Below are 112,824 nucleotides of genomic sequence, written 5' to 3' on the forward strand. Positions count from 1 at the left end.
TCGCTTCGTGAACGCCGGCGGCGCCCAGGGAGTGACCTGACAGGCTCTTGGTGGAGCTGATGGCCGGAGCCTTGTCGCCGAACACTTCACGCACACCTTTCATTTCCATGACGTCGCCGACCGGAGTCGAGGTGCCGTGGGTGTTCAGGTAGTCGATCGGAGCGTCAACGGTGGACATGGCCATCTGCATGCAGCGGATGGCGCCTTCGCCGCTTGGGGCGACCATGTCGTAGCCGTCGGAGGTCGCGCCGTAGCCAACGATTTCCGCGTAGATCTTCGCGCCGCGGGCCAGAGCGTGTTCCAGCTCTTCGACCACGACCATGCCGCCACCGCCGGCGATGACGAAACCGTCACGCTTGGCGTCGTAGGCACGGGAAGCTTTTTCCGGGGTCTCGTTGTACTGGCTGGACAGTGCGCCCATGGCGTCGAACAGGAACGATTGGCTCCAGTGTTCTTCTTCACCACCGCCGGCGAACACGATGTCCTGCTTGCCCATCTGGATCTGTTCCATGGCGGTACCGATGCAGTGAGCACTGGTGGCACAGGCAGAAGCGATGGAGTAGTTCAGGCCCTTGATCTTGAACGGCGTGGCCAGGCAAGCGGAAACGGTGCTGCTCATGGTCCGCGTTACACGGTATGGGCCAACGCGCTTCACGCCTTTCTCGCGCAGGATGTCCAGCGCTTCCATCTGGTTCAGCGTGGAGGCGCCACCGGAACCGGCGATCAGGCCGGTACGCGGGTTCGAGACTTGCTCATCGGTCAGACCGGAGTCGGCGATGGCGTCTTTCATGGCCAGGTAGGCGTAAGCCGCCGCGTGGCCGACGAAGCGAAAGATCTTGCGATCGATCAGCTCTTCGAGGGGAAGGTCAATGGAGCCGGAAACCTGGCTACGCAGACCCATTTCGGCATATTCCGGGTTGAACCGGATGCCAGGGCGGCTTGCACGCAGGTTAGCGGAGACGGTCTCTTTGTCATTGCCCAGGCACGAAACGATGCCCAGACCAGTGATAACGACGCGGCGCATGCGGATAACCCTTAGAAGTTGTCAGTGGAGGTGAAAACGCCGACCCGAAGGCCTTCGGCGGTGTAGATCTCGCGGCCGTCGACGCTGACCGAACCATCGGCGATGGCCATGTTCAGCTTGCCCTTCAGTACGCGCTTGATCTGAATGTTATAGGTCACTTTCTTGGCGGTCGGCAGAACCTGACCGAAGAATTTCACTTCGCCCGAACCCAGGGCGCGACCGCGGCCCGGCAGACCTTGCCAGCCAAGGAAGAAGCCGACCAGTTGCCACATGGCGTCGAGGCCCAGGCAGCCTGGCATCACCGGATCACCTTCGAAGTGGCAGGCGAAGAACCACAGGTCCGGAGTGATATCCAGCTCGGCGACCAATTCACCCTTGCCGTACTTGCCACCCTCGGCGCTGATATGGGTGATGCGATCCACCATCAACATGTTCGGGGCGGGCAGTTGTGCGTTACCTGGGCCGAACAGCTCACCGCGACTGCAGCGCAGCAGGTCTTCCCGAGTAAAGGCGTTTTGTTGGGTCATGCGAGCTCCTCAATAATCCCATGCGGCAGGTGGGGCAAATCTTCCCGGCCGATCGAAGCGTTCATGCCTCGAGTCAGCAGCCTACTCATAGACTATTGCGTTGTGGTGAAAGTCACAGCACCAAGGACATGAATGTACACTTGTGCACTGAAATTATTATTCAAGCCCCTTTTCGGGCCTGTTCGGGTGCCTAAGACTGCCGCACTTTCGCCTTCCGCGCCAGTCGCAGATAGCCGAAAGGCCTGCACTACTGCACCCAGCGCTGCAGAATTTGCTGCAAATCTGTGCGTTTGAAGGGCTTGGCCAGGTAATCGTTCATTCCCGCCGATAAACAGGCTTCGCGGTCACCCTGCAAGGCGTTGGCGGTCAGCGCGATGATCGGCAAGTCTGTGCAACCGGGTAATTGGCGAATCTGTCGGGTAGCCTCGTAGCCGTCGATGATCGGTAGCCGGCAGTCCATCAGAATGGCTTCGAAAATTAGACTCTCCGCACTGCGCACTGCCTGCGCGCCATCGGTGACGACGCTTACAGTAAAGCCCAGACTGCGCAACATTGCTTCGATGACCGTCTGATTGACCGGATTGTCTTCCACCAGCAGCACGTTGCGCCCTTCGCCATCACCGTTGCCGGTCGGTGTGCGTGGCGCCAGTACGGGCAACGTCTGTTTATAGAGTGCCAGCGGGATTTCCAGGGTGAACACCGAGCCGCGACCTTCCTCGCTCTGGGCACGCAACGTGCCGCCCATGCGTTCAGCCAGCGTGCGAGCAATCGGCAGGCCCAGCCCGGTGCCACCGTATCGCCTCGAAATAGAACTGTCGGCCTGCTGGAAGGCGTTGAACATCATTTCCAGGCTTTCAGCCGAAATACCAATCCCGCTGTCGCGCACGGTGCAGGTGAACCACAGCAGTTCGTGATCCAGCGACTGCCATTGCGGTTCGATGCTGACGCGGCCCTGTTCGGTGAATTTCAGCGCATTGCCGATCAGGTTGACCAGGATCTGCCGGATCCGCGTCGGGTCGCCCTGCACCTGCAACGCGCGCATGTCGGCCGGAATCGACAGCGCCAGGTCGAGCCCGCGCTGCACGGCGCTGTGCGAGAACGACTGGGCGCAACTGCCGATCAGGTCCGCGAGATTGAACGGAATGTGCTCCAGCTCCAGTTCCGAACGCTCGATGCGCGAGAAATCGAGAATGTCGTTGATGACTTTTAGCAGGTGTTCGGTGGACTCCGAGGCGAGCGCCGCGTATTCGACCTGCTCCTCGGTCATCTCGGTGGTTTCCAGCAGTTGCAGCATGCCCAGCACGCCATTCATCGGCGTGCGCAGTTCGTGGCTCATCATCGCGAGGAAATCGGATTTGGCGTTGTTGGCCTTTTCCGCTTCCTCGCGAGTCTGAATCAACTGCGCCATCGCTTGATGCTGTTCGCGACTGGCTTGTTCGAGTCCGTTGGCGAGGTTGTTGATGTGTTGCGACAGTGCTCCCAGCTCAGTGTCGTCTACGATCGGCAGCGGCGTTTTGTAGTCGCCGTCCTGAATCGCCTTGACCGCGGTGCCGATGTCGCGGATCGGTTGCGACAGGCTGCCGGCCAGTCGCCGGGCGACCAGAAAAGTAAACAGCAAGGCGAACAGCGCCAGGATCCCGGCCTTGAGCAGGATTTCCTGCTGACGCTGGCTGAAGGCGTCATTGGACAGGCCGACGATCACCCGACCCAGATAATCCTCGGTGGGCGCTGTGTTGGCGACGCGGCTGCCTTGCAGGAAATCATTGTGCAGCTGGATTCGTTGCAGCCGCACCGGGGCCTGGAACACTTCGACCTGGTGCGAGCGGTTGTGGGTTTCCGACGGTTGCTCGACGTACACCAGAATCCGGTTGGCGCTGTCCTGGACTTCCAGAAAGCGCACATTGGGCGTGGCGAGGGTGGCCTTGAGCAAACTGTCGAGCACCTCGTTGTTGCCCGAGATCACCCCGTATTCGGTGGCCGGCGCCAGTTGGTTGGCGATCAGTTGCCCAGTGTGATTGAGCTCCTGACGCAGGTCCTGGATTCGCACGAAGGTGAAGAAGCTGATCAACAGCAACGTCAGCAACAGGGCAGGGCCGAGGCTGATGATTTGCGTGCGGGTGTTGATGTCCCAACGGCGACGGAAGGTCATGGGCGATTTTCTCCTTCGGCCAACTGTGTTGCGACAGACGCTTCGTTCATCTGTTCAATCCCTAATGAACGAGCCACTTGCGGGTTGCTTAAGACTTTGAAGCGTTGCGGGTAGTGCGTGCGTGGCCACGTGGCCGGTGGCTGGTCGAGCAGTTCGTCGAGCATCGCCAGCCAATCGCTCTGATCGCTGTAGGTGCTGGCCAGGCTCCCGGCCCTGACGAACCCGGCGTTAGGGCCGATCAGCGCCAATTGCCGTGCATAGCTGCTGAGCAACAGGTTCTTCGCGGTTTTCGGGTTGTACAGATCGGGGTCGTCGAGGCCCAGCAACACGTCGCTGTTCTTCAACAAGGTCTGCAGCGGCCGGCTGTCGTTGGTGTTATCCCAGCGCTCGGTGACTACTTCAAGGCCCAGGGAGTGGGCGGCCTGATGCAGTTCTTTCAAGAGGAATTCGCTGTGGCTGTCGAAGAGCACGCCGACCCGTTTGGCCTGCGGCAGCAGCAGTCGGGTCAGGCGCAATTGTCGGTCCAGGGGCGGGTCGCTCCAGAGCAGGCTGAGGCGCGGGGGCAGGGTGGCCCCCAGATGCTGACGGGCTTGCAGGCGGCTGATGCGCAGCACCAGCGTCGCCGGGCCCCGGGCGTCTTGCAGGCGCCAGTCGAGGCTCGGCAGGTCGAGCAGAATCAAGCGGGTGTCGGCGGGCAGTTTGCCTGGCGCCGGCAGACTGGCCAGTGGCTGGAAGTGCACGTTATCGGCAGGCCGCAAGGCGCTCAGGGCCTGGGTGAAGGATTGCATGCCCGGGCTGTCCTCGGCGCCGGTCAGCAAAATGTCCGCGGCGCTGGCCGCCAGGCTGCTCAGCAGCCCGGCAAACACCAGGCACAACCCGGCCAGCAGGCGGCCAAGGATTGGCGTCTTGCGTGACGGGCTAAATAGCATCTTAGAACGCCAGCTCCGCGCTGAAGTAAAGCACCCGGCGCTCGTCGTAGTTGTTGTCGACGAAGGTTGTGGGCTGGCTGTCGAGGCGTTGCTGCAGCACGCCGGCCAGTTCCAGGCTGGCTTTGCCCAGGCCGATGCGTTTGGCGATGCGCGTGTCGACCCGTTCGAAGCGGTAGCCGTTCAGGGCATCGTCACCATAGTAGAAGAGCGCGCTGTTCCAGCCATGGCCCCAGTTGCGCAGCCAACCGGCGGAGCCGCTGTTTCGGGCAGTCTGTTGCGCATCCAGCGGGTTGCTCGCATCGGCATCGACGTAGGCATAGGTCAGGCGCAGGCGATCGGCGCTGCTGATTCTCCAGTCGAGCTGGGTTTCTGCCCCGGAGAAGCGCGCGCTGTTTGAGTTGCTGGCGATGTACTGATTGTTGCGCAGCGGTTCGCTGATCATCCCGGTGATTTCGTCGTAGAACAGCTTCACATCGACCGCCAGCCCCACTTCGGCAAAGTAGCCGTTGTAGCCCAGTTCCCGGGAGCGCATGTGTTCCTGTTCGAGGTTACCGGGGCCACGGGTCTTGACGAAATAACGGGCACTGGACTGGCCATAGGCGCTGGGCCGCAGGTTCTTTACCTGATAGCTCCAGTTGACGTTGTTCTCGAACATGTCCGGTGAGCGGATAGCTTCCGAGTACACCGCCCGCAGGCCATGGCGCGGGTTGATCAGGTAGTTGACCGCCACCCGCGGGGTGAGCGAACTGCCGATCAATTGCGTGTCTTCGAACATCGCACCGCCCTGCAGCAACCAATGCTCGGTGGCGCGCCACTCGAGTTGGCCGAACGCCCGCCAGGTGGTGTCGTCGAGGGTGCCATTGAAGTAGGTCTCGGAATCTGCCCGGTCGTAACGATAATTCATGCCGCTGACCAGCCGCAGACTATCGGACAGGCTGAGGGTGTCCTGCAATTCAAGGTCGTAGCGCGATTCCCGGGTGCTCTGGTCGATATCGCCACAGAGGGTTTGCCGGGCGCCGTTTCGCCATTGGTCGAGCACTTGATTGGCCAATGCGCGCTGGGCCGGGTCACCTGCGGGCGCGCCGGGGCCGGTGTAGCGCTCCATGTTGCGCGCCAGGCGCTCGGTGTAATTCGGGTTGAGCTGCCAGAGTTCGGTCAACTGCGGGCTGAACGAAACCTCGGCATCGCAGGCACGCCAGGTCTGCTGACGATCCCAGTGTTGCGCCGAGCCCTGGATGTAAAGGCTGTGATCGGGATTGATGTCGAGGTTCCAGCGCAGCGAGCCGGCGTAATCCTTGGCGATGACGTCGGAATTGTTCCCCGCAGCGGTAATCCCCGAGAAGACCGGGCGGTAGGTATAAGGACGCTGGTTGCTCCCGTCCTTGGCATTCAATTGCCAGTCGATGCTCTGGTTTTCAGTGAGCGTCTGGCTGACCGCGAGGTTGAAACGATTCAAGCGGCGGCTGTCGCGGTAATCGGCGCCGTTACGGTCCGAGTCGAAGCCGTCGTCTTGCTGACCGGACAGTGACAGGCGCAGGTCGCCGCCGTCCCAGCCCACGCCCTGGCTGGCGTAAAAGTCGTCGATGCCGCGCTGCCCACGGGTGACTTTCATCCGTGTGCCGTGGCTGTCGGCCGGGTTGCGCGTGATGATGTTGACCACCGCCATCAGCGCATTGGCGCCATAGCTGACGGTGTTCGGGCCGCGAAAAACTTCGATGCGCTCGATGTCCTCCATGGCCACCGGAATATCACTCCAGTCCACCGTGGCCAGGCCTGCGCGGTACACCGAACGGCCGTCGATCAACACTTGCAGGCGTCGCGCTTCGGTCGCATTGGTGCCGTGATAGTTCACCGCCGCCTGGTTGCCGTTGATGTTGCCGACCATCATTCCCGGCACCAGTCGCAGCAACTCGCTGATGTCCCGGGCGCCACTGGCGTTGATCAGTTCGCTGTCGATCACCGTCATGCTCCCCGGTACCGCGGCCGGCGACTGCTTGAGTCGCGTCGCGGTCAATACTTGCGGCAGCGCCTCGCTGTCGAGGAACAAATCGTCGGCAAGCAATGGCGAGCTGAACATCAGCGCCAGAACCAGCGGCGAGCGAGGTGAAGGGGAGCCAAACGACACAACACATCCTTGATAGCGAACAATTGGCGCGCATGTTAACCGAGCGCAATGACTTTTCCAGTCACGTTGTGGGCATTTTCCTCGGTTTTCTTGGTCTTCTTTCTACAAGTGTCGGTAATTGATGCGGGGGCTGGCCGCCACTGGGCCGCTCCGTATAATGCCGACATCGCCACTGGTATGGATTAACGGATTGCATATGACTGAACAGCGCCCAATTGCGGTCCTGGGAGGCGGAAGTTTTGGTACCGCCGTGGCTAATCTGCTGGCCGAGAACGGGCATCAGGTCCGGCTGTGGATGCGTGACCCCGAGCAGGCCGAGGCCATTCGGGTCAATCGCGAGAACCCGCGTTACCTCAAAGGCATCAAGATTCTGCCGGCCGTGGAAGCGGTCACCGACCTGCTGGCCACTCTGCAAGCCTGCGACTTGTGCTTCGTCGCACTGCCGTCCAGCGCGCTGCGCTCGGTATTGATGCCGCACGCCGAACGTTTGACCGGCAAATTGTTGGTGAGCCTGACCAAAGGCATCGAAGCCCACACCTTCAAACTGATGAGCGAAATCCTTGAAGAGATCGCGCCGCAAGCGCGCATCGGCGTGCTGTCCGGGCCGAACCTGGCCCGTGAAATCGCCGAACACGCGCTGACCGCCACGGTGGTCGCCAGCGAAGACGAAGAACTCTGCCAGCGGGTCCAGGAGGCGTTGCACGGCCGGACCTTTCGCGTGTACGCCAGCGCCGACCGCTTCGGTGTGGAGTTGGGCGGGGCGCTGAAAAACGTCTACGCAATCATCGCCGGTATGGCGGTGGCGCTGGGCATGGGCGAAAACACCAAGAGCATGCTGATCACCCGGGCGCTGGCGGAAATGACTCGCTTTGCGGTGAATCAGGGCGCCAATCCGATGACCTTCCTCGGTTTGGCGGGCGTCGGCGATTTGATCGTCACTTGCTCGTCGCCGAAAAGCCGTAACTACCAGGTCGGGTTCGCCCTCGGCCAGGGCTTGAGCCTGGAAGATGCCGTGACGCGCCTGGGCGAAGTCGCCGAAGGGGTGAACACCCTCAAGGTGCTCAAGACCAAGGCCCAGGAGGTGGGCGTGTACATGCCGCTGGTCGCCGGGCTGCATGCCATTCTGTTCGAAGGGCGCACGCTGGAGCAGGTAATCGGTCTATTGATGCGTGCCGAGCCGAAAACCGACGTCGACTTTATTTCCACCAGCGGTTTCAACTGAGCACTCAATTGACAGGGGCAGGGAGCGAGACATGAACGATCCGAAAACAGAAGCCAAGTACGAATCCATCCTGCTGCGCGTGTTGTGGATGGTCGTCTACGTGCTGGTCTGGCAAGTGGCGCAATTCATCCTTGGTGCCGTGGTTCTGGTGCAACTGATCTATCGTTTGATATATGGCGCCCCGAGCGCCAGCCTGATGAACTTCGGCGACAGCCTGAGCCAGTTCCTGGCGCAGATCGGTCGTTTCGGCAGCTTCCACAGCGACCAGAAACCGTGGCCGTTCGCCGACTGGCCGACGCCACGTACACCGGAAGGTGAAGCGCCGCATGCTGTGGCGCCGGCCCCGCATCCGGCACGAGATGAGGAACCGAAACTATGAAACTCTGGGTATTGCGTCATGGTGAAGCCGAGCCACACGGTACTCGCCCGGACTCCGAGCGGACCCTGACCGTCAAGGGTCGCGAAGAGGTGTTGCGCACCGCGGCGGAGTTGATCGGTAAGCCGCTCACTGCAATTTATGCCAGTCCTTACTTGCGAGCGCAGGAGACCGCAGAAATTGTGCGTGCAGCGCTGAATTTCGCGCCGGAGATTCGCACTGTCGAATGGCTGACACCCGACAACCGCCCGCAAGCGGTGGCGGAGCAGTTGGTGTCTGTGGATAACGCGTTGCTGGTCAGTCACAACCCGCTGGTGGGCAACCTGCTGGGTTACCTTCAGCATGGACATGTGCAGGACCCGGAAGCGGTCCGCACCGCTGGCCTTGCTGAGCTTGAAGGCGACTTGCCGCTGGCCGGCGCGATGAAGCTCAAAGGCATCAAGCACCCCTAAAAGCAAAAGATCGCAGCCTTCGGCAGCTCCTACATGGATTGTGTACACCTGTAGGAGCTGCCGAAGGCTGCGATCTTTTGATCTTGTTTTTGCCGACAAATAATTAACCAAGCAGTTGCTTGGTTGACTACGCTTGCTCCAGACCAAAAATAAAAGGAGCGAGTCGCATGCCTGCTGCTTTTCGTTTGCCGCTGGACGTTTTCTACGAGCGTGAAGCGCGCCATCCCCGCCAGCGCTTTTTGGTTCAGCCCACGGGCGGCGGCCAGGTCGAAACGCTGACCTGGGAAGACGTCGGGCATCAGGCTCGCTGCGCCGCGCATTGGTTGCGCGCGCGCGAATTGCCCCAAGGCAGCCACATCGCCCTGATCTCGAAAAACTGCGCGCACTGGATCATCGCCGACCTGGCGATCTGGATGGCCGGCCATGTGTCGGTGCCGCTCTACCCGAACCTCACCGCCGAAACCGTGGCCCAGGTCCTTGAACATTCCGAAGCGGCACTGGCGTTCATCGGCAAACTCGATGACTGGCCTGGAATGTCTCGAGGGGTCAGCGCTGATCTGACGACAATCAGCCTGCCGTTGCATCCGCCCGGCACTTTCGATTTCAGCTGGGCCGACCTGCAAAAGAGCTCACCGATCCAGGACGATCCCAAGCCGTCCGCCGACCAGTTGGCGACCATCATTTACACCTCCGGCACCACGGGCATGCCCAAAGGCGTGATGCACAGTTTCGCCAATCTGGGGTTTGCCACCACGCGCGGCACGCAGTTGTTTGGCTTGAATGAGTCGGATCGGCTGCTGTCCTACCTGCCGCTGTGCCATGTCGCCGAGCGGATGTTCGTTGAGCTGGCGTCGATCTATACCGGGCAAACGGTGTTTTTTGCCGAGAGCCTCGACACTTTCCTGGCCGATTTGCGCCGTGCACGTCCGACCGCGCTGTTCGGTGTGCCGAGGATCTGGACCAAATTCCAGATGGGCGTGTACAGCAAGATCCCGGCAAAGCGCCTCGACTTCCTGCTCGGTCTTCCGATCATCGGCAAGCGGGTCGGCCACAAAGTGCTTGTCGGGCTCGGGCTGGATGCCTTGCGCATCGCCTTGTCCGGTGCCGCGCCAGTGCCGCAGACCTTGCTGCTGTGGTACCGCAAACTGGGGCTGGATGTGTTGGAGGTCTACGGCATGACCGAAAGCTGCGGCTATTCGCACGTTTGCCGGCCGGGCCAGAACAAACCTGGCTGGATCGGCAAGCCCTGCCCGGAGGTTGAGGTGCGGATCGCCGAGTCGGGCGAGGTCATGGTGCGCAGCGGCGCGACCATGCTCGGGTATTTCAAGGAACCTGAGAAAACCGCCGAAACCATCACCGAGGACGGCTTCCTGCGCACCGGCGACAAGGGCGAGCAAGATGCCGAAGGCAATCTGCGCCTGACCGGGCGACTGAAGGAAATATTCAAGACCAGCAAAGGCAAATACGTCGCCCCGGCGCCGATCGAGAATCGTCTGGCGGAGCATTCGCGCATCGAGCAAGTCTGCGTCGTCGGCGATGGTCTGATTGCGCCATTGGGGTTGTGCGTGCTCTCGGCGGTCGGTCAGCAGGACGCCAGCGGAACGGCGCGGGCGGGCCTGCATTCAAGCCTGGAAAAACTCCTGGAGGAGGTCAACGGCGTCCTCGACAAACATGAGCGCTTGCGTCGATTGGTGGTGGTCAAGGACAGTTGGGCGGTGGAAAACGGCTTCCTGACGCCGACCCTGAAGATCAAGCGCAACGTGATCGAAGCCGCCTACGGTGCCCGTTTCGAAGAATGGAGCGAGCGCAGTGAAGCGGTGCTGTGGCAGGATTGAGTCACGAATAAAACCAACAAAGGATGTCAGCAATGAGCTTGTGGCGTACCAATCCCAACATTGAACAGTTGAACGCAATCCAGAAAAACACCATCGGCGACGTGCTGGATATTCGCTTCGAAGCCTTCGACGACGAGTCCCTGACCGCGAGCATGGTCATCGACCATCGCACTCACCAGCCTTACGGTTTGTTGCATGGCGGCGCCTCGGTGGTGCTGGCCGAAACGGTCGGCTCGATGGCCAGTTACCTGTGCATCGACGCCAGCAAGTTTTACTGCGTGGGCCTGGAAATCAACGCCAACCATTTGCGCGGCTTGCGCAGCGGGCGGGTCACGGCGGTGGCCAAGCCGATTCACATTGGCCGCACGACGCATGTTTGGGATATTCGGTTGACCAGCGATGAGGGGAAGGCGAGTTGTGTGTCGCGGTTGACCATGGCGGTGGTGCCGTTGGGTGAGAATCCACCCGCCCGCTGAAACGCGATCCCCTGTAGCAGCTGGCGAAGCCTGCGTCCGGCTGCGCAGCAGTCGTAAATCCTGCAACCGTAGTCTTTCTGAACCACCGCGGTGATGGCTTTACGACTGCTTCGCAGCCGGACGCAGCCTTCGGCAGCTGCTACATAGAACTTCATCAGATTTAAGTTTTGCGGCATGCCCCTGACCGGACTGTCATCATTACTGGCACTTACGGTCATTGCTGTAGGACGTCGTCTTACGGACAATCAACCCTTGTTTTCGTTGATGGATCGACCGGTATGTCGCAACAGATATTTTTCGCCCACGCCAACGGGTTCCCCTCGGGCACCTACGGCAAGTTGTTCGCGGCGCTGGCGCCCGAGTATCAGGTGACGCATCTGCAGCAGCACGCCCATGACCCGCGTTTTCCGGCGGACGACAACTGGTACAACCTGGTCGACGAGCTGATTCATCACCTCAGGCAGCAACCGGAACCGGTGTGGGGTGTCGGCCATTCCTTCGGCGGCGTGCTGCACCTGCACGCGGCGTTGCGGTGTCCCGAGCTCTATCGCGGGGTGGTGATGCTTGATTCGCCGGTGCTGACCCGCGCTGATCAATGGGTGATCCGCGCCGCCAAACGCTTCGGTTTCATCGATCGTCTGACCCCGGCCGGCCGTACGTTGGGACGTCGGGAAGAGTTCGCCGATCTGGAAGCGGCCCGACTCTATTTCGCTGGCAAAACCCTGTTTCGCAGTTTCGACCCGGAATGCTTCGACGCTTACCTGCAACACGGCTTGCACAAGGTGGGCGACAAGCTGCGCCTGCGCTTCGACCCGGCCACGGAAATAAGTATCTACCGCGGCGTGCCGCACACCAGTCCCGGCCGCACACGGCAACTGAAAGTGCCGCTGGCGGTGGTTCGCGGGCACAAGAGCCGGGTGGTGATGCGTCATCACGCAAGCCTCGTGGGGCGCTTGCCGCTGGGCGAGTCCCTGACCATGCCTGGCGGCCACATGTTTCCCCTCGAACGTCCCCAGGACACGGCCACGCTGCTGAAGAACCTGTTCAGCCGTTGGGAAGGTCGCCGCCAACAGGATTGCGCATGAGCAACGTCGTTGAAGAAGTTCGCCTGAGCCTGCCGCATATCGAGTTGGCAGCGCACTTGTTCGGCCCCGAAGACGGCATGCCGGTGATCGCCTTGCATGGCTGGCTGGACAACGCCAACAGCTTCGCCCGGCTGGCGCCGAAGCTCAAAGGCTTGCGCATCATCGCGCTGGACATGGCCGGTCACGGTCATTCCGGGCATCGGCCACCCGGTGCCGGTTACGCGCTGTGGGACTACGCCCATGACGTGCTGCAAGTGGCCGAGCAATTGGGCTGGAAGCGCTTTGGCCTGCTGGGGCATTCCATGGGCGCGATCGTTTCGCTGGTGCTGGCCGGTTCGTTGCCGGAACGCGTGACCCACCTGGCGTTGATCGACGGCATCATTCCTCCTACAGATAAAGGCGAAAACGCTGCCGAACGGATGGGCATGGCCCTGCAAGCGCAGCTGGATTTGCGGGAAAAACGCAAACCGGTCTACAACACGCTCGACCGGGCCATTGAGGCGCGTATGAAAGGCTTGGTCGCTGTCAGTCGCGAAGCCGCAGAACTGCTGGCCCAACGTGGATTGATGCCGGTGCCGGGCGGTTATACCTGGCGCACCGATAACCGCCTGACCTTACCGTCGCCGCTGCGTCTGACCACCGAACAGGCGATGGCCTTCGTCCAGAGAGTCAGTTGTCCTGCAAAACTGGTGGTGGCTGCCGACGGCATGCTCGCCAAACATCCCGAGTTGCTGGAGCGTCTACCCTTTAGCCGTGAACAGCTGCCTGGCGGCCATCATTTACACCTGAATGACGAACCCGGCGCCGACCTTGTCGCAGACTGTTTCAATCGGTTCTTCGCCGTTCCTTGACTTGCGCCGGGCAACTGTCGAGGCTGGGCGGGTTGAAATGGGAGACAACCATGATAGATCTCTACACCGCTGCGACCCCGAATGGCCACAAGGTCTCTATCGTGCTCGAGGAACTCGGCCTGCCCTACACGGTGCACGCCTTGAGTTTCGACAAAAAGGAACAGAAGTCCGAGGACTTCCTCAAGATCAATCCCAATGGCCGGATTCCGGCGATTGTCGACCGCGCCAACGGCGATTTCGCCGTGTTTGAATCCGGCGCGATCCTGATTTACCTGGCTGAACTGAGCCACAAACTGCTGCCAAAAGACCCCAAGGGGCGTTCAGTGGTCCTGCAATGGCTGATGTTCCAGATGGGTGGAATAGGCCCGATGCAGGGTCAGGCCAACGTGTTTTTCCGTTACTTCCCGGAGAAGCTCCAGGGCGCCATCGACCGCTATCAACATGAAACCCGCCGCCTCTATGAAGTGCTCGACACGCGCCTGCAAGCCGTGGAGTTTCTGGCCGGTGAGTACAGCATTGCCGACATCGCCACTTTTCCGTGGGTCCGTGGCCACGAGTGGTCCGGTGTCGCGGTGGACGGCTTGCCAGGCTTGCAGCGCTGGATGGCGACCATGGAGGAGCGCCCGGCGGTGCAGCGTGGTTTGCTGGTGCCGGAGTACATCGATGACGCCAGTGTCATAAAGGGCGCCCAGGCCATGCTGATCCGATGAGTCTATCCATGCGTTCACTCAGTCTGCTGGCGCTGTGTTGTTTCAGTCCCCCGTTGTTTGCCGCCGATGTCCCGGGCAGTCAGGACTTGCCGATCGTGCCGCGTATGGCCGATGCGCAGATCGTTGACTATCGTCCGGTCGCCGAACTTGAGCGGATCTATCCACTGGGCTCTATCCGCAAAATCAGCGGCCAGTTGCGTTTTGACGGCCAGGTCGCTGCCCGAGGGCAAACCACTTCGGTCACCTACGAGTTGCCACCGGAGCATTCCTCCACCGAGGCCTTCACCGCCGCTCGTGAAGCCTTGCAGAAGCAGGACGCCCAGTTGCTGTTCTGGTGCCAGGCCCGTGATTGCGGCGAAAGCAGCCTGTGGGCCAATGATGTCTTCGGCAATGCCAAGCTTTATGGCGCTGATGATCAGCAAGCGTACTTGCTGTTGCGCCTCGCGGCCCCGCAGGACAACACTCTGGTGGCGCTTTACAGCATCACGCGCGGCAATCGCAAAGCGTATCTGCACGTCGAACAGTTTGACGCCGCCGCGCCGCTGGGTGATTTGCTGCCGACTTCTGCAACCTTGCTTCGAGAACTCAAAAGCACCGGTGAACTCGATTTCCCCAAATTGACCGGCGATCCTGACGATGCCTGGCTACGCCTGATTTCTCGTGGGCTGAATCTGGACACCACGTTGCGGGTCAGTGTTTCGGGGCCGAAGGCCGAAGCCTGGCGTCAGGCACTGATCGGGCAGGGTGTGCGTACCGCCAGGATGGAAGCCGGTAGCCTCGACGGCGCTGGCTTGCACATCGAACTGTTGCGATAAGCTGTACCAGGCGAACGCACACGCTGCGTTCGCCTACTCCTTTGCGAACTGACTTTTTTCGAGATTTAGATGATCAATAACGATCGGCTGTTGGTGCAGATCCTGCTCCTGGTGCTGTTTGGCGCGAGCTTCTGGGTGATGGCGCCGTTCTGGTCGGCGCTGTTCTGGGGCGCGGTGCTGGCGTTTGCCAGTTGGCCGCTGATGCGTCTGCTGACGCGTTTGCTCAATGGTCGCGAATCTCTGGCGGCCGCAGTGCTGACGCTGGGCTGGATGTTGCTGGTGGCGTTGCCGTTGGTCTGGCTGGGGTTCAACCTCGCGGACCATGTGCGCGATGCCACGGCGTTCATCAAGGATGTGCAGGTCGACGGGCTGCCGGAAGCGCCGACCTGGCTGGGCAGCATTCCCTTGGTGGGCGAGCGGCTAGTGGGGGTCTGGAACAGCATCGATCAGCAGGGCGCAGCGATGATGCTGGCGGTCAAACCTTATCTGGGACAGGTCGGCAACTGGTTGCTGGCGCGCAGTGCGCAGATTGGCGGCGGGATTCTTGAGCTGACGTTGAGTATCGTCTTCGTGTTCTTTTTCTACCGTGACGGGCCGCGTCTGGCAGCGTTTGTTCACGGGTTGCTGGAACGTCTGATTGGTGACCGTGCCGGGTATTACATTGAATTGGTGGCGGGCACGGTGCAGCGGGTGGTGAACGGCGTGATCGGGACGGCGGCGGCCCAGGCGGTTCTGGCGTTGATCGGGTTTTTGATTGCCGGGGTGCCCGGGGCGCTGGTGCTGGGGATCGTCACGTTTTTGCTGAGCCTGATTCCGATGGGGCCGCCGCTGGTGTGGATTCCGGCCACGGCCTGGCTAGCCTGGAAGGGCGAGTACGGGATGGCGGTGTTTCTCGGAATTTGGGGGATGTTCATTATCAGTGGCGTCGACAACGTGCTCAAACCGTACCTGATCAGCCGGGGCGGGAATTTGCCGTTGGTGATCGTGCTGCTCGGGGTGTTTGGCGGGTTGATTGCCTTTGGGTTTATTGGCTTGTTTATCGGCCCGACGCTGTTGGCGGTGGCCTACAGCCTGCTGAACGACTGGAGCAAGAGTCAGGCTCGGGTTGAGGATCGCCGGCCCTGAGATTTTTGGTTGAAGCTTAGGGCCCCTTCGCGAGCAAGCTCGCTCCCACATTGATTTTGTATCGATAACAAATTATGTGATCAATGCAGATCAACTGTGGGAGCGAGCTTGCTCGCGATGCTTTTGACTCAGGTCGCGACGTTCAGGTATTTGCCCACGGTCGCCACGTTGTCGAGCGAGTATTGCTTGCTCAGGTTGGCGATCATTTTGTTCAGGGCTTCGGTCACGTTCGACTGATCGGTGGCGCTGTCGGTGTTTCGCTCGCGGCCGGCTTGCAACGCCGCGTTCAACTCGTCGCTGCTGCCGGCGCTGGCCAGGCCGTTGCTCAGTTCGTCGCTGCTGATGGCGCCGTCACCGTCGGCGTCCAGGGCGCTGATCAGCGCGTCAGCCAGTTCGGTGTTCGGTGCCTGGTCCCGTGGCGGTGGCGGCGGAGGGGCCATCGCGGCCATTTCTTCACTGCTCAGGCTGCCGCTTTCGTCGCTGTCCAGGTCGGCGAAATTCTTGCTCAGGCTGACCAGCAGACCGTCGTCGGTTTTCTGCGACAGGGCGCTCTTGAGTTCATCCTGATCGACTGCGCCGTCACTGTTGCTGTCGAGTTTGGCGAGCAGCTCTTTCTGAAACTGCTGACTGCGGGCGGTGCTGGTTGTGGTGCTGCTGGTGCTGGTATAGCTCGTGTAACTGCTGACGCTACCAATCATTGCGCTCACTCCTTGGAATGGATAGCCGGTGGGTGCACAGGCTTATGCAGCCTCAAGGGGCAAGTTGTCGTGGGTATGTGAGGTTTGTACCGAGCGGTACACAGAGCACGACAGGCTCGTGTAGCAGCTGGCGAAGCCTGCGTTCGGCTGCGCAGCAGTCGCTAGACGATCCATCGCGGTGTTTCAGGACGATTGATGTGCCAGGATTTACGACTGCTTCGCAGCCGAACGCAGGCTTCGCCAGCTGCTACAAGGATCGAGGTAACCGGATAACGGCTGTCAGGCCACCACCGTGGGTTTCTTCCAGGCTCAACTGCCCACCCAGGCGTTCGGCCGCCTCGCGGGCGATGGTCATGCCCAGCCCGACGCCACCGGAGTTGCGGTTGCGCGAGCCTTCCAGGCGATAGAACGGCTCGAACACGGCTTCACGTTTATCCGCCGCAATACCCGGCCCATGGTCGATGACCCGGATCACCAGGGTTTCGCGCGTGTCTTCAAGCGTAATCATGGCCTGCCCGGCATAACGCAGGGCATTGTCCAGCAGGTTGTTGATGCACGAGCGCAAGGCCATCGGCTGCACTTGCAGCGGCGCGCAGTGGCCGCTGGTGAGCACATCGGCGCCCTGGTCCTGGGCGTTTTCACTGAGGGATTCGACCAGCGCCTGCACGTCCATCCACTGCAGGACCTCACTGGTGCGCTGCTCGTGCAGGTAGGTGAGCGTGGCGTCGAGCATGCCGATCATGTCGTCCAGATCCTGACGCATCTGGCCTTGCAGTTTGTTGTCGTCGATCTGCTCCAGCCGCAGCTTGAGTCGCGATAGCGGCGTGCGCAGGTCGTGGGAGACGGCGCCAAGCATCCGCGAGCGTTGCTGCACTTGTTCACGAATGCGTTGCTGCATCTTGTTGAAGGTGTGTGCCGCTTGCCGTGCTTCCCGTGGGCCGGACTCATCCAGAGGCGGGCTGTCGAGGTTTTCGCTCAGTCGCTCGGCGGCATCGCTCAAGCGCTGGATCGGCCGGCTCAGCAGTTTGGCGCCGTACCAGGCGGCGATGATCAGCGAGACCAGTTGAAAGGTCAGCGGCACCAAGGGGCCGCCGAACCACGGCCGCGGTGGCCGATTTCCGAAGCGCGGGTCCATCGGCGGGCGCTGTCCGTCGAAGTTTTCGGAAAACCCCAGCGGCGGAGGGGGCGGCGGAGGGCCGTAATAGTGAAACCAGAAAAACGCCAACAAGTGCGCCAGGATGATCGCCACCAGCAGCATGCCAAACAGGCGGCCGAAGAGCGTATCGAAGCGCGCACGCATCAGCCGATGTCTCTGGCGTCGAACAAATAACCCTCACCGCGAACGGTCTTGATCAGCTGCGGGGCTTTCGGGTCATCACCCAGTTTCTGGCGCAAGCGCGAGACCAGCAAGTCGATGCTGCGATCAAAGGCTTCGATCGAGCGACCGCGAGCGGCATCCAGCAGTTGTTCGCGGCTGAGTACCCGGCGCGGACGTTCGATGAACACCCAGAGCAAACGGAACTCGGCGTTGGACAGCGGCACCACCAGACCATCAGCGGCGATCAATTGGCGCAGCACGCTGTTCAGGCGCCAGTTGTCGAAACGGATGTTCGCCCGTTGTTCAGTACGATCGTCGCGTACCCGGCGCAGGATCGTCTGGATGCGTGCTACCAACTCACGCGGTTCGAACGGCTTGGCCATGTAGTCGTCGGCGCCCAGTTCCAGGCCGATGATCCGGTCGGTGGGTTCGCAGCGGGCGGTGAGCATCAGAATCGGGATGTCCGATTCGGCGCGTAGCCAGCGGCACAGTGACAAGCCGTCTTCGCCGGGAAGCATCAGGTCGAGCACCACCACGTCGAAATGCTCCGCTTGCAGCGCCAGGCGCATTGCGGCGCCATCGGTGACGCCGCTGGCGTGAATGTTGAACCGGGCCAGATAGTCGATCATCAGTTCGCGGATCGGGACGTCATCGTCGACGATCAGGGCGCGAATGCTCCAGCGTTTGTCGTCGCCAGGCGCTTTTTGATCGTCGTTCACAGGTGCGTGGAGGTTGTGCATGCGTGCGTTCATCTGCCAGGTAGGCTGCCAACCACAAAGATGGGCTGCGAGGTTGTGGTTTCAGCATAGGCGTCCGGCCCGGAGGCGGGAAGTGCTGTAAGGACGTGTTGCGGCTGCCGAAGGTAACGTTGAAGGGTGTTGCAGGCGTGTCATGTGTGTATCTGACTCGACACAATGGGGGCAAGGGCTAGTCTTGCTTGAGCCGTCTCGACGAATTACCGATCATCGGGTCCCGCAGAGGCGCTGGTTCCGCTACAATGCGCGCCGATTTCGACCTGCCTGAGAGCCCACTCATGTCCGCCTGCCAGACTCCTATCATCGTCGCCCTGGATTTCCCCACCCGTGACGCCGCACTGAAGCTGGCCGATCAGTTGGACCCGAAGCTGTGCCGGGTCAAAGTCGGTAAAGAATTGTTCACCAGCTGCGCTTCGGAAATCGTTGGCACCCTGCGTGACAAGGGTTTCGAAGTGTTCCTGGACCTCAAATTCCATGACATTCCGAACACCACCGCCATGGCCGTCAAGGCGGCTGCTGAGATGGGCGTGTGGATGGTCAATGTGCACTGCTCCGGTGGTTTGCGCATGATGGCCGCGTGCCGCGAAGTGCTCGACCAGCGCACCGGTCCGAAACCACTGCTAATCGGCGTGACCGTGTTGACCAGCATGGAGCGTGAGGATCTGGCGGGTATCGGTCTGGATATCGAGCCGCAGGAGCAAGTGTTGCGCCTGGCCGCGTTGGCGGAAAAAGCCGGGATGGACGGTCTGGTTTGTTCAGCTATGGAAGCCCAGGCCCTGAAATCGGCGCACCCATCGCTGCAACTGGTGACCCCGGGGATTCGTCCGGCGGGCAGCGCCCAGGACGATCAGCGCCGCATTCTGACCCCGCGTCAGGCGCTGGATGCCGGTTCCGATTATCTGGTGATCGGCCGTCCGATCAGCCAGGCCGCGGATCCGGCCAAGGCGCTGGCAGCTGTAGTCGCCGAACTCGCTTAACCCAACGCTGAAAATCAAAATGTGGGAGCGAGCTTGCTCGCGATAGCGGTGTATCAGTCAACATTGATGTTTACTGACACTCCCTCATCGCGAGCAAGCTCGCTCCCACATTGATTTGTGGTGCATTGAAATATCGGGTTAAACCTTCAGCACCAACTTCCCGAAATTCTCGCCGCTGAACAACTTCATCAGCGTCTCCGGGAACGTCTCCAGTCCTTCAACAATATCTTCCTTGCTCTTGAGCTGCCCCTTGGCCATCCAGCCGGCCATTTCCTGCCCGGCGGCGGCGAACTGCGCGGCATAGTCCATCACCACAAAACCTTCCATCCGCGCGCGGTTGACCAGCAGCGACAGGTAGTTGGCCGGGCCTTTGACCGCTTCCTTGTTGTTGTACTGGCTGATGGCGCCACAGATCACCACCCGCGCCTTCATGGCCAGGCGGCCCAGCACCGCGTCGAGAATATCGCCGCCGACGTTATCGAAATACACATCGACACCTTTCGGACATTCGCGCTTGAGGCCGGCGTGGACGTCTTCGTTTTTGTAATCGATGGCACCGTCAAAACCCAGTTCGTCGATCAGGAACTGGCACTTGTCTGCGCCCCCGGCAATGCCGATTACCCGGCAACCTTTGATCTTGGCGATCTGCCCGGCAATGCTGCCCACCGCACCGGCCGCGCCCGACAGCACCACGGTGTCACCCGCCTTTGGCGCGCCGACATCGAGCAGGGCGAAATAGGCGGTCATCCCGGTCATGCCCAGCGCCGACAGATAGCGCGGCAGAGGCGCCAGTTTCGGATCGACCTTGTAGAAACCTCGTGGCTCGCCGAGGAAGTAATCCTGCACACCCAAGGCACCGTTGACGTAGTCCCCGACCGCGAAGCCCGGATTATTCGAGGCAACGACTTTGCCTACGCCCAATGCGCGCATCACTTCGCCGATACCGACCGGCGGGATGTAGGACTTGCCCTCGTTCATCCAGCCACGCATGGCAGGGTCCAGGGACAGGTATTCGTTTTTGACCAGGATCTGACCCGCAGCCGGTTCGCCGACCGGTACTTCTTGATAGGTGAAGGTCTCGCGGGTCGCCGCGCCCACCGGACGTTTGGCGAGCAGGAACTGGCGATTGGTCTGGGTAGTCATGACAGGCACTCAAGATGAATGAAGACTTGTTGATAGACCTTCATGATCGATGCCGCAAGTTTGGCTGATGCGGCGAATGCATATCGATCCAGTGCAGTGATAGTCGAACCGGCGGTTTTATCACTGTCACTCATGGGCACCCAACCGGCCTTCTGATAGTGCTGCCGCGCCGCAGGCCCTTGTGGCTAGATTGCGAACACGCGATCCCCCGCATCTTCTCTTCGAGGACATAACAATGAGCATGACGTTTTCTGGCCAGGTAGCCGTTGTGACGGGCGCCGCCAATGGCATTGGCCGCGCGACCGCCCAGGCATTCGCTGCTGAAGGCTTGAAAGTGGTAGTGGCCGACCTGGACGTGGCGGGTGGTGAGGGCACGGTGGCGCTGATTCGTACCGCTGGCGGTGAAGCCACCTTCGTGCGCTGCAACGTCACGCTGGAAAGCGATGTAAAAAATCTGATGGACGAAGTGGTCAATACCTACGGCCGTCTCGACTATGCCTTCAACAACGCTGGCATCGAAATCGAGAAAGGCAAGTTAGCCGAAGGCACGGTCGATGAGTTCGACGCGATCATGGGCGTCAACGTCAAAGGCGTCTGGTTATGCATGAAATACCAGTTGCCATTACTGCTGGCCCAGGGCGGCGGTGCAATCGTCAACACCGCATCGGTAGCCGGCCTCGGGGCTGCGCCGAAGATGAGTATTTACGCGGCGTCGAAACATGCGGTGATCGGCCTGACCAAATCGGCGGCCATCGAATATGCCAAGAAAAAGATTCGCGTCAACGCGGTGTGTCCGGCAGTGATCGACACCGACATGTTCCGCCGTGCCTATGAAGCCGACCCGAAGAAAGGCGAGTTCGCCAATGCCATGCACCCGGTCGGGCGCATCGGCAAGGTCGAGGAAATCGCCAGTGCGGTGCTGTACCTGTGCAGCGACGGCGCAGCGTTCACCACGGGGCATTCACTGGCGGTGGACGGTGGCGTCACGGCGTTCTGAAACCAGGCACTGCAACGTAGGAAAAAACCCGCATTTTTGCGGGTTTTTTTTCGGTTCCTTAAAGGTGCCGGACAATGTGTTTCAAATGGTTAGAACCGACGGTTTTAGCGGCGTTGTCGCACAGCTGATTGACCGCTCCTGTGATTAACTGTTTCCCGCAAAACGGACAGGAGTTTGCTTGCTCATGGAGTTGAGAATCGATCGACAGGCATTGGTGCCGGTCGTACAGCAAATCGTCGACGCGCTAGCCTGCTGGCTTTGCCGTGGCGAGGTACCGCCGGGGACGCGTTTGCCTTCCGTGCGGCAAATCGCCCGGATCAATTTGCTCAGTCAGTCCAGCGTCGTTGAGGCCTGTGAGCGTCTGGTGGCTCAAGGGGTGCTGGCGTCGCGTCATGGCGCCGGTTTCATTGTCGCCATGCCAGCGCTGGCCGCTCAGGGGCAACAGGATTGCCCCTGGTTCGAGGGGGCAGAAATAAAGCAGGGCGCCACCTCGGGCGAACTCAAACTGGGGTGTGGCGGACTGCCCGAGAGCTGGCGCGAAACCGACGACCTGAGCTACGCGATCCGCCAGGTCAGCCGCACCGACATGGCCGGCCTGTTCAACTACAGCACGCCGCTGGGCCTGCCAGCCTTGCGCCAGCAGATCAACAAACGGCTGAAACAGCTCGATATCCTGGTGGCGGAAAGCCGGATCCTGACAACGGCGGGGGCCAGTCAGGGGCTGGACCTGATCGTGCGGACCTTGTTCAAGCCGGGTGATTGCGTGGTGGTGGAGAATCCCGGTTATTCCTTGCTGTTCGATTTGCTCAGGCTGCACGGTGTCAGCATGATCGAGGTGCCGCGAACCCCACACGGACCGGACATTGAAGCGCTTGAGGCATTGCTGGTTAAGTACAGGCCCTGCGGGATCTTCATCAATAGCTTCTATCACAATCCTACTGGCAGCAGCCTGGCGCCGGCGGTGGCGCAGCGGGTTCTGCAATTGGCCAAAACCTACGGCCTTTTGGTAATCGAGGATGACGTCTATGCGGATTTTCACAGCGGCCCCGGTACGCGCCTCGCTGCGTTGGGTATCGATGACAACGTCATCTACGTCGGCAGCTACTCCAAGACCCTCAGCAGTTCGATGCGGGTCGGTTTTGTAGTGGCCGGCACTGCAGTTATTTCGCGGCTGGCCGAAGTCAAGATGATCAGCAGCATGGGCGCTTCACGGTTTTGCGAGTCGGTGCTGGCAAGCCTTTTAGCCAGCGGTGCCTACCGCAAACTGGTACAGCGCCAGCGCCAGCGTTTGAGCAATGACAGGGAGGCTGCATTGCAAGTGCTTGAAGACGCCGAGTGGGAGGTTTTCGGCAAGCCGGTTGGAGGCCTGTTCATCTGGGCGCGATCGCGGATGTCCGACTACGCTCAGGTGCGCAAACAAGCCCAGCGCTTCGGTGTCCTGTTGTCTTCTGCGACGGCATTCAGTCCCACCGCAGAGGCCAGTGACTGGCAGCGTATCAATGTGGCCTATGCCTGTGATCCGCGAGCCCGGGCGTTTTTTCAGGCCACCGCTCTGGATCGACTTCAAGCGTTCTGAAAACGACGTGAGCGTAGCTTTTTGCCATTATTCCGACGCCAGAGACTTGTGTTGATACAGGCCCGTTGCGAATCTGCGTCAACAGACTATGTCAGGGGACTAAGTGCAATGATTTCGGCCGTGCAAGGACGTTTTGCCAACCTCGGTATGGCGAAAAAACTGGGTGTCGGGTTTGTACTGGTGCTGCTGTTGACCGCCTTGGTGGCGGCCATCGGCGTATGGTCCCTGCAAACCATCAGCCAGCGCTTCGACGGGCTCAAGCAGATGTCGTCGCTCAATAGCGGTTTGCTCAGGGTGAGACTGCTCGAGCAGGAATACGCCTTGCACGGCAACCCGAAAACCGCTGATGCGCTGCGCGAGGGCGTTGACGGCCTGATCGCCCTGGCAACCCAACTGAAAGCGGCGTCTGCGACCAACGTGCCGGTGATGAATGACGTCGAGCAGTCCTTGGGGGCTTACCGCAAGGCCTTTGACGAGTTCGTCTCGCTCAGCCAGGCCAAGGACCTGTCGCTGGAGATGGCCAGTTGGTCGGTGTCCAGCGTGGCCAATAACCTCGACGTGCTGCAGGCCGGGCTGGCCGATGACGGCGCTTATACCTTGAAGGAATCCGAAGGCAAGGACGGTGGGCAGTTCATCGAACAGGCCAATCAGGTCAGCCAGGTGTCGCGGTTGATGTTGCAAGCCATGAACGAAGCGCGTGTGCGCCTGGACCTGAGCCGCAAGGGCGACGACAGCGCAGGGCAGGGCAAGATCGAGCAGGCCGACCAGGCACTGACCCAGGCCGAGCAGCTGAAAACCACGGTCAAGGATGAGGGTTACCAGACGGTCCTCAATGAAGTGGTCGGACACATCGGCGGATTCAGCGAAAAACTCGCTGAGTACACCGGCCTGCTGGCGCAGGAAAAAACCGTTTATCAACAGCTGCATCAGCGCGCCGCTCAGGTGGTGGAGCGGGTGGATCAGGCCTATGTCGCCGAAGACCAGTCGATGCAGGCAGAGCTGAAAAAGAACTCGCTGCTGATCATCGGTTCTTCGGCGCTGGCGCTGCTGGTCGGGCTGATTGCGGCCTGGGTGATTACCCGGTTGATCGTGGCACCGCTGCGCAGTGTGATCCGTGTTGCTCAACAGATTGCTTCTGGCGATTTGAGTGCGACGGTTGAAGTGACCCGTCGTGATGAGATCGGGCAGCTGATGCAGGCCATGCAGCAGATGGGCGCGGGGCTTAGCAGCATTGTCAGTGGTTTGCAGGCGGGTATCGAACAGTTGGCCAGTTCAGCGCAGTCACTGTCGGCGGTGACCGAGCAGACCAATCTTGAAGTCAGCAGCCAGAAGGAAGAAACCGAACAGGTTGCTACCGCGATGAATCAGATGACCGCCACCGTGCACGACGTTGCGCGCAACGCGGAGGAGGCCGCTCAGGCGGCGCAGACGGCGGACGGGAAGGTTGAAAGTGGTCAGCAGGTGGTGCGACAGAGCATGGCGCGGATCGAGCAGTTGGCGGATTCAGCCACCTCGGCCAGTTCGAGCATCGAAAGTTTGAGTGCGGAAATCCAGAACATCGGCACAGTGCTGAGCGTCATCAAGAGTGTGGCCGAGCAGACCAATCTGTTGGCCCTCAACGCCGCGATTGAGGCGGCTCGAGCCGGCGAGCAGGGCAGGGGCTTTGCGGTGGTGGCCGATGAAGTGCGGGCCCTGGCCAAGCGTACCCAGCAATCGACCGAGGAGATTGAACGACTGGTGAGTGCCTTGCGCTCGGCGGCTCAGTCTTCTGTTCAGCAGATTCAGAACAGTGGCGAGCTGGTGAAGCTGGCGGTGAGTGATGCGTTGCAGACTGAGAGTGCGCTGGGGAGTATTGCAGCGGCAGTGTCTTTGATTCAGCAGATGAACCAGCAGATTGCAGCGGCTGCCGAGGAGCAGAGTTCAGTGGCTGAGGAGATTAACCGCAGTGTCACGAGTATTCGGGCCAGTGCGGATCAATCTTCGTTGGCGATGCAGGGGAATGCGGCTTCCAGTATTGAGTTGGCGCAGTTGGGGGTTGAGTTGAAGGGGATGGTCGGGCACTTTCGGCTTTGATTCTTTTCTGTGTACATATCCGTTGCTGCGGTAACGGCGGCTTAGGGTTTCGCCCTTACGGCGACTCACTTTTTTTTCAAACGCCAAAAATAAGTAAGCAAAAAAAGGCTCGCCCCGAGCGTCCGGCCCCTCGCTTAGGCTCGGCGTTCCTTCGTTCCGGTATCCATCCGGGGACACTGCCCTCCGGTCTGCTTCGCGACGACCTACATGCAGCGTGTTCGACTGCGTCGAACGGCGCTGCGCGCCACTCCCCGGATGCACACCTCCACTCAGCCTCCCGAAGGGGCGGGTGGATCAAGATCACAAGCTGCAGGCGAGCTAACGCTCGGCCTGTTGAGTGGTGAGAAGCCTCGGGTGTACACCGTCCCACTGTGGGAGCGAGCTTGCTCGCGATGGCGGACTGACAGCCGACCAATCCCTTGCGGATGTACATCGTCCAACTGTGGGAGCCGAGCTTGCTCGCGATGGCGGACTGACAGCCGACCAATCCCTTGCGGATGCACCTCGTCCACCTGTGGGAGCCGAGCTTGCTCGCGATGGCGGCCTGATAGCCGACCAATCCCTTGCGGATGTACATCGTCCAACTGTGGGAGCCGAGCTTGCTCGCGATGGCGGACTGACAGCCGACCAATCCCTTGCGGATGCACCTCGTCCACCTGTGGGAGCCGAGCTTGCTCGCGATGACGGCCTGACAGCCGACCAATCCCTTGCGGATGCACCTCGTCCACCTGTGGGAGCCGAGCTTGCTCGCGATGGCGGACTGACAGCCGACCAATCCCTTGCGGATGTACATCGTCCAACTGTGGGAGCCGAGCTTGCTCGCGATGGCGGACTGACAGCCGACCAATCCCTTGCGGATGCACATCGTCCAACTGTGGGAGCGAGCTTGCTCGCGATGGCGGCCTTCCGGCCGACCTATCTTTTCTGGGGGTAAACCCCTATCAAATTCAACACAAAAAAAAGCCACCTGTTTCGGTGGCTTTTCTGCTTTCTCTGATCAGTCGTAGATCACTTTTTTCTTCCAGTCCGCATCGGCCTCGACGTCTTTTAGGCCTTCGGTCAGTTGGTTCACTTCGCCTTCTACCGGGGCGATGTTGTCCATGACTTGTGCGTTGGCGCGAGCCAGGAGTTTTTCCAGGTATTCCAGTTGTTCGGCGTAGACCTGGGGTTCCTGTTGTTTGCGCAGGTATTGCACGCCGCGTTCGAATGCCAGGCGGGCCTGGCCGGGTTGGTTCTGTTGCAGGGCGTGCTGGCCGAGGTTGTTGAAGAATTCGATGTGCAGCAGGACCAGGATGTGGCGAACTTCGCGGATCCAGCGTTTAGCTTCGTTGGTCGGCAGGAAGCCGTCCTGTGCGGCACGGGTGATTTGGCCGTGCAGGGCTTCGAGGAGGAAGCGTACGTCCTTGGCTTTGGCTTCGGTCTGGATCGGTGCCGGCGGGTTGTTGACCGGGATCGATTCGCCCTGGCCGACCAATGCGTTCAGTTCGCCAATTCGTGCCTTGAGGTTGGAGCTGGTTTTTTCCAGATGGAGCAGGCGTTGGCAGACGTTCAGTTCCAGACGGGTCAACAGCAGCTTGAGCGCCGGTGTCATCAACTGGCCGGGGAAGGTCTCGGTGATTTCACCGCAACGACGCAGACGATCGTTGAGCTCAACTTTGGCGCGGGCCTTTTCCAGCTTATTGTTTTCCACCACATGGTTCATGTAGCCAATGGCGATCAATAGTGCGATCCCGGCTACGACTAGCAGGGTGATCATGAGTGGTGTCACCGGTAAGACCTCTTTATGGGGTTCGCGTGCGAGTGTAGTGGCTTGGCATTGGGACGCATAGCGCCGCTCGGCGAGATGAATCGGCTACTGCACTGCCTGTATCGGCCGCGTTCCTGCTTATATAAGTAATAGCGTGCGAGGTGCACATTGCCATCATCTTTGGCGTGGGTGGACTATAACGTCTTGGCGGGTGTCAGAATATAGGCGTCAAACGCCGGACGACGGAAAGGCTGGATTAGTGTCTCAAAGCGGGGCGAAGTCATTGATTTAAATAAATTTATATCTGGGGGTTGACGACCCCTCAATCCATCCATAGAATGCGCGCCACTTACAGCGTAAAGCACACAGCGAAACGCGGTAGGGAGTGAATGTTGTACGTGTGTCCCCTTCGTCTAGTGGCCTAGGACACCGCCCTTTCACGGCGGTAACAGGGGTTCGAGTCCCCTAGGGGACGCCATATGCGGGAATAGCTCAGTTGGTAGAGCACGACCTTGCCAAGGTCGGGGTCGCGAGTTCGAGTCTCGTTTCCCGCTCCAATTTTAAACAGCGTTGCTTTCGGGCAGGGCTGAGTGAAACCAGAACCGGTATCTTCGGATGCGGATTTGGGCACTGAAATACACACCATGTGTTTCAGTTAGCGTGTCCCCTTCGTCTAGTGGCCTAGGACACCGCCCTTTCACGGCGGTAACAGGGGTTCGAGTCCCCTAGGGGACGCCATTTGCGGGAATAGCTCAGTTGGTAGAGCACGACCTTGCCAAGGTCGGGGTCGCGAGTTCGAGTCTCGTTTCCCGCTCCATATTTAACGAAAACGCCGCTCAGCAATGAGCGGCGTTTTTGTTTGTGCGTTATTCATGAAAAAGGACCTTAAGGTCCTTTTTTTGTTTGCGTCGGACCCGCCATAACAGCGGGTCCGAAAGAACATCAGAGCTTCGGCAACTGCCCGATACGACCCATCATCTCGGTCACGATCTGCAGGTCCAGCAGGAACTGGTCGACAGTCTTGAACTCGTTGTCGGTATGACCGGTGTACTTGACCTCTGGCCTGGCCAAGCCGAACTGCACGCCATTGGGCAACTCATGCACCGAGGTGGCGCCGGCGGAAGAGCCGAACTTATGCTCCATGGCCAGGTTTTCAGTGGACACAGCCAGCAACGCCTTGACCCATTCACCCTCAGGATTGCGGTACATCGGCTCGGCGATTGAGTAGTCGATGGCTACCGCGACGTGGGTCTTCTTGCTCCAGGCATCAAGCTTGTCGGCGATTTCGGTCTTGAGCGTTTCCGGCGACTTACCCTTTGGTACGCGCAGGTTTACCGCGAGCTTGAATACTTTTTCATCCATGGCGACATAGGTCAGGGAAGCGGTCAGCGGCCCCATGAAGGCATCGGAAAAGCCGACTCCCAATTTGCCACCCAGGTAATCCAGCCCCCAGTTGTCGGCGGCGTAACGGGCCGCGTCGGTAATGTGGTTGTGCTTGAACGCGACTTTTCCGTCGAGGCTGTTGATGAAGTCCAGCATCCTGGCCACCGGGTTGACGCCTGACTCGGGCTCGGAGGAGTGGGCGGAAACCCCGGTAACCGTCAGCGTGACGTCTTTACCGTCAACCTTGGCGGTTACCTCGAAGTTGCCACCATTGCGCTTGGCATAATCAGCGCCGGCCTTTTGCAGGCTGGCGGCCAACTCGGCGGGCTTGTCGCTCACCAGGACGGCGACCGAAGTCGACGGGATCTGGTTGGTGGCCATGCCGCCGGTCATCGAGATGATTTCAGCGCCCTTGCCCTCTGCCTTGCGCTTGGCAAAGTTCGCCATAACGGTGCCATAGCCTTTCTCGGCAATCACCACCGGATAGCCGCCATCCAGCGCCAGGTTGTAGTTGGGTGTCGGGTTGTGTTCGAAGTAATAGGGGATGGCGTCGCCGGTGGTTTCCTCGGTGGTGTCGACCAGCAGCTTGAAATTCCTCGCCAGCGGCAGTTTTTCTTCCTTGATGACCTTCATGGCATAGAGCGCCACGACGATGCCGTTCTTGTCATCCTCGGTGCCGCGGCCATACATGCGGTCGCCGATCAGGGTGACCTTGAACGGATCGAGTTTGGTGCCGTCTTTCAGGACCCAGTTTTCTGGTGTCACGGGTACCACGTCGGCATGGGCGTGAATGCCCACGACTTCATCGCCACTGCCTTCGAGGGATATTTCATAGACACGATTGTCGATGTTGCGGAAGTTCAGGTTGAAGGCTTGGGCAAGGCTCTTGATCTTGTCGGCGATCTTGATGAATTCGGGATTGTTGTGTTGGTCAACGCCGTCGACGCGGAAGGTCGGGATGGCTACCAACTCGCGCAGGGTCTCGGTGGCGGCGCTGCCGTACTTAACGCGTGTATAGAGGCCGAGCAGGCGATGGATCTCGTTCTGCTGTTCTGAAGAAAGGGTCTTGTTGTCGAGAAAGGCACTGATGGCCGGGCCGAGGTCGTCGGTTTTGCCGAGGTCGCTTTTGGCCAGGCCTCCCAGGAACTGCCTGAAATCCGTTACGGATGTGTCGCTGAAGGTCTTGAGGATGGCCGCGCTCTGTTGCGGGGTGATGTTGGCGTGCGCGGTCAGAGTGAACGACGAAAGGCTGGCCAGTATCAGGGTCGACGCGGCCAGGTGCTTGAGTGAGAAATTCATTATTGAAGGCATTCCTTTGCAGGCAGTTTGTGAGAAGTTTCTGATTGATGAGACAGAAACGTTACCAAGCTAACACCACGAGAGAGCGATAGGGGAGTCCCCGAAGTGGGATCTGTCGCACAGAAATGCAAAAGCGGCGCACAAACGAAAAAGGCCTGCCAGTCTGACTGAGCGGGCCTTTTGCATGGGCGCAGGTTTTACATCGACAGAATCAGGCGCCCGGCGAACAGGATCAGAATCACCCCCATGGTGCGTTCGAACCAGTGCCCCATGCGCATAAACAGCAGTCGCACCCGGGCACTGGAAAAGAACAGCGCGACGATCACAAACCACAGCGCATTCACAAAACACATCCAGATTCCGTAAAGCGCCTGGATCTTCAGTGGCGTTGTGGCGCTGATGATGGTGGTGAAGATCGCCAGGAAAAACAGTGTGGCTTTCGGGTTGGTCGCGTTGGTCAGGAATCCGGTGGTAAATGCCTTCAGCAGTGTTTGTTCTACGACCGGTTCGTCAGGCTTGTCGCCTTCCAGTACGGTCTTGGGCTTGCTGCGCAGCAGGCTGACACCGAGGTACAAAATGTAAGCGCCACCCACAACCTTGGCCACCGTCAGCAGCCAAGGCGTCGTGTGCATCAGCGCGCCGACTCCGAGCAAGGTGTAAAGCACATGCACGGAAATGCCCGCACCGATGCCCAGCGCCGTGCAAATCCCGACCAGTCGACCGAAGCGCACGCTCTGACGGATGGTCACTGCGAAGTCCGGTCCGGGTGCAACCACGGCCAGAAAGTGGATAGTTGCCAGCGCCAGAAACTCGCCCAGGTAATTCGAAAGCATTTCAACTCCAGAAAGTAAGGGGTGAAGCATTGCCGCGATAGCCGACAAAGAACGAAAGGCTCAAGCGCGGATCAGCCACACCCGGTGTCACCGAGTGCATGCAGCGCGAATTGAACATGATGAAATCACCTGGCTCGGGAAGAATCTCCAGGGTCGGAGTCCCGAGCAGAGCCGGATCGATGCCGTAACTGTCGCCACGCATTTCGTCGAACTGGTCCGGGGAGATGTCGTGGTCCCACATCTGCAGTGCACCGCCCTCGGCGGGCATGTTCAGGTAAACATTGCAGGCGAACTGCGCTTCCAGGCTTCTGGCCTGGTAACTGTCCGGGGCGTCCTTGGCGAAAATGTCGTGGTGGGCCAGAAAACAGATCCCGGGTTTCACCACCCGGGACAGCCCGACATACATCTTGCGACCGTAGAGATTTTCCAGGTGCGCACCCGCCGGCCAGGACTCGTCGAGCATGCAGCGCAGGGTGTCGACGGGGGACGAATAGGGCGCACACCGGTTGCGCAATTCCGCAATGTTGCGGGTGGCGCGTTCGAAATAATCTTCGATCAGCAGCGGCTGGTTTTCCGCTTCATAAAACGCCATGCCGATGCGACCGATGCTCGGCGCATTGATATAGCCTTCGAAGCCAGGGGAGAGGATCTTGTCGCCAATCTGAATCGCCAGCGGCTTGGGCAACAAGCCTTTGACGCGGATGGCGAGGACTTCTTCATTGGCCAGTTTTTTTATGCACGTCTCATCGAGACGCTCGACGTCAAGCATCATGTCTTAGGTCCATCTATCAGATAGTCAACAGAACCCGCGACCGCAGGTTCCCCCGGCGTCAGGCGATGACAGGAACGGCATCGCCCAAATGCTCAATCCACGCTGTAGTGGACTGACAGCGTTCCCTTCTTCAGTGAAAGGGAAGCGATCGTGACCGTGCCCAAATCCTTCAGGCTACGTACATGGGTGCCGCCGCAGCCGTAGGCGGGCAGTTCACCGAAACCGATTTCCCGGGCGCCTTCACGCATCGACGTCAGGCGCGGCAGATCATTGGCGATCCACTGCTCGATGCCGTGCTGAATCATCTCGGCATCAACCTCTTTTGCCGACTCTGCCGGTTTGAATTGCACGCGTCCTTCGCCCGGCCAGTGATGAGCCTTGATCGGCATCCAGCCCATGGCCTGGACGAAGTGGCCGATCAGGTGGCCGGCGGAATGCATGCGTGAATTGAACTGGCGGCGTTGTTCGTCGACCCGAATCTGAGTCATGCCCGGTTTTACCGGATGGTCGACGAAATGAATGATCCGGTCCGGATCCTGAGCCACGCGCAGCACCCGGCTTTCGCCGATCCAGCCGGTGTCAAAGGGCTGGCCACCGCCTTGGGGATGAAACAACGTGGCGCGCAGCACCACGGCAAATTCGTTCTCGTGGGGCGTGCAATCCAGGACTTCCACATTGGCCTTGAGGTCATCACTATGGAAAAAGAGGCGAAGCGTCATATTCCATGCCCTTATTAACAATTCTATTTTTTATTATATGGAGCGTGGAATTGCGTGATAATCCGTTCAAACATCAAAGGACTGTTGCGCTGTGAGCATAAATCTTCCACTACCGCTGCTCGGTGAAATGGCGATTTTCGTCAAGGTTGTCGAGACTGGCAGCTTCTCTGAGGCCGCACGCCAGTTGGGTTCTTCACCCTCGGCGGTCAGTCGCAGTATTTCGCGTCTGGAGAAGGCACTCGCCACCCGTTTGCTGCAACGAACCACGCGCAAGTTGCGCTTGAGCGACGGTGGCGAGGAGGTGTTCAAGCGTTGCCAGGAGATGGTCAGCGCAGCCAAGTCGGTGATGGAGATCAGCGGCCAGTTCACCCATGAAGCGGAAGGACTGGTGCGCGTCAGTGTGCCGAAGGCGGTGGGGCGTTTCGTGATTCATCCGCATATGCCGGAATTTTTGCGTCGCTATCCCAAAGTGGATGTGGAGCTGTTGCTTGAGGACCGCCAGGTGGATTTGATCGACGACAACGTTGATCTGGCAATTCGAATTACAGATCGTCCACCTGCCGGACTGGTCGGGCGGCAATTGCTCACCATCGATCATATGCTCTGTGCAACGCCGCAATACCTGGCCGAACACGGCACACCGACCCATCCCCACGACTTGCTCAACCACAGCTGCATCTATCTGGGCGAAACGCCGAGCGATGCACGCTGGAAATTCAAGAAAGGCACCCAGGCTGTCACCGTTGGCGTGCGCGGACGTTATGCGGCCAATCACACCGGCGTGCGCTTGGGCGCAGTGTTGCAGCACATCGGGATTGGCAGCCTGCCGTACTTCACCGCACGTTATGCGCTGGAGCAGGGGCTGATCGTGCAGGTGTTGCCGGACTGGACCTTTCTGGCGTCATACCACGGCGGTGCCTGGTTGCTGCATTCACCAACCCGTTATCTGCCACCGAAGTTACGGGTGCTGATCGACTATCTGGTGGAGTGTCTGGAGAAGGAACCAACTCTGAGCAAACCGGGCAAGTTGAGTGGCTCGGTTAGGGGCGCGGCGGAGTATGAGTTGCCGGAGAGTGATGGGTTGCTATAAAAAACAAGATCAAAAGATCGCAGCCTTCGGCAGCTCCTACATTGGAATTGCACTCGCCCTGTAGGAGCTGCCGAAGGCTGCGATCTTTTGATCTTTGTTGCCAACAAAAAAGGCCCGCATGTTCAACCATGCGGGCCTTTTGCGTTTCTGACCGAGGGTCAGTGCTTGCTGTCGTCTTTCGACATCGCCAGCAGCTGTTTTTCCTGGTTCCAGTCGAACGGTTCGTCGTTTTGTTCAGCTTCGAAACGACGTTCTTCCAGCGCCTGGTACAAGTCGATTTCATCGTCGGGCATGTAATGCAGACAGTCACCGGCGAAGTACCACAGCAGGTCGCGCGGGACCAGGTGGGCGATTTGCGGGTAGCGGGTGATCACCTGGCACAGAATGTCCTGGCCCAGGTATTGGCTTTCGATCGGGTCGACCGGCAGCAACGCACGCAGTTCGTCGAAGCGCTCCAGGAACAAGGCATGGCTTTCTTCGGGAACCTGTTCGGCCTCACCTACGGCGACCAGGATGCTGCGCAGGTGGTCGAGCAAGACAAGATGATCGGCAACGACATTGGACACGAGATAAGTCCTCAAGAGCAAAACGGGCGCGGGAGTATAAAGCCCCCGCGCCCTTTTTTACATGTGTAGCGGACGCTGGTTGGATCAGCGGACCTTTCCTTTGCCCAGCGCCAGTTCCTTTTTGTCGAAATCATCGACATCAATCACCTTGCGCCGCGCCGCTTCGGCGTCACGCAGGGTCTGCGCCTCCACGGGCTGCAACACGCCAGCCTCAAGCGCTGCATCGATGACGTTTTCGCCGGCGACCGGTTTGACCTGGCCGCTTTTGAGCGCGACATGAAGCTTTTTGCGCAGCGGTTGCGCGGCACTCAGCAGGTTACACGCATGTTGCAGCGCGCCAACCGGGTCATCAGTGGATTGCGGCCGGTAGCAACCGCCGAGCAACTCTTCCAGGGTCGGATCGCCTTTGGCGCGGCCGATCACCGCCGCCACTTCGGCGCCGAGTTTGTCCGATGGCCCTTTGTGACGACGACCGAACGGGAACACGATCACCCGCAACAGGCAACCCAACACCTTGTTCGGGAAGTTGGTCAGCAGTTCATCCAGCGCTCGTTCCGACTGCCCCAGGCTTTCTTCCATGGCCCAGGTAAACAGCGGTGCCATGTGCTCCGGTGAATCGAGGTCGTGGTAACGCTTGAGTGCGGCGGAGGCGAGGTACATGTTGCTGAGCACGTCCCCAAGACGCGCCGACAGACGTTCGCGTCGTTTCAATTCGCCGCCCAGCAGCATCATGCTCAGGTCGGCGAGCATGGCGAACGCAGCAGCCTGGCGATTGAGGGCGCGGAAGTAACCCTGGCTGAGCTTGTCGCCTGGCGCGTGTTCGAAGTGACCGAAACCAAGGTTCAGCACCAGCGTGCTGGCGGCGTTACTCACGGCGAAACCGATGTGCTTGAGCAGCAGGCCATCAAACTCTGTGAGTGCCTGGTCCTTGTCTTCACGACCGGCGAGGGCCATTTCCTTAAGCACGAATGGATGGCAGCGAATCGCACCCTGACCGAAGATCATCAGGTTGCGCGAGAGAATGTTCGCGCCTTCCACGGTGATGAAAATCGGCGCGCCATTCCAGCTGCGACCAAGGTAGTTGTTCGGCCCCATGATGATTGCCTTGCCGCCATGAACATCCATGGCGTGGCTGATGCACTCGCGGCCGCGTTCGGTGAGGTGGTACTTGAGAATCGCCGACAGCACCGATGGCTTCTCGCCCAAATCCACCGCATTGGCCGTGAGCATCCGCGCGGCGTCCATCATCCAGGCGTTGCCGCCGATACGGGCCATCGCTTCCTGAATACCTTCGAAGGCCGACAGTGGAACATTGAACTGTTCACGGACCTGAGCGTACTGGCCGGTCACCAGACTGGTGAACTTGGCGGCACCGGTGCCGACCGCTGGCAACGAAATCGAACGCCCGACCGACAGGCAGTTCATCAGCATCATCCAGCCTTTGCCGATCATTTCCTGGCCGCCGATGAGGAACTCCAACGGTACGAAGACATCTTTGCCGGAGTTCGGGCCGTTCATGAATGAAGCGCCCAACGGCAAGTGGCGACGGCCGATTTCAACACCGGCGGTATCGGTCGGGATCAACGCCAGGCTGATCCCCAGGTCTTCCTCCTCACCCAGCAGGTGATCCGGGTCGTAGGCCTTGAATGCCAGGCCGAGCAGGGTGGCAACGGGACCCAGCGTGATGTAACGCTTCTCCCAGTTCAGACGCAGGCCCAAGGTTTCCTTGCCTTCCCATTCACCTTTGCAGATCACCCCGGTATCGGGCATGGCTCCGGCATCAGAGCCGGCCAGTGGACCGGTCAGTGCGAAGCACGGGATGTCATCGCCGCGCGCCAGTCTTGGCAGGTAGTGGTTGCGTTGCTCGTCGGTGCCGTAATGCAGCAGCAGTTCGGCCGGGCCGAGGGAGTTGGGGACCATCACGGTGGAGGCAAGGTCGCCGCTGCGGGTCGCCAGTTTCATCGCCACCTGGGAGTGGGCATAGGCGGAGAAACCTTTGCCGCCAAACTCCTTGGGAATGATCAGGGCGAAGAAGCCGTTGTCCTTGATGTAGGCCCAGGCTTCGGGAGGCAGGTCCATGGTTTGACCGATCTGCCAGTCGCTGACCATGGCGCAGAGTTCTTCGGTCGGGCCGTCAATGAAGGCCTGTTCCTCTTCGCTCAGTTGCGCTTTTGGATAGGACAGCAGTTTTTTCCAGTCCGGGCGACCGCTGAACAGTTCACCGTCCCACCACACCGTGCCGGCATCGATTGCATCGCGTTCGGTTTGCGACATCGGCGGCAGGGTTTTCTGGAACCAGCTGAACAGCGGCGCACTGAAATATTTACGGCGCAGGTCTGGCAGTAACAAGGGCGCTGCAACAGCCGCGATCAACACCCAGAAAACCAGCAGCAACCAGCCTGGCGCGCGGCTGAACGCGCCCATCGCCACCACGTAAACGGCAACGACGCACAGGGCGGGCAGCGGGGCGACACGACGGTGGGCTAAAAAAGCAATCCCGACAACCAGAACCAGTATCCACAACAGCAGCATATTTAATCCTCCGTGAAACCAGGGCAAAACCAACTTTCAGAGCTTAGACGGCATCCGCAAAACAGGTGGTCAGAGCGATGTGATTGAATTCGTGGGAAACCATGGATGAGTTTTGTAGGCCCGGTGGGCAACCGGCCTCGGAAATCGTTCGTTGGGCGGGCGGCAAAGCGTCCATGTTTGGCCGAAACGTCGTTATCTCTGTGCTGAACGTGTCGCTAGACTCGTGGCTTCCCCAGGAGATTGTTCTCATGCACGAGTATCTGAGTCCCGGCCGCTTCATCGATAGTGACCACCCCTCGGTGGTGGAGTTCGCCGAAAAACATCGCGGCAGCCGTCGCGATCCTCTAGAGCAGGCGATCAATCTCTATTACGCCGTGCGCGAAGCCGTGCGTTACAACCCTTACACCTTCAGTCGCGACCCGGACACCTTGCGCGGCAGTTATGCGTTGGCGGCGGGGGAGAGTTATTGCGTACCCAAAGCCACGCTGCTGGCAGGTGCAGCCCGGCATTGCGGGATTCCCGCGCGGATCGGTCTGGCGGACGTGCGCAATCATTTGTCGACGCCGCGGTTGCTCGAGTTGCTCAAGAGCGATGTGTTCGCCATGCACGGCTATACGGAGCTGTATCTGAACGACCGCTGGGTCAAAGCCACGCCAGCGTTCAACCAAGGCTTGTGCGAATTGTTCAATGTCGCACCACTGGAATTCGACGGAATCAACGACAGCGTTTTCCATCCGTTCAATCGCGACGGCGAGCAATTGATGGAATACCTGATCGACCACGGCCAGTTCACCGACGTGCCTGAAGCGTTTTTTTTCGAGCACCTTGAGAAGTGCTATCCGCATCTGTTCAGCGACACGCTGCCCGTGCAGCTGGGTGACATGCAGAGCGATTTGAGTCGCGCCTGATCCGGCGTATGCTGCCTGCGCATTCATCCATAAAGAGGCGGTCATGCTGAAGATCTGGGGTCGGAAAAACTCGTCGAATGTCAGAAAACCTTTGTGGGCCGCCGAGGAGCTGGGCCTGGCTTATGAAGCCATCGATGCGGGCGGCGCCTTTGGTGTAGTCGATACGCCGGAGTACCGCGCGATGAACCCCAATGGTCGCGTGCCGGTAATTGAAGACGAGGGTTTCGTGCTGTGGGAATCCAACGCCATCGTGCGTTACCTGATGGCTCGCCACGCCAACGGCACCGCCTGGTATCCAGAAGATCTGCAGGCCCGGGCTTCTGCCGACAAGTGGATGGACTGGACCACTTCAAGTTTTGCCGGGCCGTTCCGCACGGTGTTCTGGGGCGTATTGCGCACCCCGAAAGACAAGCAGGACTGGCCGGCCATCAACGCTGCGATCAAGGAGTGCGATGGCCTGCTGTCAATGGCTGATCAGACGCTGGCGACCCAACCGTACCTGTCCGGCAATGAGATCGGCATGGGCGACATTCCTCTGGGCAGCTTCATTTATGCCTGGTTCGAGATGCCAATCGAGCGCGCACCGCAGCCTCATCTGCAAGCCTGGTATGCACGTCTGAAACAGCGTCCGGCGTATCAGAAAGCGGTTATGACCGCGTTGACTTAATACTCACTATCGACACACTTGACTGTACTTGTGTGGCGGCGACAAGCACCATTGCGCTCATGCGCCGCGGTTGTATTAGTCGCCGCCCGCCCTTATTTGTCCCTTTCTTCCCTTCTTGGTGCGTAAATCCGATATGAGTTCCGCTCTGTCCATCCGGCAGCTAACCAAAACCTACGGCAACGGTTTCCAGGCCCTGAGTGGTATCGATCTGGACGTCGCCGAAGGTGACTTTTTCGCCTTGCTCGGCCCTAACGGCGCCGGCAAATCCACGACCATCGGCATTCTCTCGACCCTGGTGAACAAGACCAGCGGGACGGTGAATATCTTCGGTCACGACCTGGACAAGAATCCTGCGCAGCTCAAGCGCTCCATCGGCGTGGTGCCTCAGGAATTCAACTTCAACCAGTTCGAGAAAACCTTCGACATCGTCGTGACCCAGGCCGGTTATTACGGCATCCCGCCGAAAATAGCCAAGGAACGCGCCGAGCAGTACCTGACCCAACTGGGCCTGTGGGACAAGCGCGATACGCCATCGCGTTCACTGTCCGGCGGCATGAAGCGTCGACTGATGATCGCCCGTGCGCTGGTTCACGAACCGCGCCTGCTGATCCTCGACGAACCGACGGCGGGTGTGGACATCGAACTGCGTCGCTCGATGTGGACGTTCCTCACCGAGCTGAACAAGAAAGGCATCACCATCATCCTCACCACCCACTACCTGGAAGAGGCTGAGCAGCTGTGCCGCAACATCGGCATCATCGACCACGGCACCATTGTCGAGAACACCAGCATGAAACAGTTGCTCGGCCAACTGCATGTGGAAACGTTCCTGCTCGACCTCAAAAACACTGTGCAAACCGCGCCGCAGTTGCTCGGTTACCCGACCAAGTTGCTCGACAGCCACACCATCGAAGTTCAGGTCGACAAGGCCATGGGCATCACCGCGCTGTTCACCCAATTGGCGCAGCAGAACATCGAAGTGTTGAGCCTGCGTAACAAAACCAATCGCCTCGAGGAGTTGTTCGTGTCCCTGGTGGAGAAAAATCTGTCGAAGGTGGCGGTATGAGTTCCGAGCTGCAACCCAACCTCGTTGCCCTCAACACCATCGTTTACCGAGAGGTCAAACGCTTTACCCGGATCTGGCCGCAGACGCTGCTGCCGCCGGCCATCACCATGGTTCTGTACTTCGTGATCTTCGGCAATCTGATCGGCCGGCAGATCGGCGACATGGGTGGCTTCACCTACATGGAGTACATCGTGCCGGGGCTGATCATGATGTCGGTGATCACCAACTCCTACGGCAACGTGGTCTCGAGTTTCTTCGGCAGCAAGTTCCAGCGTTCCATCGAAGAATTGATGGTGTCGCCCGTGTCGCCGCATACGATTCTGATCGGCTACACCCTGGGCGGCGTGCTGCGCGGCTTGATGGTCGGGTTTATCGTGACCCTGCTGTCGCTGTTCTTCACCGAGTTGCAGGTGCATCACCTGGGCGTGACCATTCTGGTGGTGGTACTGACGGCGACGATCTTCTCGCTGCTGGGCTTCATCAACGCCGTGTTTGCGCGCAACTTCGATGACATCTCGATCATCCCGACGTTTGTGCTGACACCGCTGACCTACCTGGGCGGGGTGTTCTACTCGATCTCCTTGCTGCCACCGTTCTGGCAGACCGTGTCCCTGGCCAACCCGGTGCTGCACATGGTCAACGCGTTCCGTTACGGCATTCTTGGCGTTTCGGACATCAGGATCAGCGTGGCGATCACCTTCATGCTGGTGGCGACGGTGGTGTTGTACATCGGTTGCGCACGGCTGCTGGTCAGCGGTCGCGGGATGCGTACTTAAGTAAGACCGAGTCGCCTGCATCGCGAGCAAGCTCGCTCCCACAGGGGATCTTCGTTACGGCATAGATCCAGTGTGGGAGCGAGCTTGCTCGCGATGGCGTCAGCCCAGACACCGCAAAAAGAACGGCCTCCCACTGTGGAGGCCGTTTTGCGTTTACTGCATCCGTCTTTTCTTGCGCCGCTTCCACTGCCGCCCCACCCACCAACGCCAGTACATCATGGTCAGGCAATAGGCGAGCGCGCCCAGTACCAGCCCCATCACTACTGAGCCGAGCAAAAACGGCTGCCAAAGAGTCGAGAGTTCGCCGCTGATCCATTCCCAGGTCAATTCGTCCGGCAGATGGCGTGCAGGGACGTCCATCAACCAGGCCCCGGTCTGGTAAGTGCAGAAGAACACTGCCGGCATGGTGATCGGGTTGGTCAGCCAGACCAGGCTGACCGCAATCGGCATGTTGCCGCGCACCATGATGGCGAGAATGGCGGCGAGCAGCATCTGCAACGGAATCGGCAGGAACGCCGCGAACAGACCAACCGCCATGGCCCGTGCGACGGAATGGCGGTTGAGGTGCCAGAGGTTCGGGTCATGCAGCAGGGTGCCGAGAAAGCGTAAGGACTTGTGTTCCCTGATGCTGGTCGGGTCTGGCATGTAACGTTTGAATAAGCGCCGGGGCATAAGGCTTCTCGGTCGGTTAAGGCGGCAAGTATGTCTGGATTCTATGAACCGCCCATTCAGACTTTGTGACAATTAATAACGATGCTTGTGCGATTAGCCGGCTATGCCTAGGAGGGGACTCTCAAGGACGGGCGTATGCGCACAGGGATGATGGCGCTGGCGTTGGGTCTGTTGATCCTGCGTTTTTTACCGGTATTACCGCCGGTCTGGTTATGGATGTTGCTGCCGGTAATCGGTTTGATGTTGCTGCCGTTTCGCAGCTATCCACTGGCATTTTTCCTGTTCGGCTTCAGTTGGGCAGGCGCGAATGCACAGTGGGTGCTGGATGATCGGCTGCCGGTGAGCCTCGATGGCGAAACCCGTTGGGTCGAAGGTCGGGTGACGGGATTGCCCCAGAACAATGAGGCCGTCGTGCGTTTCGAGTTGGCGGACGCCCGGTCGCGACATGGCAAGGTGCCGAAACTGCTGCGCCTGGCCTGGTATGACGGGCCGCCGGTCAACAGCGGCGAACATTGGCGACTGGCGGTCAAGTTGAAGCGTCCTTCGGGGCTGCTCAATCCCCATGCCTTCGATTACGACGCCTGGCTGCTGGCGCAACGCATCGGCGCTACCGGGACGGTCAAGGATGGCCAGCGACTCAAGGAAGCCCAATGGGCCTGGCGCGACGGTATCCGCCAGCGTTTGCAGGCCGTGGATGCCCAGGGGCGAACGGGCGCGCTGACGGCATTGGTGCTGGGGGACGGCGCCGGACTGAGTCGCGAAGACTGGCAGGTGCTGCAAGACACCGGCACCGTCCATCTGTTGGTGATTTCCGGACAACACATCGGGTTGTTGGCGGGGCTGGTGTATCTGTTGATCGCCGGGCTGGCCCGATATGGCCAGTGGCCGAAACGCTTGCCTTGGCTGCCGTGGGCCTGTGGACTCGCGTTCGCGGCCGCTCTCGGTTATGGGCTGCTGGCCGGTTTCGAGGTGCCGGTGCGGCGGGCCTGCGTGATGATCGGCCTGGTGCTGTTGTGGCGCCTGCGATTTCGTCACCTAGGCGCCTGGTGGCCGCTGTTGCTGGCGCTCGACGGCGTTTTGCTGCTGGATCCGCTGGCGAGTCTGCAACCGGGTTTCTGGCTGTCGTTCGCGGCGGTGGCGGTGTTGATCTTCACCTTCGGTGGTCGGCTGGGCCCATGGCGTTGGTGGCAAACGTGGACCCGCGCCCAATGGCTGATCGCGATCGGTCTGTGCCCGTTGCTGCTGGTGCTCGGGTTGCCGATCAGTCTCAGCGGGCCGGTGGCCAATTTGCTGGCGGTGCCGTGGATCAGTCTGGTGGTGCTGCCTCCGGCATTGCTGGGTACGTTGCTTTTACCCGTTCCTTACGTGGGCGAAGGGTTGCTGTGGTTGGCAGGAGGTTTGATCGACCTTTTGTTCAAGGGCCTGGCCCTGATGGCCGGGTACTTGCCCGCGTGGGTGCCGGTGGCCATCCCGTTGTGGATATGGGCACTCGGCACACTCGGTGCCTTTCTACTATTAATGCCTCGGGGTGTGCCGTTTCGCTCGTTGGGTTGGCCAATGCTGCTGTTGCTGGTTTTTCCACCCCGGCAAGTCTTGTCTGAAGGCATCGCCGAAATCTGGCAGCTGGATGTCGGCCAGGGTTTGGCAATCCTGGTGCGCACCCGCCATCACACACTGTTGTATGACACCGGGCCACGTTTCGGCGATTTCGACCTGGGCGAGCGGGTGGTGCTGCCGACATTACGCAAACTGGGCGTGAATGGACTCGATTTGATGCTGATCAGCCATGCCGACGCCGATCATGCGGGCGGCGCCCGGGCCGTTGCCAATGGCCTGCCGGTGAAACGGGTGGTCAGCGGCGATCACCTGGCGCTGCCGGCCGAGTTGCAGGCAGAAGGCTGCGAGAGCGGCAAGCAATGGGTCTGGGATGATGTGAGATTCCAGCTCTGGCAGTGGTCTTCGGCCAGCGACAGCAATCAAAAATCCTGCGTCCTGCAGATAGAAGCCAACGGTGAGCGTCTGTTATTGACTGGTGATATAGATGCCGCAGCCGAGCGGGCGCTGCTCGACAGTCCACTGGCCGTCACCACCGATTGGTTGCAGGCGCCGCACCACGGCAGTCGCAGTTCATCTTCCATGGCGCTGCTTTCCGGGTTGCAGCCCAAAGCGGTGTTGATCTCCCGCGGTCAGGGAAATTCATTCGGTCATCCCCATCCCACGATCATGGCGCGCTATCGAAAGCGCGGCATATCGATCCATGACAGCGCCGAGCAGGGTGCCATCCGTCTGCAACTGGGACGCTTCAAGCCGCCATGGACGATGCGTCAAGAACGGCGTTTCTGGCGCTCTGCGCAATGACTCCGAGTGATTAACGCTCGACCGGATGCGACATCGCGGTTTTCGGTGCGCCGACCCCCTATGTTAGAGTGGCGCACTTTTTCGAGGGGACTGTCACTGTGTGGGAATTGGTCAAATCCGGCGGATGGATGATGATACCGATCATTCTGAGTTCCATCGCAGCCATGGCGATCGTCGCCGAACGTCTCTGGACCCTGCGAGCCAGCCGTGTGACCCCGGAGCATTTGCTCGGGCAGGTCTGGGTCTGGATCAAGGACAAACAACTCAATAAAGACAAACTCAAGGAACTGCGCGCCAACTCGCCGTTGGGCGAGATCCTGGCTGCCGGCCTGGCCAACTCCAGGCATGGTCGCGAGATCATGAAAGAGTGCATAGAAGAAGCCGCCGCGCGAGTGGTTCACGAGCTCGAACGCTACATCAATGCGCTGGGCACCATCGCCGCCATGGCCCCGTTGCTGGGTCTGTTGGGGACGGTGTTGGGCATGATCGATATCTTCAGCGCATTCATGGGTTCGGGCATGACCACCAACGCTGCCGTGTTGGCCGGTGGTATCTCCAAGGCGCTGATAACCACAGCCGCAGGCCTGATGGTCGGTATCCCGGCGGTATTCTTCCACCGGTTCCTGCAACGCCGGATCGATGAACTGGTGGTAGGAATGGAGCAGGAAGCGATCAAGCTCGTCGAGGTGGTGCAGGGCGACCGTGATGTTGACCTGAATGGGAGCAAAGCGTGAAATTCCGCCGCAAGCAACGGGAGAATGTGGACATCAACCTCGCGTCGCTGATCGACGTGGTGTTTATCCTGCTGCTGTTTTTCGTTGTCACGACCACGTTTACCCGTGAAACCCAGTTGCGCGTCGATCTGCCGGAAGCGGTCAGCGGTTCGCCTGCCGAAGACCAGCAGGTCAAGCATCTGGACGTTGCAATCAGTGCCGAGGGCGTATTCTCGGTGAACAACCAATTGTTGCCGAAAAACGATCTGGCCACGTTGATGGACGCGCTGCAGAAAGAATCCAGTGGCGACACCAACCTGCCGCTGTCCATCAGTGCCGACGGCAAGACTCAGCATCAGTCGGTCATTACCGCCATGGACGCCGCCGGCAAACTCGGTTTTAGCCACTTGCGCATGACCACTGTCGAGGCGGCGCCGCCCGCGCCCTGATGGCCATGTCCGACCGCTTGCTCGCCGCGTGGTATCAAGGTCATCCGGCCCTGAAGCTGTTGCAGCCGCTGGAGTGGCTGTATCGGCGCGTGGTCAATAACAAGCGCAAGCGTTTTCTGGCGGGTGAGGGCGAGATCTATCAACCGCCGGTGCCGCTGATCGTGGTCGGCAACATCACCGTCGGCGGCACCGGCAAGACGCCGCTGATTCTGTGGATGATCCAGCATTGCCAGCGCAGTGGCCTGCGGGTCGGCGTGGTCAGTCGGGGTTACGGTGCCAAGCCGCCGCAACTGCCGTGGCGAGTCGAGGCGGATCAAAGCGCTGATATCGCAGGCGACGAACCGCTATTGATCGTCCAGCGCACCGGCGTCCCGTTGATGATCGACCCGGACCGCAGCAGCGCCGTCAAAGCCCTGCTGGCGAGTGAGCCACTGGACCTGATCCTGTCCGACGACGGCATGCAGCATTACCGTCTGGCCCGGGACCTTGAACTGGTGCTGATCGACGCCGCCCGCGGCTTGGGCAACCAGCGTTGCCTGCCCGCCGGGCCGTTGCGTGAGCCGGTCGAGCGCCTGCAAAGCGTTGACGCGGTGCTCTACAACGGTGCCGATGCCGATCGCGACGGCGGTTTTGCCTTCCAGCTTCGACCTACCGAATTGATCAATCTGCAAAGCGGCGAGCGGCGCCCCCTCGACCATTTTCCCGCTGGCCAGGCATTGCACGCCGTGGCCGGGATCGGCAATCCGCAGCGTTTCTTCACAACCCTCGAAACGCTACACTGGCAGCCAGTCCCGCATGCGTTTGCCGACCACGCCGAATACAGCGTGCAGGCCTTGAATTTCACACCGTCATTGCCGTTGGTGATGACCGAAAAGGACGCGGTGAAGTGCCGTGCCTTCGCCGCCGCCGATTGGTGGTACCTGGCGGTCGATGCTGCGCCATCGCCGGCCTTCGTGGCCTGGTTCGATACACAGCTGATGCGCCTGTTGCCGGCTCGTCTTTTGCCTTAAATCCATTTTTATCCAGGGAATGTTCATGGACACCAAATTGCTCGATATCCTCGCTTGCCCGGTCTGTAAAGGCCCGCTCAAGCTCAGCGCCGACAAAACCGAGCTGATCAGCAAGGGCGCCGGCCTGGCTTACCCGATTCGCGACGGCATCCCGGTGATGCTCGAAACCGAAGCCCGCACCCTGACCACCGACGAGCGTCTGGATAAATGACCACAGCCTTTACCGTTGTCATTCCATCGCGTTTCGCCTCCACCCGCTTGCCGGGCAAACCGCTGCTGCTGATCGCCGGCAAGCCGATGATCCAGCACGTCTGGGAACAGGCGAGCAAAAGCAGCGCCCAACGCGTGGTGGTTGCCACTGACGATGCGCGCATCGTTGAGGCTTGCAATGCGTTCGGTGCCGAGGTGGTGCTGACCCGCGAAGATCACAATTCCGGCACTGACCGTTTGGCCGAAGTCGCCGCGAAGCTGGGCCTGGCGCCCGACGCCATTGTGGTTAACGTTCAGGGTGACGAACCGCTGATCCCGCCGAGCGTGATCGATCAGGTTGCCGCCAACCTGGCCGCCCACACCGAAGCGCGCATGGCCACATTGGCTGAGCCGATCGAAGACGTGGAAACCCTGTTCAATACCAACGTGGTCAAGGTCGTCAGCGACCTTAATGGCATGGCGCTGACCTTCAGTCGTGCCACGTTGCCGTGGGCCCGGGACGCGTTCGCCAAAAGCCGCGAGCAATTGCCGGAAGGCGTGCCGTATCGCCGCCACATCGGCATCTATGCCTACCGCGCCGGTTTCCTGCATGACTTCGTTAGCTGGGGCCCATGCTGGCTGGAAAATACCGAATCCCTGGAACAACTGCGTGCCCTGTGGCACGGCGTGCGGATTCACGTCGCCGATGCACTGATCGCACCGCCGACCGGCGTCGATACTGTCGAAGACCTTGAGCGCGTTCGTCGCCTGCTGGAGGCCTGATGCGGGTTTTGTTTGTCTGCCTGGGCAACATCTGCCGTTCACCCACGGCCGAAGGCGTGCTGCGGCATAAACTGCGCGAAGCGGGGCTGGCCGATCAAATTGAAGTTGCCTCGGCCGGCACCGGTGACTGGCACGTCGGCAAGGCCCCGGACAAGCGCAGCCAAGCGGCGGCCAAGCTGCGCGGTTATGACCTGTCTGCTCAGCGCGCCCAGCAAGTGTCCCGCGCCGATTTCGCCACCTACGACCTGATTCTGGCGATGGATCACAGCAACCTGCGCAACCTCAAGGCCTTGCAACCGGCCAGGGGCAAGGCCGAGCTGGACCTGTTCCTGCGTCGCTACCAGTCGGAAATCGATGAAGTACCGGATCCGTACTACGACGGCGACCAAGGCTTTGAGCAGGTGCTGGATCTGATCGAGCGCGCAAGTGATTTGCTGGTGATCGAATTGAAGGGACGGTTATGAGTTTGCAGGTGCGCGCCCAGGTTTCGCTCAAACCGTTCAACACCTTTGGCGTCGATGTTCAGGCCCGGCTGTTTGCCGAGGCCCATAACGATGCCGACGTGCGTGAAGCCCTGGCCTATGCGGTGGAGCATGACGTGCCACTGCTGGTGATTGGCGGTGGCAGCAACCTGCTGCTGACGGCCGATATCCAGTCGCTGGTGCTGCGCATGGCCACGCGCGGGATTCGCATCCTCAGTGATGACGGCAGCAAAGTCGTGATCGAAGCCGAGGCGGGCGAGCCTTGGCATCCGTTCGTGCAGCACACCCTGGCGCAAGGTTTGTCGGGGCTGGAGAACCTCAGCCTGATTCCCGGCACCGTCGGTGCGGCACCGATGCAGAACATCGGTGCTTATGGCGTGGAGATCAAGGACGTGTTCGCCGGCCTGACCGCGCTGGATCGCCAGACCGGCAACCTGCGCGACTTCACCCTGGAAGAATGCAACTTCGCCTACCGCGATAGCCTCTTCAAACAGGAACCGGGACGTTGGTTGATCCTGCGGGTTCGTTTCATCCTGGACCGTGCCGCGCACCTGCATCTGGAGTACGGCCCGGTGCGTCAGCGCCTGACCGAGCAAGGCATCGATCACCCGACCGCCACCGATGTCAGCCAGGCGATTTGCAGCATCCGCAACGAAAAGCTCCCGGACCCGGCGGTGCTCGGCAATGCCGGCAGCTTCTTCAAGAATCCTTTGGTGCCAGCGGCGCTCGTCGCGCAACTCAAAGGTGAATACCCGGATCTGGTGGCCTACGCGCAACCTGACGGGCAGATGAAACTGGCGGCGGGCTGGCTGATCGAGCGGGCCGGCTGGAAAGGTTTCCGTGATGCCGATGCCGGCGTGCATAAATTGCAGGCGTTGGTGCTGGTCAACTACGGCAACGCAACCGGTCTGCAATTGCTGAACCTGGCGCAACGCATCCAGAAAGACATTTCAGAACGTTTCCATGTTGACCTGGAAATGGAGCCCAATCGGTATTGAGGCTACGCTTTCAATACTGATCTCAAAGCCCTGCACACGTTTAACGGTGCAGGGCTTTTTTGTTAATGCTGGGTTAACTTAGCCACCTAACGATGCAAACGTTTGCTCCACCAAAGGCCCGATGCAGACGCTACCGTCCGCATAAGAGAGCCTCATTAGCCTGAGCCGATCTGCGTGATGCCAACCGCCAACCCCAGGCGGCAGATTGCTCGACCCCATAACCAATAACTATGCGGGCGTGCCCATGATTACCCTGAAGCTCAATGGTCAAGACCATCAACTCGATGTCACCGAGGACATGCCGCTGCTCTGGGCGATCCGCGACGTGGCCGGTTACAACGGCACCAAATTCGGCTGTGGCATGGGCCTCTGTGGTGCCTGCACCATCCATATCGAAGGCGCCCCGGCGCGCAGTTGCATCACGCCTATCGGCTCGGTGGTCGGCCAGAACGTCACCACCATCGACAACCTGCACGCCGACCCGGTCGGGCAAGTCGTCCAGCAAGCCTGGCTCGACACCGCCGTGGCCCAGTGCGGTTTCTGTCAGGGCGGGCAGATCATGTCCGCCACGGCGCTGCTCAAGACCAATCCGAACCCCAGCGACGAACAGATCGAAGAGGCGATGGTCGGCAACATTTGCCGCTGCGGCACTTACAACCGTATCAAGACCGCCATCCGCCAGGCATCCACTCACCTGAAGGGGGCCAAGGCATGAGCCAGTTACCGAATGATTTCGCGCTGAGCAACCTCAGTCGTCGCGGTTTCCTCAAAGGCGTTGGCGCCACCAGTGCGCTGGTACTGGTGGCGAGCTGGGGCTGGCAAGACGCTTTCGCTGCCGAGAAAGAGAAGAAATTCGGCGCCGACGGCATGCCCAACGGCTGGATCGACGATCCCAAGGTTTACGTCAGCATTGCCGCTGACGGCATGGTGACCGTGGTCTGCAACCGTTCGGAAATGGGCCAGGGTGTGCGCACCAGCCTGACGATGGTGGTGGCCGATGAGTTGGAAGCCGACTGGGCGATGATGAAGGTGCAACAGGCGCCGGGCGACGAAGTGCGCTTCGGCAACCAGGACACCGATGGCTCGCGCAGCATGCGCCACTGGTACGAGCCGATGCGTCGCTGCGGTGCTGCCGCGCGGACCATGCTCGAACAAGCCGCTGCCGAACAGTGGAAAGTGCCGGTCAGCGAATGCCACGCGCAATTGCATAAAGTCATCCATAAACCGACTGGTCGTGAGCTAGGTTACGGCGCATTGGCCGCCGCTGCCGGTGCGCTGGCAGTGCCGGCGCGTGACAGCCTGCGGCTCAAACAGCCGTCGGAATTCCGCTACATCGGCAAGGAAGGCACCAAGGCCATTGATGGTGCCGACATCGTCAATGGCCGCGCCATTTACGGTGCAGACGTTCATTTCGACGGCATGCTCTACGCCACCATTGCACGTCCTGCGGTGTACGGCGGCAAGGTCAAGTCCGTCGACTCCAGCGCCGCGATGAAAGTCCCGGGCGTGATCAAGGTCATTCAGATCGAAAATCGTCCACTGCCGCTGGAGTTTCAACCGCTGGGCGGCGTGGCCGTGGTCGCCAGTAATACTTGGGCGGCGATCAAGGGCCGCGAGGCGTTGAAAATCGAGTGGGATGATGGCCCCAACGCCAGTTACGACTCGATCGCTTACCGCAAGGAAATTGAGGCTGCATCCCTCAAGCCCGGCAAAGTGGTGCGCAATACCGGCAACATCGATGAAGCGATGGGCAGCGCCGACAGCACGCTCGAAGCGTCCTATTACCTGCCGCACCTCACGCAAGCGCCAATGGAACCGATGGTCGCCATCGCCCGCTTCAAGGACGGTGTGTGCGAAGCCTGGGCCCCGAGCCAGGCGCCGCAAGTCACCCGCGAACGAATTGGCGAACGCCTCGGCATTCCGTTCGATAACGTCACCTTCAATGTCACCTTGCTGGGCGGCGGTTTCGGACGTAAATCCAAACCGGACTTCATCATCGAAGCCGCGATCCTTGCCAAGGAATTCCCCGGCAAGGCAGTGCGAGTGCAATGGACCCGTGAAGACGACATCCACTGCTCCTATTTCCACACGGTGTCGGCCGAGTACCTGAAAGCCAGCCTGAACAAGGACGGCCTGCCGTCCGGCTGGTTGCACCGCACCGTGGCGCCGAGCATCACTGCGCTGTTCGCGCCGGGCATGAACCATGAGGCGGCCTTCGAGCTGGGCATGGGCTTTACCAACATGGCTTACGCGATTCCTAACGTGCGCCTGGAAAACCCGGAAGCGACGGTCCATACCCGCGTCGGCTGGTATCGCTCGGTGTCGAACATTCCTCACGGTTTTGCGATTCAGAGTTTTGTTGATGAACTGGCGCACAAGGCCGGCCAGGATCCGCTCAAGTACCAGATCAAATTGCTCGGCCCGGACCGGCAGATCGATCCGCGCACCTTGAGTGAAGAGTGGAACTACGGCGAATCCCCCGAGCGTTATCCGATCGACACTGCGCGTCTGCGCACGGTGCTGGAAACCGCTGCCAAAGCTTCCGGTTGGGGCCGCGAGTTGCCCAAGGGGCGAGGCCTGGGTCTGGCGGTGCATTACAGTTTCGTGACGTATGTGGCGGCGGTGATCGAGGTTGAAGTCAAAGACGACGGCACGCTGATCGTGCACAAGGCCGACATCGCGGTGGATTGCGGTCCGCAGATCAACCCCGAGCGGATTCGTGCGCAGTTCGAAGGCGCCTGTGTCATGGGTCTGGGCAACGCGGTGCTGGGGGAAATCAGCTTCAAGGACGGCAAGGTCCAGCAGGACAACTTCCACATGTACGAAGTGGCGCGCATGTCGCTGGCACCGAAGGAAGTCGCGATTCATCTGATCACGCCGCCAGGCAATGTGCCACTGGGCGGTGTTGGTGAACCGGGCGTGCCACCGATTGCGCCTGCGTTGTGCAACGCAATCTTTGCCGCCACCGGCAAGCGCATCCGCAACTTGCCGGTTCGCTATCAGCTGCAAGGTTGGCAGAAGGCGCAGGCCTGATGGACAGCGTCGATCTGAACGTCCTGCGCAGCGTGCTGGAATGGCGCCGCGCCGGTCAGCGGGTGGTGTTGTACAGCGTGGTCCAGACCTGGGGCACCGCGCCTCGGGCACCTGGCGCCATGCTGGCCTTGCGTGAAGATGGCGTGGTGATTGGCTCGGTCTCCGGTGGTTGCGTTGAAGACGATTTGATTGCCCGGCTGCACGACGGTCGTATTCCGGCCGATGGGCCGCCGGTGCAATTGATCACTTACGGCGTCACCCGTGAGGAGGCGGCACGCTTCGGTTTGCCGTGCGGCGGCACCTTGCGCCTGACCGAGGAGCGGGTCGGCGATCCGGCTTGGGTCGCCGAGTTACTGGCGCGCTGCGAGGCGCATGAAATCGTTGCTCGCTCGCTTGATCTCACGACCGGTGAAGTGGTTCTGCAACCGGCTGACAAGACTGATGTCCTGATGTTCGATGGCAAAACCCTGCGGGCCATTTACGGTCCGCGTTGGCGGCTGTTGCTGATCGGTGCGGGGCAGTTGTCCCGTTATGTCGCCGAGATGGCGCGGTTGCTGGATTTCGAAGTGCTGATCTGCGATCCACGTACCGAGTTCGTTTACGGCTGGGAAGAGCAGCACGGGCGATTTGTTTCTGGCATGCCCGATGAAGCGGTGCTCAGCATCCAGACTGACGAGCGTACGGCCATCGTCGCGCTGACCCACGATCCTCGACTCGATGACATGGCGCTGCTCACGGCGCTGGACTCCAGGGCGTTTTATGTCGGTGCGCTGGGGTCGCGGGTCAATAGCTTGAAGCGCCGGGACAATCTGGCTCAGCTAGGCTTGTCACAAGAGGCTATCTCTCGGCTGCACGGCCCGATCGGTTTGCACATTGGCAGCCACACACCGGCGGAAATCGCCTTGTCGCTGCTGGCCGAAATCGTGGCGATCAAGAATGGCGTCGAACTGAAGCAGAAGAAGCTGTTGCAGGAGGTCGTATGAGTGAACCCATCGGCGTCATCGTGTTGGCAGCGGGGCAGGGCAGTCGGTTTCGACAGGAGGCCGGTGTCGAGAAGGGCAAACTGGTGGCGGATTGTACGGGGCGCGAGGGTGCTGTTCATTCGATGATCGAGCAAGTGCTGGTGAATTTGCCGGCCTCCCTTGAGAAGCGCGTCCTGGTGACCACGGTGGATCGACCACAAGTGATCCGTATGGCCAAGGCTTATGGCTGCGAGATTGTGCTGATCGAATCGACCGGCATGGGTGACAGCATCGCGGCCGGGGTGGCGGCGTGTCCGCAGCTCGGCGGCTGGCTGATTGTGCTGGGGGATATGCCGTTTATCCTTCCAACGAGTATTGATCGTGTGGTGGCGGAGATTGCTGATGACGCCGTCAGTGTTCCGGTATACGAGGGCAAGTATGGACATCCGGTGGGGTTCGGTCGCAGCTTTGCGCCGGGGTTGATGAAGTTATCTGGTGATCATGGCGCGAAGCCGTTGTTTTCGCAGGGGAGGGTCGTCGAGGTGGCGGTGGACGATCCTGGGGTGTTGTGGGATGTGGATGTGCCAGAGAAGTTAGTGTTCGCGTAGTCACCAGAAGATCAAAAGATCGCAGCCTTCGGCAGCTCCTACATGGAAATGTGTACACCTGTAGGAGCTGCCGAAGGCTGCGATCTTTTGATCCTGGGCATAAAAAAAGCCCCGCCTGGATCACCAGGCGGGGCTTTTTAGTGGCCGATGGAATCAGACGAGAGGTTTAGGCTCGTGTTCTTTTTCCAGGGCTTGCTCGTGTTGCTGTACCGCTTCCTGAACGGAGCGCGGTGCTTCGTCGATCACTGATTCAGCTGGTTCGGCAGCAGCGACTTCAGCAGCCGGGGCAGGTGCTGCCTCGACGACTTCAGCGACAACCGGTGCAGCTTCGACAGCAGCCGGAGCAGCAGCGGCAGCCAGTTCGGCTTCCTTCTGCAGACGCTCCTCTTCACGCTTGCGACGGCGCACTTCACGTGGGTCGTTCGGCGCACGGCCACTTGGCGTCAGGGCGCTGACAGGGGCGACTTCGACTTCCGGTGCAGCCACTTCGGCAACAACCGGCGCTTCAACTACTGGAGCAGGCTCGGCAGCAGCAACCACTGGCTCGGACACCATGGCCTCGGCTACTGGCGCTTCGGCGGCGGCTGGCTCGGCAACCCAGTTGAACGCGGTTTGCTCTTCGCGAACTTCACGGACAGCTTCGGTCACTGTTTCGGTTGATGTTTCAACAACCGGTTCTGCGGCAACCACTGGCTCAACGGCAGCTTCAAATACAGGCTGTGCTTCACGAACCGGGGCGACTTCGATTTCCGGAGCGGCGGTGGCTTCGACCGGAGTCGTTGCTTCAACCACTGGCGCTTCCACTGGAGCAGTTTCCAGGGTGGCGGCAGTCGCGCGTTCGGCTTGCTCGTTAGCCTGTGCTTCGGCTGGAGCGCTGATCACGGTGCTGGCAACGGCTGCGGTAACAGCCAGGCCGGCGGCCAGATCGGCAGCGCTTGGCGCTTCGTTGGTTTCGGCAGCTTCGTTACCTTCGGCGGACTCGGATTCGTCCGAACCTTCGATCACGTTGCCGTTGGCATCGCGTTGACGCTCGCGACGGTTGCTGCGACGACGCTGGCCACGGGAGCGGCGGCGTGGACGATCGCCTTCGGCGCCTTCCTGACCGTCTTCCTGCAGTTGCTCTTCGTTGGTAACCAGCTCTTCTTCAGCTACTGCGACAGCGGCTTGCTCTGCACGTGGCTGGCGTTCTTCACGCGGTGGGCGTGGAGCACGTTCTTCACGTGGCTGGCGAGCTGGACGCTCTTCAGCGGTAGCAGCGGTAGCAGCGGTAGCAGCGGTAGCAGCGGTGGCCGGAGCGGCATCCAGAGGCTCACGCAATTCACGAACCGGGCGTTCTTCACGATCGCCGCGTGGCTTGCGGTCTTCGCGTGGAGCGCGCGGTGCACGTTCTTCACGAGGGGCACGTGGAGCGCGCTCTTCACGTGGAGCGCGTTCTACTGCTACTGCTGGAGCTTCTTCGCGGGCTTCACGTGGCTCACGTGGTGCGCGCTCTTCACGCGGTGCACGTTCCTCACGAGGCTTGCGTTCTTCATCGCGGCGACCGTTACGGTTGCGGCTCTGCTGACGGCCGTTGCGACGCTCTTCGTTGCGGGCCGGACGCTCGGTGGTTGCTGGTTTTTCAACCACAACCGGAGTAACTGGCTCTTCTTTGGTCGCGAACAGGCTGACCAGCGACTTCACCAGGCCTTTGAACAGGCTTGGCTCAGGCGCGGCGACCGGTGCAGCAACAGGTGCGGCAGCGACGACTTCGGTCGGAACCGGAGCGTTGGCGCGGGCCGGTGCAGTCTTGACCGCGGCTTCCTGGCGAACCAGGGTGCGGGTCGCAGCGGCTGGCTGGACTTCTTCGACTTCGGCAGCGGCAGCGGCGATTTCGTAGCTGGACTGGCCGACCGTGGCTTCCGGGCTGTCATCGCGCAGACGCTGAACTTCGAAGTGCGGCGTTTCGAGGTGATCGTTCGGCAGAATGACGATGCGGGCACGGGTGCGCAGTTCGATCTTGGTGATCGAGTTGCGTTTTTCGTTGAGCAGGAACGCAGCGACCGGGATCGGCACTTGTGCGCGAACTTCGGCAGTGCGGTCTTTGAGGGCTTCTTCTTCGATCAGGCGCAGGATCGCCAGCGACAGCGATTCAACGTCACGGATGATGCCGGTGCCGTTGCAACGCGGGCAAACGATACCGCTGCTTTCGCCCAGGGATGGACGCAGGCGCTGACGGGACATTTCCAGCAGGCCGAAGCGCGAGATGCGACCGACTTGCACGCGAGCACGGTCGGCTTCCAGGCATTCGCGGACTTTCTCTTCCACGGCGCGCTGGTTCTTGGCAGGGGTCATGTCGATGAAGTCGATGACGATCAGGCCGCCGATGTCGCGCAAGCGCAACTGACGGGCGATTTCTTCGGCGGCTTCAAGGTTGGTCTGCAGAGCGGTTTCTTCGATGTCGCTGCCTTTGGTGGCGCGCGCCGAGTTGATGTCGATGGACACCAGGGCTTCGGTCGGATCGATAACGATGGAGCCGCCGGAAGGCAGTTCAACGACGCGCTGGAAAGCGGTCTCGATCTGGCTTTCGATCTGGAAACGGTTGAACAGCGGAACGCTGTCTTCGTACAGCTTGATCTTGCTGGCGTACTGCGGCATTACCTGGCGAATGAAGGTCAGGGCTTCGTCCTGGGCTTCAACGCTGTCGATCAGCACTTCGCCGATGTCCTGGCGCAGGTAATCGCGGATGGCGCGGATGATCACGTTGCTTTCCTGGTAGATCAGGAACGGCGCGGAGCGATCCAGCGAGGCTTCTTTGATGGCGGTCCACAGTTGCAGCAGGTAGTCGAGGTCCCACTGCATTTCTTCGCTGCTGCGGCCAAGGCCGGCAGTGCGAACGATCAGACCCATGTCGGCTGGGGCAACCAGGCCGTTCAGGGCTTCACGCAGTTCGTTGCGCTCTTCACCTTCGATGCGACGGGAGATACCGCCGGCACGCGGGTTGTTCGGCATCAGAACCAGGTAACGACCGGCCAGGCTGATGAAGGTGGTGAGGGCTGCGCCCTTGTTGCCACGTTCTTCTTTTTCGACCTGAACGATGACTTCCTGGCCTTCGCTCAGGACGTCCTTGATGTTAACGCGGCCTTCGGGGGCTTTCTTGAAGTATTCGCGGGAGATTTCTTTGAGGGGCAGGAAGCCGTGGCGCTCAGAGCCGAAATCGACAAAGGCAGCCTCAAGGCTTGGTTCGATGCGAGTAATCCGGCCTTTATAGATGTTGGCCTTTTTCTGCTCGCGTGCACCGGATTCGATGTCCAGGTCGTAGAGGCGTTGGCCATCTACCAGTGCAACACGCAACTCTTCGGGTTGAGTTGCGTTAATCAGCATTCTTTTCATGTAGTACCGTCGGTTTCCGGGCTGCCGGAAACGGCGTTCGGCACACACGACTTCTCATGGTCGGTGTCAGGTGCGTCAGGAGTGGTTGGACACTCCAGTGTCTAGCGAACCCCGACCAATTGGGCCGGCGTCGCGACGTACGCGTCCTGCTTGCTGTGGCTACTTAAGCACTCAGTCAGGAGGAGGAATCAACCAGCGGCTGTGGACGAGATGAAGCGTCTTGATAAAGCCTATTGCTACACAGTCCAGCGGTTGTGCATCTCCACCCTACACGTATCCCTGATAATTCGGGTGCTGCCGCGCGCAGAATCCGCAGCGGGTTGGCATTTACCGTGAGCTCCGAAAGGGGAGGTCACGCATCATGGCTAATTTAGGCGTTGTTTCCGAAGCGTTCGCTCGGGGTTGTTCGTAGCTGACTGCACTTTGTGAACTGGCCGTGAATATTTGCTCGCAAGGCGAGTGAAAACTCTGCTTTGCGGCATGCTTCAGGCCTCATGTCACCTGCGCTCGTTACAACTGCAAACTCTACCGTTTCGTAGCGAAAGCCCCGTAGGACGGCCTCTCGTCCTCGTGAATTGCGTTGGTCAGGGCCGGTTTTTGACCGTTAGTCCGCTGTCCAGGCCACTTTTGGCGGCGTTCGCGACTATAGCAGCAATGATTAAGTGCTTCAATTCCATAAAAAATTGTTATCATCCGCGCCATGACGACTACTGCCCCTTCGACCCCAGCCGTACAACTGCTGGAGGTCTCGCCGGAATATGCCGGCCAACGTATTGATAACTTCCTTCTCGCTCGGCTCAAAGGCGTGCCCAAGACTTTGATTTACCGCATTTTGCGCAAAGGCGAAGTGCGAGTGAACAAAGGTCGGATCAAGCCCGAATACAAGCTGCAGGCGGGCGATATCGTGCGCGTGCCGCCGGTTCGCGTGCCTGAGCGCGACGAGCCGGTGCCGCTGGCACAAGGCCTGCTGCAGCGCCTCGAAGCCTCGATTGTCTTCGAAGACAAGGCGTTGATCGTGATCAACAAGCCTTGCGGCATCGCGGTTCACGGTGGCAGCGGCCTGACTTACGGGGTGATCGAAGCCTTTCGTCAGTTGCGTCCCGATTGCAAGGAGCTCGAACTGGTTCACCGTCTCGACCGTGACACCTCCGGCCTGCTGATGATCGCCAAGAAGCGCAGCATGCTGCGTCACTTGCACACGGCATTGCGCGGCGATGGCGTCGATAAGCGCTATATGGCGCTGGTTCGCGGCAACTGGGCGGCCTCGATCAAGCAAGTCCGGGCGTCGCTCGGCAAGAGCAATCTGCGCTCCGGCGAGCGTATGGTCGAGGTCGACGAGGAGGAGGGCAAGGAGTCCGTGACCGTGTTCAAGGTCCTGCGTCGTTTTGGCGACTTTGCCACCCTGATCGAAGCTAAACCGATCACCGGCCGGACTCACCAGATCCGCGTCCACACCTTGCACGCCGGACATTGCATTGCCGGTGACACCAAGTACGGCGATGAAGGCTTCAGCAAAGAGATTCGTGACCTGGGCGGCAAGCGCCTGTTCCTTCACGCCTACATGCTGACTGTGCCGCTGCCTGATGGTGGTGAGCTGAAGTTGCAGGCGCCGGTCGACGAGATGTGGGCCAAAACCGTGGAGCGATTGAGTGCGCCCATCTGATTACAAGCTGCTGATTTTCGATTGGGATGGCACTCTCGCTGACTCCATTGGTCGGATTGTCGAGTCGATGCATGTCGCGTCCGAGCGATCCGGATTTCAGTTGCGCGATGATTTTGCCGTCAAGGGCATCATCGGTCTGGGCCTGCCTGAGGCGATTCGTACGTTATACCCGGAAATCGGCGACGACGAATTGGTAGCCTTCCGTCAGCACTATGCTGATCACTACATAGCCTCGGAGGCTGTTCCTTCGCCGTTGTTCGAGGGTGTGGTCGAGTCGATGGAAGCGTTTCGTGCCGAGGGTTATCACTTGGCGGTCGCGACCGGCAAGGCCCGTCGCGGGCTGGATCGGGTGCTGAAGTCTCACGGCTGGGAAGATTATTTCGATATCACCCGTGCGGCCGACGAAACCGCCAGCAAACCCCATCCGCTGATGCTCGAGCAGATCCTCGCTCACTGCGACGTTCGCCCGGAGCAGGCGCTGATGGTGGGCGATTCGTCCTTTGACTTGCAGATGGCGCGCAACGCCGGCATGGATTCGGTAGCCGTCAGCTATGGCGCGCAATCGATCGAAGCGTTGAGGTTGTTCAAGCCGGCACTGGCCATTGATCGTTTTTCGGAATTGCATGCCTGGCTGAGTCAGCGGGCTTAATAGGTTTTTGCTGGGGTAGATGTCATGACCGACGAATGGAAAGCGGCCGCCAAGGCGAGCGCAGAGAGCGGTGACGAGAAAAGCTGGAAGCTGCTGGAAAAGACCCTGCTGGCCGGCGTGCAGGAGCAGCGCCGGTCCCGTCGCTGGGGGATTTTCTTCAAGCTGCTGACCTTTGTGTACCTGTTTGGCGCGTTGCTCCTGTTCACGCCGCTGATGGATATGGAGAAAGCTGCCACCCGCAGTGGCAGCTACACCGCGCTGATCGACGTGACCGGCATGATCGCCGACAAGGAGCCTGCCAGTGCTGATAACATCGTCGGCAGCCTGCGTGCAGCGTTCGAGGACGAGAAGGTCAAAGGTGTCGTCCTGCGAATCAACAGTCCGGGCGGCAGTCCGGTGCAGTCGGGCTACGTCTATGACGAGATCCGCCGTTTGCGCGGCCTGCATCCGGACACCAGGCTTTACGCGGTAATCTCGGATTTGGGTGCTTCCGGTGCTTACTACATCGCCAGCGCGGCTGATCAGATTTACGCCGACAAGGCGAGCCTGGTGGGTTCCATTGGTGTCACGGCGGCCGGTTATGGCTTTGTCGGGACGATGGAAAAGCTGGGTGTCGAGCGTCGCACTTACACTTCCGGCGAGCACAAATCGTTCCTCGATCCGTTCCAGCCGCAGAAGCCTGAAGAAACTCAATTCTGGCAGGGTGTGCTCGATACTACTCATCAGCAATTCATCAACAGCGTCAAGAAAGGCCGTGGCGACCGCCTCAAGGACAAGGAACATCCGGAGTTGTTCTCCGGGCTGGTCTGGTCGGGCGAGCAGGCACTGCCGCTGGGCCTGATCGATGGCCTGGGGAATGCCAGTTCGGTGGCGCGTGACGTGATCGGCGAGAAAGAGCTGGTGGACTTCACTGTTCAGGAATCGCCGTTCGATCGCTTCTCGAAAAAGCTCGGTGCCAGCGTGGCTGAGCATCTGGCGATGTGGATGGGCTTCCAGGGGCCTTCATTGCGCTGATCTTCTTGCTGCATAAAAAAACCGGCTTTTTGCCGGTTTTTTTTTAAAGTCAAAAGATCGCAGCCTCGTTTCACTCGACAGCTCCTACAAGGGGTACGCATTTCAATGTAGGAGCTGTCGAGTGAAACGAGGCTGCGATCTTTTGATCTTCAAGGTATCTGCACGCCTTCGGCTAGCAGCATGTCGATCAGACGAATCAGTGGCAGGCCGATCAGGCTGGTGGCGTCAGGGCCTTCGGTGCTTTGAAACAGGCTCACCCCCAAACCTTCGGCTTTGAAGCTGCCAGCGCAGTCGTAGGGCTGTTCGGCGCGCAGGTAGCGTTCGATGCGTGCGGTGTCGAGTGTGCGCATGTGCACGGTGAACGGCACACAGTCGACCTGGCAATCGCCGGTCTGGCTGTTGAGCAGGGCCAGGCCGGTGAGGAAGGTCACGCTGGCACCGCTCGAAGCCAGCAATTGTTCGCGGGCCTTTTCGAAGGTGTGCGGTTTGCCGATAATCCGCTCGCCAAGCACCGCGACCTGATCGGAGCCGATGATCAGATGAGCGGGGTGGCTGCTGGCCAGCGCGCGTGCTTTTTCCTCGGCGAGGCGCTTGACCAGCGCGATAGCGGACTCGCCCGGACGATGGCTTTCGTCGATATCCGGCGAGCTGCAGATAAACGGTAGCTGCAGGCGGGCCAGCAATTCCCGGCGATAAACCGAGCTTGAAGCGAGTAATAAAGGCAGCATGCGCATCTCCAGAAGACAGGCGCGAATTCTAGCGGAGGCTTGCAAGTGACGGACAGGGCTGAATTTCCTTTGACATGGCTGGGGGCATCCCTATAATGCTGCGCCTATGTTGAATGACCCGATTCCACCTCACGTTGACCCGCGCAAATTGGCTGATCGTGGCACCACCCTTCAAGGTGAACTGCTGCTGGCCGATTTGGAGAGACTCTGCGACCCGCTTTCCGACACTGTCGGTACGGTGCAGGCTAAATTCGTTTTTGAACGAGATGAACGTAAGTCTGTGGTAATCCACAGCTTTATCGACACCGAAGTCAAAATGGTTTGCCAGCGTTGTCTTGAGCTGGTCACCCTGCCGATCCATAGCGAATGCAGTTATGCTGTGGTGAAGGAGGGTGCGAATACCCAGTCGTTGCCGAAAGGTTATGACGTGCTGGAACTGGGCGAAGATCCATTGGATCTGCAGTCACTGATCGAGGAGGAGCTTCTGCTCGCCTTGCCCATTGTGCCTGCTCATCATCCGGAAGAATGCCAGCAGCCGGCGGGTCTCGATGAGCCCGAACCGAGCGAGGACGAGGTAACGCGGTCCAACCCGTTCAGTGTATTGGCGCAGTTAAAGCGTGACCCAAACGTTTAGGAGTTAATCAATTATGGCTGTTCAGCAGAACAAAAAATCCCGCTCTGCCCGTGACATGCGTCGTTCGCACGACGCCCTGACGGCAAGCACTCTGTCTGTAGAAAAAACCACCGGTGAAATTCACCTGCGTCACCACGTATCGCCAGAAGGCGTATACCGTGGCCGTAAAGTGATCGACAAGGGCGCTGACGAGTAATCACTTGTCTGCTCAAGTCATCGCGATTGACGCAATGGGCGGGGACTTCGGTCCCCGCAGCATTGTTCAGGCCAGCCTTGCTTGCCTGTCTGCTACGCCCTCGCTGCACCTGACCCTCGTCGGTCAACCCTCCCTTCTTGAAGAATTGCTCTCTGGCCAATCGGCTGTGGATCGCTCGCGTCTGTCGATTGCTCCGGCGTCCGAAGTCATCACCATGGACGAAAAACCTGCACAGGCCCTGCGCGGCAAGCCCGACTCGTCGATGCGCGTGGCGCTCGAGTTGCTGCGCGATGGCAAGGTCCAGGCCTGTGTCAGTGCCGGCAATACCGGTGCGCTGATGGCGTTGTCGCGGTTTGTGCTCAAGACCTTGCCGGGCATTGATCGGCCGGCGATGGTGGCGGCGATTCCGACGCAGAAGGGTTATTGCCAGTTGCTCGACCTGGGCGCCAATGTCGATTGCAGCGCCGAGCATCTGTTGCAGTTCGCTGTGATGGGGTCGGTGGCGGCGGAAACCCTGGGCATCGTTCGTCCTCGAGTGGCGCTGCTGAACATCGGTACTGAAGACATCAAGGGCAATCAGCAGGTAAAGCTGGCCGCCACCTTGTTGCAGAGTGCTCGCGGCATCAATTACATCGGTTTTGTCGAAGGTGACGGTGTGTACCGTGGCGAGGCGGATGTGGTGGTATGTGACGGTTTTGTCGGCAATATCCTGCTCAAGTCCAGCGAAGGCCTGGCGACCATGATTGCCGGGCGCATCGAAGCCTTGTTCAAGAAAAACCTCGCGTCTAAAGTGGTCGGCGCTCTGGCGTTGCCGCTGATGAAGCGTTTGCAAGCCGATCTGGCGCCTGCGCGGCATAACGGCGCAAGCTTCCTTGGTTTGCAGGGGATTGTGGTGAAAAGCCATGGTTCGGCGGGGGTTCAGGGCTTCCAGAGTGCGATTCAGCGCGCCTTGATCGAGATCCAGGAAAACCTGCCGGAACGCATTCACGGTCGCCTGGAAGATTTGTTGCTTTAGGCGTTTTCGTCGGACAATGCTTAAATGTGACCGCTCAGTTCAATTTGCCATCCAACTGTCAGTTTCTTGAGTCCCCCAAGCGGGACGTCAATTCTCCGACGACAAGATCATTAGGGGCTTGTTACATGTCTGCTTCCCTCGCATTCGTCTTTCCGGGACAGGGTTCGCAGTCCCTCGGCATGCTGGCCGAGTTGGGCGCGCAACATCCGGTTGTCCTCGAAACATTCAAAGAAGCTTCCGATGCTCTGGGTTACGACCTGTGGGCACTGACCCAGCAAGGGCCGGAAGAACAACTCAATCAAACCGATAAAACCCAGCCGGCCATTCTGACCGCCTCGATTGCCTTGTGGCGTCTGTGGCTGGCTGAAGGCGGCGCGCGTCCGGCGTATGTTGCCGGTCACAGCCTGGGCGAATACAGCGCTCTGGTCGCTGCGGGCAGCCTGAGCCTGGGCGACGCGGTGAAGCTGGTTGAGCGCCGTGGTCAGTTGATGCAGGAAGCCGTTCCGGCCGGGCAAGGTGGCATGGCTGCCATTCTCGGTCTGGAAGATGCTGATGTGCTGGCAGCCTGTGCCGAAGCGGCGCAAGGCGAAGTGGTCAGTGCGGTCAACTTCAACTCTCCTGGCCAGGTGGTCATCGCCGGTGCCAAGGCAGCGGTCGAGCGTGCCATCGAAGGCTGCAAGGCCCGTGGTGCCAAGCGCGCCATGCCGTTGCCGGTCAGCGTGCCGTCCCATTGCGAGCTGATGCGTCCGGCGGCCGAGCGTTTCGCCGAGTCGATCGCAGCGATAGACTGGCAGGCGCCGCAGATTCCAGTGGTTCAGAACGTCAGCGCCACTGTGCCGGCCGATCTGGAAACCCTCAAGCGCGATCTGCTTGAGCAGCTTTACAAGCCTGTACGCTGGGTCGAATCGGTTCAGGCGCTGGCCGCCAAAGGTGCTACCCAGTTGGTCGAATGCGGCCCTGGCAAAGTGCTGGCTGGCCTGAACAAGCGTTGCGCCGAAGGCGTGTCGACATCCAATCTCAATACCCCCGACGCCTTCGCTGCCGCTCGCGCAGCGCTGGCTTGAATCAGGAGAAGCCTGCATGAGTCTGCAAGGTAAAGTTGCACTGGTCACTGGCGCGAGCCGCGGTATCGGCCAGGCTATCGCCCTGGAACTGGGTCGTCAGGGCGCCATCGTTATCGGCACCGCGACGTCTGCCTCGGGTGCTGAGCGCATTGCGGCAACCCTGAAGGAAAACGGGATTCAAGGCACTGGCCTGGAACTCAATGTCACCAGCGACGAATCCGTTGCTGCAGTACTGGCGAGCATTACATCGCAGTTCGGTGCGCCGGCGATCCTGGTCAACAATGCCGGTATCACCCGCGATAATCTGATGATGCGCATGAAAAATGACGAATGGCATGACGTCGTCGATACCAACCTGAACAGTCTGTTCCGCCTGTCCAAGGGCGTTTTGCGCGGTATGACCAAAGCCCGTTGGGGACGAATTATCAGTATTGGCTCTGTTGTGGGTGCCATGGGCAACGCAGGCCAAGTAAACTACGCAGCCGCCAAGGCCGGTCTGGAAGGTTTCAGCCGTTCTCTGGCGCGTGAAGTCGGTTCGCGTTCGATTACGGTAAACTCGGTGGCCCCTGGGTTCATCGACACCGATATGACCCGCGAATTGCCCGAGGCACAGCGTGAAGCCTTGCAGACGCAGATTCCGCTGGGCCGTCTGGGACAAGCACAAGAGATCGCGTCTGTGGTCGCTTTTCTTGCATCCGACGGTGCGGCTTACGTTACTGGGGCTACAATCCCGGTGAACGGCGGGATGTACATGAGTTAAATGTGACGGATCGCTTCAAAAAAATGTCATACGAGCTGTCTAAAATCCGTTATAAAGCTGCAATCTATTTATAGGCAGAGGGTCGTCGGGTTTGAGGAGTGAAGCTTTCTGTTGAAAAACTGAAAAGTCTTTCTATACACTTACCCACTGGCCAGCTGCCTGAATTTGTCCATTAGGAGTGAAAACAAGGTATGAGCACCATCGAAGAGCGCGTCAAGAAAATCGTTGCTGAGCAACTGGGCGTTAAAGAAGAAGAAGTGGTCAACACTGCTTCCTTCGTTGAAGACCTGGGTGCCGACTCCCTTGACACCGTTGAGCTGGTGATGGCTCTGGAAGAGGAATTCGAGACCGAAATCCCTGACGAAGAAGCTGAGAAGATCACTACTGTACAAGCTGCAATCGATTACGTTACTAACCACCAGGCTTAATAGCTTGTAATCGTTGCTTGCTGTCATGGAAAAACCGCACTGCCATCACGGCGTGCGGTTTTTTCTTTAGGCCTGATGCAAAGTCGTCATTTGAAAAAGGAGAGTGCTGTGTCGCGTAGACGCGTCGTAGTCACCGGTATGGGTATGTTGTCGCCACTGGGCACGGATGTGCCGAGCAGTTGGCAGGGCATTCTGGCTGGCCGCAGTGGCATTGGTCTGATCGAACACACCGACCTTTCTGCCTATTCCACCCGTTTTGGCGGCTCGGTAAAGGGCTTCAATGTCGAGGAATACCTGTCGGTCAAGGAAGCTCGCAAGCTCGACCTGTTCATTCAATACGGTCTGGCTGCAGGTTTTCAGGCAGTTCGTAACTCAGGTCTGGAAGTCACCGACGCCAACCGTGAGCGCATCGGCGTGGCCATGGGGTCGGGTATTGGCGGACTGACCAATATCGAAGAAACCAGCCGCACGCTGCATGATTCCGGCCCACGACGGATTTCTCCGTTTTTCGTGCCTGGCTCGATCATCAATATGATTTCCGGTTTCCTGTCCATCCATCTGGGCGCACAGGGACCTAACTACGCCATCGCCACCGCGTGTACCACCGGTACGCACTGCATCGGCATGGCAGCACGCAACATCATGTACGACGAAGCTGACGTGATGATTGCCGGCGGCGCTGAAATGGCGGCTTGCGGTCTGGGCATGGGCGGCTTCGGTGCCTCCCGCGCACTGTCGACCCGCAACGACGAACCGACCCGCGCCAGCCGTCCTTGGGACAAGGGCCGTGATGGCTTCGTATTGTCCGACGGTGCCGGCGCTCTGGTTCTCGAAGAACTGGAACACGCCAAGGCCCGCGGCGCGACGATCTACGCCGAGCTGATCGGCTTTGGCACCAGTGGCGATGCTTACCACATGACTTCGCCACCAGCGGATGGTGCAGGTGCTGCACGTTGCATTACCAATGCGCTGCGCGATGCCAAGATCAATGGCGATCAAGTTCAGTACATCAACGCCCACGGCACTTCGACGTCGGCCGGCGACCTTGCCGAAGCCTGTGCGATCAAGTCGGTGTTTGGCGATCACGCTTACAAGCTGGCGGTCAGTTCGACCAAGTCCATGACCGGTCACCTGTTGGGTGCGGCGGGCGCGGTCGAGGCGATCTTCAGTGTGCTGGCGATCAACAGCCAGGTAGCGCCGCCGACCATCAACCTCGATGAGCCGGACGAAGGTTGCGACCTCGATTTCGTACCGCATACCGCGCGCAATATGAATATCGATGTGGTGTTGTCCAACTCCTTCGGGTTTGGCGGCACCAACGGCTCGCTGGTGTTCCGCCGGTTCGCTGACTGATGGACAGCTGGGTCGACGGTCAGCCGGCTGACGCTTTGTCGCTGAAGGATCGCGGCCTGGCTTACGGTGATGGTCTGTTCGAGACCATTGCCGTGCGTGGCGGGCAACCGCTGCTGCTGGACCGGCATCTGGCGCGTCTGGCCGATGGCTGTTCACGCCTGGCGATCACTGCCGATCATGAGTTGATCCGCAGTGAGCTGCTGGCCTATGCCCGCGCACTGGGTGAGGGCGTGCTCAAGCTCATCATCACCCGCGGCGACAGTCTGCGCGGTTACGCCCCCGATCCCTCGGCTCAGGCCCGACGTATTCTGCAAGGCAATCCACCCGCTGCTTATCCTGCCGTTCATGGCGAGCAGGGTGTTCGCCTGTTCCCTTGTGCGACACGGCTTTCCAAGCAGCCTCTGCTCGCGGGGCTCAAGCACCTCAATCGTCTTGAGCAGGTCATCGCCCGCTCCGAATGGCAAGACACCGATCATGCCGAAGGCTTGATGCTCGATCAGGCCGGGCGCGTCATTGAAGGCGTGTTCAGCAATCTGTTCCTGATCCGCGATGGCGTGCTGATCACGGCTGATTTGAAGCGCTGCGGCGTGGCCGGCGTGATGCGTGCCGAATTATTGTTTCAAGCCGAGTCATTGGGGATCCCCACCCAAATCACCGACATCACCCTCGATCAGCTGCAATGGGCCGATGAAGTCTTTGTCTGCAACAGCGTATATGGCGTTTGGCCGGTGTGCGCCTATGCAGCACTGAGCTGGCCGGTTGGTCCGCTCACCCGTAAACTCCAAACCATTGCCCGCGCGCTACTGGATGCTTGATACGTGAGACGTAAATTCTTGCTGCTGCTGGAAACCGGATTGGTTCTGGCAGGGCTGTGTCTGGGCGCTTCCGCCTGGAAAATCCATTCGGCGCTGGAACAGCCGCTGAACATCACTCAGGAAGAGCTGCTGGAAGTGCCCAAAGGCACGACACCGACCCGCACCTTCTATCGACTCGAAGCCGATGGCGTCATCAAGGACGCTTTCTGGCTGCGGGTGTATTGGCGCTTCAATCTCGCCAAACAACCGTTGCACAAGGGCGAATACCGCATGCAGCCCGGCATGACCGTCGAAGGCCTGATTGACCTGTGGAAACGCGGGGAAATAGTTCAGTACAGCCTGACCCTGGTCGAGGGCTGGAATTTTCATCAGGTGCGCGCTGCTCTGGCCAAGGATGAAAAACTCGAAAAGACCCTCGACGGTTTGAGTGATAGCGAGGTAATGGACAAACTCGGCCACGCCGGGATATTTCCGGAAGGGCGATTCTTCCCTGACACCTATCGCTTCGTGCGCGGCATGACCGATGTCGAGCTGCTGAAAAAAGCCTACGACCGCCTCGACGAAGTCCTTGCCAAGGAATGGAGCCAGCGCGCCGCTGACGTGCCGTACACCGAACCCTATCAGGCGCTGATCATGGCCTCGCTGGTGGAGAAGGAAACCGGCGTGCCGCAGGAGCGCGGGCAAATCGCTGGCGTGTTTGTACGGCGCATGGCAATGGGCATGTTGTTGCAGACTGATCCGACCGTGATCTACGGCCTCGGTGATCGTTACAACGGCAAATTGACTCGCGCCCATCTCAAGGAAGCGACGCCGTACAACACCTACATGATTTCGGGACTGCCGCCGACTCCGATCGCCATGGTCGGCCGCGAAGCGATTCATGCAGCGCTGAATCCGGTGGCTGGCAATAGCCTCTATTTCGTTGCTCGTGGTGATGGCAGCCACGTGTTCTCCGATGATCTGGACGCGCACAATAACGCTGTGCGTGAGTTCCAGATCAAGCGCCGTGCCGACTACCGCTCCAGCCCGGCGCCGGCTACGGCGCCAGAGGCGACGGATGAGCAGGCGCCGATTCCGGCTGCTTCGCCCGACACAGCCCCCGAGGATTTACCGCAAGTACCGCCGCAAGAGCCTGCTCAGTCGGCGCCAGCAGAGCCGCAAGCGCCTGACCAGTCGCCCGCACCGGAGCCGGCGCAAGAACCCGCTCAAGAACCCGCAGTCGCACCCGCGCCCGAACCGGATGCAACCGCGCCGCAAAGCCCGCAATGACTCTGACTAAGGACTGCCTGTGACTGGCTTGTTTATTACCCTGGAAGGCCCTGAAGGGGCCGGCAAGAGCACCAATCGCGAATACCTGGCCGAGCGCCTGCGCGCCGCGGGTATCGAGGTCGTGCTGACTCGCGAACCAGGCGGCACGCCGTTGGCCGAGCGGATCCGCGAAGTGTTGCTGGCGCCGGTTGACGAAGTCATGAACCCCGACACCGAGTTGCTGTTGGTGTTCGCCGCGCGAGCCCAGCATCTGGCCGAGGTGATTCGCCCGGCACTGGCCCGCGGCGCAGTCGTCTTGTGTGATCGCTTTACCGATTCGACCTACGCCTATCAGGGTGGCGGTCGTGGCCTGTCGCTGGAGCGCATCGCGGCTCTGGAAGCCTTCGTCCAGGGCGATTTGCGCCCGGACCTGACGTTGATTTTCGATCTGCCGGTGGAAGTGGGCCTGGCCCGCGCCAGCGCTCGCGGTCGTCTGGATCGCTTCGAACTCGAAGGCCGAACCTTTTTTGATGCGGTGCGCAGTGCTTTCCTCAAGCGTGCTGGAGCGGATCCTGCGCGTTATGTCCTGGTCGATGCCGCCCAGCCGTTGGCGCAGGTTCAGCAGGCACTGGATGCCTTGTTGCCGCGCCTGCTGGAGTTGACCCGTGGCTGAAGCCTATCCGTGGCAGGACAGTCTCTGGCAGCATTTGGCTGGTCGCAAGCAACATGCTCACGCCTATCTGCTCCATGGCCCGGCCGGAATCGGCAAGCGTGCACTGGCCGAGCGCTTGATGGCCAGTTTGTTGTGCCAGCGTCCGAGCGCCGCCCACGATGCTTGCGGCGAATGCAAATCCTGTCTGTTGCTCAAGGCCGGCAGTCACCCTGACAACTACATTCTGGAACCGGAAGAAGCCGATAAGGCGATCAAGGTCGATCAGGTTCGTGATCTGGTCAGCTTCGTGGTTCAGACCGCGCAGATGGGCGGCCGCAAAGTGGTGCTGATCGAGCCGGTCGAGTCGATGAACATCAACGCCGCCAACGCCTTGCTCAAAAGCCTTGAAGAACCTTCCGGCGATACCGTTTTGCTGTTGGTCAGCCACCAGACCAGCCGTCTGTTGCCGACCATTAAGAGCCGCTGCGTGCAGCAGGCTTGTCCATTGCCGAGCGAAGCCATGAGTCTTGCGTGGCTGGCGAAGGCTTTGCCGGACTGCGCGGAAGAAGAGCGCATCGAGTTGCTGACCCTGGCCGCCGGTTCGCCACTGGCCGCCGTCAGCTTGCAAACCCAGGGCGTGCGCGAGCAGCGGGCCTTGGTGGTCGATGGCGTGAAGAAGTTACTCAAGCAGCAACAATCACCGACGCAACTGGCCGAAGGCTGGAATGCGATTCCGCTGTTGCTGTTGTTCGACTGGTTCTGTGACTGGTCTAGCCTGATCCTGCGCTATCAGCTGACTCAGGACGAAGAAGGCCTGGGACTGACGGACATGCGCAAGGTGATTCAGTACCTGGCGCAGAAAGCCGGCCAGGACAAAGTCCTGAATATTCAGGACTGGATCCTCGCCCAGCGCCAGAAAGTGATGAGTAAAGCCAACCTCAATCGGGTGTTGTTGCTGGAGGCGCTGCTGGTGCAATGGGTGGGTTTGCCTACCCAGAAGTGACCGACTAAGCCTAGACTCCGAGCATCAGCAACGGAGGTCAGCATGAATGAACTCGTCAATCCGGGGCCGCGCAACGGCATTTTGTCCCTGACGATCAAGGACAAGTCCGTGCTTTACGCGGCCTACATGCCGTTCATCAAGAACGGTGGCCTGTTTATCCCGACCAACAAGAGTTACAAGTTGGGCGATGAGGTATTCATGCTGCTGAACCTGATGGACGAGCCGGAGAAGATTCCGGTCGCCGGCAAGGTCACCTGGATCACCCCCAAAGGTGCGCAGGGCAACCGGGCCGCTGGGGTCGGCGTACAATTCAACGACGGCGACAATACCGCTCGCAGTCGAATCGAAACCCATCTGGCCGGAGCCCTGAAGTCCGACCGTCCCACTCATACGATGTAAGTTGCAGCCCTTTTATGCTCGTAGATTCCCATTGCCACCTTGATCGTCTCGACCTCGCCGCCCACGACGGCTCCCTGGATGCTGCACTGGATGCGGCCCGTCTGCGCGGGGTAGGGCACTTTCTGTGTATCGGCGTCAGCGTCGAGAATGCCGCCGACGTCAAAGCCCTGGCCGAACGTTACGACGACGTCGACTGTTCGGTTGGCGTGCATCCGCTGGATGTGCAGCCGGGCGCCGCGCCAGCACTGGATTGGCTGTTGCGCGAGCTCAACCACCCGCGTGTGGTGGCGATCGGTGAAACCGGTCTGGATTACCACTACGAGCCGGAAGCAGCGGAGTTGCAGCAGGAGTCATTTCGCCTGCATCTGCAAGCAGCGCAGCAGACAGGCAAACCGGTGATCATTCACACCCGTGGTGCCCGCGCCGATACGTTGAGCCTGTTGCGCGAAGCGGCGCTGCCCCAGGCGGGCGTGCTGCATTGCTTCACCGAAGACTGGGACATGGCCAAAGCAGCATTGGACATGGGGTATTACATTTCCTTGTCCGGGATTGTCACTTTCCGCAATGCTGATGCTCTGCGTGACGTAGCCAGTAAAGTGCCGGCTGACCGATTGCTGGTGGAAACCGACTCGCCTTACCTGGCGCCGATCCCTCATCGCGGCAAGCCGAACCTGCCGCAGTACGTGCGCGACGTTGCGGAATTTCTGGCAATGTTGCGAGGTGAGCCCTACGAGCGGTTTGCCGAGCAAACCACCAAGAATTTCAAGCGGCTGTTTCCGCTGGCGCATGTGAAAGGTTAAATCGCAGGCAAAAAAAACCCGGGTTCTGGGGGGTGAATCCGGGTTAAGACCATTAGGAGTAAAACAAAGGCACGCGGTCCGTTGGTACCTATATCGGCGCAACACTTGGGGGAGATGTCCCGCCGACAGTTGAAGTATTGATCAGTATTGCGCCGAGTCCAGTTTACCGGCGCCGGTTTTTAAACAAATTTGGAATACGGGCGCTTCGGTTGAGTTCTCATTAATCTGCGAGGCTGCCGGAATTCATCAAGAAACACATATATGGTCGGATGATCCGTGCATTTTTGCGCAAGTTAGGCATAATACGCGGCTTCGAATTTTGACCCCTACAGACCTTTTCTTATGCATAAAGAACCTCGTAAGGTCCGTGAGTTTCGTCGCCGCGAGCAAGAAATTCTCGATACCGCGCTCAAGCTGTTCCTCGATCAAGGTGAAGACAGTGTCACCGTCGAGATGATTGCTGATGCCGTCGGTATCGGCAAAGGCACGATCTACAAGCACTTCAAATCCAAGGCCGAGATTTATCTGCGCCTGATGCTCGATTACGAGCGCGATTTGAACGAGCTGTTGCATTCGGCCGATGTCGACAAGGACAAGGAAGCCCTGTCCCGGGCCTACTTCGAATTCCGCATGCGCGACCCTCAACGCTATCGGTTGTTCGATCGCCTGGAAGAGAAGGTGGTCAAGGGTAATCAGGTGCCGGAGATGGTCGAGGAGCTGCACAAGATCCGCGCCTCGAACTTCGAACGCCTGACCCTGCTGATCAAGGGCCGGATCAGCGAAGGCAAGCTCGAAGATGTTCCGCCTTACTTCCATTACTGCGCCTCCTGGGCTCTGGTGCACGGCGCCGTGGCGCTGTATCACTCGCCGTTCTGGAGCAATGTGCTGGAAGATCAGGAAGGCTTCTTCCAGTTCCTGATGGACATCGGCGTGCGCATGGGCAACAAGCGCAAGCGCGATAGCGACACCCCGAGCAGCTGAACCATTCAGTTGCCTTATTGCGCCATTATTTCGCTACGTGGCGCAGTACCGCAGGAATATACTCAGGCATAGGACTTGCTAAAACTTGATTTGTGAGTCAAGTTTTAGCGGTCCGAATATTCTTCCGCCGGAGTAGTCCATGATCGTTGACCGTCAAGGCAGGCGTTTTCGCAATTTGCGAATCAGTCTGACTTCAGCCTGCAATTACGCTTGTACCTACTGCGTGCCCAACGGCAAGCGGTTGGTCGCTGCGCAGGATGAATTGTCGGCCGAGGCCATGGCGCGTGGCGTGGCCTATCTGATTGAAGCGGCGGGCATTGAGCGTTTGCGCATCACCGGCGGCGAACCTCTGGTCAGCCCCAAACTCGAAACCTTCATGACCGCTGTCGGGCAGATGGGCCTGGCGGACATCAGCCTCACCACCAACGGTCAACTGCTGGCGAAGAAGCTGCCACTGCTGGTGGATGCCGGCATTCGTCGCATCAACGTTTCCCTCGATACCCTGGATGCCAGCGCCTTTCGCAGCATTGCCCGTGGCGGCGATCTGGCGACTGTGCTCGACGGTATGGATCAGGCCAGCGCCGCCGGCCTGAAGATCAAGGTCAATATGGTGCCGCTGCGTGGGCAGAACCTCGATCAAGTGATGCCGCTACTCGATTACTGTCTGGAGCGTGGCTATGAGCTTCGCTTCATCGAGTTGATGCGCATGGGCCACCTGGCCAGCGACTCGAATGCTTTCCTGCAACAGTTTGTCAGCCTGCAGCAGTTGCTCAGCCTGATCGGCGAGCGCTACGAATACCTTCAGGCCGATGCGCCGGTAGACGCCACCGCCGTGCGTTACCAGATTCCGGGGCAGGGCTACTTCGGCGTTATCGCCAACGAAAGCGTTCCTTTCTGCCGCACCTGTTCGCGGCTGCGTCTGTCCTCCACGGGCTGGCTGCATGGCTGCCTGTCGTCGAGCAACCGCCACTATGTCGGCGACCTGCTGGACAAGCCCCGTCATCAGGCATTGCCGGCTTTGCAGCGACTCTTGGTGAAAGCCTTGGGCGATAAGCAGGAAGTGGCATTTTCCGGTGGCGCAACCATCATGAAAATCATCGGCGGCTGAGCACGATCCCTGTAGCAGCTGCCGAAGGCTGCGTTCGGCTGCGAAGCAGTCGTAAATCCTGTAAGCAAAATATGTCTGGAACACCGCATCGCCTGATCTCGCGACTGCTGCGCAGCCGAACGCAGCCTTCGGCAGCTGCTACAAGAGCCATGCCTCTCCCGAGATGGCGCGGAAGCTGCATCCCATGGCCATTCGCCGGTTTTCCGTCACCGGCCTCTGGAGGGTAGGATGCGTAGCCTGGTTTTGCTGCTGGCCGTTTTGGCGCTTGGTGGCTGCATGAATGTCAGCGATCTGGCTGAAGGGACTCGCTACCACATGAGCGACGCGGGGTTGCTCGACCATAGCGACAGCCGCCGTGTGAATAACCTGCGCATTCAACCGGACTCATTCGTCTATATCGCCCAGGGCGCCTTTGTGCCGCCAGGCAGTACTGTCTACCCACGACCTAACGTGATCGCCGAAGTCGCCTTCGATGGCTTTGTCGAATACTTCCCCATGGTCCGCCGCGCCCGTGCCCCGGAAGGTCTTGATCAAGCCATGGGTGAAGCCCGTGCCGCCGGTGCCCATTACCTGCTCTATACCCGGTTCGCCAAGTCTGATGACCGTATCGGCAACTCGGACGAATGGCTTGATCAGGAAGCCCTGGATCGCCTCGGTATCGACGGTGGTGTCATTCAGATCATGTTGATCGAGACCAGCACCCAGTATTTGATTGATACTGCACGCATCAAGAGTCGTGGCGGTTTACTGACGTTCCACGACAAAAAGCCAGAAGACCTGATGGGCCCGCCGCTGGAGCAATACGCGCGCAGCCTGCTGGGGCTCAGCGACCAGTAATTCAAAAGGAGAACGCCATGAGTGGCCCGCAAAAAGCCAACGATCTGTTGGGGCAAATCCCCAAAACCAAAGGCTTGCCGCCGGTCCACCTTTGGAATCCCGACTTCTGCGGCGACATCGACATGCGCATCGCCCGTGACGGCACCTGGTATTACCTGGGCACGCCGATCGGACGCAAGCCGATGGTCAAGCTGTTCTCCACCATCATTCGCCGCGATGGTGACGATTACTTCCTCATCACCCCGGTCGAGAAGGTTGGCATCAAGGTCGACGACGCGCCCTTCGTGGCGATTGCCGTGGAGGTCGAAGGCGAGGGTGAAACCCAGGTCTTGCGTTTCACCACCAATGTTGACGAGACCGCCGAGGCCGGCAGCGAACACCCCATGCGCGTGGTGATCGACCCGGTCACGCAGGAGCCGGCGCCGTACGTGCATGTGCGCACCAACCTCGAAGCCCTGATCCACCGCAACGTGTTCTACCAACTGGTGGAACTGGCCGTCACCCGCGAGATCGACGGGCAGCGCTGGTTGGGTGTGTGGAGCGCTGGCGAGTTCTTCCCCATCGGGCTTGAGCCGTAATCGGTAAAAATGTGGGAGCGAGCTTGCTCGCGATGGCGTCTTATCATCCGACATTGATGTCGTCTGATGCATCGCGATCGCGAGCAAGCTCGCTCCCAAATTTGTTTTGTATTGGCACTAAAAATTCAAATTGACACTCAATCATATGATGATTAGCGTGGACACCCATCGTGAACGGCTTTGTGCCGTCCCTGAATCGAGGTGTCCATGTCCAGCAGTTTTCATGCGTCGACGGTCGATTGGCTGGGTTGCTGGATCGCCACGGGACAGGTCAAGCCGGGTGAGACGCTCAAGGTCGAAGCCGACCTGGGCGAGCAACTCGGTGTCAGCCGCACCGTTATCCGCGAAGCGATCAAAACCCTGGTCGCCAAGGGCATGCTTGAAGTCGGGCCCAAGGTAGGTACGCGGGTGTTGCCGGTGCGCCGCTGGAACCTCTTCGATCCACAAGTCGTAGGCTGGCTGTCGCGCAGTGGTTTGCCGGAAAACTTCGTCGACGACTTGCTCGACCTGCGCCGCACCATCGAACCAATGGCCGTGCGCTGGGCTTGCGAGCGCGCTACCGTCGAGCAGGTTCACGCCATCCTTCAGGCTTACAACGCATTGGAGCGGGCAGTGGACAGCGGCATCGATTACAACCGCGCCGACCAGTTCTTCCACGAGTGCATCCTCGCTGCCAGCCACAATCAATTCATCGAACAAATGGTCCCGGCCCTCGGCGCGCTGCTGGCGGTGTCTTTCGAGGTGTCTGCCGCCGACCCGGACGAATTGCGCCGCACGCTACCGATTCACAAAGACATGGCCGAGGCCATTGCCGCCCGGGATGCCGCGCGGGGTGTCTGGGCCTGCATGACCCTGATCGATAACGCCGACCTGGCCATCAAGCGCTTCTACCCGCAAGTCATGGCCGACAAAAAGGCGAGCTGATCACACAAATCACCTGTGGGAGCGAGCTTGCTCCGGGCGGCGTTCCGACGATGGGGTCATTACATTCAACATCAATGTTGCCTGTTACACCGCCATCGCGAGCAAGCTCGCTCCCACATAAAAACAAGAACAATGCAGGAGGTTTCATGACGTGGACTGCGGTTACCGAACACCGGGCACGACTGGGCGAAGGCCCGTTCTGGGATGCGCCGACCCAGGCGCTGTACTGGGTGGATATCGCCGGTCAACAGGCGCTGCGGCTGATCGGCGCTAACGTGCAGATCTGGCAGATGCCCGAGCATGTGTCTGCCTTCATCCCTTGCGAAAGCGGCGATGCGCTGGTGACGTTGAACAGCGGCGTGTATCGACTCGATCTGGATTCCCCCGGCCTGGAGCCGCGACTGACCTTGCTCTGCGTCGCCGATCCGCAACCCGGCAATCGCGCCAACGAAGCCCGATGCGATGCTCAGGGCCGGCTCTGGCTCGGTACCATGCAGAACAACATCGGCGAGCAGGGCGAAGACGTGCCCATTGTGCGGCGTTCCGGTGGCCTGTTTCGCATCGATCGCGATGCTCGGGTCACGCCGTTGCTTCGCGGGTTGGGCATCCCGAACACGTTGCTGTGGAGCGAAGACGCAACCACCGTGTATTTCGCCGACAGCCTCGACAGCACGCTCTACCAGTATTTCATCCGCACCGACGGCAACCTCGACCCGGCCCGGGTCTGGTTCGGGCCGCATGAACGCGGCGGGCCAGATGGCTCGGCGATGGATGCCGAGGGTTATCTCTGGAACGCCCGTTGGGATGGCAGCTGTCTGCTCAGGCTGACCCCGGACGGGCAGGTCGATCGCGTGATCGAGCTGCCAATCAGCCGCCCCACCAGTTGCGTATTCGGGGGTGAAGACCTGAAAACCCTTTACATCACCAGCGCCGCGAGCCCGATCAACCATCCGTTGGACGGTGCGTTGCTGTCGATTCGAGTCGATGTGCCCGGAAAAACCTGTACTCGGTTTGCTGGATGAATCCCAAAATATGGGATGTAAAATTATATATTGAGATTATTTGGCGGTCGGGTTTATAGTCGGCTCCATCAGTTACACGCACTCACACTTAAAAAAACAAAACAGGTGAAGTGATGCAGCGATTTTCCAAAAAGCTTTTTGACCGGACATCGACAGATGCCCGGTTTTTGTCGTGCCTTCAAAAAGGAGTTTTGATCCATGGCTGAACCTCTATCCCTGCCAACGGTGCCCGAACCGCCGAAGGGTGAGCGCCTGAAAAACAAGGTCGTGCTGCTGACCGGCGCCGCTCAGGGTATCGGCGAGGCGATTGTCGCGACCTTCGCTTCCCAGCAGGCCAAGCTGATCATCAGCGATATCCAGGGAGAGAAAGTCGAAAAAGTCGCGGCGCACTGGCGGGACAAAGGCTTCGACGTTCAGGCAATCAAGGCTGACGTTTCCAACCAACAAGATCTGCACGCCATGGCCAGACTGGCGATCGAGTTGCACGGTCGCATCGATGTGCTGGTCAATTGCGCCGGGGTCAACGTGTTCAGCGATCCGCTGGAAATGACCGAGGAAGACTGGCGCCGCTGCTTCGCCATCGATCTGGACGGCGCCTGGTATGGCTGCAAAGCGGTGCTGCCGCAGATGATCGAGCAAGGCATCGGCAGCATCATCAACATCGCCTCGACCCATTCCACTCACATCATTCCTGGCTGCTTCCCGTACCCGGTGGCCAAACACGGTTTGCTCGGCCTGACCCGCGCCCTTGGCATCGAGTACGCGCCGAAGGGCATTCGCGTTAACGCCATCGCGCCGGGTTACATCGAAACCCAGTTGAACGTTGATTACTGGAACGGTTTTGCCGACCCGCATGCCGAGCGCCAGCGCGCTTTCGATCTGCATCCGCCACGTCGCATCGGTCAGCCGATCGAGGTCGCCATGACCGCTGTTTTCCTGGCCAGCGATGAAGCGCCGTTCATCAATGCCTCGTGTATCACCATCGATGGTGGTCGCTCGGTCATGTACCACGACTGAGTAAAACGGGTTTCCGGCGCGGAACTACGCCTGAAATCCAATCATCATACGATATGACTATTAGCTGCACAGTTTGATTGGCTTTCAAATAACGCTCAAAAAAATAACAAGGAGTCAGCTTATGAATCGTCGTCGTGGGATCCGTTCCCTGTGCTGTGCCGCTTTGGCGGTCACCGCGGTCAGCCTGAGCAGTTCGTTGCTGGCGGCCGAGGAAGTGAAGATCGGTTTTCTGGTCAAGCAGGCGGAAGAGCCCTGGTTCCAGACCGAATGGGCATTTGCCGAAAAGGCCGGGAAAGAGAAGGGCTTCACCGTCATCAAGATCGCCGTGCCGGATGGCGAGAAAACCCTCTCGGCCATCGACAGCCTCGCCGCCAACGGTGCCAAGGGCTTCGTGATCTGCCCGCCAGACGTATCCCTGGGACCTGCGATCATGGCCAAAGCCAAGCTCAACGGTTTGAAAGTCATCGCAGTTGATGACCGCTTCGTTGATGCCAGCGGCCAGTTCATGGAACACGTTCCGTACCTCGGGATGGCCGCGTTCGAAGTCGGCCAGAAGCAGGGCAGCGCCATGGCCACCGAAGCGAAAAAACGTGGCTGGGACTGGAAAGACACCTACGCGGTGATCAACACCTTCAACGAACTCGACACCGGCAAGAAACGCACCGACGGTTCGGTCAAAGCGCTGGAAGACGCCGGCATGCCGAAAGACCACATTCTGTTCTCGGCGCTGAAAACCCTCGACGTACCCGGCAGCATGGACGCCACCAACTCGGCGCTGGTGAAACTGCCGAGCGCAGCGAAAAACCTGATCATCGGCGGCATGAACGACAACACCGTGCTGGGCGGCGTGCGCGCCACCGAAAGCGCCGGTTTTGCCGCGACCAATGTGATCGGCATCGGCATCAACGGCACCGACGCCATCGGCGAATTGAAGAAGGCCAACAGCGGCTTCTTCGGCTCGATGCTGCCGAGCCCGCACATCGAGGGCTATAACACCGCGAGCATGATGTACGAGTGGGTCACCACCGGCAAAGAACCGCCGAAATACACCGCGATGGACGACGTGACGCTGATCACTCGCGAGAACTTCAAGCAGGAACTGGAAAAGATCGGCCTCTGGAACTGAGGCACGGTTGATTTCATTGGTGGCCCTGGCGACGGGGCTGCCTGATCTGTGTGAAGAGGTGGGTTATGCACGCGCAATCAAAAACACAACAACACAGTGCAGGCGGCAGCTTGCGCTTCAACGGGATCGGCAAGACCTTTCCCGGGGTGAAGGCGCTGGATGGCATCAGCTTCGTCGCCCATCCGGGGCAGGTTCACGCTTTGATGGGCGAGAACGGCGCCGGCAAATCGACCCTGTTGAAAATCCTCGGCGGTGCTTACACCCCGAGCAGCGGCGACCTGCAGATCGGCGAGCAGGCGATGGTCTTCAAGTCCACCGCCGACAGCATCGGCAGTGGCGTCGCAGTGATCCATCAAGAGCTGCACCTGGTCCCGGAAATGACCGTGGCAGAGAACTTGTTCCTCGGTCATCTGCCGGCCAGTTTCGGCCTGATCAATCGTGGCGCGTTGCGGCAACAGGCATTGGCCTGCCTCAAGGGCCTGGCCGATGAAATCGATCCGCAAGAGAAAGTCGGGCGCTTGTCCCTCGGTCAGCGGCAACTGGTGGAAATCGCCAAGGCCTTGTCCCGTGGTGCGCATGTGATCGCGTTTGACGAGCCGACCAGCAGCCTGTCGGCGCGGGAGATTGATCGTTTGATGGCGATCATCGGTCGCCTGCGCGACGAAGGCAAAGTGGTGCTTTACGTCTCCCACCGCATGGAAGAAGTGTTCCGCATCTGCAACGCGGTGACGGTGTTCAAGGACGGTCGCTTTGTGCGCACTTTCGAGGACATGAGCGAACTGACTCACGATCAGCTAGTGACTTGCATGGTCGGTCGCGACATTCAGGACATCTACGATTACCGCCACCGTCAACGTGGTGCGGTGGCGCTCAAGGTCGATGGTTTGCTGGGGCCGGGTTTGCGTGAGCCAGTGAGTTTCGAGGTGCACAAAGGCGAGATTCTCGGGCTGTTCGGTTTGGTCGGCGCCGGTCGCACCGAGCTGTTCCGCATGCTCAGTGGCCTTGAGCGCAACACCGCCGGACGCCTGGAATTGCGCGGTCATGAACTGAAGTTGCGTTCACCCCGCGACGCGATTGCCGCCGGGATTCTGCTGTGCCCCGAGGACCGCAAGAAAGAGGGCATCCTGCCGCTCGCCAGCGTCGCCGAGAACATCAACATCAGCGCCCGCGGCGCCCACTCCACCTTCGGCTGCCTGTTGCGTGGCCTGTGGGAGAAGGACAACGCCGAAAAGCAGATCAAAGCGCTGAAAGTGAAGACGCCCAACGCGGCGCAGAAAATCATGTACCTGTCCGGCGGCAATCAGCAGAAGGCCATTCTCGGCCGCTGGCTGTCGATGCCGATGAAAGTCCTGTTGCTCGACGAACCGACTCGCGGCATCGACATCGGCGCCAAAGCCGAGATCTACCAGATCATCCACAACCTGGCCGCCAGCGGCATCGCGGTGATCGTGGTCTCCAGCGACCTGATGGAAGTGATGGGTATTTCCGACCGCATCCTGGTGCTCTGCGAAGGCGCGATGCGCGGCGAGTTGTCCCGCGCAGAGGCCAATGAATCCAACCTGCTGCAACTGGCTTTGCCGCGCCAACGCGCTGACGGCGTGGCGAACTGAGAGGTGACTATGACAATTCAAAACAACGCTTTGCCCACCCAGCGCAAACCTCTGGACCTGCGGCGCTTTCTCGATGACTGGGTGATGCTGCTGGCGGCCGTCGGGATCTTCGTGCTCTGCACCTTGCTGATCGACAACTTCCTTTCGCCATTGAACATGCGCGGCCTGGGCTTGGCGATTTCGACGACGGGGATCGCCGCTTGCACCATGTTGTATTGCCTGGCGTCCGGGCATTTCGATTTATCGGTGGGTTCGGTGATTGCCTGCGCCGGCGTGGTCGCAGCGGTGGTGATGCGCGACACCGACAGCGTGTTTCTCGGTGTGGTGGCGGCGCTGTTCATGGGGCTGATTGTCGGGTTGATCAACGGCATCGTGATCGCCAAGCTGCGGGTCAATGCGTTGATCACCACGCTAGCGACCATGCAGATCGTTCGCGGCCTGGCTTACATCTTCGCCAACGGCAAAGCGGTCGGCGTGTCGCAAGAGCAGTTCTTCGTCTTCGGCAATGGCCAGTTGTTGGGTGTGCCGGTGCCGATTCTGATCACCATCGTCTGCTTCCTGTTTTTCGGCTGGCTGCTGAATTACACCACCTACGGGCGCAACACCATGGCCATCGGCGGTAATCAGGAAGCTGCGCTGCTGGCCGGGGTGAACGTTGACCGGACCAAGATCATTATCTTTGCCGTGCACGGGTTGATCGGGGCGTTGGCCGGGGTGATCCTGGCTTCGCGCATGACGTCCGGACAGCCGATGATTGGCCAGGGTTTTGAGCTGACGGTGATTTCTGCGTGTGTGTTGGGCGGGGTGTCGTTGAGCGGCGGGATCGGCATGATCCGGCATGTGATTGCCGGAGTGCTGATTCTGGCGATCATCGAGAATGCGATGAACCTGAAGAACATTGATACGTTTTACCAGTATGTGATTCGGGGTTCGATCTTGCTGTTGGCTGTGGTGATTGATCGTTTGAAACAACGCTGAGATTTTCGCTGACGGGTCCGACGCCTTCGCGAGCAAGCTCGCTCCCACATTGGGCTTGTGTCGTGCACAAAATATGTGTCCGCCGCAAACCCTTGTGGGAGCGAGCTTGCTCGCGATTGACCGCGCAGCGGTCGCTTCTCGAAGTAACTCCTTCCGTCACTTCCCCTAAATATCCCTTGCCCGCCCAACCCCGTTTCGGTTATCTCTTTGTACATGATTAGACAGGTACGATTTGACAAGAAACAACGGGTGGTCGACGAACTCATCCGGCGCATCGAAAGCGGCCTCATGGAGGACGGCTTTCTGTTGCCGGGCGAGCATCAATTGGCTCAAGAATTCAAAGTCAGCCGCGGCACGCTGCGCGAAGCCCTGGCTGAGTTGAAACGGCGCAATTACATCGCGACGCAAAGCGGGGTGGGTTCCATCGTCACCTTCGACGGCGTGGTGCTCGATCAGCGCAGCGGCTGGGCCCAGGCCCTGGCCGACAGCGGGGCGCTGATCAATACCGAAGTGCTGCGGCTGGAGGCGGTCACCCGTCCTGACCTGTTGCCGCGTTTCGGCACCGACCAATTCATCACCCTTGACCGTCGCCGCCGTTCCAACGAAGGCAAGCTGGTCTCCCTTGAACGCTCATTGATGCCCGCCACCGGAGGCCTGGAAAGCCTGCCGCGGGTCGGCCTTATCGACAACTCCCTGACCATCACCCTGGCCGCCTACGGCTATATCGGCGAGCGCGGCGATCAATGGATCGGCGCCGAACCCTTGAACGCCGAAGACGCCGAACTGCTCGGCCGTCCGGAAGGCACGGTTTTTCTCAAGGCCTTGCGCACCACCTACGACCGGCAAAACCGCTTCATGGAACAGGTCGAAAGCTTGCTCGACCCGGTGCATTTTCGCCTGCACCTGCAGTTTGGAGAGTCAAAATGACCGCGCTCAATCGTGCATTGGGCGCGTTCTACGGACTGGCCCTGGGCGATGCGCTGGGCATGCCGACCCAATCCCTGAGCCGCGCCGAGATCAAGGTGCGCTTCGGCGAGATCACTGACCTGGAAGACGCAGGCCCCGATCAACCGATCGCCGCCAACATGCTCAAAGGCTCGATCACCGATGACACCGAACAGGCGATTCTGGTCGGCCAATTGCTGGTTGAAGGCGAGGGCCGGATCGAACCGTCGCTGCTAGCCCAACGGTTGATCGAATGGGAAGCCGCAATGCAGGCCAAAGGCTCGCAAGACTTGCTCGGCCCTTCGACCAAACGCGCCATCGAAATGATCCTCGCCGGCCACTCGCCGGAAGAAGCGGGGCGCTACGGCACCACCAATGGCGCGGCGATGCGCATCACGCCGGTCGGGATCGCAGCGGATGTCGCCAACCCTGAGCGATTCATCAACGCTGTCGTGCAGGCTTGCCAGGTCACCCACAACACCACGCTGGGCATCTCCAGTGCGGCGGCGGTGGCGGCGGTGGTCTCGGCCGGTATCAACGGCATGGACCTGGGCGAAGCGTTGAACCTCGGCCAGCAAGTCGCTCAGCAAGCTGAAAGCCACGGTTACTGGGTGGCTGGCGGACGCATCGCCTCGCGTATCAGCTGGGCACGGACCATCAGTGTCGACAGCGACAAGGCATTGCTGGCGGATTTGATGTACGACGTGATTGGTACTTCGGTGGCTTCACAGGAGTCGGTGGTGGTCTCGTTTGCCCTGGCCCAGCAAGTGGCCATTGGTGAAATGAACGCGTTCGAAGCGCTGTGCATGGCTGCCAGCCTTGGCGGCGACACCGACACCATCGCGGCGATTCTCGGCGCCATGCTCGGGGCTTGCCTGGGCCTTGAGAGTTGGCCGGCGGCGATGATCGACAAGGTCAAAACCGTTAACGATCTGGAGTTGGAGCCGTTGGTGCAGGGGCTTTTAGCTTTGCGTTGACTGGACTGACGCCATCGCGAGCAAGCTCGCTCCCACAGGTACGGCGTGTACCTCAAGGATTGCACTATCCCTGTGGGAGCGAGCTTGCTCGCGATAGGCGCGCCACCTACTTGAATTTTTCACCGCAATGGATCGCACAAACACGGCCAGGACCGCCGGGATGTTATGTCGACTTCCGCAATTGCCCACAACCACAACAAAGGCAACAGGAGCATTTCACATGAGTTCATCACCCGCCGGGCCAAGCGCCGGGCAACTGGAAACCCGTGGCATCGAGCCCGTGCCGGAAGCGGAGTGCAACGGTCATCCGCTGCAGCTGTTCTGGGTCTGGTTTGCTGCCAACATCTCCATCCTCGGCCTGCCGCTGGGTGCGACCCTTGTAGCCTTTCGCGGCTTGGCGATCTGGCAGGCGATCATCGTCGCGATCCTCGGTGCCGCTGGTTCCTTCGCGGTGGTCGGGATCATCTCCATTGCTGGTCGCCGTGGTCGCGCACCGAGCCTGACGTTGTCGCGAGCGATCTTCGGAGTACGCGGCAACATCGGTCCGACCCTGGTCTCGCTGATGTCGCGTCTGGGTTGGGAAACCGTCAACACCACCACCGCCGCGTTCGTATTGCTGTCGCTGTGCTCGATCCTGTTTGGCTCGCCGGTGGAAGCGAAAAGCGCGCCTGTGCTGACGTTGATCTTCATTGCGATTTTCGTGCTGCTGACCTTGTCGGTATCGGGTCTCGGTCACGCCACCTTGCTGGTCATCCAGAAGTGGGCAACCTACGTGTTCGGCGCGCTGAACATTCTGGTCGGCGGTTTCCTCTGCGCCACCATCGACTGGAGCGCGGTGTTCAACGCCACGCCTGCACCGCTGAGCGCAATGATCATCGGCGTCGGCACCATGGCCGCGGGCACCGGGATCGGTTGGGCCAACGCCGGTGCCGACATGTCGCGCTACCAGCACCGCAGCGTCAAAGCCGCGCGTCTGGTGGCGTCGGCAGCGTTCGGTGCGGGGATTCCGCTGGTGCTGCTGATCACCCTCGGCGGCCTGCTGTCAGTGGGCAACAATGACCTGGCCTCGGCCACTGACCCGATCATCGCGATCCGAGACATGCTGCCGACCTGGATGGCCGTGCCGTACCTGATCACCGCGTTCGGTGGGCTGTTGCTGTCGAACAACCTGTCGGTGTACTCCGCCGGTTTGACCACGCTGACCCTCGGCCTGAAGGTCAAACGCGTCTACGCGGTGGTCGTCGACATCGTTGCGATCTTCGCCGGTTCGATCTATTTCATGTTGATCGCCGACAGTTTCTACGGCCCGTTCATCACCTTCATTTCGCTGCTGGCCGTGCCGATCACCGCGTGGGTCGGGATCTTCGTCGTCGACCTGATTCATCGTCATTACTACAGCCCCAAAGACCTGCTGGACGTCAGCCCGAGCAGCGCTTACTGGTACAACGGCGGTATCGAGTGGCGCGCCTTCGGTGCGTGGGCGGTGGCGATCGTGCTGGGCTTCAGCTTCACCACCATCGGCACGACCGAACAAACCGTGTGGTTCCGCGGTTTCCTGTCCGACTCGTGGCTGGGCCATAACGGCCTCGGCTGGATCGTGACGTTCCTGGTGGCCGGCGGCATTTATTTTGTACTCGGTGGCGCCAAGGATCGCCGCGCCGCGTTGACCGAGAACGCTCATGCCTAGATTGCTGCACACCGGCCAGGTCATGATCGACCTGGTCATGGCCGTGGATAAACTGCCGCATTCGGGCGGCGACGTGCTGGCGCAATCCGCCAGTTTTGAGGCTGGCGGCGGCTTCAATGTGATGGCAGCTGCCCAGCGCAATGGCTTGCCGGTGGTTTACCTCGGGCGCCACGGCACCGGCCGTTTCGGCGATCTGGCACGTGAGGCGATGAAGGCTGAAGGTATTCGGATCGGCATCACTCACCGCGCCGAAAGGGATACGGGCTTGTGTGTCGCGTTGACCGAAGCCTCGGCCGAGCGCAGTTTCATTTCCTATATCGGTGCCGAAGGTGAGCTGACGGCCGAGGATCTGGCCAGCGTGCCGGCCGAGGCGGGTGACTATGTCTACGTCAGCGGCTACAGCCTGCTGCATGGCGGCAAAGCCCAGGCACTGGTGGATTGGGTGCTGGATTTGCCGAGAGGGATCAACGTGGTGTTCGATCCGGGCCCGCTGGTGGATTCGCCGGATGAGCCGTTGATGCAAGCCTTGCTGGCGCGCATCGATCTGTGGACCAGCAACAGTGTCGAGGCGTTGAAGTTTACAGGTGCCTCGAATATTGCCGAGGCCTTGAACCGGTTGGCCGATCATCTGCCGGCCGACGTATTGATGGTGGTGCGTGACGGCCCGCAAGGGTGCTGGATCAGTCAGCGTGGGGACCGCCAGCATGTGCCGGGTTTCAAGGTTGAGGCGGTGGACAGCAACGGCGCGGGGGACGCGCATGCCGGGGTATTTGTGGCCGGGTTGGCGCAAGGGTTGGTCCCGGTTGACGCGGCGCGGCGGGCTAATGCGGCGGCGGCGTTGGCGGTGACTCGGTGGGGGCCGGCGACTTCGCCGGGGACTGCCGAGGTGGATGCGTTAATCAGCCAGACGTTCGGTGCCTGATCGGCCTCATCGCGAGCAAGCTCGCTCCCACAGGGGATTTGTGGGAGCGAGCTTGCTCGCGATGAGGCCATTAGATTCACCATCAATCCTGACCTTACCCGGTCGCAGCCGCGCACGACTGCCACCTGATTCGTCTTGTTAAACGTCCAGCTTGCGCGCCGCCTCAACCCCTGCGGCACTGAGTTTGATCGGCAAGTTCAACGAGTGCTCACCGGCCTCGTTACAGATCACATGACCATGCTGGATCAATCCACGATCCTGCAGCGTGGCGAGGGTGCTGGCCACGACTCTCTCCCCCCGGTAATTGTCCAGGACCTCTTTGCCCAAGCCGCTTGGATGGGCATGCAGCAGACGGGTCAGGACTTCGTTCTCAAGGTTTTTATCGGCGTTCATGGTTACCTCTTCATGGATGTGGATAGGTCCATTTAATTAGAGTCCTTACCTGATGTTGGTCCGCCCCCGATTTGGATTGGTGCCTGATGAACGACGAACGGTCTAGGCCTGCTGCAGCGCTTTGCTGGTAACGGCCCGACGCCAGACCAGCCGGCCGACGCTGATCAGCCAATTCAGCACAGCAACCGCCAATACCGTGAGCAACAGCGTCGCCATTCCCTGTTCGACGATGATTTTCCCTGCCAGCAACGGAAAGCCAAACACGCCGATAAAGTAGGACAGGCTGAACAGCAGCAAGGATTGCGCGGTGGTGCCGTTCGGCGCCTCGTTGGCCGCCAGGCCGTTGATCACCGAATAGGTCAGCCCGTAACCGACCCCGAGCATCACCGCCGCCAGCACGTAGCTGAACCCGTCGTCGACGACAAACCGGAACATCAGGATCGAGCCCATCATCAAGCCCGACAGCAGGCAAGACGCCCAGAACGGGTCGCGCTTTACCACGAAACCGGCGATCAACATTCGGCTGCTGATCGCTGCGCTCATGAAGCCGAGGAAGAACAGTGAATAGTCGAGTGAACGCGCCGCCGCGTAGCTGGTTTGAAAACTCGACAGACCGCCGAAAACGCACCCACCGAGGCCGACCATGATGATCGGGAACACCGCTCTGGACGACAGCACTTGTGCCGCTGCACGCCAGGAAATTCGTGATACCGCTGCCGAGTGGGCCGGTGCTTTTTTCAACTGCGAATCCAACCGCCAGAACAGCAACACGCCGATCAGGCTGGCCAGCGCCGCGAGGTAAAACGCCGCAGTGATCGGATACCCGAGCGCACTGGCTGCGCGGCCTAACAATGGACCGCTGCCGATCCCGGTCATCATGCTGCCCGACAACAGCGCAAAGTATTTCGCGCGTTGGGCAGGCGTTACCAAGCTCGCCACAATGATCGGCCCGAGGGTGTAGAACACGCCCCAACCCAGCCCCAGCAATAGCCCGAAAAACAACAGCAGATTGCCAAAGCCTGGCGCCAGGGCGAAGCCCAGGCTGGCGACCACCAGCAAGACGCCGAACAGCGCAATCGAGCGCGCCGCGCCGAGCAAATCGGACAAGTGCCCCGAGACGATTACCGCTGCAAACGTACTGAGCATCGCCGCCGAAATCACACTGCCGGCATCGTGCTCGTTGCCGCCGCGGGAACCGATCAACAACGACAGCAAAAAGGTCGAGCCATAGGACAGCGACAGCAAATAGCTGGCCAGGCAAAACAGGCCGAACAACCTGCTTGAGACTTGGGGTGTTGCGCTAGGCATGACGCGGTTCCTTGACCCGATAGAAGAGAGCTTCATCTATCTATCACGCAAGGCGTCGATGTCAGGTATGTGGTTATCGATTTCAGGGTTAGCGCTGACCGGAGTAAAGCCTTCAGCAGGCACCACGGATGACGTTTTGATTTCATATGTGACGAGCGTCGCTTGCCGACTTAGTATGGCGTTTTCCACTTTTGACGAAGGCACGTCCATGACGATCGAGATCCGCCCGGCGACCCCGAGCGATGCACCGCAAATCCTCGGGTTCATCACTGAACTGGCCGACTACGAACGTGCCCGCCACGAAGTCATCGCCAGCGTCGCCGACATCGAGCGCAGTCTGTTCAGCGAAGGCGCCACCGCCCACGGGCTGATCTGTCTGCGCGATGGCTCGCCAATCGGCTTTGCGGTGTTTTTCTTCAGTTATTCCACGTGGCTCGGCAGCAACTGCCTGTACCTCGAAGACCTCTACATCACCCCCGATCAGCGTGGCGGCGGCGCGGGCAAAACCTTGTTGCGTCACCTGGCGAAAATCGCCTGCGCCAATGATTGCGGTCGATTTGAGTGGAGCGTACTGGACTGGAATAAACCGGCGATAGAGTTCTACAAGTCGTTGGGCGCGCAGCCGCAGGAAGAGTGGGTGCGGTATCGGATGGATGGGGCGGTGTTACGGGAGTTTGCCGAGGGTCGGTGATCGCTGATGGCAATGGGCTGCTGAATCAGTTGTCGCCACCGCTCTAGTCCGGCACCCTGTGCGCCCTTTGCGCGCTCACGGACGACATTTGCAATGCTGCCTCGCTTTTGCTTTTTCCTGCGTTTTTTTGCCTTGATGATGTTATGTGCACTGTGTTCGTCGTGCCTGCATCTCAATGTGCCGCCGGCACGAATCGAATTTGTATCGATCAACCACGATAGCTATTCGCTCTATGACGTGCGGTTTACTTCAGACAGGGACCTGATTCATTTATATGAAGCACACGGCCGCGGCGGACAGATAAGCACCAGCCTTCATTGTTCGCTCGATGGTGATCTCGACTTCTCCGTTGAACACAACATTGCGCTGGAAGGTTATGGCCGCATAGAAGATATGCGCCTGATCGAGGGCGATCGACGTTATGAAATATTGGCCATTATTCGATTTGAGGACAATGAAGACCGGACTGGCTTTAGGGATATCGCTCGATCACGGTTAGTCCGACTTCTGGAACCTCAAGACTACGTGCCCTGTAAGGTCGTCATCACCGCGTTTCCTTTCACGGCTTACTATTCGAAAGTGATGTACGTCCCGACGTCGCGGATTATTGCCGAGGTGAAAAATCCTCGAATTGCGCCTCGGCACGTTTCACTAAAACCTGCTGATCGTCCTTTGACGTGGCTGCAATTCGAGCCGGTTTGCATCGTTCGATGGCGCGAAGAATTGTCACCGGCTTACGACCAGATCGACGACGTCGGTTTATGCCGCGATGTGCCCTACGCCGGTCTGTTGGCTTCATTCTCACCCAGCAACAAGAAACTGATGCTTGTGACCTGGTCGGATCAAACCTCCAGACCGCTGACGGCTTACACCCTTATTCGAGGCGATGGCCGGCGCGAACCCGGTATCTCGGCCGAGAACGGCGATACCCACCTGGTGGGTTCGATGACGCGGGAGACGCTGAAGGTTGAAGTCGGGGCGGGAATTGGGGCCAGAGAACGATGGACACCACAATTCGAGTAAATCCCAATATATGGGAGTATTAATTACATATTGAGATTTCCTCTCTAGGAGGTCTATAGTCCAGCTCACTCACTGCCAATAAACAAAACAGGTGAAGCGATGCTGGCGCAATTGATCGCGCTCGATTGGGGGACAACCTCATTACGTGCTTACAAACTCGCCGCGGGTGGCCAGGTGCTCGAACAGCGTTCGCTGTCGTCGGGGATCATGCAGCTGCCCAGGACGCCGCGAATGATCGCGGGTCAGGAATGCACCGACGGTTTTGAACTGGCTTTTGACGAGGCCTGCGGTGACTGGCTCGACGCGCAGCCCGATTTGCCGGTGATTGCTTGCGGCATGGTCGGCAGCGCACAAGGCTGGCGTGAAGCGGCCTACCGCGATACGCCGGCGAACGTCGCCAATCTCGGAATCTCCCTACAAACGGTTCGTAGTGTTCGCGGTGTCGACGTGCACATCGTGCCGGGCGTGATTCAGCGGTCTCGTTTGCCAAACGTGATGCGCGGCGAAGAAACCCAGGTACTCGGCGTTCTGCACAATCTGCCGGGCGAGGCGGGCAACGATCTGTTGATCGGCCTGCCGGGCAGTCATTCGAAATGGGTGGAGGTGACCGACGGCTGCATCGTGCATTTCGATACCTTCATGACCGGCGAAGTCTTCGCCGTGCTCAGCGAACACAGCATTCTCGGGCGCACCCAGCAAAAGGGCGCGCTCTTCGATGGCCAAGCCTTTGATCGTGGTGTGCAAGTGGCCTTGTCAGCGGATGGCGAGATCGGGCCGTTGTCGACATTGTTCAGTGCCCGCAGCCTCGGGTTGACTGGCGAACTGAGTGCCACCGCTCAACCGGATTACTTGTCCGGCTTGTTGATCGGCCATGAACTGTCTGCGTTGGCGAGTGTTCAGCGACGCCGACGCAATAGCGTTCATCTGCCTTCGATCATCCTCATCGGTAATGCCCAACTCTGTGCCCGCTATAGCCGGGCCCTCGATGCCTGTGGTTTTGCCCGGGTGACCCTGGCCGAACAGGCCACCGAACGCGGCTTGTGGCAGCTGGCGGTTGCCGCCGGACTGATCACACCCAACCCATCCCGTTAAACCTGACTGGAGGTCTGACATGCTCAAGCAAGCATTGGCGCAAAACGGTCTGATCGCGATTTTGCGTGGCCTGCGCCCGCAAGAAGCGGCAGCCATCGGCGAAGTCCTTTACGCCGCCGGATTTCGCGTCATCGAAGTGCCGCTCAATTCCCCTGAGCCGTACGAAAGTATCCGCATCCTGCGCAGTACCTTGCCCGCCGATTGCCTGATCGGTGCCGGCACGGTGTTGACGCCGGAGCAGGTCGAGCAAGTGAAAGCGGCGGGCGGTCAGGTGATCGTCATGCCTCATAGCGATGCCAAGGTGTTGCGCGCAGCGAAAGCGGCGGGGCTGTTCCTGTCGCCGGGTGTGGCCACGCCGACTGAAGCCTTCGCCGCATTGGCCGAAGGGGCGGACGTGCTGAAGATGTTCCCGGCCGAGCAGATGGGCCCGGCAGTCGTTAAAGCCTGGCTCGCGGTGCTGCCTGCGGGAACGATTCTGGCGCCGGTCGGCGGGATCACGCCGGACAACATGCAGGTGTTTATCGACGCGGGCGTCAAAGGTTTCGGCCTAGGTTCCGGCTTGTTCAAACCGGGCATGACGCCAGAGGAAGTGGCGGTAAACGCCAAGGCGTATGTCGCTGCATGGAACGCTCTGCGTTAAGACTTTTTGGCGCCGAGCGCGCTACATCTATAAGAGAGACAACAAGATGAAAATCACCAAACTGACTACCTTCATCGTTCCGCCACGCTGGTGCTTCCTCAAGGTCGAAACCGACGAGGGCGTGACCGGTTGGGGCGAACCCGTGGTCGAGGGCCGCGCTCACACTGTCGCCGCCGCCGTTGAAGAATTGTCCGACTACCTGATCGGCAAAGACCCACGCAACATCGAAGACATCTGGACCGTGCTTTACCGCGGCGGCTTCTACCGGGGCGGCGCAATCCACATGAGCGCGTTGGCCGGTATCGACCAGGCGTTGTGGGACATCAAGGGCAAGGCCTTGGGTGTGTCGGTCAGCGACTTGCTGGGCGGCCAGGTGCGGGACAAGATTCGTGTGTATTCGTGGATCGGCGGCGACCGGCCGGCGGACACCGCTCGTGCTGCGAAAGAGGCCGTCGAACGTGGTTTCACTGCGGTGAAAATGAACGGCACCGAAGAACTGCAATTCCTCGACTCCTTCGAGAAAGTCGACCTGGCCCTGGCCAACGTCGCCGCCGTGCGCGATGCGGTGGGCCCGAACGTCGGCATCGGCGTGGACTTCCATGGCCGGGTGCACAAGCCCATGGCCAAGGTCCTGATGAAGGAGCTCGACCCGTACAAACTGATGTTCATCGAAGAGCCGGTGCTCAGCGAAAACTACGAAGCGCTGAAAGAATTGGCGCCGCTGACCAGCACCCCGATTGCCCTCGGTGAGCGGCTGTTCTCGCGCTGGGATTTCAAGCGTGTGCTCAGCGAAGGTTACGTCGACATCATTCAGCCGGATGCTTCCCACGCCGGCGGTATCACCGAAACCCGCAAGATCGCCAACATGGCTGAAGCCTACGACGTGGCGCTGGCGCTGCACTGCCCGTTGGGCCCGATTGCACTCGCGGCGTGTTTGCAGCTGGATGCGGTTTGCTACAACGCGTTCATCCAGGAGCAGAGCCTGGGCATCCACTACAACGAGAGCAATGACCTGCTGGATTACGTCAAGGATCCACGGGTGTTCGACTACGACAAAGGCTTCGTGAAAATCCCGAATGGCCCGGGCCTGGGGATCGAGATCAACGAGGAATACGTGATCGAACGCGCGGCCGTCGGCCACCGCTGGCGTAACCCGATCTGGCGCCATGCCGATGGCAGTTTTGCTGAGTGGTGAGTGATCTCTAATTCCACACAAAACCCCTGTGGGAGCGAGCTTGCTCGCGATAGCGGTGTGTCAGGCGACATCCATATTGGATGAAAGTCCGCCATCGCGAGCAAGCTCGCTCCCACAGGGATTCGGTGTCAGCCGTTATATCGACCTCAATAAACATAAGAAGAGGCATTCCCCATGCAACCGCAAACCCTCACCGGGCAGGCGTCGTTGGTGACGCCCAGTCGCAAGCGTTTTTTCATCATGGTGCTGCTGTTTATCACCGTGGTGATCAACTACCTGGACCGCAGCAACCTGTCTATCGCCGCCCCGGCACTCACCAGCGAACTGGGCATCGACCCGATTCATGTCGGGCTGATTTTCTCGGCATTCGGCTGGACCTACGCTGCCATGCAAATCCCCGGCGGCTGGCTGGTGGATCGGGTTCCACCGCGGATTCTCTACAGCGTCGCGCTGCTGCTATGGTCGATCGCCACCGTCATGCTCGGCTTCGCCGCCAGCTTCATCGCATTGTTCGTATTGCGCATGGCGGTCGGTGCACTGGAAGCCCCGGCGTATCCGATCAACAGCCGTGTGGTCACCACCTGGTTCCCTGAGCGCGAACGCGCTACCGCCATTGGTTTCTATACCTCCGGGCAGTTCGTCGGTCTGGCGTTCCTGACGCCGGTATTGGCCTGGCTGCAGCATCAATATGGCTGGCACATGGTGTTTGTCAGCACCGGTGCGGTGGGCATTCTCTGGGCGGTCATCTGGTACGCGGTGTATCGCGAGCCACGGGATTTCAAAGGCGCCAATGACGCTGAAATCGAGCTGATCCGCGAGGGCGGCGGGCTGGTGGATATCCAGGCTGAGCAAGCCAAGGTCAAAGCCAAATTCAGCTGGATCGATCTCGGCATCGTTCTGACCAAACGCAAGTTGTGGGGCATTTATCTCGGCCAGTTCTGCCTCAACTCGACGTTGTGGTTTTTTCTGACGTGGTTCCCGACCTACCTGGTGAAATATCGCGGCATGGACTTCATCAAGTCCGGCCTGTTGGCGTCGCTGCCGTTTCTCGCCGCCTTCGTCGGTGTGCTCTGTTCGGGGTTCTTCTCCGACTGGCTGATCCGCCGCGGCTACACCGTGGGGTTCGCCCGCAAGTTGCCGATCATTGGCGGCCTGCTGATTTCCACTTCGATCATCGGCGCCAACTTCGTCGAGTCGACACCGCTGGTGATTGCCTTCCTCGCGTTGGCGTTCTTCGGTAACGGGCTGGCGTCGATCACCTGGTCGCTGGTTTCAACGTTGGCCCCGGCGCGATTGCTCGGGTTGACTGGCGGGGTGTTCAACTTCATCGGCAACCTGTCGGCGATTACCACGCCGATTGTCATCGGTTTCCTCGCTACCGGTGATTCGTTCGCCCCGGCGATCACCTATATCTCGGTTCTGGCGTTGATTGGCGCGCTTTCCTACATCTTGCTGGTCGGCAAAGTCGAGCGTATCAAGTTGTAGTTGCGGCATGCGGGCGACCATAATGCCGCCCGTTCACTCGCTCAACGGTAAAGGCTGGATATGCAGGAAGACGCCCCAAAAATCGCCAAGGACGCCGCACCGACCGGCACCCAGACACTGCTTCGTGGCTTGGGTGTGGTTCAGGCCGTGGCCAGTGGCGCCCGCGATCTCAAGGAAATCGCCCGGCTGATCGGCACCACGCGCAGCACCACCCATCGTCTGGCCAGTTGTCTGGTGGACGAGCGTTATCTGCGCGTGGTGCCGCAAGTCGGTTATCTGTTGGGGCCGAAGTTGATCGAGCTGGGCTTCCAGGCGCGTGAAGAATTGCCGCTGGTCACATTGGCCGGGCCGTATCTGGATGAGTTATCGGCGTTGACCGGCGACACCATTCACCTGGCGATTCGTGAAGGCGACGAGGTGCTGTACCTGCACAAGAATCCGGGGCGCAATGGCCCGGAAATGCGTTCGCGGGTTGGCCATCGCATGCCGTTGGCGCGCACCGGGATCGGCAAGGCGCTGATGCTCGATGACACGCAGGAAGAATGGCAGCGGCTGTACGAAGTCAGCTTGCCGGCGGGTGGGAAAAATCAGTTCTGGCCGCAGCACCCGGAGCAGTCCTGGGAGCAGTTTCAGCAGCGCATGGTCGAGTATGTGGCGGGCGGTTATGCCTTCGATCTGGAAGACAACGAACCGTCGATCCGCTGTGTGGCGGCGCCGATCCGTGATGCCAGCAAGCGCATCGTTGCCGGTATCAGCATCGCCAGTACCGTGCCGTATATGCCGCTGGAGAAAATGGCCGAGCTGATTCCCCTGATCAAAGGGGTCACAGCCCGGCTGTCGGCAGAACTCGGCGCGAAGGTTTAGACCTTCAGCGTTGCCATATCGATCACGAAGCGGTACTTCACGTCACCGGCGATCATGCGGGCGTAAGCCTCGTTGATCTGGCGGATGTCGAGCATTTCGATGTCGCAGGTGATGTTGTGCTCGGCACAGAAATCCAGCACTTCCTGGGTTTCGGCGATGCCGCCGATCAGCGAGCCGGCCAGCACACGACGGCCCAATACCAGTTTGGCGGCGTGGACCGGTGGATCGATCGGTTCGATCAGGCCCACCAGAATGTGCACGCCGTCGAAACGTAGCGTATCGAGGTAGGGATTGAGGTCGTGCTGCACCGGAATGGTGTCCAGCAGGAAGTCGAAATGTCCTGCGGCGGCCTTCATCTGTTCGGCATCGGTGGACACGATCACGTGGTCCGCACCTTGGCGACGACCTTCTTCAGCCTTGCTCGCCGAGCGAGTGAACAGCGTCACTTCCGCGCCCATCGCCTTGGCGAATTTGATGCCCATGTGGCCGAGGCCGCCCATGCCGAGAATCCCGACCTTGTCGCCCGCCTTCACGCCGTAGTGCTTGAGCGGCGAGTAGGTGGTGATGCCGGCACACAGGATCGGAGCGGCGCTGGCCAGATCGAGTTTTTCCGGGATGCGCACCACGAAGTGCTCGCTGACCACGATGCTGTCGGAATAGCCGCCCATGGTGTTGCTACCATCGACGCGGTCCGGGGTGGCGTAAGTCATGGTCGGACCTTCGAGGCAATATTGCTCGAGGTTCGACTGGCAGGCTTCGCAACTGCGGCACGAATCGACCATGCAGCCGACACCGACCAAATCGCCGACTTTATGTTTAGTGACGTTCGCACCGACGGCGGTAACTTTACCTACGATCTCGTGGCCGGGCATCAGTGGGTAAACGGCGATGCCCCACTCGTTGCGTGCCTGATGGATGTCGGAATGGCAGACGCCGCAGTAGAGAATATCGATCGCAACGTCGTCAGCACGTGGGCTGCGACGCTCGAATTTCACGGGGGCGAGGGGAGTGGTGGCCGACTGGGCGGCGTATCCGATGGCTGTGTACATGATGAACCTCGCAAAAACAGTGACAGGTGAGGTGGGGCATTCTGGGCGCCGTACCTGTCACCGGCCATGGCGATTCCTCCGGGTGTCATGCCTAATCCTCCGGCATCAGCCTTCAATGGGTCGCATTGGCCATCAGACCTGCGATGATGCTTTCATCCCTTTTTCCGCGACTTTTTTTGTGAAGAGCCCTCATGTTGTTGACCCGTCATCTGGATGCCAATGCCACGCTGGTTTCGCTGATTCAGCCTTTGACCAATCGCGACGGTTTCGCGCCAACGGCGTTGCCGGGTGTGCAGGTTTTGCGGGCCAGTTGTGATGTGGCTCGCGGCCCGCAGATTTACGAGCCGAGTCTGGTCATCATCGCCCAAGGCAGCAAACTGGCGTATCTGGGGCCGCGTACGCTGGAATACGGCGCCGGGCATTATTTGATTCAGGCATTGCCGGTGCCGTTCGAATGCGAGACGTTTTCAGCACCCGATGGCCCGATGCTCGGGGTTTCGATTGCCATTGACCGGGTGTTGCTCGGTGAGTTGGTCTTGGCCATGGGGCTGGCGCCGGGGCGCAGTATTGCGGCGCAAACGCCAGAGTCCATGACCTCGGCGGTGCTCGACGATGCGATGCGTGGTTGCGTGGAGCGGCTGTTGCGTTGTCTGCACGATCCGCTGGAATGCCAGGTTATGGGGCCGGCGCGGTTGAGGGAATTGTTGTTCGTTGCTTTGCGTGGGCCGCAAGCCGATGTGCTGCGGGCGCTGGTCGAGCAACAGGGGCAATTCGCCCGAATCGCGGCGTCGCTCAGCCATCTGCATGCGCATTACACCGAACCCTTGAACGTCGAGACCTTGGCCAGTTGCGCGAACATGAGTGCGTCGACCTTTCATGAGCATTTCAAACGCAGCACGTTGTTGTCGCCGGTGCAGTATTTGAAGCGCTTGCGTTTGCTCAGGGCCCAGCAGTTGTTGCTCGCTGAGGGTTTGGGTGTGGCGCAGGTGGCGCATCGGGTCGGGTATCAGAGTACGTCGCAGTTCAGTCGCGAGTACAAGCGCTACTTCGAGCGTAATCCGGGCGATGAGCGCGCTGCCTGACACACCACGAATCCCTTGTAGGAGCCGAGCTTGCTCGCGATAGCGGTGTGCCATCCAATATCGCTGTCGTCTGACACACCGCTATCGCGAGCAAGCTCGGCTCCTACATTGAGCGGTGTTGTTGCTTAAATCGCAGACAACAAAAAGGCCCCCGTTCGGGAGCCTTTATGTTCAGCCATTCGACTTACATGTTCGGGTAAGTCGGGCCGCCAGAGCCTTCCGGCGCCACCCAGGTGATGTTCTGTGCAGGGTCCTTGATGTCGCAGGTCTTGCAGTGAACGCAGTTCTGGGCGTTGATCTGGAAGCGCTTCTCGCCGTCTTCCTTGGTCACCACTTCGTACACGCCGGCCGGGCAGTAACGCTGGGCAGGCTCATCGTAGAGCGGCAGGTTCTTGGCGATCGGGATGCTCGGGTCGGTCAGCTTCAGGTGGCACGGCTGCTCTTCTTCATGGTTGGTACCGGAGATGAACACCGAGCTGAGTTTGTCGAAGCTGATTTTGCCGTCCGGTTTCGGGTAGTCGATCTTCTTGCAGTCGGCCGCAAGCTTGAGGCAAGCGTAATCCGGCTTGGTGTCGTGCAAGGTGAACGGCAGTTTGCCGCCGAAGATGTTCTGGTCGAGCCAGTTGAAACCGCCGCCGACGATGGCGCCGAACTTGTGGATCGCCGGACCGAAGTTACGGCTGGCGAACAGTTCGTCGTAGAGCCAGCTCTTCTTGAACGCGTCGACGTAAGTGGTCAGCTCTTCGGTGCCGTCTTTCTCGGCGAACAGCGCCTCGGCCACGGATTCAGCGGCGAGCATGCCGGACTTCATCGCGGTGTGGCTGCCTTTGATCTTGGCGAAGTTCAGGGTGCCGAGGTCGCAACCGATCAGCGCGCCGCCCTTGAAGACCATTTTCGGCAGCGAGTTCAGGCCGCCTTTGCTGATGGCGCGAGCGCCGTAGCTGATGCGTTTGCCGCCTTCCAGATACTGCTTGAGCACCGGGTGATGCTTGAGGCGCTGGAACTCGTCGAACGGCGACAGGTAAGTGTTGCTGTAGGACAGGTCGACGATCAGACCGACTACGACCTGGTTGTTTTCCAGGTGATAGAGGAACGAGCCGCCGGTGTTCTCGGTGCCCATGATGTCCAGCGGCCAACCGGCGGTGTGGACCACCAGGCCTGGTTGATGCTTGGCCGGGTCGATTTCCCAGATTTCTTTCAGGCCGATGCCGTAGTGCTGGGCGTCGGCATCTGTGTCGAGGTTGAAGCGCTTGATCAGTTGCTTGCCGATGTGGCCACGGCAACCTTCGGCGAACAGCGTGTACTTGCCACGCAGTTCCATGCCTGGGGTGTACAGGCCTTCTTTTGGGTTACCTTCGCGGTCAACGCCCAGATCACCGGTGATGATCCCGCGAACCACGCCGTTCTCGTCGAACAGCGCTTCCTGAGCGGCGAAGCCTGGGTAGATTTCCACGCCCAGGTTCTCGGCCTGCTGAGCCAGCCAGCGGCACAGGTTGCCCAGGGAGATGATGTAATTGCCTTCGTTGTGCATGGTCTTGGGCACAAAGAGGTCAGGAATCTTCTGCGCGCTGTCGGCGTTCTTGAGAACGAAGATGTCATCGCGGGTGACCGGCGTGTTCAGCGGCGCGCCGAGTTCTTTCCAGTCAGGGAACAATTCGTTCAGGGCGCGTGGTTCGAACACGGCGCCGGACAGGATGTGAGCACCGACTTCGGAGCCTTTTTCGACCACGCAGACGCTGATTTCCTTACCGGCTTCAGCGGCCTTCTGCTTCAAGCGGCAGGCGGCGGAAAGACCAGCGGGGCCGGCACCGACGATGACCACGTCGAATTCCATGTATTCGCGTTCCACAGGTTATCTCCTACTCAAGGCTCAACAGTTTTTTTTCTAATTGGAGGTTTGGTGTCGCATCCATGAATTCCTGCGCAATGCCGGAAGAGGACAATCGATGAGCCACCTTTCTCTCTAAGGTGGCGCATTATATCTACACCACTCCTAGCGTCCAATACAAACGTTTGTTTGAATCGGCTCAAAGCCAGAGAAATCAAAGTCACGCGGCTTATGACTGGCCATTTTGCCGTATTGACCGGAATAGGCGTTCCGGTCAATATACGGTCGGTTTTGCGCTCGCCGTAGGCTGACTGTTGGTATCAAGAGCACCTCTAAAGACAGGGCGATGGCAGTACAAGGTGATGCGCAGCGCAGGTTCTGGCGCGCAGTTTACACGCCGCGATAATGAATGACTCGTCAGTCACCACTGACGAACGGTCATCTTCATCGTGAGCGCTTGTCACTTGACACCTTTGCCAGCGTTTTTAGAGGTGCCCTTGCGCCGATGAGCATCAAACCGCCAGGTTCGCCTAGGCGACTTTCTTTTCACCGGAGAGTAACGAGGAATCCATGAAGGTTCTTGTAGCTGTCAAACGCGTTGTGGATTACAACGTCAAGGTTCGCGTCAAGGCGGACAATTCCGGCGTCGACCTCGCCAACGTCAAGATGTCGATGAACCCGTTCTGCGAAATCGCAGTGGAAGAAGCCGTACGCCTGAAAGAGAAAGGTGTTGCGACTGAAATCGTCGTCGTCTCCATCGGCCCGTCCACCGCTCAAGAGCAACTGCGCACCGCGCTGGCTCTGGGTGCCGACCGCGCCATCCTCGTCGAATCCGCTGAAGACCTGACTTCGCTGGCCGTTGCCAAGCTGCTCAAGGCTGTTGTCGACAAGGAACAGCCTCAGCTGGTGATCCTTGGCAAACAAGCCATCGACAGCGACAACAACCAGACTGGCCAGATGCTCGCGGCATTGAGCGGCTACGGTCAGGGCACGTTCGCGTCCAAAGTCGAAATCAGCGGCGACAGCGTTGCCGTGACTCGCGAAGTCGACGGCGGCGCGCAGACAGTTTCCCTGAAACTGCCGGCCATCGTCACCACCGACCTGCGTTTGAACGAGCCGCGCTACGCGTCCCTGCCAAACATCATGAAAGCCAAGAAGAAGCCTCTCGAAGTGCTGACTCCGGACGCTTTGGGCGTTTCCACCGCCTCCACCAACAAGACCGTGAAAGTCGAAGCGCCAGCTGCACGCAGCGCGGGTATCAAGGTCAAGTCGGTGGCTGAACTGGTCGAGAAACTGAAAAACGAAGCGAAGGTAATCTAAATGACTATCTTGGTTATTGCTGAACACGACAACAAAGTGCTGGCCCCGGCCACGCTGAACACCGTGGCTGCCGCCGTTAAAATCGGTGGTGACATCCACGTACTGGTTGCCGGTCAAGGCGCTGGCGCCGTGGCTGAAGCCGCTGCGAAAATCGCTGGTGTGGCTAAAGTGCTGGTGGCCGACAACGCCGCCTACACTCACCAACTGCCGGAAAACGTTGCTCCTCTGGTGGCCGAGTTGGGCAAGGGCTACAGCCACATCCTGGCTGCCGCGACTTCCAACGGCAAAAACATCCTGCCGCGCGTTGCCGCTCAGCTGGACGTTGACCAGATCTCCGAGATCATCTCGGTCGAAAGCGCTGACACTTTCAAGCGCCCGATCTACGCCGGTAACGCCATCGCCACCGTTCAATCGAACGCTGCGGTCAAAGTGATCACCGTGCGTGCTACCGGTTTCGACCCGGTGGCGGCTGAAGGTGGTTCGGCGGCTGTTGAAGCCGTTGCAGCTGCTCACGATGCTGGTATTTCCAGCTTCGTCGGCGAAGAACTGGCCAAGTCCGATCGTCCGGAACTGACCGCTGCCAAGATCGTCGTTTCCGGCGGCCGCGGCATGCAGAACGGCGACAACTTCAAACACCTGTACGCCCTGGCTGACAAGCTGGGCGCTGCTGTCGGTGCTTCCCGCGCCGCGGTTGACGCAGGTTTTGTACCCAACGACATGCAGGTCGGTCAGACCGGCAAGATCGTTGCTCCACAGCTGTACATCGCGGTCGGTATCTCCGGCGCGATCCAGCACCTGGCCGGCATGAAAGACTCCAAAGTGATCGTCGCGATCAACAAGGACGAAGAAGCGCCGATCTTCCAGGTGGCCGATTACGGCCTGGTGGCAGACCTGTTCGAAGCAATCCCTGAGTTCGAGAAGCTGGTCTAATCCAGCGGCCTGACTTATAAAGAGCCCGACCTTTTGGTCGGGCTTTTTTTTTGTTCTTCTGTAGGAGCTGTGTAGGAGCTGTCGAGTGAAACGAGGCTGCGATCTTTTGATCTTGCTCTTGATACTCAAGTGAACTCGGAAAGATCGCAGCCTCGTTTCACTCGACAGCTCCTACAGTCGATGTAACCGGGTTTGAGTGGAGAGTGTTGCCATGGATTTGCGCCGCATGTGTGGCTGGTCATTGCTGCTGGGTCTGACGGTGTTGCCGACGCTGTCCGTCGCCGCGGGCAAGTGCGAACGCCTGGTGGTCACCGGCAGCCCGGACGCGCCACCGTACCTGTGGCAAGACCCGAAAAACCCCAAGCACCTGATCGGCGCCAGTGCTGACCTGTTGCAGCAAGTGGCGGGGGAGTTGGGGATCAAGGTCGAACTGCTTTACGCCGGCAAACGCTCTCAGGCCCTGGACGAAGTGCGCAGTGGGCGAATGGACATGCTGGCGGATGCGTCATTGACGGTCAGCGAACTGGACACTCTGGATTACATTCATCCTCCGTTACTGGAAAACGATTACCTGGTCTGGACCCGCAAAGACTCGACACTGGTCTACAACGAAGCGCAGGACCTTCACGGTCATCCCGGCGCGTTGTCGGAAAAGTCTCGTATGACCCCGGTATTTGGCGTGTTCGCCGAGCAGCAATTGACCCTCGTACGTACACCTAACTTGACCCAGGCCTTTCAGAAATTGCTGCTGGGCGAGGTGGAATTTGTCCTTGCCGGACGCTACTCGGGCATGGCGGCCGCGCAGACACTTAACCTGGCCAACGACCTGATCGCCCGTCCTCAACCGATCGACAAACCCGGCCTGTTCCTCGCGGTTTCCCACAACTCCGCCTGCAACGATCCGTGGTTGCGCGGACAGCTGGCCAAAAAGATGACAGAATTGCCCGCGTCCGGACTGACGGAAGCCGTGCTGCAACGCAATATCGAGCGCTGGAAAGCGCAACAGCAACAACCGCAGCAATCGCCGCAACAACCCGTCAGTACCCCAAAACAGTAGGGATTTTTAGTGAGTATTCGACCTCTTTTCGCTGCCCTGGCCGTTCTGGCTCTGGCGGGTTGTGCAGCCGATCCGGCGCCGAATGAACAAATGCGCCTGACCGAACAGGCACTCGAACAGGCCAAGGCCGTGGGCGCCACCGCCGCCGACGTGCCGGAAATGAAACTGGCCGAAGACAAGTTCAACCGCGCCAAGGGCAGCATTAACGACCAATCCTTCAAGAACGCGCGCATGCGGGCCGAGCAGGCCGAGCTGGACGCGCGTCTGGCCGAAGCCCGGGTTCTGACCCTCAAGAGCGAGGAGCAGTTGAACGTGCTTAATACCCGCATCACTCGCCTGCGCAAGCAACTGGGAGATGCCCAATGAGCCTCAAGACCAAAGCCCTGGGCGGTTTGATCCTGGCAGGCTGCGCCAGCCTCTATGGTTGTGCCGGTCAGCACAGCGAGGCCGCGTTGCAGCAGGCCAGTACTGACTTCCAGAAGGTCAAGGAAGACTCCAACGTGCTGCGAATTGCGCCCAAGGACGTGATTCGCGCCGGTGAGTCGCTGGCCCGCGCCGATCGTCTGTCCAGCTATTGGGGCAGTGGATCGGACGTGCTGCATTACGCTTACCTGAGTGAGCGCTATAGCGAAATCGCGCGCGAACACACCAATCAGGTACTCAACGAAGAACGTGCGGCGAAGCTCGAACTGGAGCGTCAGCGCCTGCAGCTGGCCCTGCGCGAATCCAAACTGCTCAGCGTGCAGCAGCAGGGCAAGTGGCTCGAAGAACAGATTGTCGCGTTGGCGACCACCCAGACCGACCGTGGCCTGGTGATGACCTTGGGCGACGTGCTGTTCGACACGGGCGAAGCGGAGTTGAAAAACTCGGCGAACCGCGTGGTGTTGAAGATCGTGCAGTTCCTGCAGCTCAACCCCAAGCGCGTGGTGCGCATCGAAGGCTACGCCGACAGTACCGGCGGCAAGCAGGAAAACTTCAAGCTGTCCCGTGACCGTGCGCAATCGGTGGCGGACGTGCTGATGGATTTGGGCATCGACGATAAACGTATTCAGGTCGAAGGCTACGGTGATGAATATCCGGTCGACGTGAACGCCTCCGAACGGGGGCGTGCACAGAACCGTCGGGTAGAAATTGTGTTCTCTGACAAAAAAGGCCAGCTCGGCGCTGCCCGGTAGGAGCTGGCGGAGCCTGCGATCTTTTGATCTTGCTCATACTCAAGTAGGCCAGGAAAGATCGCAGCCTCGTTTCACTCGACAGCTCCTACAACCCGGCCTGCCTGTCAGCGCCGGGTTTTTTTACGCCTGCTAATCAACTCACAAAACAGTACAGTTTTTGCTGACACTGCACTGTACGGTCGACTATTGTGGCAACTGTCCCAGTACACTTCTAAACTGTTCCGGTATTGTTTCACACAAGAATAAAATGCCCGTGAAATCGAGTGCTGCGTCATGACCAATCTCTTGCTCTACCAACGTATTGCTCAACAACTGGCTGAAGACATCCGCCGTGGCGTCTATCAACCGGGGGAGCGCGTGCCTTCGGTGCGCAAGATGAGCTCGCAGCTCAACGTCAGCCATGCGACGGTGTTGCAGGCTTACGCCAACCTCGAGGATCAGGGGCTGATCCGCGCCCGGCCGCAGTCCGGTTACTACGTGCACCAGACCCCGGCCCTGACTGCGCCGACACCGGACATCGCCCGGGTCGAGCGACCAGGTCTGGTCACTCGCAGCAGCATCATCCAACAAGTCCTGGTCGAATCCCGCCGCGAAGGTGTGTTTCCCTTGGGTGCAGCCGTACCGAGCGTTGATTATCTGCCGGTGCGGGCGCTGCATCAGCAACTGGCCAAAGTCACCCGTTTCCATAGCCCGCGGGCGTTCAGCTACATGTTCAGCCCGGGTTTCGAACCGTTGCGCCGACAAGTGGCGATCCGCATGCGCGATGCCGGCGTGGTGGTCGATCCGTCGGAAGTGGTCATTACCCACGGCTGCGTCGATGCGTTGCAGATGTCCCTGCGAGTGCTGACCCGCCCGGGCGACCTGATCGCCGCCGAGTCGCCGACCTACTACGGTTTGCTGCAACTGGCTGACCTGCTGGGCCTCAAGGTCATCGAGATCCCGAGCGATCCGGCCACCGGTATGAGCCTCGAAGCTTTGCAGCTGGCGGCCAACCAGTGGTCGATCAAGGCGTTGGTGCTGACCACTCGTCTGAGCAATCCATTGGGCGGCACCATGCCCGAAGAGCGGCAAAAGCAACTGCTGCGCCTGGCCTCGGATTTCGATATCCAGATTGTCGAAGACGATATCTACGGCGAACTGATGTTCGAGCAGGGTCGTACCAAATCACTCAAAGCCTACGATCGGCTGGATCGGGTGATCTATTGCTCAAGCTTCTCCAAAACCCTGTCGCCGGGCGTGCGGATCGGCTGGATGATTGCCGGCAAGTACCAGCAGGAAATCCAGCGTCTGCAGACCTTCAGCACCCATTCGGCCTGCAGCGTCACGCAAATGGGCATCGCGGCCTATCTGGAGAACGGTGGTTACGACCGGCATTTGCGCTACATCCGTCAGGAGTACCGCAAGAACCTCAGCGCTTTCCAGCTGGCGGTGCAGCAATACTTCCCGGAAGGCACGCAGATGACCCGGCCGACCGGCGGCTTCATTCTGTGGGTCAGCCTGCCGGGGCGGGTCAACACGCAGGAGCTGCACGTTCGTGCGTTGCAGCAGGGCATCAGCATCGCGCCGGGGCTGATTTTCAGTAACACCGAGCAGTTCAATCACTGCATTCGGTTGAACTGCGGCACACCCTGGAACCGTGAAGCCGAACGTGCATTGATGACCCTGGGCATGCTCGCCACCCAGCTCTGTCAGGAGATGGTCGGCGGCTTTTGAGGGGGCGGGCAGGTTATTCCTGCCCGAGCTTGTCATGTCGCGTGCAACAGGCGAGCATATGGCTCCTGCCGTTTGTACCGTTGGGTCCATGAAGCCGATTTTTCCCGCTGTCTGGCTATCGATCTGCCTGCTGATGACCTTCCAGGCCGAAGGCGTATTGGCGGCTTCCGTTCAAGAAAAACCGGCAGCCAGCGCCACTTCGAAAAAACCGGCACCCGCCAAGAAAGCCGCGCCGGTCAAAAAGAAAGCGGCCAAGGTGAAAAAGCGACCGCCGATTGCCTCCAAGTCCAAAGCCGCCAGTGAGATCGTGAAAACCAAGCTTCCGTCGGCCGACCTGGATTTGAGCCTGCCCCAAGACATGGCCGAGGAGTTAAAACCGCTCGGTACGGTAGCGTTGCCACGGCACGATGCGGTATTGCCGCAAATGTTTGGTGACAAGGCTGGTCCGTTTCAGCTCAACGGAAGGCTGATCAGCAACGAAATGCAGTTGCAACTGCGCAACGAAGAGCGCCGTGAAGTTGAAGGCGCAGCCCTGGAATTTGAGTTCAAACGATAATTTCTTCCCGTCCGTGACCTGCTGGCCAGACGCTTTGTCGGAGACTGGTCAGTCACGCTCGTTTAAGCGAAAAAACCCGGGTCCAGGTAATTTTAAACAAGCGTTTTAGCGGTTACCCTGTGCCACGTCCTTTAACACATCGCCCGTCGAGGAGCTCGTCGTCATGAAATGCCGTGAAGGCTGTGGCGCCTGTTGCATTGCCCCTTCCATCAGTTCACCGATTCCCGGCATGCCCAATGGCAAGCCCGCTGGAGAACGTTGCGTACAACTCTCTGTCGATAACCTGTGCGGCATTTTCGGCAAACCGGAACGTCCTGCAGTGTGTTCGGCGTTCGAAGCCGACGTCGAAGTCTGCGGAAGCAGCGGTGACGAAGCGATCAAATTGCTGGGTTGGTGGGAGCAAATGACGGCGGCGTGATGTGTTCAACGAACGGATCTTCAACAATAAGGAATAAGACTATGGGTTCGCTGCATCGTATGGCTGTGTTGTGTGGTTTGACTGTTTTGCTGGCTTCCACGGCCGCTCAGGCAGAAGACTGGAAAGTTGCCAAGAACGAAGACGGCATCAAGGTTTCCTTGAGTGAAGTGGCTGGCTCCGATTACAAGGCCTACCAGGGCGTCACCCTGATGAAGACCACCATTGCCAAACTGCGCGCGTTGCAGGAAGACGTGCCAGGCGCTTGCGCCTGGATTCACGACTGCAAAACCCAGAAGTTGCTCAAGCACGAAGGCGATCAAAGCTGGACCTACACCCAGTTCAATACTCCTTGGCCGGTTACCGCGCGTGATTCGGTGCTGCATGTGACCACTGTCGAAGGGGCTGATGGCAGCCTGACCCGCAAACTCGAAGGTGTGCCGAAGTATATTCCTGAAGAAAAAGGCTTTGTGCGGGTTACCAAGGTCGACGGTTTCTGGAAGTTCGTGCCCAAGGGCGATCAGATCGAAGTGACCTATCAGGTGCACACTGAGCCGGGCGGTAGCATACCGTCGATGGTGGCCAACAAGTTTGTGGTCGATGCGCCGTTCAATACCTTGAAAGCCCTGAAAGAACGCGCTGAGAAGTAATTGCTCTTTTGATAAAACGCCCTGACTGGTTCGGGGCGTTTTCTATTGGGTATGGCGGGTTATTTGATCGGGGGCATATCCGTTTCTTCGGTCATGGCGACTGGCGGTTTCGCTTTTACAGCGAGTCACTTTCGAAAAGCGCGAAAGTAACCAAAGCGCTTTTACCCCTTTCGTTCGGTGCCTCGCCTAGGCTCGGCATGCCCTCGCTCCGGTCCTGCTCCGTGGGCCCGCCGCCATCGGCCATCCATGGCCGGGGGCGGCTAACCCGGCATCCATGCCGGGTTGCCCACTGCGCAGAACCTCCACTCGGCCTCTCGAGGCGGCGGTGCATCAAGATCAAATGCTGCAGGCGAGCTAACGCTCGGCCTGTTGAGTGGTAAGGAGCGTGCGTACACCCCCGCCCCCCCGGTAGGAGCTGTCGAGTGAAACGAGGCTGCGATCTTTTGATCTGGCTGTGGCTGTGGCTTTTGATTTTGATCTGTTGCCCCTTTCCCAGAGGCCGAACGCAGGCGTTGCGCAGGGGGCACCGCGGCAAGGATGCCGCGGTAGCCGCCCCCGGCCATGGATGGCCGATGGCGGCGGGCCCCCGGAGCAATGCCGGAGTGAGGGCATGCCGAGCCTAAGCGAGGCACCGAATGGCGGGGCAGGAGCCCTTGGTTACTTGGGGCTTTTCCAAGTGACTCGCTGTAAGAGCGAAACCGCCAGCCGCCGTTACCGCAGAAACGGATATGCCCCCGATCAAAGAGCACTGCCGAAACAAATACGCCCCCGAACTAACCGGCATCAGAAGCTGGGGGACTTTATTTTGTTTCCGAATATACGTTGCACGAAATTTTCACAAAGCCTCCAAGACAATTCGCCCGCGCCAACATGCGGGCAGTAATCAATGGCAATGCCGCGAGTGATCGTGCAACATTTGCGCACCGCGCAAGCCCCGGGGCCGAGTACTGGCCAACAGAGGGCAAGGCGCAGCTGTATTTTTGAAACTTCAACTTCCAATGGGTCCTAAAACGACATGGCAAACCCGGACGCCCTGAGTCAGCAGCGAGCTTCTAGTCGCCTGCTGCAACCGACCGTCAAATCGCATCTGGCCTACACGCTGCTGTGTGCCCTGGTCATGATGGTCATGTTCAGCCTGCTGCGCGTTGCGCTGCTGGTTTACAACCGCGAGATGATCCTCGACACCCCGGCCTCGACCTTTCTCGAAGCGTTCGCCAATGGTCTGCGTTTCGACCTGCGCCTGGTGGTCTACCTCAGCATTCCATTACTGCTGGCGCTGTTCAGCGCCCGGGCGATGGCCGCACGCGGATTCTTCCGGTTCTGGCTGACCATTGCCTCGAGCATCGCGCTGTTCCTCGGCCTGATGGAGATGGACTTCTACCGTGAGTTCCACCAGCGCCTCAACGGCCTGGTCTTCCAGTATGTAAAGGAAGACCCGAAAACCGTGATGAGCATGCTCTGGTACGGTTTTCCGGTGGTTCGCTACCTGCTGGCCTGGGCCGTGGGCACGTTGATCCTGACCCTGGCGTTCAAGGGCGCCGACCGCGCCACCCGTCCTCGTGGTCCCTTCAGCGGCGGCAGCATCGGCACGCGCAAAGTCGCCCCGTGGTACTCACGCATCGCGGTGTTTGTCGTCTGCCTGCTGGTCTGCGTGGTCGCCGCTCGTGGCACCCTGCGTCAGGGCCCGCCACTGCGTTGGGGTGACGTCTACACCACCGACTCGAACTTCGCCAACCAGTTGGGCCTCAACGGCACCTTGTCGCTGGTCGCCGCAGCCAAGAGCCGGATGTCCGAAGATCGCGACAACATCTGGAAGGCCACCCTGCCACAGCCTGAAGCGCAGAAAGTCGTGCGTGACATGCTGGTGATGGCGGACGACAAACTCGTGGATGCCGGAACCGCAGCCGTACGTCGCGATTACACGCCGCCGGCCGACAAGACCCTGCCGATCAAGAACGTCGTCGTGATCCTGATGGAAAGCATGGCCGGCCACTCGGTGGGCGCCTTGGGTGCTCCGGGCAATATCACGCCGTACCTCGACAAACTGTCGAAGGAAGGCCTGATGTTCGACCGCTTCTTCTCCAACGGCACCCATACCCACCAGGGTATGTTCGCCACCATGGCGTGCTTCCCGAACCTGCCAGGTTTCGAATACCTGATGCAGACGCCGGAAGGCAGCCACAAGTTGTCCGGCCTGCCGCAATTGCTCAGTGCCCGTGACTATGACGACGTGTACGTCTACAACGGCGACTTCGCCTGGGATAACCAGTCGGGTTTCTTCAGCAACCAGGGCATGACCAACTTCATTGGTCGTAACGACTTCGTGAACCCGGTGTTCTCCGATCCGACCTGGGGCGTGTCCGACCAGGACATGTTCGACCGTGGTCTGGTAGAGCTCAAGGCGCGGGAAAACGGCAAGCCGTTCTATGCGTTGCTGCAAACCCTGTCCAACCACACGCCTTACGCCTTGCCGAGCCCATTGCCGGTTGAGCGCGTGACCGACCGCGGTAGCTTGAACGAGCATTTGACCGCCATGCGCTACTCGGACTGGGCGCTGGGCCAGTTCTTTGAAAAGGCCCGCAAGGAGCCGTATTTCAAGGAAACCCTGTTTGTGATCGTCGGCGACCACGGTTTTGGCAACGAGCGTCAGATCACCGAAATGGACCTGGGCCGCTTCAACGTGCCGATGCTGATGATCGCACCGGGCATCCAGGAAAAGTTCGGCGAGCGAGACCATACCGTGGGCACGCAGATCGACATCGTGCCGACCATCATGGGCCGCATCGGTGGCGAAGTGCGTCATCAGTGCTGGGGCCGCGATTTGCTTAATCTGCCTGAAGGCGACACCGGTTTTGGCGTGATCAAGCCGTCGGGTAGCGAGCAGACCACCGCCATCATCACGGCTGATCAGATTCTGGTGCTGCCGAAGGAAAAGGAAATGGCGCCGAAGATGTACCAGTACGAACTGGGCGCGACACCTCACGCCGAGATCGTTCCGGATGCACCGCGTACCGCTGAGCTGAAACTCAAGCTCGAAGCGTTCCTGCAAACGGCGACCAAGAGCCTGATCGACAACACCGCCGGTGTGGTTGACGGCAAGCCGGACTAAGTCTTGATGCAATAAAAAAGAGGCCCTTGAAAAGGGCCTCTTTTTTTTGCCTGTTAAACCTTTAAATCTTGCCGAGCAATAGCAGTATCAACAGCACCACCAACACGACGCCGATGATCCCCGACGGGCCATAACCCCAACTTCTGGAGTGCGGGAATACTGGCAAACCACCGACCAGCAACAGGATCAGGATTACGATAAGAATTGTGCCCATGTCTATTTCCTTGTTGGAAGTGTTCTGGAATTACCTGGCGTTTAACTGTCAGCCGGGATGCTAAAAAAACCAGGCTGCTTACAAAATCCGACTGTCGCGCATGAAAGAAAATTCCAAGTTTTTTTAATGTATTTCGAAGAAAGGCTTATTTCGTTTTTATTGAGTCTAGTTGGTTCAGGCGCTGCCACGGTTTGCTCGGGCCATTCAGCAATCTGATGGAGCGTGGGTCGGGCATTGTCCTTCGCTACACTCGATGCATCTTCCCCGGAACAACAAGGCTGTTTGCTATGCAAAATCGCATGATGATCACTGGTGCGGGCTCGGGCTTAGGTCGCGAAATCGCGCTGCGCTGGGCGCGTGAAGGCTGGCAGCTGGCCTTGTCGGATGTCAGCGAACCCGGTCTGCAGGAAACCCTGAAATTGGTTCGCGAAGCCGGCGGCGACGGTTTTATCCAGCGTTGCGACGTGCGCGATTACAGTCAGCTGACCGCTTTCGCCCAAGCCTGCGACGAGAAATTCGGTGGCATCGATGTCATCGTCAACAACGCCGGCGTTGCCTCGGGCGGGTTCTTCAGTGAACTGTCCCTGGAAGACTGGGACTGGCAGATCGCGATCAACCTGATGGGCGTGGTCAAGGGCTGCAAGGCCTTCCTGCCGCTGCTGGAAAAAAGCAAAGGCAAGATCATCAACATCGCGTCGATGGCGGCCCTCATGCAAGGCCCGGCCATGAGTAACTACAACGTCGCCAAGGCCGGCGTGGTGGCGTTGTCCGAAAGTCTGTTGGTCGAACTGGCGCAGCAGGAAATCGGTGTGCATGTGGTGTGCCCGTCGTTCTTCCAGACCAACCTGCTGGACTCCTTCCGTGGCCCGACGCCGGCCATGAAAGCCCAGGTCGGCAAGTTGCTGGAAAGCTCGCCGATCAGCGCGACCGACATTGCCGACTACATCTATCAGCACGTCGCCGCCGGCGAATTCATGATCCTGCCTCACGAACAGGGCCGTATGGCCTGGGCGCTCAAGCAGAAAAACCCGCAACTGCTCTACGACGAAATGACCGTCATGGCCGACAAAATGCGCGCCAAGGCCAAACAAACCGCAGGCTGAACTTGCCCGTACGCAACACCGTCGTTAGGGTGGCCGCAATCGGCCATCCTCGCGAGACGTTTGCATGCTCAATTACCTGTGGTTTTTTCTCGCCGCGCTGTTTGAAATCGCCGGCTGCTTTGCCTTCTGGATGTGGTTGCGCCAAGGCAAAAGCGCCTGGTGGGTCGTGCCGGCTCTGCTCAGTCTGACCTTGTTCGCGTTGCTGCTGACCCGCATCGAAGCAACCTACGCCGGTCGCGCCTATGCCGCTTACGGTGGCATCTACATCATCGCGTCGATCGGCTGGCTGGCGGTGGTCGAGCGAATTCGTCCGCTGGGCTCGGACTGGCTCGGCGTGGCGCTGTGTGTAATCGGGGCCAGCGTCATCCTTTTCGGCCCGCGCTTCTCCGCTTCCTGAAGGATCGGTCCTTCATTTAATGGGTTTGTCGGACGTTTCCATAGGAGATGTTCGGACGGCGCTGTAGGGCGGGACTGATTTGCTGCCGTCGCATTGAAGCCCCTCTGAGCGCAGGGCATCTTCAGGGTCCGATAACCCTGAAGGATGAATGCCATGCTTGTACTCAGTCGCGTTGTGGGCGAGTTGATTTCCATCGGTGACAACATTTCCGTGCGCATTCTTGCCGTCAACGGAGGCAGTGTGCGCTTCGGTGTCGAAGCGCCGCAGAACGTCAACGTGCACCGGTCCGAGGTCTACGACCGCATCCAGGTCAAACTGGCGAAAAACAAAGGACGCTGAGGCCTCAGTCGAACAGGTGCTTGGGCACATCGTGCTTGAGCATCAACTGGCATTGCTCGCTTTCCGGGTCGAAAACAATCAGCGCCTGGCCCTTGGTCAATGCCTGGCGAACACGCAATACACGGGTTTCCAGCGGCGTGTCATCGCCGTTGTCCGTACCGTCACGGGTCACGAAATCCTCGATCAAGCGGGTGAGGGTGTCGACTTCAAGTTGGTCGTGGGGAATCAGCATAAGCACCTCGGCTAAACAATGGCGCGATGCTACGGCGAATGGGAGGTTGCGGCTAGCCTCGACCTCAGCGTTGCCCGATCTACCGCCATCGCGAGCAAGCTCGCTCCCACATTCGACCGCATTCCTATGGAAGTACGCGGTTAACTGTGGGAGCGAGCTTGCTCGCGATGGCTATCTCTCAGGCAACGAAAAAGTCAGAGTCAGCCATCTGACCGCTGCCCCACCAGGCTATCCACCGACGGCACCCGCGTATCGCTTTCCATCTGCGTCTCATGTTCGATCTGATGACTGAACCGGTCCAGCGATCCTTTCGCAGGCTGAGCATCGCTGGCAAACACCGGCGGACTCAGAATGTAGGCGCCGAGCAGGCGGCTGAGCGCAGCGAGGCTGTCGATGTGGGTGCGTTCGTAGCCGTGAGTGGCGTCGCAGCCGAAGGCGAGCAGGGCGGTGCGAATGTCATGCCCGGCGGTGACCGCCGAATGGGCATCGCTGAAGTAGTAGCGGAACAGGTCGCGGCGCACGGGCAACTCGTTGTCACTGGCCAGGCGCAGCAGATGCCGCGACAGGTGATAGTCGTAAGGTCCGCCGGAATCCTGCATTGCCACGCTCACCGCGTGTTCGCTGGAATGCTGACCCGGCGCGACCGGGGCAATGTCGATGCCGACGAATTCGCTGACGTCCCAAGGCAATGCCGCCGCGGCGCCGCTGCCGGTTTCCTCGGTGATGGTGAACAGCGGATGACAGTCGATCATCAGCTCTTCGCCGCTGTCGACGATCGCTTTCAGCGCCGCCAGCAATGCGGCAACGCCGGCCTTGTCGTCGAGATGTCGGGCGCTGATGTGGCCGCTTTCGGTGAACTCCGGCAAAGGGTCGAAGGCGACAAAATCACCGACGCTGATCCCCAGTGAGTCGCAATCGGCACGCGTGGCGCAATAGGCGTCCAGGCGCAATTCGATGTGATCCCAACTGATCGGCATTTCATCCACGGCGGTATTGAACGCATGCCCGGAAGCCATCAGCGGCAGCACGCTGCCACGAATCACGCCGTTGTCGGTAAACAGGCTGACCCGGCTGCCCTCGGCAAAACGGCTGGACCAGCAACCGACAGGCGCCAGGGTCAGACGGCCGTTGTCCTTGATCGCGCGAACCGCCGCGCCGATGGTGTCGAGGTGGGCGGAGACCGCGCGGTCGGGGCTGTTTTTCCTGCCCTTGAGGGTGGCGCGGATGGTGCCTCGGCGGGTCATCTCAAAGGGAATACCCAGCTCTTCAAGCCGCTCGGCGACATACCGCACGATGGTGTCGGTGAACCCGGTCGGGCTGGGAATGGCGAGCATTTCCAGCAGGACTTTTTGCAGGTAGTTCAGATCCGGTTCCGGAATTTTGCTGGTCATGGAAACTCCTGATGAGTAAACAGCATCGATGGTTTCGATGAGGGAAAAATCTATGGTGCCTGCTACGCCGCCATCGCGAGCAAGCTCGCTCCCACAGGGTGTACGCGGTCAAATGTGGGAGCCGAGCTTGCTCGCGATGGCGTCAGTTCAGGCGACGCACATCTATGAGGCCGCCGGCTGACTGTGCGGAAACAACAAATCCACAAACCGCTCAGCCGTCGGCTGCGGTTCATGGTTAGCCAGGCCGGCACGTTCATTGGCTTCGATAAATACATAGTCCGGTTGATCGGCGGCGGGCACCATCAGGTCGAGCCCGACCATCGGAATGTCCAGCGCCCGCGCCGCCCGCACCGCCGCATCCACTAACGTCGGATGCAAGATCGCCGTGACATCCTCAAGAACCCCGCCGGTGTGAAGATTCGCCGTACGCCGTACGAACAGATGCTCGCCCGCCGGCAGAATGCTGCTGTAGTCATAACCCGCCGCGTGCAAGGTGCGCTCGGTCTCATGGTCCAGCGGGATTTTGCTTTCACCACTGGTTGCCGCCTGACGACGCCGGCTCTGGGCTTCGATCAGCGCACCGATGGAATGCTGACCATCGCCCACCACTTCGGCCGGACGACGAATCGCCGCGGCAACCACCTCAAAACCGATCACCACAATCCGCAAATCGAGGCCTTCGTGGAAACTCTCCAGCAGCACTCGACTGTCAAACCGGCGGGCGGACTCGATGGCTTGCTGGACCTCTTCGATGGTCCGTAAATCCACCGCGACGCCTTGGCCTTGTTCGCCATCCAGCGGTTTGACCACCACCCGTTCGTGCTCGTCGAGAAACGCCAGATTGTCATCGGCGTTGCCGGCCAGTTGCTGCGCTGGCAGGTTCAAACCAGCAGTCTTGAGCACTTTGTGCGTCAGGCTTTTGTCCTGGCACAGGCTCATGCTGATGGCGCTGGTCAAGTCGCTGAGGGATTCTCGGCACCGCACTCGACGCCCGCCATGGCTGAGGGTGAACATCCCGGCGTCGGCGTCATCGACTTGTACATCGATGCCGCGACGGTGAGCTTCCTCGACGATGATCCGTGCATAAGGATTGAACTCGGCCTCGGGACCTGGGCCCAGAAACAACGGCTGATTGATGCAGTTCTTGCGCTTGATCGCGAAGGTCGACAGGTTGCGAAACCCGAGCTTGGCGTAAAGACTTTTCGCCTGCTGGTTGTC

General features: G+C 59.7%; 110 protein-coding genes, 4 tRNA genes and 1 pseudogene (2 of these 115 only partly in view). 87 read left to right on the top strand and 28 right to left on the bottom strand.

Going from position 1 to position 112,824, the window contains the following annotated elements; all coding sequences use genetic code 11:
- The 5 genes from fabB to ACA079_RS07185 form a co-directional block, all read right to left on the bottom strand.
- Positions 1 to 1,024, bottom strand: the 5' portion of a protein-coding gene (fabB, locus tag ACA079_RS07165) for a beta-ketoacyl-ACP synthase I (protein ID WP_033056872.1). 197 nt of this gene lie to the left of the window's left edge; 1,024 of the gene's 1,221 nt are visible here — the first part of the coding sequence; its start codon is at positions 1,022 to 1,024; its stop codon lies beyond the left edge, outside the window.
- A gap of 11 nt (positions 1,025 to 1,035) precedes the next feature.
- Complete coding sequence (fabA, locus tag ACA079_RS07170) at positions 1,036 to 1,551, bottom strand: 3-hydroxyacyl-[acyl-carrier-protein] dehydratase FabA (protein ID WP_497703028.1); 516 nt, start codon at positions 1,549 to 1,551, stop codon at positions 1,036 to 1,038.
- Between the two features lie 247 nt (positions 1,552 to 1,798).
- A complete protein-coding gene (locus tag ACA079_RS07175; protein WP_497703029.1) occupies positions 1,799 to 3,700 on the bottom strand; it encodes an ATP-binding protein in 1,902 nt (633 codons plus the stop codon).
- Positions 3,697 to 4,629, bottom strand: a complete 933-nt coding sequence (locus ACA079_RS07180; protein ID WP_497703030.1) for an ABC transporter substrate-binding protein — start codon at positions 4,627 to 4,629, stop codon at positions 3,697 to 3,699. Before ACA079_RS07180 ends, ACA079_RS07175 begins: the two co-directional genes overlap by 4 nt.
- Position 4,630: 1 nt before the next feature.
- On the bottom strand, positions 4,631 to 6,754 hold the full coding sequence (locus tag ACA079_RS07185; RefSeq protein WP_497703031.1) for a TonB-dependent receptor plug domain-containing protein: 2,124 nt from the start codon (positions 6,752 to 6,754) through the stop codon (positions 4,631 to 4,633).
- Between the two features lie 196 nt (positions 6,755 to 6,950).
- Here ACA079_RS07185 and ACA079_RS07190 point away from each other — a divergent pair, with 196 nt between their 5' ends.
- The 10 genes from ACA079_RS07190 to ACA079_RS07235 all read left to right on the top strand — a co-directional run bounded on the left by ACA079_RS07190 (position 6,951) and on the right by ACA079_RS07235 (position 15,701).
- Positions 6,951 to 7,976, top strand: a complete 1,026-nt coding sequence (locus ACA079_RS07190; RefSeq protein ID WP_033056878.1) for an NAD(P)H-dependent glycerol-3-phosphate dehydrogenase — start codon at positions 6,951 to 6,953, stop codon at positions 7,974 to 7,976.
- A gap of 31 nt (positions 7,977 to 8,007) precedes the next feature.
- A complete protein-coding gene (locus ACA079_RS07195) occupies positions 8,008 to 8,355 on the top strand; it encodes a DUF4389 domain-containing protein (protein ID WP_497703032.1) in 348 nt (115 codons plus the stop codon).
- Positions 8,352 to 8,804 (top strand): phosphohistidine phosphatase SixA, encoded by a 453-nt coding sequence (gene sixA, locus ACA079_RS07200; RefSeq protein WP_497703033.1) that lies wholly within the window; start codon positions 8,352 to 8,354, stop codon positions 8,802 to 8,804. The genes ACA079_RS07195 and sixA overlap by 4 nt, the downstream gene beginning before the upstream one ends.
- A gap of 167 nt (positions 8,805 to 8,971) precedes the next feature.
- Complete coding sequence (locus tag ACA079_RS07205) at positions 8,972 to 10,639, top strand: AMP-binding protein (protein WP_497703034.1); 1,668 nt, start codon at positions 8,972 to 8,974, stop codon at positions 10,637 to 10,639.
- 32 nt (positions 10,640 to 10,671) lie between these two features.
- On the top strand, positions 10,672 to 11,115 hold the full coding sequence (locus ACA079_RS07210; protein ID WP_415773672.1) for a hotdog fold thioesterase: 444 nt from the start codon (positions 10,672 to 10,674) through the stop codon (positions 11,113 to 11,115).
- Between the two features lie 278 nt (positions 11,116 to 11,393).
- Positions 11,394 to 12,200: an alpha/beta fold hydrolase gene (locus tag ACA079_RS07215; RefSeq protein ID WP_497703035.1), complete on the top strand. Its 807-nt coding sequence runs from the start codon at positions 11,394 to 11,396 to the stop codon at positions 12,198 to 12,200.
- A complete protein-coding gene (locus ACA079_RS07220) occupies positions 12,197 to 13,051 on the top strand; it encodes an alpha/beta hydrolase (protein ID WP_415773675.1) in 855 nt (284 codons plus the stop codon). Before ACA079_RS07215 ends, ACA079_RS07220 begins: the two co-directional genes overlap by 4 nt.
- Positions 13,052 to 13,101: 50 nt before the next feature.
- Positions 13,102 to 13,761 carry a glutathione S-transferase family protein gene (locus ACA079_RS07225; protein ID WP_497703036.1) on the top strand — a complete coding sequence of 220 codons (660 nt, stop codon included), beginning with the start codon at positions 13,102 to 13,104 and terminating at the stop codon, positions 13,759 to 13,761.
- Between the two features lie 8 nt (positions 13,762 to 13,769).
- Positions 13,770 to 14,576: a DUF4892 domain-containing protein gene (locus ACA079_RS07230; protein ID WP_497703037.1), complete on the top strand. Its 807-nt coding sequence runs from the start codon at positions 13,770 to 13,772 to the stop codon at positions 14,574 to 14,576.
- A gap of 69 nt (positions 14,577 to 14,645) precedes the next feature.
- On the top strand, positions 14,646 to 15,701 hold the full coding sequence (locus tag ACA079_RS07235) for an AI-2E family transporter (RefSeq protein WP_095132397.1): 1,056 nt from the start codon (positions 14,646 to 14,648) through the stop codon (positions 15,699 to 15,701).
- Positions 15,702 to 15,829: 128 nt separating this feature from the next.
- Here ACA079_RS07235 and xopAW read toward each other — a convergent pair whose 3' ends face one another.
- The 3 genes from xopAW to ACA079_RS07250 form a co-directional block, all read right to left on the bottom strand.
- Positions 15,830 to 16,399 (bottom strand): XopAW family type III secretion system calcium-binding effector, encoded by a 570-nt coding sequence (gene xopAW / locus ACA079_RS07240; RefSeq protein ID WP_497703038.1) that lies wholly within the window; start codon positions 16,397 to 16,399, stop codon positions 15,830 to 15,832.
- Positions 16,400 to 16,646: 247 nt separating this feature from the next.
- On the bottom strand, positions 16,647 to 17,699 hold the full coding sequence (locus tag ACA079_RS07245; protein WP_497703039.1) for a sensor histidine kinase: 1,053 nt from the start codon (positions 17,697 to 17,699) through the stop codon (positions 16,647 to 16,649).
- Positions 17,699 to 18,457, bottom strand: coding sequence for a response regulator (locus tag ACA079_RS07250; protein WP_033053235.1), 759 nt, complete (start codon positions 18,455 to 18,457; stop codon positions 17,699 to 17,701). The genes ACA079_RS07245 and ACA079_RS07250 overlap by 1 nt, the downstream gene beginning before the upstream one ends.
- A gap of 293 nt (positions 18,458 to 18,750) precedes the next feature.
- Between ACA079_RS07250 and pyrF the strand changes: the two genes are divergently transcribed.
- Positions 18,751 to 19,449: an orotidine-5'-phosphate decarboxylase gene (gene pyrF / locus ACA079_RS07255; RefSeq protein ID WP_178122744.1), complete on the top strand. Its 699-nt coding sequence runs from the start codon at positions 18,751 to 18,753 to the stop codon at positions 19,447 to 19,449.
- Between the two features lie 138 nt (positions 19,450 to 19,587).
- On the opposite strand, the gene ACA079_RS07260 is transcribed toward pyrF, so the two are convergent.
- Together ACA079_RS07260 and ACA079_RS07265 are read right to left on the bottom strand one after the other, a co-directional pair.
- A complete protein-coding gene (locus ACA079_RS07260; protein ID WP_497703040.1) occupies positions 19,588 to 20,592 on the bottom strand; it encodes an NADP-dependent oxidoreductase in 1,005 nt (334 codons plus the stop codon).
- Complete coding sequence (locus ACA079_RS07265; RefSeq protein WP_497703041.1) at positions 20,589 to 20,726, bottom strand: hypothetical protein; 138 nt, start codon at positions 20,724 to 20,726, stop codon at positions 20,589 to 20,591. Before ACA079_RS07265 ends, ACA079_RS07260 begins: the two co-directional genes overlap by 4 nt.
- Before the next feature lie 101 nt (positions 20,727 to 20,827).
- Between ACA079_RS07265 and ACA079_RS07270 the strand changes: the two genes are divergently transcribed.
- The 4 genes and pseudogenes from ACA079_RS07270 (at position 20,828) to ACA079_RS07285 (ending at position 25,238) form a co-directional block, all read left to right on the top strand.
- Positions 20,828 to 21,589 (top strand): SDR family oxidoreductase, encoded by a 762-nt coding sequence (locus ACA079_RS07270; protein ID WP_046046461.1) that lies wholly within the window; start codon positions 20,828 to 20,830, stop codon positions 21,587 to 21,589.
- Positions 21,590 to 21,773: 184 nt separating this feature from the next.
- Complete coding sequence (locus tag ACA079_RS07275) at positions 21,774 to 23,165, top strand: aminotransferase-like domain-containing protein (protein ID WP_497703042.1); 1,392 nt, start codon at positions 21,774 to 21,776, stop codon at positions 23,163 to 23,165.
- Positions 23,166 to 23,312: 147 nt separating this feature from the next.
- Positions 23,313 to 24,377: pseudogene (locus ACA079_RS07280) on the top strand (HAMP domain-containing protein); the annotation flags it as partial.
- Positions 24,375 to 25,238 (top strand): methyl-accepting chemotaxis protein, encoded by an 864-nt coding sequence (locus ACA079_RS07285; RefSeq protein WP_375154723.1) that lies wholly within the window; start codon positions 24,375 to 24,377, stop codon positions 25,236 to 25,238. The pseudogene ACA079_RS07280 and the gene ACA079_RS07285, both read left to right, overlap by 3 nt.
- Positions 25,239 to 26,235: 997 nt before the next feature.
- Here the strand turns inward: ACA079_RS07285 and ACA079_RS07290 are convergent.
- Positions 26,236 to 26,994 carry a hypothetical protein gene (locus ACA079_RS07290; protein ID WP_178082656.1) on the bottom strand — a complete coding sequence of 253 codons (759 nt, stop codon included), beginning with the start codon at positions 26,992 to 26,994 and terminating at the stop codon, positions 26,236 to 26,238.
- Positions 26,995 to 27,387: 393 nt separating this feature from the next.
- Here ACA079_RS07290 and ACA079_RS07295 point away from each other — a divergent pair.
- The 4 genes from ACA079_RS07295 to ACA079_RS07310 all read left to right on the top strand — a co-directional run bounded on the left by ACA079_RS07295 (position 27,388) and on the right by ACA079_RS07310 (position 27,802).
- Positions 27,388 to 27,463: transfer RNA gene (locus ACA079_RS07295), tRNA-Glu, on the top strand.
- Between the two features lie 3 nt (positions 27,464 to 27,466).
- Positions 27,467 to 27,542: transfer RNA gene (locus ACA079_RS07300), tRNA-Gly, on the top strand.
- Positions 27,543 to 27,647: 105 nt separating this feature from the next.
- Positions 27,648 to 27,723, top strand: a tRNA-Glu gene (locus ACA079_RS07305).
- A 3-nt stretch (positions 27,724 to 27,726) separates the two neighbouring features.
- Positions 27,727 to 27,802 (top strand) — tRNA-Gly (locus ACA079_RS07310).
- Positions 27,803 to 27,927: 125 nt separating this feature from the next.
- Here the strand turns inward: ACA079_RS07310 and ACA079_RS07315 are convergent.
- The 4 genes from ACA079_RS07315 to ACA079_RS07330 all read right to left on the bottom strand — a co-directional run bounded on the left by ACA079_RS07315 (position 27,928) and on the right by ACA079_RS07330 (position 31,991).
- A complete protein-coding gene (locus ACA079_RS07315; protein WP_497703043.1) occupies positions 27,928 to 29,667 on the bottom strand; it encodes a dipeptidase in 1,740 nt (579 codons plus the stop codon).
- A 197-nt stretch (positions 29,668 to 29,864) separates the two neighbouring features.
- Positions 29,865 to 30,500 (bottom strand): LysE family translocator, encoded by a 636-nt coding sequence (locus ACA079_RS07320; RefSeq protein ID WP_033056907.1) that lies wholly within the window; start codon positions 30,498 to 30,500, stop codon positions 29,865 to 29,867.
- A 1-nt stretch (position 30,501) separates the two neighbouring features.
- Positions 30,502 to 31,272, bottom strand: coding sequence for a 2OG-Fe(II)-dependent halogenase WelO5 family protein (locus ACA079_RS07325; RefSeq protein WP_497703044.1), 771 nt, complete (start codon positions 31,270 to 31,272; stop codon positions 30,502 to 30,504).
- A gap of 92 nt (positions 31,273 to 31,364) precedes the next feature.
- A complete protein-coding gene (locus tag ACA079_RS07330) occupies positions 31,365 to 31,991 on the bottom strand; it encodes a serine-tRNA(Ala) deacylase AlaX (RefSeq protein ID WP_046054388.1) in 627 nt (208 codons plus the stop codon).
- Positions 31,992 to 32,082: 91 nt separating this feature from the next.
- Here ACA079_RS07330 and ACA079_RS07335 point away from each other — a divergent pair, with 91 nt between their 5' ends.
- Entirely contained in the window at positions 32,083 to 33,081 is a 999-nt protein-coding gene (locus ACA079_RS07335; RefSeq protein WP_497703045.1) for a LysR family transcriptional regulator, read from the top strand.
- Positions 33,082 to 33,239: 158 nt separating this feature from the next.
- Here the strand turns inward: ACA079_RS07335 and ACA079_RS07340 are convergent, their stop codons facing one another.
- Positions 33,240 to 33,647: a PA2817 family protein gene (locus ACA079_RS07340; protein ID WP_008152400.1), complete on the bottom strand. Its 408-nt coding sequence runs from the start codon at positions 33,645 to 33,647 to the stop codon at positions 33,240 to 33,242.
- 84 nt (positions 33,648 to 33,731) lie between these two features.
- On the bottom strand, positions 33,732 to 36,179 hold the full coding sequence (locus ACA079_RS07345; RefSeq protein ID WP_497703046.1) for an acyl-CoA dehydrogenase: 2,448 nt from the start codon (positions 36,177 to 36,179) through the stop codon (positions 33,732 to 33,734).
- A gap of 248 nt (positions 36,180 to 36,427) precedes the next feature.
- On the opposite strand from ACA079_RS07345, the gene ACA079_RS07350 reads away from it, so the two are divergent.
- The 4 genes from ACA079_RS07350 to ACA079_RS07365 all read left to right on the top strand — a co-directional run bounded on the left by ACA079_RS07350 (position 36,428) and on the right by ACA079_RS07365 (position 39,596).
- Positions 36,428 to 37,087: a transglutaminase-like domain-containing protein gene (locus ACA079_RS07350; protein WP_497703047.1), complete on the top strand. Its 660-nt coding sequence runs from the start codon at positions 36,428 to 36,430 to the stop codon at positions 37,085 to 37,087.
- A gap of 43 nt (positions 37,088 to 37,130) precedes the next feature.
- A complete protein-coding gene (locus ACA079_RS07355; protein ID WP_497703048.1) occupies positions 37,131 to 37,754 on the top strand; it encodes a glutathione S-transferase family protein in 624 nt (207 codons plus the stop codon).
- A gap of 133 nt (positions 37,755 to 37,887) precedes the next feature.
- Entirely contained in the window at positions 37,888 to 38,820 is a 933-nt protein-coding gene (locus tag ACA079_RS07360) for an ABC transporter ATP-binding protein (protein WP_497703049.1), read from the top strand.
- Entirely contained in the window at positions 38,817 to 39,596 is a 780-nt protein-coding gene (locus ACA079_RS07365; RefSeq protein ID WP_415773695.1) for an ABC transporter permease, read from the top strand. The genes ACA079_RS07360 and ACA079_RS07365 overlap by 4 nt, the downstream gene beginning before the upstream one ends.
- A gap of 153 nt (positions 39,597 to 39,749) precedes the next feature.
- Here ACA079_RS07365 and ACA079_RS07370 read toward each other — a convergent pair whose 3' ends face one another.
- Entirely contained in the window at positions 39,750 to 40,268 is a 519-nt protein-coding gene (locus ACA079_RS07370; protein WP_497703050.1) for a DUF2062 domain-containing protein, read from the bottom strand.
- Positions 40,269 to 40,403: 135 nt separating this feature from the next.
- Here ACA079_RS07370 and ACA079_RS07375 point away from each other — a divergent pair, with 135 nt between their 5' ends.
- The 12 genes from ACA079_RS07375 to ACA079_RS07430 all read left to right on the top strand — a co-directional run bounded on the left by ACA079_RS07375 (position 40,404) and on the right by ACA079_RS07430 (position 51,853).
- Positions 40,404 to 42,626, top strand: coding sequence for a DNA internalization-related competence protein ComEC/Rec2 (locus tag ACA079_RS07375; protein ID WP_497703051.1), 2,223 nt, complete (start codon positions 40,404 to 40,406; stop codon positions 42,624 to 42,626).
- A 98-nt stretch (positions 42,627 to 42,724) separates the two neighbouring features.
- A complete protein-coding gene (gene pocA, locus ACA079_RS07380; RefSeq protein WP_283181269.1) occupies positions 42,725 to 43,360 on the top strand; it encodes a flagellar polar localization protein PocA in 636 nt (211 codons plus the stop codon).
- Positions 43,357 to 43,788 carry a flagellar polar localization protein PocB gene (pocB, locus tag ACA079_RS07385; protein WP_056742736.1) on the top strand — a complete coding sequence of 144 codons (432 nt, stop codon included), beginning with the start codon at positions 43,357 to 43,359 and terminating at the stop codon, positions 43,786 to 43,788. The genes pocA and pocB overlap by 4 nt, the downstream gene beginning before the upstream one ends.
- The gene (lpxK, locus tag ACA079_RS07390; RefSeq protein WP_497703052.1) at positions 43,788 to 44,798 is read left to right on the top strand and encodes a tetraacyldisaccharide 4'-kinase; all 1,011 of its coding nucleotides are present in this window, start codon (positions 43,788 to 43,790) and stop codon (positions 44,796 to 44,798) included. The genes pocB and lpxK overlap by 1 nt, the downstream gene beginning before the upstream one ends.
- 25 nt (positions 44,799 to 44,823) lie before the next feature.
- Positions 44,824 to 45,009: a Trm112 family protein gene (locus tag ACA079_RS07395; RefSeq protein ID WP_007945752.1), complete on the top strand. Its 186-nt coding sequence runs from the start codon at positions 44,824 to 44,826 to the stop codon at positions 45,007 to 45,009.
- A complete protein-coding gene (kdsB, locus tag ACA079_RS07400; protein WP_497703053.1) occupies positions 45,006 to 45,770 on the top strand; it encodes a 3-deoxy-manno-octulosonate cytidylyltransferase in 765 nt (254 codons plus the stop codon). Before ACA079_RS07395 ends, kdsB begins: the two co-directional genes overlap by 4 nt.
- Positions 45,770 to 46,234, top strand: coding sequence for a low molecular weight protein-tyrosine-phosphatase (locus tag ACA079_RS07405; protein ID WP_134419074.1), 465 nt, complete (start codon positions 45,770 to 45,772; stop codon positions 46,232 to 46,234). The genes kdsB and ACA079_RS07405 overlap by 1 nt, the downstream gene beginning before the upstream one ends.
- Positions 46,231 to 47,250: a UDP-N-acetylmuramate dehydrogenase gene (gene murB / locus ACA079_RS07410; protein WP_497703054.1), complete on the top strand. Its 1,020-nt coding sequence runs from the start codon at positions 46,231 to 46,233 to the stop codon at positions 47,248 to 47,250. Before ACA079_RS07405 ends, murB begins: the two co-directional genes overlap by 4 nt.
- Positions 47,251 to 47,494: 244 nt before the next feature.
- A complete protein-coding gene (locus tag ACA079_RS07415) occupies positions 47,495 to 47,965 on the top strand; it encodes a (2Fe-2S)-binding protein (RefSeq protein ID WP_497703055.1) in 471 nt (156 codons plus the stop codon).
- On the top strand, positions 47,962 to 50,283 hold the full coding sequence (locus ACA079_RS07420) for a xanthine dehydrogenase family protein molybdopterin-binding subunit (RefSeq protein ID WP_497703056.1): 2,322 nt from the start codon (positions 47,962 to 47,964) through the stop codon (positions 50,281 to 50,283). The genes ACA079_RS07415 and ACA079_RS07420 overlap by 4 nt, the downstream gene beginning before the upstream one ends.
- Entirely contained in the window at positions 50,283 to 51,266 is a 984-nt protein-coding gene (locus ACA079_RS07425) for an XdhC family protein (protein WP_497703057.1), read from the top strand. Before ACA079_RS07420 ends, ACA079_RS07425 begins: the two co-directional genes overlap by 1 nt.
- On the top strand, positions 51,263 to 51,853 hold the full coding sequence (locus ACA079_RS07430; protein WP_497703058.1) for a nucleotidyltransferase family protein: 591 nt from the start codon (positions 51,263 to 51,265) through the stop codon (positions 51,851 to 51,853). Before ACA079_RS07425 ends, ACA079_RS07430 begins: the two co-directional genes overlap by 4 nt.
- A 153-nt stretch (positions 51,854 to 52,006) precedes the next feature.
- Here ACA079_RS07430 and rne read toward each other — a convergent pair whose 3' ends face one another.
- Positions 52,007 to 55,222, bottom strand: a complete 3,216-nt coding sequence (gene rne / locus ACA079_RS07435) for a ribonuclease E (RefSeq protein WP_497703059.1) — start codon at positions 55,220 to 55,222, stop codon at positions 52,007 to 52,009.
- A 700-nt stretch (positions 55,223 to 55,922) separates the two neighbouring features.
- Here rne and rluC point away from each other — a divergent pair.
- From rluC to ACA079_RS07450, 3 genes are read left to right on the top strand one after another with little or no spacing between them, the layout of a single operon-like run.
- Entirely contained in the window at positions 55,923 to 56,885 is a 963-nt protein-coding gene (gene rluC, locus ACA079_RS07440) for a 23S rRNA pseudouridine(955/2504/2580) synthase RluC (protein ID WP_046049069.1), read from the top strand.
- Positions 56,872 to 57,534, top strand: coding sequence for an HAD-IA family hydrolase (locus ACA079_RS07445; RefSeq protein WP_497703060.1), 663 nt, complete (start codon positions 56,872 to 56,874; stop codon positions 57,532 to 57,534). Before rluC ends, ACA079_RS07445 begins: the two co-directional genes overlap by 14 nt.
- A gap of 24 nt (positions 57,535 to 57,558) precedes the next feature.
- Positions 57,559 to 58,548: a S49 family peptidase gene (locus ACA079_RS07450; RefSeq protein WP_497703061.1), complete on the top strand. Its 990-nt coding sequence runs from the start codon at positions 57,559 to 57,561 to the stop codon at positions 58,546 to 58,548.
- Between the two features lie 149 nt (positions 58,549 to 58,697).
- Here the strand turns inward: ACA079_RS07450 and ACA079_RS07455 are convergent, their stop codons facing one another.
- Complete coding sequence (locus ACA079_RS07455) at positions 58,698 to 59,276, bottom strand: Maf family protein (RefSeq protein ID WP_497703062.1); 579 nt, start codon at positions 59,274 to 59,276, stop codon at positions 58,698 to 58,700.
- Positions 59,277 to 59,382: 106 nt separating this feature from the next.
- Between ACA079_RS07455 and ACA079_RS07460 the strand changes: the two genes are divergently transcribed.
- From ACA079_RS07460 to ACA079_RS07590, 27 genes are all read left to right on the top strand, one after another.
- A complete protein-coding gene (locus ACA079_RS07460; RefSeq protein WP_004371317.1) occupies positions 59,383 to 59,910 on the top strand; it encodes a YceD family protein in 528 nt (175 codons plus the stop codon).
- A 13-nt stretch (positions 59,911 to 59,923) separates the two neighbouring features.
- Positions 59,924 to 60,106, top strand: a complete 183-nt coding sequence (gene rpmF / locus ACA079_RS07465) for a 50S ribosomal protein L32 (RefSeq protein ID WP_008152339.1) — start codon at positions 59,924 to 59,926, stop codon at positions 60,104 to 60,106.
- Positions 60,107 to 60,110: 4 nt separating this feature from the next.
- Positions 60,111 to 61,121, top strand: a complete 1,011-nt coding sequence (gene plsX / locus ACA079_RS07470; protein WP_082459097.1) for a phosphate acyltransferase PlsX — start codon at positions 60,111 to 60,113, stop codon at positions 61,119 to 61,121.
- A 125-nt stretch (positions 61,122 to 61,246) separates the two neighbouring features.
- A complete protein-coding gene (gene fabD, locus ACA079_RS07475) occupies positions 61,247 to 62,185 on the top strand; it encodes an ACP S-malonyltransferase (protein ID WP_123598504.1) in 939 nt (312 codons plus the stop codon).
- Between the two features lie 16 nt (positions 62,186 to 62,201).
- Positions 62,202 to 62,945 carry a 3-oxoacyl-ACP reductase FabG gene (gene fabG, locus ACA079_RS07480; RefSeq protein ID WP_095132058.1) on the top strand — a complete coding sequence of 248 codons (744 nt, stop codon included), beginning with the start codon at positions 62,202 to 62,204 and terminating at the stop codon, positions 62,943 to 62,945.
- Between the two features lie 191 nt (positions 62,946 to 63,136).
- A complete protein-coding gene (acpP, locus tag ACA079_RS07485) occupies positions 63,137 to 63,373 on the top strand; it encodes an acyl carrier protein (RefSeq protein ID WP_003442511.1) in 237 nt (78 codons plus the stop codon).
- A 108-nt stretch (positions 63,374 to 63,481) separates the two neighbouring features.
- Positions 63,482 to 64,726, top strand: coding sequence for a beta-ketoacyl-ACP synthase II (gene fabF, locus ACA079_RS07490; protein ID WP_497703063.1), 1,245 nt, complete (start codon positions 63,482 to 63,484; stop codon positions 64,724 to 64,726).
- The gene (gene pabC, locus ACA079_RS07495) at positions 64,726 to 65,541 is read left to right on the top strand and encodes an aminodeoxychorismate lyase (protein WP_497703064.1); all 816 of its coding nucleotides are present in this window, start codon (positions 64,726 to 64,728) and stop codon (positions 65,539 to 65,541) included. The genes fabF and pabC overlap by 1 nt, the downstream gene beginning before the upstream one ends.
- 3 nt (positions 65,542 to 65,544) lie before the next feature.
- Positions 65,545 to 66,810 (top strand): endolytic transglycosylase MltG, encoded by a 1,266-nt coding sequence (gene mltG / locus ACA079_RS07500; RefSeq protein ID WP_497703065.1) that lies wholly within the window; start codon positions 65,545 to 65,547, stop codon positions 66,808 to 66,810.
- 19 nt (positions 66,811 to 66,829) lie between these two features.
- Positions 66,830 to 67,462: a dTMP kinase gene (gene tmk / locus ACA079_RS07505; protein ID WP_497703066.1), complete on the top strand. Its 633-nt coding sequence runs from the start codon at positions 66,830 to 66,832 to the stop codon at positions 67,460 to 67,462.
- A complete protein-coding gene (locus ACA079_RS07510) occupies positions 67,455 to 68,444 on the top strand; it encodes a DNA polymerase III subunit delta' (RefSeq protein WP_497703067.1) in 990 nt (329 codons plus the stop codon). The genes tmk and ACA079_RS07510 overlap by 8 nt, the downstream gene beginning before the upstream one ends.
- Positions 68,445 to 68,486: 42 nt before the next feature.
- Entirely contained in the window at positions 68,487 to 68,843 is a 357-nt protein-coding gene (locus tag ACA079_RS07515) for a PilZ domain-containing protein (protein WP_033056958.1), read from the top strand.
- Between the two features lie 14 nt (positions 68,844 to 68,857).
- Complete coding sequence (locus tag ACA079_RS07520; RefSeq protein WP_497703068.1) at positions 68,858 to 69,643, top strand: TatD family hydrolase; 786 nt, start codon at positions 68,858 to 68,860, stop codon at positions 69,641 to 69,643.
- Between the two features lie 342 nt (positions 69,644 to 69,985).
- Entirely contained in the window at positions 69,986 to 70,624 is a 639-nt protein-coding gene (locus ACA079_RS07525) for a TetR/AcrR family transcriptional regulator (RefSeq protein WP_007945721.1), read from the top strand.
- 139 nt (positions 70,625 to 70,763) lie between these two features.
- Positions 70,764 to 71,732, top strand: a complete 969-nt coding sequence (locus tag ACA079_RS07530) for a GTP 3',8-cyclase MoaA (protein WP_046049083.1) — start codon at positions 70,764 to 70,766, stop codon at positions 71,730 to 71,732.
- A 228-nt stretch (positions 71,733 to 71,960) separates the two neighbouring features.
- On the top strand, positions 71,961 to 72,569 hold the full coding sequence (locus ACA079_RS07535) for a DUF4823 domain-containing protein (protein ID WP_102614828.1): 609 nt from the start codon (positions 71,961 to 71,963) through the stop codon (positions 72,567 to 72,569).
- A gap of 17 nt (positions 72,570 to 72,586) precedes the next feature.
- Positions 72,587 to 73,147 carry a DUF1285 domain-containing protein gene (locus ACA079_RS07540; protein ID WP_497703069.1) on the top strand — a complete coding sequence of 187 codons (561 nt, stop codon included), beginning with the start codon at positions 72,587 to 72,589 and terminating at the stop codon, positions 73,145 to 73,147.
- 207 nt (positions 73,148 to 73,354) lie between these two features.
- Positions 73,355 to 74,071, top strand: a complete 717-nt coding sequence (locus ACA079_RS07545; protein WP_008152308.1) for a FadR/GntR family transcriptional regulator — start codon at positions 73,355 to 73,357, stop codon at positions 74,069 to 74,071.
- A 146-nt stretch (positions 74,072 to 74,217) separates the two neighbouring features.
- On the top strand, positions 74,218 to 75,093 hold the full coding sequence (locus tag ACA079_RS07550; protein ID WP_497703070.1) for an SMP-30/gluconolactonase/LRE family protein: 876 nt from the start codon (positions 74,218 to 74,220) through the stop codon (positions 75,091 to 75,093).
- A 198-nt stretch (positions 75,094 to 75,291) separates the two neighbouring features.
- On the top strand, positions 75,292 to 76,110 hold the full coding sequence (locus tag ACA079_RS07555) for an SDR family oxidoreductase (protein WP_497703071.1): 819 nt from the start codon (positions 75,292 to 75,294) through the stop codon (positions 76,108 to 76,110).
- 121 nt (positions 76,111 to 76,231) lie between these two features.
- Positions 76,232 to 77,236, top strand: a complete 1,005-nt coding sequence (locus ACA079_RS07560; protein WP_497703072.1) for a substrate-binding domain-containing protein — start codon at positions 76,232 to 76,234, stop codon at positions 77,234 to 77,236.
- Between the two features lie 65 nt (positions 77,237 to 77,301).
- Positions 77,302 to 78,846, top strand: a complete 1,545-nt coding sequence (gene araG / locus ACA079_RS07565; RefSeq protein WP_497703073.1) for an L-arabinose ABC transporter ATP-binding protein AraG — start codon at positions 77,302 to 77,304, stop codon at positions 78,844 to 78,846.
- A 9-nt stretch (positions 78,847 to 78,855) separates the two neighbouring features.
- Positions 78,856 to 79,824: an L-arabinose ABC transporter permease AraH gene (araH, locus tag ACA079_RS07570; protein WP_033056977.1), complete on the top strand. Its 969-nt coding sequence runs from the start codon at positions 78,856 to 78,858 to the stop codon at positions 79,822 to 79,824.
- Between the two features lie 213 nt (positions 79,825 to 80,037).
- Positions 80,038 to 80,751 (top strand): GntR family transcriptional regulator, encoded by a 714-nt coding sequence (locus tag ACA079_RS07575; RefSeq protein WP_008152295.1) that lies wholly within the window; start codon positions 80,038 to 80,040, stop codon positions 80,749 to 80,751.
- On the top strand, positions 80,748 to 81,746 hold the full coding sequence (locus ACA079_RS07580) for an ADP-ribosylglycohydrolase family protein (protein ID WP_497703074.1): 999 nt from the start codon (positions 80,748 to 80,750) through the stop codon (positions 81,744 to 81,746). Before ACA079_RS07575 ends, ACA079_RS07580 begins: the two co-directional genes overlap by 4 nt.
- Positions 81,747 to 81,966: 220 nt before the next feature.
- Positions 81,967 to 83,433, top strand: coding sequence for a purine-cytosine permease family protein (locus ACA079_RS07585; RefSeq protein WP_497703075.1), 1,467 nt, complete (start codon positions 81,967 to 81,969; stop codon positions 83,431 to 83,433).
- Entirely contained in the window at positions 83,426 to 84,355 is a 930-nt protein-coding gene (locus ACA079_RS07590; RefSeq protein ID WP_497703076.1) for a PfkB family carbohydrate kinase, read from the top strand. Before ACA079_RS07585 ends, ACA079_RS07590 begins: the two co-directional genes overlap by 8 nt.
- Before the next feature lie 138 nt (positions 84,356 to 84,493).
- On the opposite strand, the gene ACA079_RS07595 is transcribed toward ACA079_RS07590, so the two are convergent.
- Complete coding sequence (locus ACA079_RS07595; protein ID WP_033056985.1) at positions 84,494 to 84,748, bottom strand: hypothetical protein; 255 nt, start codon at positions 84,746 to 84,748, stop codon at positions 84,494 to 84,496.
- 102 nt (positions 84,749 to 84,850) lie between these two features.
- Positions 84,851 to 86,056, bottom strand: coding sequence for an MFS transporter (locus ACA079_RS07600; protein WP_497703077.1), 1,206 nt, complete (start codon positions 86,054 to 86,056; stop codon positions 84,851 to 84,853).
- Between the two features lie 208 nt (positions 86,057 to 86,264).
- On the opposite strand from ACA079_RS07600, the gene ACA079_RS07605 reads away from it, so the two are divergent.
- The 7 genes from ACA079_RS07605 to ACA079_RS07635 all read left to right on the top strand — a co-directional run bounded on the left by ACA079_RS07605 (position 86,265) and on the right by ACA079_RS07635 (position 93,046).
- On the top strand, positions 86,265 to 86,747 hold the full coding sequence (locus tag ACA079_RS07605; RefSeq protein ID WP_056745432.1) for a GNAT family N-acetyltransferase: 483 nt from the start codon (positions 86,265 to 86,267) through the stop codon (positions 86,745 to 86,747).
- Between the two features lie 93 nt (positions 86,748 to 86,840).
- Complete coding sequence (locus tag ACA079_RS07610; protein ID WP_497703078.1) at positions 86,841 to 87,770, top strand: hypothetical protein; 930 nt, start codon at positions 86,841 to 86,843, stop codon at positions 87,768 to 87,770.
- 99 nt (positions 87,771 to 87,869) lie between these two features.
- A complete protein-coding gene (locus ACA079_RS07615) occupies positions 87,870 to 88,862 on the top strand; it encodes a 2-dehydro-3-deoxygalactonokinase (RefSeq protein ID WP_497703079.1) in 993 nt (330 codons plus the stop codon).
- Between the two features lie 19 nt (positions 88,863 to 88,881).
- Complete coding sequence (locus tag ACA079_RS07620; RefSeq protein WP_095132093.1) at positions 88,882 to 89,502, top strand: 2-dehydro-3-deoxy-6-phosphogalactonate aldolase; 621 nt, start codon at positions 88,882 to 88,884, stop codon at positions 89,500 to 89,502.
- A gap of 46 nt (positions 89,503 to 89,548) precedes the next feature.
- Entirely contained in the window at positions 89,549 to 90,697 is a 1,149-nt protein-coding gene (gene dgoD, locus ACA079_RS07625; protein ID WP_008152275.1) for a galactonate dehydratase, read from the top strand.
- Between the two features lie 174 nt (positions 90,698 to 90,871).
- On the top strand, positions 90,872 to 92,182 hold the full coding sequence (locus tag ACA079_RS07630) for an MFS transporter (protein ID WP_123364820.1): 1,311 nt from the start codon (positions 90,872 to 90,874) through the stop codon (positions 92,180 to 92,182).
- Between the two features lie 60 nt (positions 92,183 to 92,242).
- Entirely contained in the window at positions 92,243 to 93,046 is an 804-nt protein-coding gene (locus tag ACA079_RS07635) for an IclR family transcriptional regulator (RefSeq protein ID WP_008152270.1), read from the top strand.
- Here the strand turns inward: ACA079_RS07635 and ACA079_RS07640 are convergent.
- The gene (locus tag ACA079_RS07640) at positions 93,043 to 94,095 is read right to left on the bottom strand and encodes an NAD(P)-dependent alcohol dehydrogenase (RefSeq protein ID WP_497703080.1); all 1,053 of its coding nucleotides are present in this window, start codon (positions 94,093 to 94,095) and stop codon (positions 93,043 to 93,045) included. The two genes, ACA079_RS07635 and ACA079_RS07640, sit on opposite strands and share 4 nt — an antisense overlap.
- 191 nt (positions 94,096 to 94,286) lie before the next feature.
- On the opposite strand from ACA079_RS07640, the gene ACA079_RS07645 reads away from it, so the two are divergent.
- Positions 94,287 to 95,177 (top strand): AraC family transcriptional regulator, encoded by an 891-nt coding sequence (locus ACA079_RS07645; protein ID WP_497703081.1) that lies wholly within the window; start codon positions 94,287 to 94,289, stop codon positions 95,175 to 95,177.
- 184 nt (positions 95,178 to 95,361) lie between these two features.
- On the opposite strand, the gene ACA079_RS07650 is transcribed toward ACA079_RS07645, so the two are convergent.
- Positions 95,362 to 97,026 carry an electron transfer flavoprotein-ubiquinone oxidoreductase gene (locus ACA079_RS07650; protein ID WP_497703082.1) on the bottom strand — a complete coding sequence of 555 codons (1,665 nt, stop codon included), beginning with the start codon at positions 97,024 to 97,026 and terminating at the stop codon, positions 95,362 to 95,364.
- 549 nt (positions 97,027 to 97,575) lie between these two features.
- On the opposite strand from ACA079_RS07650, the gene ACA079_RS07655 reads away from it, so the two are divergent.
- From ACA079_RS07655 to ACA079_RS07700, 10 genes are all read left to right on the top strand, one after another.
- Positions 97,576 to 98,325: an electron transfer flavoprotein subunit beta/FixA family protein gene (locus ACA079_RS07655; RefSeq protein ID WP_024164570.1), complete on the top strand. Its 750-nt coding sequence runs from the start codon at positions 97,576 to 97,578 to the stop codon at positions 98,323 to 98,325.
- Complete coding sequence (locus ACA079_RS07660) at positions 98,326 to 99,255, top strand: electron transfer flavoprotein subunit alpha/FixB family protein (RefSeq protein ID WP_123364825.1); 930 nt, start codon at positions 98,326 to 98,328, stop codon at positions 99,253 to 99,255.
- A 211-nt stretch (positions 99,256 to 99,466) separates the two neighbouring features.
- Positions 99,467 to 100,312: a substrate-binding periplasmic protein gene (locus ACA079_RS07665; RefSeq protein ID WP_497703083.1), complete on the top strand. Its 846-nt coding sequence runs from the start codon at positions 99,467 to 99,469 to the stop codon at positions 100,310 to 100,312.
- 9 nt (positions 100,313 to 100,321) lie between these two features.
- Complete coding sequence (locus ACA079_RS07670; protein WP_497703084.1) at positions 100,322 to 100,678, top strand: DUF4398 domain-containing protein; 357 nt, start codon at positions 100,322 to 100,324, stop codon at positions 100,676 to 100,678.
- The gene (locus ACA079_RS07675) at positions 100,675 to 101,487 is read left to right on the top strand and encodes an OmpA family protein (RefSeq protein ID WP_497703085.1); all 813 of its coding nucleotides are present in this window, start codon (positions 100,675 to 100,677) and stop codon (positions 101,485 to 101,487) included. The genes ACA079_RS07670 and ACA079_RS07675 overlap by 4 nt, the downstream gene beginning before the upstream one ends.
- Before the next feature lie 273 nt (positions 101,488 to 101,760).
- Positions 101,761 to 103,200: an aminotransferase-like domain-containing protein gene (locus ACA079_RS07680; RefSeq protein WP_008146981.1), complete on the top strand. Its 1,440-nt coding sequence runs from the start codon at positions 101,761 to 101,763 to the stop codon at positions 103,198 to 103,200.
- An 88-nt stretch (positions 103,201 to 103,288) separates the two neighbouring features.
- Positions 103,289 to 103,756: a translation initiation factor 2 gene (locus ACA079_RS07685; protein ID WP_497703086.1), complete on the top strand. Its 468-nt coding sequence runs from the start codon at positions 103,289 to 103,291 to the stop codon at positions 103,754 to 103,756.
- 163 nt (positions 103,757 to 103,919) lie between these two features.
- Positions 103,920 to 104,174: a YkgJ family cysteine cluster protein gene (locus ACA079_RS07690; RefSeq protein ID WP_497703087.1), complete on the top strand. Its 255-nt coding sequence runs from the start codon at positions 103,920 to 103,922 to the stop codon at positions 104,172 to 104,174.
- 41 nt (positions 104,175 to 104,215) lie between these two features.
- On the top strand, positions 104,216 to 104,821 hold the full coding sequence (locus ACA079_RS07695; RefSeq protein WP_497703088.1) for an START domain-containing protein: 606 nt from the start codon (positions 104,216 to 104,218) through the stop codon (positions 104,819 to 104,821).
- 1,015 nt (positions 104,822 to 105,836) lie between these two features.
- On the top strand, positions 105,837 to 107,930 hold the full coding sequence (locus ACA079_RS07700) for an LTA synthase family protein (RefSeq protein ID WP_497703089.1): 2,094 nt from the start codon (positions 105,837 to 105,839) through the stop codon (positions 107,928 to 107,930).
- 61 nt (positions 107,931 to 107,991) lie between these two features.
- Here ACA079_RS07700 and ACA079_RS07705 read toward each other — a convergent pair whose 3' ends face one another.
- Positions 107,992 to 108,150, bottom strand: coding sequence for a DUF3309 family protein (locus ACA079_RS07705; RefSeq protein WP_169858239.1), 159 nt, complete (start codon positions 108,148 to 108,150; stop codon positions 107,992 to 107,994).
- Positions 108,151 to 108,431: 281 nt separating this feature from the next.
- Between ACA079_RS07705 and ACA079_RS07710 the strand changes: the two genes are divergently transcribed.
- The 3 genes from ACA079_RS07710 (at position 108,432) to csrA (ending at position 109,983) form a co-directional block, all read left to right on the top strand.
- Entirely contained in the window at positions 108,432 to 109,247 is an 816-nt protein-coding gene (locus tag ACA079_RS07710) for an SDR family oxidoreductase (protein ID WP_497703090.1), read from the top strand.
- A 64-nt stretch (positions 109,248 to 109,311) separates the two neighbouring features.
- The gene (locus tag ACA079_RS07715; RefSeq protein ID WP_074878904.1) at positions 109,312 to 109,644 is read left to right on the top strand and encodes a YnfA family protein; all 333 of its coding nucleotides are present in this window, start codon (positions 109,312 to 109,314) and stop codon (positions 109,642 to 109,644) included.
- A 153-nt stretch (positions 109,645 to 109,797) separates the two neighbouring features.
- Entirely contained in the window at positions 109,798 to 109,983 is a 186-nt protein-coding gene (gene csrA, locus ACA079_RS07720; protein WP_008151243.1) for a carbon storage regulator CsrA, read from the top strand.
- Positions 109,984 to 109,987: 4 nt separating this feature from the next.
- On the opposite strand, the gene ACA079_RS07725 is transcribed toward csrA, so the two are convergent.
- The 3 genes from ACA079_RS07725 to ngg form a co-directional block, all read right to left on the bottom strand.
- Entirely contained in the window at positions 109,988 to 110,215 is a 228-nt protein-coding gene (locus tag ACA079_RS07725) for a YheU family protein (protein WP_003199186.1), read from the bottom strand.
- Between the two features lie 200 nt (positions 110,216 to 110,415).
- Positions 110,416 to 111,606, bottom strand: a complete 1,191-nt coding sequence (locus ACA079_RS07730; protein ID WP_497703091.1) for an osmoprotectant NAGGN system M42 family peptidase — start codon at positions 111,604 to 111,606, stop codon at positions 110,416 to 110,418.
- A 162-nt stretch (positions 111,607 to 111,768) separates the two neighbouring features.
- Positions 111,769 to 112,824, bottom strand: the 3' portion of a protein-coding gene (ngg, locus tag ACA079_RS07735) for an N-acetylglutaminylglutamine synthetase (RefSeq protein ID WP_497703092.1). Its footprint extends 693 nt past the window's final position; the window shows 1,056 of its 1,749 coding nt (coding positions 694-1,749); its start codon lies beyond the right edge, outside the window — the gene reads right to left on this strand; the stop codon is at positions 111,769 to 111,771.

The organism is Pseudomonas sp. LBUM1645, assembly GCF_059716185.1.

What these genes read in the sequence shown, in the direction of transcription:
- ACA079_RS07655 (WP_024164570.1), top strand. Translation starts at nt 97,576, where the DNA reads ATGAAGGTTCTTGTAGCTGTCAAACGCGTTGTGGATTACAACGTCAAG.
- csrA (WP_008151243.1), top strand. Translation starts at nt 109,798, where the DNA reads ATGCTTGTACTCAGTCGCGTTGTGGGCGAGTTGATTTCCATCGGTGAC.
- ACA079_RS07620 (WP_095132093.1), top strand. Translation starts at nt 88,882, where the DNA reads ATGCTCAAGCAAGCATTGGCGCAAAACGGTCTGATCGCGATTTTGCGT.
- ACA079_RS07600 (WP_497703077.1), bottom strand. Translation starts at nt 86,056, where the DNA reads ATGCCTAGCGCAACACCCCAAGTCTCAAGCAGGTTGTTCGGCCTGTTT.
- araG (WP_497703073.1), top strand. Translation starts at nt 77,302, where the DNA reads ATGCACGCGCAATCAAAAACACAACAACACAGTGCAGGCGGCAGCTTG.
- ACA079_RS07225 (WP_497703036.1), top strand. Translation starts at nt 13,102, where the DNA reads ATGATAGATCTCTACACCGCTGCGACCCCGAATGGCCACAAGGTCTCT.
- ACA079_RS07675 (WP_497703085.1), top strand. Translation starts at nt 100,675, where the DNA reads ATGAGCCTCAAGACCAAAGCCCTGGGCGGTTTGATCCTGGCAGGCTGC.
- ACA079_RS07285 (WP_375154723.1), top strand. Translation starts at nt 24,375, where the DNA reads ATGGGCGCGGGGCTTAGCAGCATTGTCAGTGGTTTGCAGGCGGGTATC.
- ACA079_RS07175 (WP_497703029.1), bottom strand. Translation starts at nt 3,700, where the DNA reads ATGACCTTCCGTCGCCGTTGGGACATCAACACCCGCACGCAAATCATC.
- ACA079_RS07695 (WP_497703088.1), top strand. Translation starts at nt 104,216, where the DNA reads ATGGGTTCGCTGCATCGTATGGCTGTGTTGTGTGGTTTGACTGTTTTG.
- ACA079_RS07275 (WP_497703042.1), top strand. Translation starts at nt 21,774, where the DNA reads ATGGAGTTGAGAATCGATCGACAGGCATTGGTGCCGGTCGTACAGCAA.
- ACA079_RS07290 (WP_178082656.1), bottom strand. Translation starts at nt 26,994, where the DNA reads ATGATCACCCTGCTAGTCGTAGCCGGGATCGCACTATTGATCGCCATT.
- ACA079_RS07660 (WP_123364825.1), top strand. Translation starts at nt 98,326, where the DNA reads ATGACTATCTTGGTTATTGCTGAACACGACAACAAAGTGCTGGCCCCG.
- ACA079_RS07555 (WP_497703071.1), top strand. Translation starts at nt 75,292, where the DNA reads ATGGCTGAACCTCTATCCCTGCCAACGGTGCCCGAACCGCCGAAGGGT.
- ACA079_RS07515 (WP_033056958.1), top strand. Translation starts at nt 68,487, where the DNA reads ATGAATGAACTCGTCAATCCGGGGCCGCGCAACGGCATTTTGTCCCTG.
- ACA079_RS07665 (WP_497703083.1), top strand. Translation starts at nt 99,467, where the DNA reads ATGGATTTGCGCCGCATGTGTGGCTGGTCATTGCTGCTGGGTCTGACG.
- ACA079_RS07315 (WP_497703043.1), bottom strand. Translation starts at nt 29,667, where the DNA reads ATGAATTTCTCACTCAAGCACCTGGCCGCGTCGACCCTGATACTGGCC.
- ACA079_RS07640 (WP_497703080.1), bottom strand. Translation starts at nt 94,095, where the DNA reads ATGTACACAGCCATCGGATACGCCGCCCAGTCGGCCACCACTCCCCTC.
- ACA079_RS07685 (WP_497703086.1), top strand. Translation starts at nt 103,289, where the DNA reads ATGAAGCCGATTTTTCCCGCTGTCTGGCTATCGATCTGCCTGCTGATG.
- ACA079_RS07210 (WP_415773672.1), top strand. Translation starts at nt 10,672, where the DNA reads ATGAGCTTGTGGCGTACCAATCCCAACATTGAACAGTTGAACGCAATC.
- ACA079_RS07205 (WP_497703034.1), top strand. Translation starts at nt 8,972, where the DNA reads ATGCCTGCTGCTTTTCGTTTGCCGCTGGACGTTTTCTACGAGCGTGAA.
- ACA079_RS07370 (WP_497703050.1), bottom strand. Translation starts at nt 40,268, where the DNA reads ATGCCCCGGCGCTTATTCAAACGTTACATGCCAGACCCGACCAGCATC.
- kdsB (WP_497703053.1), top strand. Translation starts at nt 45,006, where the DNA reads ATGACCACAGCCTTTACCGTTGTCATTCCATCGCGTTTCGCCTCCACC.
- ACA079_RS07325 (WP_497703044.1), bottom strand. Translation starts at nt 31,272, where the DNA reads ATGATGCTTGACGTCGAGCGTCTCGATGAGACGTGCATAAAAAAACTG.
- ACA079_RS07610 (WP_497703078.1), top strand. Translation starts at nt 86,841, where the DNA reads ATGCTGCCTCGCTTTTGCTTTTTCCTGCGTTTTTTTGCCTTGATGATG.
- ACA079_RS07450 (WP_497703061.1), top strand. Translation starts at nt 57,559, where the DNA reads ATGACCGACGAATGGAAAGCGGCCGCCAAGGCGAGCGCAGAGAGCGGT.
- fabG (WP_095132058.1), top strand. Translation starts at nt 62,202, where the DNA reads ATGAGTCTGCAAGGTAAAGTTGCACTGGTCACTGGCGCGAGCCGCGGT.
- ACA079_RS07615 (WP_497703079.1), top strand. Translation starts at nt 87,870, where the DNA reads ATGCTGGCGCAATTGATCGCGCTCGATTGGGGGACAACCTCATTACGT.
- rluC (WP_046049069.1), top strand. Translation starts at nt 55,923, where the DNA reads ATGACGACTACTGCCCCTTCGACCCCAGCCGTACAACTGCTGGAGGTC.
- ACA079_RS07605 (WP_056745432.1), top strand. Translation starts at nt 86,265, where the DNA reads ATGACGATCGAGATCCGCCCGGCGACCCCGAGCGATGCACCGCAAATC.
- ACA079_RS07375 (WP_497703051.1), top strand. Translation starts at nt 40,404, where the DNA reads ATGCGCACAGGGATGATGGCGCTGGCGTTGGGTCTGTTGATCCTGCGT.
- ACA079_RS07460 (WP_004371317.1), top strand. Translation starts at nt 59,383, where the DNA reads ATGTTGAATGACCCGATTCCACCTCACGTTGACCCGCGCAAATTGGCT.
- ACA079_RS07405 (WP_134419074.1), top strand. Translation starts at nt 45,770, where the DNA reads ATGCGGGTTTTGTTTGTCTGCCTGGGCAACATCTGCCGTTCACCCACG.
- ACA079_RS07520 (WP_497703068.1), top strand. Translation starts at nt 68,858, where the DNA reads ATGCTCGTAGATTCCCATTGCCACCTTGATCGTCTCGACCTCGCCGCC.
- ACA079_RS07550 (WP_497703070.1), top strand. Translation starts at nt 74,218, where the DNA reads ATGACGTGGACTGCGGTTACCGAACACCGGGCACGACTGGGCGAAGGC.
- ACA079_RS07425 (WP_497703057.1), top strand. Translation starts at nt 50,283, where the DNA reads ATGGACAGCGTCGATCTGAACGTCCTGCGCAGCGTGCTGGAATGGCGC.
- xopAW (WP_497703038.1), bottom strand. Translation starts at nt 16,399, where the DNA reads ATGATTGGTAGCGTCAGCAGTTACACGAGCTATACCAGCACCAGCAGC.
- ACA079_RS07700 (WP_497703089.1), top strand. Translation starts at nt 105,837, where the DNA reads ATGGCAAACCCGGACGCCCTGAGTCAGCAGCGAGCTTCTAGTCGCCTG.
- pabC (WP_497703064.1), top strand. Translation starts at nt 64,726, where the DNA reads ATGGACAGCTGGGTCGACGGTCAGCCGGCTGACGCTTTGTCGCTGAAG.
- ACA079_RS07420 (WP_497703056.1), top strand. Translation starts at nt 47,962, where the DNA reads ATGAGCCAGTTACCGAATGATTTCGCGCTGAGCAACCTCAGTCGTCGC.
- ACA079_RS07585 (WP_497703075.1), top strand. Translation starts at nt 81,967, where the DNA reads ATGAGTTCATCACCCGCCGGGCCAAGCGCCGGGCAACTGGAAACCCGT.
- ACA079_RS07545 (WP_008152308.1), top strand. Translation starts at nt 73,355, where the DNA reads ATGTCCAGCAGTTTTCATGCGTCGACGGTCGATTGGCTGGGTTGCTGG.
- ACA079_RS07395 (WP_007945752.1), top strand. Translation starts at nt 44,824, where the DNA reads ATGGACACCAAATTGCTCGATATCCTCGCTTGCCCGGTCTGTAAAGGC.
- ACA079_RS07350 (WP_497703047.1), top strand. Translation starts at nt 36,428, where the DNA reads ATGCACGAGTATCTGAGTCCCGGCCGCTTCATCGATAGTGACCACCCC.
- ACA079_RS07635 (WP_008152270.1), top strand. Translation starts at nt 92,243, where the DNA reads ATGCAGGAAGACGCCCCAAAAATCGCCAAGGACGCCGCACCGACCGGC.
- ACA079_RS07725 (WP_003199186.1), bottom strand. Translation starts at nt 110,215, where the DNA reads ATGCTGATTCCCCACGACCAACTTGAAGTCGACACCCTCACCCGCTTG.
- ACA079_RS07365 (WP_415773695.1), top strand. Translation starts at nt 38,817, where the DNA reads ATGAGTTCCGAGCTGCAACCCAACCTCGTTGCCCTCAACACCATCGTT.
- ACA079_RS07320 (WP_033056907.1), bottom strand. Translation starts at nt 30,500, where the DNA reads ATGCTTTCGAATTACCTGGGCGAGTTTCTGGCGCTGGCAACTATCCAC.
- ACA079_RS07645 (WP_497703081.1), top strand. Translation starts at nt 94,287, where the DNA reads ATGTTGTTGACCCGTCATCTGGATGCCAATGCCACGCTGGTTTCGCTG.
- ACA079_RS07595 (WP_033056985.1), bottom strand. Translation starts at nt 84,748, where the DNA reads ATGAACGCCGATAAAAACCTTGAGAACGAAGTCCTGACCCGTCTGCTG.
- ACA079_RS07190 (WP_033056878.1), top strand. Translation starts at nt 6,951, where the DNA reads ATGACTGAACAGCGCCCAATTGCGGTCCTGGGAGGCGGAAGTTTTGGT.
- rne (WP_497703059.1), bottom strand. Translation starts at nt 55,222, where the DNA reads ATGAAAAGAATGCTGATTAACGCAACTCAACCCGAAGAGTTGCGTGTT.
- ACA079_RS07215 (WP_497703035.1), top strand. Translation starts at nt 11,394, where the DNA reads ATGTCGCAACAGATATTTTTCGCCCACGCCAACGGGTTCCCCTCGGGC.
- ACA079_RS07525 (WP_007945721.1), top strand. Translation starts at nt 69,986, where the DNA reads ATGCATAAAGAACCTCGTAAGGTCCGTGAGTTTCGTCGCCGCGAGCAA.
- ACA079_RS07415 (WP_497703055.1), top strand. Translation starts at nt 47,495, where the DNA reads ATGATTACCCTGAAGCTCAATGGTCAAGACCATCAACTCGATGTCACC.
- ACA079_RS07330 (WP_046054388.1), bottom strand. Translation starts at nt 31,991, where the DNA reads ATGACGCTTCGCCTCTTTTTCCATAGTGATGACCTCAAGGCCAATGTG.
- ACA079_RS07535 (WP_102614828.1), top strand. Translation starts at nt 71,961, where the DNA reads ATGCGTAGCCTGGTTTTGCTGCTGGCCGTTTTGGCGCTTGGTGGCTGC.
- ACA079_RS07345 (WP_497703046.1), bottom strand. Translation starts at nt 36,179, where the DNA reads ATGCTGCTGTTGTGGATACTGGTTCTGGTTGTCGGGATTGCTTTTTTA.
- acpP (WP_003442511.1), top strand. Translation starts at nt 63,137, where the DNA reads ATGAGCACCATCGAAGAGCGCGTCAAGAAAATCGTTGCTGAGCAACTG.
- ACA079_RS07195 (WP_497703032.1), top strand. Translation starts at nt 8,008, where the DNA reads ATGAACGATCCGAAAACAGAAGCCAAGTACGAATCCATCCTGCTGCGC.
- dgoD (WP_008152275.1), top strand. Translation starts at nt 89,549, where the DNA reads ATGAAAATCACCAAACTGACTACCTTCATCGTTCCGCCACGCTGGTGC.
- lpxK (WP_497703052.1), top strand. Translation starts at nt 43,788, where the DNA reads ATGGCCATGTCCGACCGCTTGCTCGCCGCGTGGTATCAAGGTCATCCG.
- ACA079_RS07230 (WP_497703037.1), top strand. Translation starts at nt 13,770, where the DNA reads ATGCGTTCACTCAGTCTGCTGGCGCTGTGTTGTTTCAGTCCCCCGTTG.
- ACA079_RS07220 (WP_415773675.1), top strand. Translation starts at nt 12,197, where the DNA reads ATGAGCAACGTCGTTGAAGAAGTTCGCCTGAGCCTGCCGCATATCGAG.
- ACA079_RS07710 (WP_497703090.1), top strand. Translation starts at nt 108,432, where the DNA reads ATGCAAAATCGCATGATGATCACTGGTGCGGGCTCGGGCTTAGGTCGC.
- ACA079_RS07690 (WP_497703087.1), top strand. Translation starts at nt 103,920, where the DNA reads ATGAAATGCCGTGAAGGCTGTGGCGCCTGTTGCATTGCCCCTTCCATC.
- araH (WP_033056977.1), top strand. Translation starts at nt 78,856, where the DNA reads ATGACAATTCAAAACAACGCTTTGCCCACCCAGCGCAAACCTCTGGAC.
- sixA (WP_497703033.1), top strand. Translation starts at nt 8,352, where the DNA reads ATGAAACTCTGGGTATTGCGTCATGGTGAAGCCGAGCCACACGGTACT.
- pyrF (WP_178122744.1), top strand. Translation starts at nt 18,751, where the DNA reads ATGTCCGCCTGCCAGACTCCTATCATCGTCGCCCTGGATTTCCCCACC.
- ACA079_RS07530 (WP_046049083.1), top strand. Translation starts at nt 70,764, where the DNA reads ATGATCGTTGACCGTCAAGGCAGGCGTTTTCGCAATTTGCGAATCAGT.
- ACA079_RS07590 (WP_497703076.1), top strand. Translation starts at nt 83,426, where the DNA reads ATGCCTAGATTGCTGCACACCGGCCAGGTCATGATCGACCTGGTCATG.
- ACA079_RS07680 (WP_008146981.1), top strand. Translation starts at nt 101,761, where the DNA reads ATGACCAATCTCTTGCTCTACCAACGTATTGCTCAACAACTGGCTGAA.
- ACA079_RS07250 (WP_033053235.1), bottom strand. Translation starts at nt 18,457, where the DNA reads ATGCACAACCTCCACGCACCTGTGAACGACGATCAAAAAGCGCCTGGC.
- ACA079_RS07430 (WP_497703058.1), top strand. Translation starts at nt 51,263, where the DNA reads ATGAGTGAACCCATCGGCGTCATCGTGTTGGCAGCGGGGCAGGGCAGT.
- ACA079_RS07270 (WP_046046461.1), top strand. Translation starts at nt 20,828, where the DNA reads ATGAGCATGACGTTTTCTGGCCAGGTAGCCGTTGTGACGGGCGCCGCC.
- ACA079_RS07265 (WP_497703041.1), bottom strand. Translation starts at nt 20,726, where the DNA reads ATGAGTGACAGTGATAAAACCGCCGGTTCGACTATCACTGCACTGGAT.
- ACA079_RS07235 (WP_095132397.1), top strand. Translation starts at nt 14,646, where the DNA reads ATGATCAATAACGATCGGCTGTTGGTGCAGATCCTGCTCCTGGTGCTG.
- ACA079_RS07260 (WP_497703040.1), bottom strand. Translation starts at nt 20,592, where the DNA reads ATGACTACCCAGACCAATCGCCAGTTCCTGCTCGCCAAACGTCCGGTG.
- ACA079_RS07730 (WP_497703091.1), bottom strand. Translation starts at nt 111,606, where the DNA reads ATGACCAGCAAAATTCCGGAACCGGATCTGAACTACCTGCAAAAAGTC.
- ACA079_RS07540 (WP_497703069.1), top strand. Translation starts at nt 72,587, where the DNA reads ATGAGTGGCCCGCAAAAAGCCAACGATCTGTTGGGGCAAATCCCCAAA.
- ACA079_RS07360 (WP_497703049.1), top strand. Translation starts at nt 37,888, where the DNA reads ATGAGTTCCGCTCTGTCCATCCGGCAGCTAACCAAAACCTACGGCAAC.
- ACA079_RS07715 (WP_074878904.1), top strand. Translation starts at nt 109,312, where the DNA reads ATGCTCAATTACCTGTGGTTTTTTCTCGCCGCGCTGTTTGAAATCGCC.
- murB (WP_497703054.1), top strand. Translation starts at nt 46,231, where the DNA reads ATGAGTTTGCAGGTGCGCGCCCAGGTTTCGCTCAAACCGTTCAACACC.
- ACA079_RS07455 (WP_497703062.1), bottom strand. Translation starts at nt 59,276, where the DNA reads ATGCTGCCTTTATTACTCGCTTCAAGCTCGGTTTATCGCCGGGAATTG.
- fabD (WP_123598504.1), top strand. Translation starts at nt 61,247, where the DNA reads ATGTCTGCTTCCCTCGCATTCGTCTTTCCGGGACAGGGTTCGCAGTCC.
- rpmF (WP_008152339.1), top strand. Translation starts at nt 59,924, where the DNA reads ATGGCTGTTCAGCAGAACAAAAAATCCCGCTCTGCCCGTGACATGCGT.
- fabA (WP_497703028.1), bottom strand. Translation starts at nt 1,551, where the DNA reads ATGACCCAACAAAACGCCTTTACTCGGGAAGACCTGCTGCGCTGCAGT.
- ACA079_RS07575 (WP_008152295.1), top strand. Translation starts at nt 80,038, where the DNA reads ATGATTAGACAGGTACGATTTGACAAGAAACAACGGGTGGTCGACGAA.
- ACA079_RS07580 (WP_497703074.1), top strand. Translation starts at nt 80,748, where the DNA reads ATGACCGCGCTCAATCGTGCATTGGGCGCGTTCTACGGACTGGCCCTG.
- ACA079_RS07180 (WP_497703030.1), bottom strand. Translation starts at nt 4,629, where the DNA reads ATGCTATTTAGCCCGTCACGCAAGACGCCAATCCTTGGCCGCCTGCTG.
- ACA079_RS07355 (WP_497703048.1), top strand. Translation starts at nt 37,131, where the DNA reads ATGCTGAAGATCTGGGGTCGGAAAAACTCGTCGAATGTCAGAAAACCT.
- ACA079_RS07630 (WP_123364820.1), top strand. Translation starts at nt 90,872, where the DNA reads ATGCAACCGCAAACCCTCACCGGGCAGGCGTCGTTGGTGACGCCCAGT.
- ACA079_RS07560 (WP_497703072.1), top strand. Translation starts at nt 76,232, where the DNA reads ATGAATCGTCGTCGTGGGATCCGTTCCCTGTGCTGTGCCGCTTTGGCG.
- ACA079_RS07245 (WP_497703039.1), bottom strand. Translation starts at nt 17,699, where the DNA reads ATGCGTGCGCGCTTCGATACGCTCTTCGGCCGCCTGTTTGGCATGCTG.